Source organism: Arthrobacter sp. JSM 101049 (assembly GCF_041679245.1).
Classification (GTDB): Bacteria; Actinomycetota; Actinomycetes; order Actinomycetales; family Micrococcaceae; genus Arthrobacter_H.
Genome location: NZ_JBGFFC010000004.1, coordinates 113,479 through 226,643, shown reverse-complemented (window position 1 = coordinate 226,643; position 113,165 = coordinate 113,479). Strand labels below are relative to the sequence as shown.

The window sequence follows — 113,165 nt, the reverse complement described above, 5'->3', positions numbered from 1 at the left end:
GCGCCGCGCCTACTTCCTGCAGACCGCCGAGAAGGGGCTGCACTGGCTGACGCTGCACGCCGGCGGACGGGCCGGGCACGGATCGCAGATCAACGACGAGAACGCCATCACCCGGCTGGCCGGGGCGGTCTCGCGCATCGGCGACTACGAATGGCCGATCGAATACACCAAGACCACGCGTGCCCTGCTGGAAGGCGTCGCCGAACTGACCGGCATCGAATTCGACGAGGAGGATCCCAGCGCCCTGCTCGACGCCCTGGGCAACGTCTCCCGATTCGTCGGCGCGACGTTGCAGAACACCTCGAACCCGACGTCGCTGAAGTCCGGCTACAAGCACAACGTCATCCCCGGGGCAGCCGAGGCCTTCCTGGACTGCCGCACCCTGCCCGGCCGCGACGAACTGCTCAAGGAGACCCTGCGCGAACTCGCCGGCGCCGGCGTCGACTTCTCCACCGTCCACGAGGACACCTCCCTGGAAGTCCCGTTCTCCGGCGGCCTGGTCGACAACATGGTCGCCTCCATCGAGGCGGAGGACCCCGGATCGGTCGTGCTGCCCTACATGCTCTCGGGTGGCACCGACAACAAGTCGCTCTCCCGGCTGGGCATCACCGGCTACGGGTTCGCACCCCTGCGACTGCCCGACGAGCTGGACTTCACCGGCATGTTCCACGGCGTCGACGAACGCGTCCCGGTCGATGCCCTGCAGTTCGGCACGCGAGTGCTCTCCCGGCTGCTGACCACGTACTGACCATCCGGAAGGCGGGACACCCCATGGACGCCATCCGCGCGATCCTCACTGACGAACTGCTCGGACGCATCCGCTCCCGGGCCCCCGGCTACGACGCCGAAAACACCTTCTGCACGGAGGACCTCGCCGAACTGCGCCAGGCCGGCTACCTCACCGCCATGGTCCCCATCGACCGCGGCGGCCTGGGGTGGGGCCTGGAACGCACGACGGCGGCACAGCGCCTGCTCGCTGCCCATGCCCCGGCGACGGCGCTTGCGGTGAACATGCACCTGGTCTGGTCCGCCGTCGCCCAGCTGCTGGCGGCGCGCGGGGACCACCGGCTGGACTTCGTCACCGACTGGATCGCCGCCGGGGAGACCCTTGCGTTCGGGATCTCCGAGGCCGGCAACGACTCGGTGCTCTTCGACTCGGCCACCCGTGCCGATCGCTCGCCCGAGGGCGGCTACGACTTTACCGGGATGAAGATCTTCACCTCGCTGGCCCCAGCCTGGACCAAGCTCGGGGTCTTCGGCAAGGAGGGCGAGGGCGAGTCGGCCCGGCTCGTTCACGGGTTCATCGACCGCGGCGATCCCGGGGTCGAGACGATCGAGAATTGGGACACCCTGGGCATGCGGGCCTCCCAGTCCCACTCGACACGGCTCGAAGGCGCTCACGCGGACGCCGCTACAATCCACAGCCGCCTGCCGGTGGGCCCGAATGCCGATCCGCTGGTGTTCGGCATCTTCGCCGCGTTCCTGTCGCTGACCGCCTCCGTCTACGTCGGCCTGGCCGAGCGGGGCATGGAGCTGGCCGCGGAGAAACCTGCGAAGCGCACCTCCCTGAAGGACGGCGGCCGGGCTTTGGCCCAGGACCCCGACATCCGCTGGCAGGTCGCCGATGCAGGACTCGAGATGTTGCGCCTAGACGCCCAGCTGCGGATGACCACCCGCGACCTGGACGACGTCGTGGACCACGGTGCCTCCTGGTTCCCGCGGCTGGTGGCCCTGCGCACCCACGCCGGGGAGACGGCCCGACGGACCGTCCAGCTGGCCCTGCAGGTCTCCGGCGGCGGCCAGTACTTCCGCGGCAGCGAACTCGAGCGGCTCTACCGCGACGCGCTGGCCAGCCTCTACCACCCCTCGGACGCGGAGTCGGCGCATTCGACGGTCGCCAGCTGGCTGCTGGGCCCGCCCACGGACTGAGACCGCACGGCGCGAAGATGGCCCGGCCCGGCGACGCGCGGAACGCCGAGCCGCCGGACCGGGTTTCCGGCGCAAGAGCAGTCGGCGGCGGGACCGGTGCACCGTCGTCGTGCCCCGGGGGCAGGGGGAGCAGCCGCTCAGGAGGAGTAGACGTCCAGGGTGCTGGCCACGCGCATCACGCGCCGGCGCATCCAATACCGGCGGACACCACCGAAATACAGGCGCGTGGTGCGCAGTTCCCATTTGCCGTACTCGGCATGCTCGGTGAGCTCGCGCCGGGCATCGGCGATCGACTGGCCCGGACGGACCGTCAGGACCAGGTACTCGAAGCCGCCGGCGGGGTCGGTGTACTTCTGGGCGGGGGCTGGTGAATTCTTCATCATGTGGTATCCATTCTGCTCGCTCTGCGGGTAACGTCTAGACCATGAGCACAGATCCGCGTGTTGCCCTGCAGGCCCTGGTGGCCTCGCTCGAAGAACATCTCTCCGCGGTGTCCTCGCGCCGGGGCGAGGACGACCCGGCCGTCGAAAGCGCGGTCTTCCGGCTGATCGACGCGTTCGAGGAGTACGAGGACGCCCTCTACGACACCTTCGGCGAAGTGACCCCGTTGGATGTCTACGACGACGACGAGGACGACGAGGGCGACGGGGACGGCGACTACGCGGAGGACGCCGACCTCCGCGGCTGAGGCCACGCCGCGACGTGCGGCACACACCACAATGTGGGCCCGGGGCACCGTAGGTGAAGTAGTGTCTCACTCGTGAATTGGTTTGAAGCGGCCTTTTTGGGCCTGATCCAGGGTTTGACCGAGTTCCTCCCCATTTCCTCCAGCGCACACCTGCGCATCGTGGGGGAATTCCTGCCCAACGCAGCCGATCCCGGCGCGGCCTTCACCGCCATCACGCAATTGGGGACCGAGACCGCCGTCGTCCTCTTCTTCTGGCGCGATATCGTGCGCATCATCGGCGCCTGGTTCCGTGCGATCACGGGCAAGATCCCGCACAGCGACCCCGACGCTCGCATGGGCTGGCTGATCATCATCGGCTCGCTGCCCATCGGCATCCTGGGGCTGCTCTTCCAGGACCAGATCGAAACGACCTTCCGCTCGTTGTGGCTCGTGGCCACGATGCTGGTGGTCTTCGGCATCTTCCTGGCCATCGCCGACCACTACGGCAAGCAGCGGCGGGAACTGGGCGAGCTGACCGTCAAGCACGGCATCTACTTCGGCCTGGCCCAGGCGCTGGCCCTGATCCCCGGGGTCTCGCGCTCCGGCGGCACCATCACCGGAGGCCTGCTGATGGGCTACACCCGCGAAGCCGCGGCCCGGTACTCCTTCCTGCTGGCCATCCCCGCCGTCTTCGCCTCGGGGCTGTACCAGGCGGTCAAGAGCGTCGGGGAGCCCAGCGTCTACACCGGCGGGCAGACCCTCGTGGCGACCGTGGTGGCGTTCGCGGTCGGCTTCGTCATCGTCGGCTGGTTCCTGAAATTCGTCTCCAGCCACAGCTACAGTGTGTTCGTGTGGTACCGGATCGCCCTGGGTCTGGTCCTGTTCGTCCTGCTGGGCTTCAACGTCATCAACGCCTAGCACCACCCGCTCCACCGCCCCCGAAAGGCCGATACTCCTTGCACGCATGGTCCGCGCCCAGCATCCCCTCGATCCCGGGCACCCCGCCGCCCCTGCGGATCCACGACTCCTCGACCCGGGAACTGGCCACCCCGGTGACCCGGGGGCAGGCCAGCCTCTACGTCTGCGGGATCACCCCCTACGACGCCACGCACATGGGCCACGCCGCCACCTACGTCGCGTTCGACCTGCTCAACCGCTTCTGGCGTGATGCCGGGTTGGAGGTCGACTACGTGCAGAACGTCACCGACGTCGACGACCCGCTGCTCGAGCGGGCGAACGCCACCGGGGTGGACTGGAGGGACCTGGCCGAAGGCCAAACCGACCTGTTCCGCGGGGACATGGAGGCGCTGAACGTCATCCCGCCGGAACACTATGTGGGCGCCGTCGAATCGGTGTCCTGGATCGTCCCGGTCGTCGAGGCGCTGCTCGACTCCGGGGTGGCCTACCGGGTTCCCGGGACCGAGGGGGAGCCCGACGGCGACGTCTACTTCGACTCCGAGGCCGCCGCCTCCGATGTCTGGCAGCTGGGGAGCGTCAGCGGCTACGACCGCGAGACGATGGCCGGGTACTTCGCCGAACGCGGCGGCGACCCGGATCGGCCCGGGAAGAAGAACGCCCTGGACCCGCTGCTGTGGCGGGTCCGCCGCGCGGGCGAGCCCTTCTGGGACGGCGCCTGCCTCGGGGAGGGGCGTCCCGGCTGGCACATCGAGTGCTCGGTCATTGCCCGGCGCTTCCTGCCCGCGCCCTTCACCGTCCAGGGCGGGGGATCGGATCTGGTCTTCCCGCACCACGAGTTCTCCGCCGGGCACGCCACCGCCTCCGACGGCAAGCCGCTGGCCGAGCACTACGTCCACACCGGCATGGTCGGCCTGGACGGGGAGAAGATGAGCAAGTCGCTGGGCAACCTGGTGCTGGTGTCCAAGCTGCGCGCCGCAGGGGAGGACCCGATGGCCGTGCGTGCGGTCCTGGTCGGCCAGCACTACCGCTCGGATTGGCAGTGGACGCCCGCACTGCTCGAACAGGCCACCGCCCGCCTGGCCGCCTGGCGCCGGCAGGCAGCGGCCACGACGCGGGACCGCGCGATCGACCTGGTCACGCAGCTGCGCCGGCACCTGGCCGACGACCTCGATTCCCCCGGCGCACTGGCGGTGCTCGACGATTGGGCGGGGGAGGCACCGGCCCCCGACCGTACCGGCGAGGGGGAACAACTCGTCCTCGACGCCTTGGATGCCCTGCTGGGCCTGAAACTGCGCTAGCCGGCCGGGACCGGGCGGGCCGCGCCGTCCGGACAGCCCGGTTAGCCGTCGGTGCCGCCGTCGCGGCGCTTGAGGTAGCGCTCGAATTCGCGGGCGATCGATTCGCCGCTCGCCTCCGGCAGCTCCGTGGCGTCCTGGGCCTGCTCCAGCTGCTGGACGTAGGCGGCGACCTCGGGATCCTCGGCCGCCAGTTCGTTGACCCCGCGCTGCCAGGCCTCGGCCTCCTCGGTCAGGGCCGTGAGGTCGAACGGCGTGCGCAGGATCTCCTCCACTTGCCGCAGCAGCGACAGCGTCGCCTTGGGGGAGGGGGAATGCCCCACATAGTGCGGGACGGCGGCCCAGATCGAGACGGTGGGCAACCCCGCGGAGTCGGCGGTTTCGGCCAGGACCCCCAGGATCCCGGTGGGCCCCTCGTAGGTGGCCCGGTCCGCCCCCAGCAGGGTCCGCAACGTCTCGTCCTCGCTGGAGGTGCTCGCCGGCAGCGGCCGGGTATGCGGGACGTCGGCCAGCAGGGCCCCGACCAGGACCACCGCCTTCACGTTCTGCAGTTCGGCCTGGGTGAGCAGCTCGGCGGTGAACGCCTGCCACCGGTAGGTCGGTTCGGTCCCGCGCACCAGCAGCAGGTCGACCCCGGTATCGGGCAGCGGGGCCCGGAACATGCGGGTGCTGGGCCACCGGATCGTGCGCTTGCCCGCCGCATTGCGGCGCACCGAGGGGCGGGAGAACTGGTAGTCGTAGTAGTCGTCCTCGGACAGCTGGCCGACGTTCTTGGCCTCGAAGGTCCGGGCCAGGAAGCGCAGCGCGTCACTGGCGGCCTCACCGGCGTCGTTCCAGCCCTCGAAGGCGACCACCATGATGGTGGGCCGCCTGCCGGTCCCGGGGTGCGCCTGGGCCGCGATCAGCTCGGGGAGCGAGCCGCGCGTGTCGTTGTCCTCTGCCACGCTCTCACCCTAACGCGAACGCTGGCGGTGGCAACGCCTGCGTCCACGTAGAATTGAGGAATGAGCGCCTTCCCCACCCACGCCCTGCCCAGGACGAATGCCTACGACGCCCATGCCGGCCTGCAAGCCGTCCTCTGGGACATGGATGGGACGATCGTGGACACCGAGCCGTACTGGATCGCCGCCGAAAAGGAGCTGGTGGCCAGCCACGGCGGACACTGGAGCGACGAGGACGCGCACCGCCTGGTCGGCCAGGCCCTGCCGACCAGCGCCGCCGTGTTGCGCGAGGCAGGGGTCGACCTCGAGATCCGCGAGATCATCGACGAGTTGACCGCCCGGGTCGTGGCCGGCCTGCGAACCCGCACCACCTTCCGGCCCGGGGCCCGGGAACTGCTGGCGGACCTGCGCGAACACGGGGTGCCGTGCGCTCTGGTCACCATGTCCGAGGGGCCGCTGGCCCACCTGGTGGCCGAGGCCCTGCCGGAGGGCACCTTCGAGTTCCTGGTCACCGGGGACATGGTGTCCGCCGGCAAGCCGGACCCGGCCCCCTACCACCTGGCCTTCGAGACGATGGCCGGCCTCGTCGGCGGACTCGAACGCCACCGGGTCGTCGCGATCGAGGACTCGGTGCCCGGCGTCCGGTCCGCCGTCGCCAGCGGCACCCCCACCATCGCCGTCCCGCACTACTCCCAGTTGCCTGCGGACGGGCAGTGGACCGTCTGGCCCACGCTCGAGGGAACCACCGCCGACCAGCTGGATGGATTCGTGCTCGCCGGCGGAGCCGCCCGGTGAGCGGACCCGCACAGCCGACCGGCACCGGCGCCCACCCCGCATCGGCCGAGGGGCAGGACCACGAGCGCCGGCCGGGCATCCCGCTGGGGCGCATCGGCGGCGTCCCCGTCTACCTGGCCTGGTCCTGGTTCCTCATCGCGGCCCTGATCCTGCTCGTCTTCACGCCCAACGTGATGCGGGCGCTGCCCGGCATCGGCCTGGCCGCCTACGCCGTGTCCTTCGCCTACGCGATCTTGCTGGCCCTGTCGATCCTGGTCCACGAACTCGCCCACGCCCTCTGCGCCAAGTCCTTCGGCTGGCCCAACGCCCACATCGTGCTGACGCTGTGGGGCGGACACACGCAGTTCGGCAGTTTCCACGCCACGCCCGGCAAGTCGCTGCTGGTGGCCCTGTCCGGGCCCGCCGCGAACTTCGCCCTGGCCGGGCTGGGCTACGTCGCCGTACTGGCGCTGGAACCGACCGGGGTCACCGGCCTGCTGATGAACATCCTGGTGTGGGCCAACTTCCTGGTCGCACTGTTCAACGTGCTGCCGGGCCTGCCCCTGGACGGAGGCCGGCTCGTCGAATCGGCGGTCTGGTCCGCCACGGGCTCGCAGGAAAAGGGCACCGTCGCCGCCGGCTGGGCCGGGCGGCTGATCGTCATCGCCATCGCGGTCTACATCGTGCTCATCCCGCTGCTCAACCGCGAGCCGATTGACCTGCAGCTGACCGTGGTCGCGCTGCTGCTCTGCGGCTTTTTGTGGATGGGCGCCAGCCAGGCGATCTCGGACGCACGGATGCGCCTGCGCCTGCCGCGCATCGCCGCCGGTGAGCTCATGGAACCGGCCAGTGCCCTGCCGGCGTCCGCCGTCGTCGTCGACATCGACCGGCGGATGGCCCAACTGCCCGGCCACGTCCTGCTGTGCGCCCCGACCGGGCTACCCGAGGCCGTCGTGGACCGCGCCTCCCTCGCCGCCGTCCCGCCCGCCTTGCGCCGCACCACCGCCGCCGGGACCGTGGCCCGGGCACTGGCCCCCGGCGCCATCGTGCGGGCCAGCCGTTCGGGACGCGACTTGGTGACCTACCTGGCCGGCCTGGACGGCAGCGAATACGCCGTCGTCGACGACACCGGCCGGCTCGTGGGCCTGCTGATGCAGGACACCGTCGTGACGGCCATCACCGGCAAGAAGGCCTGACCATGACCCACGCAGCCAACGGAACGAGCCCCAGCATGCCCGAAACCCCCTCCCAGCCCGCCGCTCCGCACGGCGCCTCCCACCGCCGCGGCCCCTTCGCCCCCGGCGACCGGGTCCAGCTCACCGACGAGAAGCGCCGGATGAACACCGTCACCCTGACCCCCGGCGGGCAGTTCCACACCCACCGCGGCGTGCTGGACCACGACGCGCTGATCGGCCAGCCCGAAGGCATCGTCATCGAGAACTCCGAGGGCCGGCGCTACCAGGCCCTGCGCCCGCTGCTGAAGGACTTCGTGCTCTCCATGCCGCGCGGCGCCGCGGTCGTCTATCCCAAGGACGCCGCCCAGATCGTCACCATGGGCGACATCTACCCGGGTGCGCGCGTGCTGGAAGCCGGCGTCGGATCCGGCGCCCTGTCGATCTCCCTGCTGCGCGCCGTCGGCGACGCCGGCTACCTGCACAGCATCGAACGCCGCGCGGAGTTCGCCGACATCGCCCGCGGCAACGTCGAGACGATCTTCGGCGGACCGCACCCCGCCTGGAACATCAGCATCGGCGACTTCCAGGACCAGGCCACCGCCACCGAGGAACCCGGCTCCATCGACCGGGTGGTCCTCGACATGCTCGCCCCCTGGGAATGCGTCGACGCCGTCGCCACCGTCCTGGCCCCCGGCGGCGTCTGGGTCAACTACGTCGCCACCGTCACCCAGCTCTCCCGCACTGCCGAGGCCATCCGCGCGGACGGCCGGTTCACCGAACCCGAATCGTGGGAGTCCATGGTCCGCGGCTGGCACCTCGATGGCCTGGCCGTGCGCCCGGACCACCGCATGGTCGCCCACACCGGGTTCCTGCTCACCACCCGCCGCCTGGCCGACGGCGCCGCCGGGATCCCCGGGCAGAAACGCGTCAAGAACACCGAATTCGCCGCCGAGGACCTCAACGCCTGGACCAGGGAGCACGACGATGAGGCCTGGAACGCGGAGAACCTGGGCGAACGCGGGGTCTCGGACCGCAAACTGCGCCGCGCCGCGAAGGACGCGAAATCCATCAAGCAGCGCGGGGCCTTCCGCGACGAGAACGGCAACGGCCTGGACCCCGACGACTTCCCGGAGCCCGACACCACGCAGTAGCCCCCGGGGCCGTTAACGATTCGACGCCATGGCACCACAGGTGGCTACGATGAAGACAACGGCCCCCACGGGGGCACACGGCGAGAGAAGGGTGCCCCCATGCCGGAGAACTCCACCCCGGTCCCCGGGCCCGGGGACCCGCAGCGCGAGCAGCGGCTGCAGAACCAGCTCGACATCGCCGAGCGGCAACTCAACGTCCTGCGCGACAAGGCACGGAACCTCGACCGCCAACTCGGCACGGCCACGGCCAACAACGGGCGGCTGAGCGCCATGCTCGAACGCACCCGCGAGCAGATCGTGACGCTCAAGGCCGCGCTCGACCAGGACGGGGACACCCCGTTCACCTTCGGGACGATCGTCGGGCTCAACGCCCGCACGCACCCGTCCGCGGGAACCGCGATCGCCTCCACCGCAGTGCAAAGTGCCGACATCATCCAGGGCGGGCGCAAGCTGCGGGTGGCCATCAGCCCGCTGCTGAACTTCGAGGCACTCCAGTTGGGCCAGGAGGTCCTGCTCAACGAATCCCTGGCCATCGTCGCCGGACTCGGGTTCGAGGCCTCCGGCGAACTGGTCTCCGTCAAGGAGGTCATGGACGACGGCCGCGTCCTGGCCGTCGGGCGCGCCGACGACCAGAAGGTCATCCGCCTGGCCGGGCCGCTGCTGCGCGAGAAGGTCAGGGTGGGCGACTCGCTGGCCATCGACCCGCGCACCGGGCTGGCCACCGAACGGGTCCACCTCTCCGAGATGCAGTCCCTGATCCTGGAGGAGGTCCCGAACATCTCCTACGCCGACATCGGCGGCCTCGGCCCGCAGATCGAGCAGATCCGCGACGCCGTCGAACTGCCGTTCCTGCACCAGGACCTCTACCGCGAACACGGCCTGAAGGCCCCCAAGGGCATCCTGCTCTACGGGCCGCCGGGCTGCGGCAAGACGCTCATCGCCAAGGCGGTCGCCCACTCGCTGTCCGAACGCACCGCCGAACTGCGCGGCGGGGAGAGCGCACGGAGCTATTTCCTGAACATCAAGGGCCCGGAGCTGCTGGACAAGTACGTGGGGGAGACCGAACGCCACATCCGGCTGATCTTCGCACGGGCCCGGGAAAAGGCGGCCGGCGGGAACCCCGTCGTCGTGTTCTTCGACGAGATGGACTCGCTGTTCCGCACCCGCGGCACCGGCGTCTCCTCCGACGTCGAGACCACGATCGTGCCCCAGCTGCTCTCGGAGATCGACGGGGTGGAGAAGCTGGACAACGTCATCATCATCGGCGCCTCCAACCGCGAGGACATGATCGACCCGGCGATCCTGCGCCCGGGTCGGCTGGACGTGAAGATCAAGGTGCTGCGCCCCGATGCCGAGGGGGCGGCCGAGATCTTCGCCAAGTACCTGACCACCGACCTGCCGATCCACGCGGCCGACCTGGCCGAGCACGGCGGCAACGCGGAGGCGGCGGTGCAGGCGATGATCCGGCAGACGGTGGAGGCCATGTACGCCACCGACAAGGAGAACGAGTTCCTCGAGGTCACCTACGCCAACGGGGAAACCGAGACCCTCTACTTCAAGGACTTCAACTCCGGGGCGGTGATCCGCAATGTCGTGGACCGCGCCAAGAAATCGGCCATCAAGGAGCTGCTGACCTCCGGGGAACGGGGCCTGCGGATCGAGCACCTGCTGCGCGGGGTCGTCGAGGAGTTCCACGAGCACGAGGACATGCCCAACACCACCAACCCCGACGACTGGGCGCGGATCTCGGGCAAGAAGGGCGAACGGATCACCTACATCCGCACCATCGTGCAGGACAAGGCCAGCGCCGCCAGCGGCCGCAGCCTGGAGCACGAGCCGGGCCCGGGATACTCCAACACGGGCCAGTACCTGTGAGCGTGCGCCGCGTCGTCGGCCTCGAGACCGAGTTCGGGGTCCTGGCCCCCAGCCAACCTGGGGCCAACTCCACGATCCTCTCCGCCCAGGTCATCAACGCCTACGCGGCCACCGTGCGCACCGGCTATGGGCACCTGGCCGGTACCCGCTGGGACTACGCCGACGAGGCCCCGCTGGCCGACGCCCGCGGCTGGAACATGCCCCGCGCCGTGGCCGACGCCTCGCAGCTGACCGACGCCCCGCGTGAACTCACCGCCGAGGAGATCGCCCTGGCCGGCGGCGACACGCGGGCGGGTGAGACCCTCTACGCGGAGGAGGACGCCGGGGGCCACGTGCTGATGAACATGGTGCTGGGCAACGGCGCCCGGCTCTACGTCGACCACGCCCACCCGGAGTACTCCTCCCCGGAGACCACCGGCCCCCACGCCGCCGTGCTCTACGACCAGGCCGGGGACCAGGTGGCGCTGGCCGCCCAACGCCGGATTGCCGAATCCCCGGGATTCGCCGAGGTGCTGCTCTACAAGAACAACACCGACAACAAGGGCGTTAGCTACGGCGCCCACGAGAACTACTTGATGCCGCGCACGACCGCCTTCGACGACATCGCCGCCGGATTGCTCCCGTTCTTCGCCTCCCGGCAGGTCCTGTGCGGGTCCGGCCGGGTCGGCCTGGGCATGACGGGCACGACGGCGGGCTTCCAGATCAGCCAACGCGCCGACTTCTTCGAAGCCGAGGTCGGACTGGAGACCACCATCCGCCGGCCCCTCGTGAACACCCGCGACGAACCCCACGCCACCTGGGAGACGTACCGGCGCCTGCACGTCATTGCCGGCGACGCGAACCTCGGCCAGGTCTCCACCCTGCTGCGGGTCGGGACCACCGCCCTGGTGCTCACGCTCATCGAGGCCGGCGCGGCGCCGCCGCTGGAATTGCGCGACGCGGTCGCCGCCGTGCAGCAGATCAGCCACGATCCCACCCTGCGCACCACGGTCGAGCTGGCCGACGGCCGGTGGATGACCGCGCTGGAGATCCAGCAGGCCTACCTCGACGCCGCCCGCGCCCACTGCGAACGTATCGGGGCCGAGGATCCGCAGACCACCGACGTGCTCACGCGCTGGCAGGACACCCTGGACACACTGGCCAGGGACGTCTCCTCGGCCAAGGCGACGGTGGACTGGGTGGCGAAGCTGGAGCTGATGAACCGCTACCGCGACCGCGACGGGCTCGCATGGGATGACCACCGGCTGGCGATGATGGACCTGCAATGGGCGGACATCCGCCCCGAGAAGGGCCTGTACCACCGGTTGGCCTCACGCGGGTTGATGGAAACGCTGTTCACCGCCGAGCAGATCCAGGCCGCGGTGTCCGAACCGCCCGAGGACACCCGAGCCTACTTCCGCGGGCGCTGCCTGACCGCCTACCCCGACGACGTGCTGGGGGCGAGCTGGGACGTGGTCACCTTCAGCGTGCCCGGCCGGCCCGGTACGCAGCGCATCGCCACCCCCGAGCCGCTGCGCGGCACCCGCGAACTGGTCGGCCCGCTGTTCGACGCCGGGCTGGAGGTCGGCGCCTTCGTCGACGAGCTGCGCCGCGGTGGGCCCCCGCGAACCGGCCGGTGACCAGCGCCGAAGACGTGACAAGATAGAGGAACCGGCGATCATTCGCCCCGAGGCAAGGAGCTCCCCATGGCACAGGAACAACAGCGGCCGCAGCAGTCCACCCAGGACCAGGAGATCGAGGACGACGCCGGGACACCGGCACCCGCGCCCGCCTCGCCAGCCGCCCAGGCCCAGACACAGGACGTGGACGACCTGCTCAACGACATCGACGGCGTCCTGGAACAGAATGCGGAGGAGTTCGTGCGCGGTTTCGTGCAAAAGGGCGGCCAGTAGGCATGCGAACCCCCGAGGGGCCCTCCTTCGTCGACTACCTGGCGCGTGAACGGCCCGACCTGCTCCCGGCCCGCGATCCCGCCCCGGCGCCCGAGGGCGTGCGCCATGCCACGACCATCGCCGCCCTGGCCTACGACGGCGGGGTGGTCATGGCCGGGGACCGGCGCGCCACCATCGGCAACGTCATCGCCAGCCGCCACATGGAAAAGGTCTTCTCCGCCGACCGGTTCTCGGTGGTCGGGATCGCCGGCTCGGCCGGCATCGGCCTGGACCTGGTCCGCCTGTTCCAGGTCGAGCTGGAGCACTACGAGAAGATCGAAGGCGAACTGCTCAGCCTGGACGGCAAGGCGAACCGGCTGGCCGCCATGATCCGGGCGAACCTGGGGCGGGCCATGCAGGGCATGTCGGTCGTCCCGCTGTTCGCCGGCTTCGATCCGCGCCAGCAGACAGGGCGCATCTTCTCCTTCGACATCACCGGCGGCCGGTTCGAGGAGATCGAACACCACACCATCGGCTCCGGGTCGGTCTACGCCCGGGGGGCCCTGAAGAAGCTCTGGCGGCCCGGCCTCGACCCGGCGGCCGCAGTCCGGGTGGCCATGGAGGCGCTCTACGATGCCGCCGACGACGATTCTGCCACCGGGGGACCGGACCTGGTCCGGCACCTGTGGCCGGTCCTCTACCGGGTCGACGCCGACGGCGCCCTGAGGATCCCCGACGCCGAGCTGGCCGTGGTCGCCCGCGACATCGTCGCCGAACGCTCCACCGAGGCGCGGGAGGCCTGATGAGCGCGCAGTTCTACGTCTCGCCCGAACAGCTGATGAAGGACCGGGCGGACTTCGCCCGCAAGGGCATCGCCCGCGGCCGCTCCGTCATCGTGGCCAGTTGCCTCGACGGCATCGCCCTGATCGCCGAGAACCCCTCCCGGACGCTGCGCAAGATCGGGGAGATCTACGACCGGATCGCCTTCGCCGCCGTCGGGAAGTACAACGAGTTTGAATCCCTCCGGCAGGCCGGCGTGCGCTACGCCGACACCCGCGGCTACTCCTACGACCGCGAGGACGTCACCGGCCGCGGACTGGCCAGCGTCTACGCCCAGAGCCTCGGAGCCGTCTTCACCGCCGACACCAAGCCGTTCGAGGTCGAACTGGCCGTCGCGGAAGTGGGGGAGGACCCGGCGGCGGACCAGCTCTACCGGGTGAACTTCGACGGTTCGATCTCCGACGAACCCGGCGTCGTGGTGATGGGCGGGGACGCCCAGGCGCTCGCCACCGCCCTGGAGGGGGCCTGGGGCGGCCGCGATCTGGCCGGCACGTCCTTCGACGAGGTCATCCGCACCGCGGCGGCGGCACTGCCCCAGGCCGCCGGGACGCTGGAGGCCGGAACCCTGGACGCTGACCTGTTCGAGGTGGCGGTGCTGGACCGGGTCCCGGCGGACCCGCGGGCCACCCGACGCACCTTCAGACGCTATAACAAGGACGAGGTCCTGCGGACCCTGGCAGGAAAGGACGGTGCCTGACCATGGACCGGCGCATTTTTGGGATCGAAACCGAGTACGGCATCGCCTATTCGTCGCCCACCGGACGGCCGCTGACCCCCGAGGAGGTCGCCCGCTACCTGTTCAAGCCGGTCGTCGCCTGGGGGCGCAGCTCGAACGTCTTCCTCACCAACGGTTCCCGCCTCTACCTCGACGTCGGGTCCCACCCCGAGTACGCCACTGCCGAATGCGACGACGTCACCCAGCTGATCGCCCACGACCGGGCGGGCGAGTCGATCCTCAACGGGCTCGTCTCCAGCGCCGAGGAGCTGATGCGCGCCGACGGGCTGGAGGGGTCGATCTACCTGTTCAAGAACAACACCGATTCCGCGGGGAACTCCTACGGCTGCCACGAGAACTACCTGATCCCCCGCAAGCTCGAATTCGCCCGGCTGGCCGAGATCCTCATCCCCTTCCTGGTCACGCGCCAGCTGATTGCCGGGGCCGGAAAGGTGCTGCCGGTCGATGGCGAGCACCGGTATGCCTTCTCGCAGCGCGCCGACCATGTCTGGGAAGGCGTCTCCTCGGCCACCACCCGCTCGCGTCCGATCATCAACACGCGGGACGAGCCGCATGCCGACGCCGAATATCACCGGCGGCTGCACGTGATCGTGGGGGACTCGAACATGTCCGAGACCACGCAGCTGGTCAAGGTCGGCTCGACGGACCTGATCCTGCGCATGATCGAGGCCGGCACCATCATGGAGGACCTGCGCCTGGAGAACCCGATCCGCAGCATCCGCGAGATCTCCCACGACCTCACCGGCCGCCGTAAGGTGCGCCTAGCCAGCGGACGCGAGCTCAGCGCGCTGGAGCTGCAGGAGCTCTTCTTCGCCAAGGCCACCGCCTTCGTCGAACGCCACGGCGCCCACACCCCGCACCTGCCGCAGGTGATGGACCTCTGGCGCCGGGCGCTGGACGCCGTTGCCAGCGGCGACGCCTCCGGCATCGACACCGAAATCGACTGGGCGATCAAGCAGCGGCTGATCCGGCAGTACCAGGACCGCCACGGCCTGGAGTTGTCCTCGCCGCGCATAGCCCAGCTGGACCTGACCTACCACGACATCGATCCGCGCCGTGGCCTGTTCTCCGTGCTGCGCTCGCGCGGACGCGTGGCCACCGTCGTCTCCGAGGCGGACATCACCGACGCCGCCGAAAATCCCCCGCAGAGCACCCGCGCGAAACTGAGGGGGGACTTCGTGCGCGCGGCCAAGGAGGCCGGACGCGACTTCACGGTCGACTGGGTCCACCTCAAGCTCAACGACCATGCCGGGCAAACCGTGTTGTGCAAGGACCCCTTCGCCAACACCGATGCGCGGGTCGAGGAGCTGATGGGCCTGATCCCCGGCCGGTAGCCCGGCGTGCCGCCTCAGGTCTTTCACAGGGATCGCCCCTAAGCTTGATGTGGCTTGGAACCGGCGACCCCGCCGGACGGCCGCCCATGACGACCGAATACAAGGAAAGTGGATTCTGTGCGCAAGCTGTTGGCACTGGTTCTCGGGTTCGCGCTGCTCGCGTTGACAGCCTGCGGAGCCGGAACCCCCAAGACCGTGGGGGCGGCCGAGCCGCTCTCCTCCATCAAGTTGACGCCCGGCAAGGACGACAACTCGGCCCCCAAGGTCGAATTCGACACCCCGCTGAAGGCCACCGAGCCCGGGGCGAAGGTCCTCGAGCAGGGTGATGGGGCGGAGGTCAAGGAGGGCCAGACCGTTTCCTACAAACTCGCCGGCTACAACGTCGAGGACGGCACCGAGGTGGGCAACACCTTCTCCCAGCCGGCCCTGGCCATCCAGGTGAACGATCAGCTGAAGTCCATGGACGCCGAGATCCACGACATCCTCGTGGGCACCAAGGTCGGTGCCTGGGTTGCCTACATCCACCCGGAAGCCGCCCCCGAGACCGGGGAATCGGACAAGGACAAGTCAGCGCCCGCCGAGGAAACCCCGGTGCAGCAGCTGCTGATCCTGAAGGTCGTGGACGCCAAGTCGCCGGCGATCAGCTTCGAGAAGCAATCGGGGGATGCGAAGAAGGGCGAGGAGGCCACCGCCGAGCTCGGCAAGGATGGCCAGGCCACCGTGAAGATCCCGGCCGGCAACGAACCGCCGTCCGATCTGAAGGTCACCACCCTGAAGGAAGGCGATGGCGCAGCGGTCAAGAAGACTGACACGATCACCGTGGACTACGCCGGGGCCCGCTGGGAGGACGGCCAGCAATTCGACTCCAGCTACGACAGGGGCGAGGCGGCCACCTTCGGCCTCGACCAGGTCATCAAGGGGTGGACCCAGGGACTCGAGGGCGTCAAGGAGGGGTCCACGGTCCTGCTGACCATCCCCGGCAAGCTCGCCTACGACGGATCCCCCGGCAAGCCGCAAGGTACCCTCGTATTCATTGTTCACGTGAAGTCCATCGAGCAGGCTTCGAAGTAGAGACACGAAAGGACATCCATGTCTTTTGGAAAGCGCGAGTACGACCGCACCAAGCCGGAAGTTGATTTCCCCGGCGAGAACCCGCCCACCGAGCTGGGCATCGAGGACCTCATCGTCGGCGACGGCGTCGAGGCCGCCCCGGGCAACACGGTCTCGGCCCACTACGTCGGTGTGGCCTGGTCCACCGGCGAGGAATTCGACGCGTCCTGGAACCGTGGCGAACCGCTGGACTTCCGGGTCGGCGTCGGCCAGGTCATCCAGGGTTGGGACCAGGGCATCATCGGGATGAAGGTCGGCGGACGCCGCCGCCTGGAGATCCCCTCTCACCTGGCCTACGGCGACCGCGGAGCCGGATCGGCCATCGCCGGTGGCGAGTCCCTGATCTTCGTGGTCGACCTGGTGGACGTGCGCTGACCCGTCCGCACCGCACGACGGCGCCGCCCCGGTTCCTGGCAACAGGCCCGGGACGGCGCCGTCGTGCTTTCTAGTAACGTAAGGCGTGTGTCTGCCAAACGAAACGCGGGTGCGCCCTCGCGCACGGAAAAGCTCGTCAGCCTCACCTACGCCCTGATGTCCCGGCGCCGTGGGTACACGCGGGCGGAGCTGCGCGGCATCGTCGACGACTACCAGGGCCTGTCCGACGACGCGTTCGAGCGGAAGTTCGAGCGCGACAAGGAGGACCTGCGCGCGCTCGGCATCCCGCTGGAGACCCTGGTCGGGGACGCCTACTACGGCAACGACCGGCAGGACACGCACTACCGGGTCCGCCCCGAGGAATACCGCCTGCCTCCGGTGTCATTCGCACCCGAGGAAGCCATGGCCCTGGGACTGGCCGCGCGCGTCTGGAAGGACCCGACGATTGCCAGCGCGGCGGACCGGGCCTTCCATCGGATCTCCCCGGCCGCCGCAGCAGACCCCGATGCCGCCGGCGCCGCCTTCGAGACTTTCGAACCCCGTCTGCACGCCGCCGACGCCGTTTTCCGCGACCTGCTCGGAGCCGTCTGGGACCGCTCGCCGATCCGCTTCACCTACCGCTCGCCCTCCGGGGAGGCTGCGGTGCGCACGCTGGAGCCGTGGGGGATCGGCAACCGCTTCGGCCACTGGTACCTGGTCGGCTGGGACCGCGACCGCGACGGGCAGAGGATTTTCCGGCTCTCGCGCATCGTCTCCGAGATCGCCCGCCGGCCCGGCACCGTCCAGCGGCCCGAGGGCTTCCGCGTCGGCGACGTGCTGGACGGCCTGGATCCCGATGCGGCACGCCAGCGCGCGACGGTTCGCCTGGCCCCGGGCCGCGGACTGGCCCTGCGGGCCCGGGCCGACGCCGACGCCTCCGATGCGGAAGCCGGCACCTTCTCCTTCGACTACCAGGATGACGAGGCCACCAGCGCCGAATTGGCCGAGCTCGGTCCGGCGGTCGCGGTCGCCGGCCCGGGGCCACTGCGGGCCGCCGTCGTCCGCCGGCTCACCGGGGCCCTGGAGACGCACCAGGGTCCCACCCCCGAATACGCCTTCGGCCAGTCCCGCCCTGGTGGCCGCCCCTCGACCTCGGACGTCGTGGCCCGGGCGCTGGACATCATCGCCTACGTCGTGCGCGAAGGCGCCCCGCTGATCAACGAGACCGCCGCCCACTTCGGGCTCAGCCGGCGGCGCCTGATCGAGGACCTGACGATGATCCAGCTCTGCGGGGTGCCCAACGGCCTGCCTGATGAACTGATCGACGTCGACTTCGAGGGCGACCGGGTCTCCATCGCCAACGCCGAGGGCCTGGCCGCGCCGATCAGGTTGAACCTGGTCGAGGCCTTCTCCCTGCTGGTCGGCCTGCAAACGATCCTCGACCTGCCCGGGACCGAAGACCGGGCAGCGGCCCGTGGCGCCCTGGAGAAGCTCCGCTCCGTGGCCGGGGAGTTCGCGGACCTGGACCGTGTCGCTTCCGCGCGGTTGGCCGCCACCGAGGCATCCGGGACGCGGGACACCGTGACGGCAGCCATCGCCGGCACGCAGGTCCTGCACCTGCGCTACTACCATCCGGGACGGGACGAGATCAGCGAACGCGACGTCGAACCGATCCGCTTGCTCGAAGACGGCGGGCGCACCTACCTGCAAGCCTGGTGCCGCACTGCCACCGGGCAGCGGAACTTCCGGCTCGATCGGATCCTCGCCGCCACCACGTCCGGCGAGGGGTTCACCCGCGTGCCCGCACGCCATACGCCCGCGGAAGGCGCCCTGTACACGCCCGCGACGGAGGACACCGTCGTCGTGCTTGGATTCGCCCCCCGGATCCAGCGGCTGGCCACCGAATTCGCGCCCTGGCAGAGCACCAAGACCAAGGACGGCACACTCATCGCGCAGGTCGGCATCGCCGAGGCCGCGCAGCTGCCCGGGCTCGTGGCCCGCCACGGCGGGGAACTGCGGGTCATCGATCCGCCGGAGGCCGCCGATGCCGTGCGCAGGTGGCTGCACGGGGCGCTGGCGGCGGACCGCGAGCAGCAACCCCACTCGTCGACGAAGGAGAACGCATGATGCCCTGGTGGTTCTGGATACTGCTGTGGGTCGTGCTGGCCCTGGCCACGCTGGTGTTCCTGGGCCTGTGCGCCCTGCATCTGTACCGCCGGTTCATGGCCCTGGCCCAGGAGGTCGGCACGGCCGGCGATGCCCTGGTGCTGCCACCGGGCGAGCCGCTGGAGGAGGACCGCCGGACAGATCCCCTGCCCGCCGTCGGGGTGGCCGCGCTCTTCCGTTCCCCCGAGGTCGCCAGGGCCGAGTACGACGCCGGGAAGCTCGCCCGGCGCCGGGCACGGCGGGACCGGCGCGTCGCCGGGAAACGTGCCAGGGGGCGGGCCCAGCGGGTGCGAGACCTGTACCCGCGTGACGTAGACTTGTAGGCAGACGAAAGGAAGTTCCCCCATGGGTGGTCTACAGGGATGGCACATTGTCATCATCGTTGTCCTGGCGCTGATCCTCTTCGGTGCCCCCAAGCTCCCCGGTCTGGCCCGTTCCCTGGGCCAGTCGATGCGCATCTTCAAGTCCGAGGTCCGCCAGATGAAGGACGACGATCCGAAGGATCCGAAGTCAACGGATGAGACTGTCGAGGGCAAGGTCGTCGATCCCGACCACCGCGGGCCCAAGCTCTAGTCCTCTGTGGCGCACAAAACAGGGCGCAACTCCAACCCCGAGGGGAGGATGGCGCTCAAGGAACACCTGCTCGAGCTGCGCAACCGGCTTTTCATCTCCCTCGGGGCGCTTTTCGTCGCGGCGGTCGGCGGCTTCTTCCTCTACCGGCCCGTCCTGGCACTGCTGATCCAGCCGTTGAAGGACGCCGGCGGGATGGCGAACTTCAGCACGGCGGTCTCGCCGTTCGACATCATGATCAAGGTTTCGCTCTTCCTGGCCCTGGTCATCGCCTCCCCGGTCTGGCTCTACGAGCTGTGGGCCTTCATCGTGCCGGGGCTGAAGAAGAAGGAAAAACGCACCGCGCTGGGCTTCATCGGCGTGGCGGTCCCGTTGTTCCTGCTGGGCATCTTCCTGGGCTATTGGGTCCTGCCCCACGCCTTGGTCTTCTTCCTGGGGCTCACCCCGGACATCGCCGTCAACCTGATCACCGTTCCGGAGTACCTCAGCTTCGTGCTGCGGCTGCTGCTGGCCTTCGGGCTGTCGATGATCATCCCGGTGCTGCTGGTGGGCCTGAACATGATCGGCATCCTGCCCGGCCGGATCATCGTGAAGAACTGGCGCATCACCGTCTTCCTGATCTGCCTGGTCGCAGCCATGGCGGCGCCCGGTGGCGACGCCCTGACGATGTTCGTGCTGGCAGGGCCCTTGCTGGTGCTCTTCGCCGCGGCGACCGTCTTCTGTCTGGTCAACGACAAGCGGCGGGCCAAGCGCCGTGCCGAACAGGAAGAGGAAAACGAACGGCTGATCGCCCACGGCGACTCGATCGACTGACTCCAGCCGATGCCCGGATAGGGTGAAACTGTCCCCGACAACGTCGAACCCATGAAGGGGTGGTCAGGCATGGGCTCTCCAGCAGAGCAGTATGCCGCGTGGCGCGAACGCGCGGCTGAGGCAAAAACAGAACTCGGCATCTTCCGGCGCGGACTGGACTTCGACCTCGACGCCTTCCAGATCGAGGCCTGTGCCGCCGTCGAGCAGGGCCGCGGCGTCCTGGTTGCCGCCCCGACCGGTGCCGGGAAGACCGTGGTGGGCGAATTCGCCATCCATTGCGCCCTGAAGCGCGGCCTCAAGGCGTTCTACACCACGCCCATCAAGGCGCTGAGCAACCAGAAGTTCAACGAATTGGCTGCCTACTACGGGCCCGAGCGGGTGGGGCTGCTCACCGGGGACACGACCATCAACGGCGAGGCCGATGTGGTCGTGATGACCACCGAGGTCCTGCGCAACATGCTCTACGCCGACTCGGACACCCTCACCGGCCTGGCCTATGTGGTGATGGACGAGGTCCATTACCTGGCGGACAAGTTCCGCGGTGCCGTGTGGGAGGAGGTCATCATCCACCTGCCCCAAAACGTCCAGGTGATCTCGCTGAGTGCCACGGTATCGAATGCCGAGGAGTTCGGAGGATGGCTGGACACGGTGCGAGGGGACACCGCGATCGTGGTCTCCGAACACCGCCCCATCCCGCTCTGGCAGCACGTGATGGCCGGCGGCCGGCTGCTCGACCTCTTCGCCGGCGACGTCGCCTTCGACGAGGCGGCGGCCATCGAGGGCGGATCGCCGGAACGGGAGATCGCGGTCAACCCCGAGCTCATCCGGTTGGCCCAGCGCGACGAACGGCGCAATTTCCGCGGCGGCGGCGGTCGGGCCCACCGGCGCGGCAGGGGACACGCCGGCCCACCGCGTCCTGCCACCCCACCGGAGAAGCACCGGGTCTCGCGTCCGGAAATGGTGCTCTCGCTGGACCAGGCGGGGCTGCTGCCGGCCATCGTCTTCATCTTCTCCCGCAAGGGTTGCGACGCCGCCGTCGCCCAGTGCGTGCGGACCGGGTTCTTCCTGACCACCGAGGCCGAGTCGGCGCGCATCGAGCAGGAAATCGACGCCGTCGCCCAGGAGATCCCGCCCGACGACCTGGAGGTCATCGGGTTCTGGGCCTGGCGGGAAGGCCTGCTGCGGGGGTTCGCGGCCCATCATGCCGGCCTGCTGCCGATCTTCAAGGAAGTCGTCGAGAAGCTCTTCGCGCAGGGGCTGGTCAAGGCGGTGTTCGCCACCGAGACCCTCGCCCTCGGTGTCAACATGCCCGCGCGTTCGGTCGTGCTCGAGAAACTCGAGAAGTTCAACGGGGAATCACACGTGTCCATCTCGGCCGGTGAATACACCCAGTTGACCGGACGCGCCGGGCGACGCGGGATCGACGTGGAGGGCCACGCCGTCGTGCTCTGGCAGCCCGGGACCGACCCGGCCGCCGTAGCGGGCCTGGCCTCCAAGCGGACCTACCCGTTGAACTCCAGCTTCCGGCCGACCTACAACATGTCGCTGAACCTCTCGTCGCAGTTCGGGATGGGACGGGCGCGCAGCATCCTGGAGTCCTCGTTCGCCCAGTTCCAGGCGGACCGCTCGGTGGTCGGGATGGCCCGCCAGGTGCGCAGCCGCCAGGAGTCCATGGCCGGCTATGCCGCGTCGATGGCGTGCCACCTGGGTGACTTCGAGGAGTACTCGCGCATCCGCCACGAGCTGGGGCAGGCGGAGAAGGACGCCTCGCGCACCGCGCACCGCATGCGGCGCTCTGCGGCCGAGGAGTCGCTGGAACAGCTCATCCCGGGCGATGTGATCGACGTTCCCGGGCCGCGCCGGCTGGGCCGCTGCGTGGTCATCGCCGTCGCCGATTCGCTGCGTGACCGCCGGCCCACGGTGCTCACGGAGGACCGGCAGGTCCGCAGGGTCGGCGTCCAGGACCTGGAGGGGCCCGTGGAGGTCATCTCCCGGATCCGGATCCCGAAGTCCTTCACCGGCAAGACGCCCAAGGAACGCAAGGACCTGGCGGCCTCGCTGCGCAATGCACTGCACGAACGCCGCCCGCCGCGCCGCGGTGCCAGCGGCTTCGACTTCCCCGGGACGCAGAAGCAGGAGGCCCGCATCACCGAGCTGCGGCGCCAGCTCAAGCGCCATCCCTGCCACGGCTGCAGCGAACGCGAGGACCACGCCCGCTGGGCCGAACGCTGGTGGAAGCTTAAGGCCGAGACGGACCGCCTCTCCGGGCAGATCGCCGGCCGGACCAACACGATCGCCAAGACCTTCGACCGTGTCTGCGCGGTCCTGGAGCACTACGGCTACCTGGCCCTGCCCGAGGGCGGGACCGACGGCGGGACCGACGGCGGCGTCCTGGTGACCACTGCCGCCGGGAACAGGCTGCGCCGGATCTACGGCGAACGGGACCTGTTGACGTCCCTGGTCCTCGAATCCGGGTGCATGGACCGGCTGGGCGCGGCAGAGCTCGCCGGCTTCGTGACGACCCTGGTCTACCAGGCCAAGCGGGAGACCTCGGGCGTGCACCCGAAGATGCCCAGTCCGTCCGTGGAGGCCGCCTGGGAGGTGGCCGTGCGGAACTGGTCCGAACTGACCGACCTGGAGGTGGTCCACCGGCTGCCCGAGACGGCCGAGCCGGATTCTGGGCTGGTCTGGCCGATGTACCACTGGGCCCGGGGCAAGGACCTGAAGGACTGCCTGCGTGGCACCGACCTGGCGGCCGGGGACTTCGTCCGGTGGGCCAAGCAGGTCATCGACACGCTCGACCAATTGGCCAAGGTCCCCGAGCTCTCCCCGGTCCTGGCCGGGCGTTGCCGGGCAGCCGTCGATGCCGTCCGACGCGGCGTCGTCGCCTACTCCAGCGTGGCCGACTAGGAGCCGTTCCGCGGCCCATCCGCCGCGCCAAGTTTTCCGGCGGCCCACCGGCCGCCCCTGCAGGAAGGAATGAGACATGCCCGAGCTGGTCATGTACCGCAACGGAGCCATCTACAGCGCGGCCGACCCGTTTGCCACCGCCATGCTGGTCGACGGCGCCTCCGTGGCCTGGGTCGGCCAGGAGGCCGCCGCCGATGCGCTGGTCGATGCGACCATGGAGGTCGTGGACCTCGAGGGTGCCCTGGTGGCCCCGGCCTTCGTCGACTCCCATGCCCACCTGACCGAAACCGGTGTTGCCCTGGCCTGCCTCGACCTGTCCGGATGCACTTCGTTGGCCGACCTGCTGGCCGCCGTGCGGCGCCGCGCGCAGGAGGAGCCGGGGCCGGTCGTCGGGGCCGGCTGGGATGAGAGCCTCTGGCCCGAGGGCCGGGTGCCGACGGCCGAGGAGCTCGAGGCAGCGGCACCGGGGCGTGAGGTGTATCTGACCCGGGTGGACGTCCATTCCGGCCTGGTGAACCGCACCCTGGCCCTGAACGTGGGCCTTGAGGGCGTCGATGGCTGGGAGGGCGGTCCCATCGCCGTCCGAGAAGCCCACACCCGCGTCCGCGACCACGTCCTGGCGTTCGACGCGGTGGCCCGTACCGGATACCAGCGGCGCGCCCTGCGTCATCTGGCCGCGAACGGGTACGCCGCCGTCGCCGAAATGGCGGCGCCGCACATCGGCACCCGCGAGGACGTCGTGGCGCTTGAGTCCCTGCTCGAGGCCGAAGGCGACGACCTGCCCGCCGTGCGCATCTACTGGGCCGAACCGGTCACCAGCGCCGACGCGGCACGCGAACTGCTGGCAGGCTTCAAGAGCAACCGCATGGCCGGGCTCGGCGGCGACCTGAACATCGACGGCTCGCTGGGCTCGCGCACGGCCTACCTGCGGGAGCCGTACACCGACGACCCCGCGGCCCGCGGCACACTGTACCTGGATGCCGACACCATCGCCGCCCACGTGCAGGCCTGCACCGAGGCCGGCATCCAGGCCGCCTTCCACGTCATCGGCGATGCCGGCATGGATGAGGCAGTTGCAGGGTTCCGCGCGGCAGCCGACCGGCTGGGCACGGCGGCGGTCCAGCGCGGCCGCCACCGCATCGAGCATGCGGAACTGCTCGACGACGCGGCCATCGCCACGCTGCTCGACCTCGGCGTGACCGTCTCCATGCAGCCCCTGTTCGACGCCATGTGGGGCGGCCCCGGCGGGCAGTACGAGCAGCGGCTGGGCGCCGAACGGTCGGCGGCCATGAACGAGGTCGGCCGGCTGCTGGCCGCGGGCGTGCCCGTCTGCCTGGGCTCCGACAGCCCGGTCACCCCGACGAGCCCCTGGGCCACCGTGAAGGCCTGTCTGGAACACCACACGCAGAGCTCGCGTGTTTCGGCCCGGGCGGCCTTCGTGGCCCATACCCGCGCGGGCTACCGGGCCGCCGGTGACCCGGACCCGCTGGCCGGACAACTCGTGCCCGGGGCCGAGGCGACATTCGCGGTCTGGGCCGCGTCCGAACTCTCCGTGCAGACCCCTGACGCCCGGGTGTCCTCCTGGAGCACCGACGCACGCGCGGGAACGCCCATGCTGCCGGTCCTCGAGGACGAACTGCCCACCTGCCTGCAGACCGTGCGCCGTGGACGGTCGATCTTCACCTCGTCCCCGGTGGAAGCCGGAACAAGCGGATCGGGGGCCGCGGTAGGGTCCTGACTGACTAGGCGCTTTCCCTGAAACCCCTAGTCAAAAAACAGTTGACAGGGCGTTGGAAGCAGATAGGCTGGGTTCTCAACGGCGATGGTAGTTAGGCCTACGACGTCGCGCCGGCATCTCGGCAAATAACAACACAGGCAAGGCCCCGGGAGCAGTAGAAAACAAATCGATAGCGCACTCGTGTGCTCTTTTTGGTCCGAAGTTCCCGGGGTCTTTCCATGTCCGGACTACGGCTGCCCGTATACTGGGACATCGGCTTTCACCGCGGTTGCATCCGCAGGGAAGCGGACCAGCGGTCCGTCGCCGTGTACAGGGGCCCCGCCGGGGCCAGTTCGAGGTCCACCGGGCCGCCGAGACAGCTCAGAAGGGTAAAACCGCGTGCGGGTAATCACCATCATTCCGACCTACAACGAGATCGAGTCGCTCCCCATCACCATCAAACGGCTGCGGGAGTCCGTCCCGGAGTCGGATGTGCTGGTGGTCGATGACAACAGCCCGGACGGAACCGGTGAATTCGCCCGGAAGCTGGGCGAGGATGACCCGCAGATCCACGTGCTGCACCGCGAGGGAAAGGCCGGCCTCGGCGCCGCCTACCTGGCGGGCTTCAGCTGGGGCCTGGAGCAGGGCTATGACGTCCTGGTCGAACTGGACGCCGACGGATCCCACCAGCCCGAGCAGCTGCCGCGCCTGCTGCAGGCCCTGACGGCCCAGGACGCGGACCTGGTCATCGGCTCCCGCTGGGTCCGGGGCGGCAGCGTCGTGAACTGGCCGTCCTACCGCAAGCTCATTTCGTTGGCCGGCAGCACGTATTCCCGGCTCATGCTGGGTCTGGGGATCCGCGACATCACCGCCGGATTCCGTGCCTTCCGGCGCGAAACCCTGGAGGCCCTGGACTTCAACGACGTCGAGTCCGTGGGATACGGCTTCCAGGTCGACATGACCTTCCGGGTCGCACTCATGGGAAAGAAGATCGTGGAGGTGCCGATCACCTTTGTGGAGCGCGAACTGGGTGTTTCGAAAATGAGCGGGAACATCGTGGTCGAGGCCATGCTCAACGTGACGCGGTGGGGGCTGACCGCCCGCTGGAAGAAGCTCACCGGTAAGCTCTGAGCCGGCCGTAGCCGCCGACGGCGAAGGGGCCGGGTACTGCACCAATTGGTGCAATACCCGGCCCCTTGCTCGTCAGGCCGGACCCGAGGTTCTAGGCGTCGACCTTTTCGCCGCGGGCGGTGCGCAACTTGTCGAGACGGTCCTTGAGGATCTGCTCCAGCTCGTCCACCGAACGGCGCTCCAGGAGCATATCCCAGTGCGTACGCACGGGCTTCGCGTTCGAGTCGTCGGGCTGCTCGCCGTTGACGAGCTTGGCTTCCTTGCCGGTCTTGGAGACCCAGGTGGGAGGGATTTCCGCTTCGGTGGAGAACATGACGAAGACCTGCTCCCCGTCCTCGCAACGGTATTCAACGCGCTGGCGCGGAGCCGGCTCGACGCCGGCCTCGGTCTCCATGCTCTGTGCGCCCAGGCGCATTCCCCGCAGACTGCGATCGCTCATGTTTTCTCCCTACTGCGTTCTGCTGCTGTTCGGCATCAACTACGTACACAACGCCGTTGGCGGGGCAATCATTCCCCGGCCCGACGGCGGAAGCCACAAAAACATCAGTATACGCGTTTCCGGGGACCGTCCGGCGCCGGGGGAGCCCCGGTGCCCAACGTGCCGGAGAGGCGTCCGGTGAGGTTACCTCCGCAGGCTACGGGTTCTTCGGGGCCGGTGCCGTATCGTCCCCGTCGGTGAAGTTGCCCAGTGCGCCGCCGATCCCCTTCAGGGCCTCGCCGACCTCGCTGGGGATGATCCACAGCTTGTTCGAGCTGCCCTCGGCCAGCTTCGGCAGGGTCTGCAGGTACTGGTAGGCGAGCAGCTTCTGATCGGGGTTGCCGGCGTGGATGGCGTCGAAGACCTTCTCGATGGCCTGGGCCTCGCCGTCGGCCCGCAGGATCGCGGCCTTGGCATCGCCCTCGGCAGCCAGGATGGCGGCCTGCCGCTGCCCTTCGGCCGTGAGGATCTGGGACTGCTTGGTGCCCTCCGCCGTCAGGATCGCGGCGCGGCGGTCACGTTCGGCGCGCATCTGCTTCTCCATGGAATCCTGGATGGACAGGGGCGGATCGATGGCCTTGAGCTCGACGCGCGAGACGCGGATGCCCCACTTCCCGGTGGCCTCATCGAGGACCCCGCGCAGCTGGCCGTTGATCTGGTCGCGGCTGGTCAGCGCCTCCTCGAGGTTCAACCCGCCGACGACGTTGCGCAGCGTGGTGGTCGTCAACTGCTCGACCGCCTGGATGTAGTTGGCGATCTCATAGGTGGCGGCGCGGGGCTCGGTGATCTGGAAGTAGACGACCGTGTCGATCGAGACCACCAGGTTGTCTTCGGTGATCACCGGCTGCGGGGGGAAGCTGACGACGTTCTCACGCAGGTCCAGCAGCGGAAGCAGCCTGTCGACGAAGGGGATCAGCAGCGTCAGCCCCGGTCCGAGTGTGCGCTGGTATTTCCCCAGCCGTTCCACGATGCCGGCCCGCGCCTGTGGGACGATGCGTACCGACCGCAGCAGCACGATGATCACGAAGACCGCGAGTACTGCCAGGACGATGCCTAGGCCTGTCATATGTGGTTCCCCTATTCTGTGTGGCCCCGAGGGGCTGGTGGCGGAGCCGGCGCCGGATTGGCCTGCGCTGGTTCCGTCGAAGAACTAGTGCCCGTGCGCCCCGGCGGCACGGGTGGTGATGAAGGCGGTGGCGCCGTCGATCCGAACGACGGTGCCGTACATGCCGGGTGCCAGGGGCGTTTCGTCTTCGCTGCGCACGCTCCAGGTCTCGCCGCCGATTTTGGCCCTGCCGCCCATCTTCGTGGTGGGCTCGAGCACGAGGGCATCCTGGCCGACGAGGCGGTCGACATTGGTGAGCCGGTCCGCCGGTCCCTTGTGGAGCTGCCGCAGGGCAATGGGCCGCACGAAGAAGACCATCGCCAGGGAGAGCAGGCAGAAGACCAGCACCTGGAGCCAGAAGCCCCCGCCGGCCAGCGCCACGAACACCCCGCCGAGTGCGCCGGCACTGAGCATGATGAAGTAGAGGTCAAGGGACATCATCTCGACGATCGCCAGGACCAGGAAAAGGGCCAGCCAGAAAACCCAGGCATTCGCGATGACCCATTCGAACATTCCGCCACCTGCATCAACGTTGGGAGGGCACGTTCCGCCCTCGGTCCTTCCATCTTGCCCGACGGGCCCGTCCTCCATCATCACCCTTGGGAGGTATGTTCCCTCCGGAAGGCCCTATCGGCGGCGGAAAACCTGCAGGCGGAAGGCGGCCGTCACCACGTCCGGCAGCGGGCTTCCCGCCAGCCGGCGGCGGATGTCGGCCTCGTCGTGGTGGTGTCCGGCAGGCCCCATCAGGGCGAGGCGGACGGCGTCGTCATCCGAAAGACGCAGCGGCGTCCTGATCTCCCGGGAGCGCAGTGGCTCGAACGCGGGGCCGAGTGCCGCGGCGACGGATTCCTCCTTGCCGGCTCCGATGGAGAGCATGCCCAACGGTCCGATGGCCTCCGCGAGATGGTCGGGCAGGGGCGTGGCCACCAACGCGACGCCACCCGGGACGAGGACTCGGGAGAACTCCCCGCCGTTGCGCGGGGCGAAGACATCCATGAGCACTTCGAATTGGGCGTCGGCGACCGGCAACGGCCGCCACAGGTCCCAGACCAGGGCCCGGGTGCGCGGCAGCTTGGCCGCCCGCCGCATGGCGAACCGCGAGATGTCCAGTGCGACGGCCTCCGGCCGGGCCCCCCGCGTCGCCTCCAGGGCGCCGGCGACGGTGTCGAGGTAGTAGCCGGTGCCCGCTCCGGCATCCAGGATCCGGGGAATGCCCCCGGGAACGACGGCGGTGGACTCCTCGGCCAACGCGTCGGCCAGCGGGGCATAGTGTCCGGCGGCCAGGAACCGGGCCCGGGCCTCGACCATCGCCGGGGTGTCTTCGCGGAAGGTCGTGCCCCGGCCGGTGAGCAGGTTGAAGTAGCCCTGCTTGGCGGCGTCGAAACGGTGGCCGGCCGGGCAGGACAGCACCCGTGCCGGGGACCCGGCGGCCTCCAGGGACTCCGCGCACACCGGGCAGCTGAGGGCGATGGATTCGCGGATCACGGCTATTTCCTTCAATAAGTCTTTCAGATACGCTCACTGGGTGAAACCAGACCAGCTTGAGCTCCTGACCACTGTATCCGCACCGTCCTTGAGCCCCGATGGCCGCGTGGCCGTCTTCGCGGCCAGCCACCCCAGCTTCGACGCCGATACCGGGGTCGGCCAGCTGTGGCTGCTCGAGCTGGACGACACCGGTTCCAGCGCGCCGGCCCCGCGCCGCCTGACCCGGGGGACGGCCGACCGGGCCCCCCGGTTCTCGCCCGACGGACGGATGATCGCCTTCCTGCGGCCCGACGCGAAAGGCCGCCCGCAACTGGCGATCGTCGATGCCCGCGGCGGCGAGCCGCGCCTGGTCACCGACCGGCACCTCGGCGTGGGCGGGTTCGTGTTTTCCCCGGATTCGCGCCGCATCGCCTTCACCAGCCGGACCCCGGAGGAGGGCCGCTACGGGACGCTGGACGGCGTCGAAGCCGGCGCCGAGGACCCGCGGCGCATCAGCGGGTTCAAGTACCGCTTCAACGGACTGGGTTTCGGCAACGACAAACGCGCCGGCATCCACCTGATGGAGGTCCCGGAGCTGGGGGACGAGCCGTACATCAAGCCCGTGGGCCGCGCCGCGAAGGCCGTCCAGGACGCCGCCGCTGCCGCCGGGGGCGAAGTGGCGCCGACCGCCGAATTCCCGCCGGCCCGCCTGATCACCCCGAGGGACCGCGACTGCTCCAGCCCTGAGTTCGCCCCCGACGGTTCCCATGTCTATTTCACCGCCTCCCTGCACGAGGGCTCCGACCGGGACCTGCGCTCGATGGTCCACCGGGTGGCGGTCGAGGGGCTGGATACCTCCGGCACCGGCGAACTCGACGTCCAGCTGGTCGCCGGCTCCGCCGAGGGGGACACCGCGTACGAGTGCGTCAGGTTCAGCCGCGACGGGGCCTCGTTGTTCCTGCTGGGCAGTGCCGTGGGGGAGTCGGGCATCGACTTCGTCGCCCGCAGCGGCGCCGTCTACGTGCTCCCGACCGCCGACATCGGCACGGGGCAGCCACGCCTGCTGACGGATCCGGACACCGTCGACTACACGGAGAACGATGAGCTCATCCCGTACGGGCAGGCCGGGGTCGCCGCGCGTGCCCGCGTGCGCGGCAGCGGCGAACTGCACGCGATCACCCCGAACGGCCGGACCGAGGTACTGGTCTCCGGGCACCTGGTGGTGGAGGGGGCAGCCGAGGAGGGCGGCGTCGTCGTGCTCTCCTATTCCGATCCCACCACCCCCGGGGAGATCGGGGTGGCGCACGAGGGCGGGGTCCACGCCCTGACCGATTTCGCCGCCGGCCTGCGCGCGGGGACCCGCATCGCCGAGCCGCGCGAGCTGGTCGTCGACTCGACCGACGGGTACCCGGTCCACGGGTGGCTGTACCTGCCCGCGGGGGAGGGCCCGCACCCGGTGCTGCTGAACATCCACGGCGGCCCCTATGCCCAATACGGCTGGGGCTACTTCGACGAGGCGCAGGTCTACGCGCAGGCCGGCTACGCGGTGCTGCAGTGCAACCCGCGCGGCAGCGCGAGCTACGGGCGCGCCCACGGGTTGGCCATCAAGGAGGCGATGGGCACGGTCGACCTGCAGGACGTGTTGGCGTTCCTCGACGGGGCGGTGGCGTCCGAGCCGTCGCTGGACGGGAACCGGGTCGGGGTGATGGGCGGCTCCTACGGCGGCTACCTGACCGCCTGGATGATCGCCCACGACCACCGCTTCGCCGCGGCGATCGTGGAGCGCGGCTACCTCGATCCGCTCTCGTTCACCGGCAGCAGCGACATCGGCTGGTTCTTCAGCGAGGAGTACACCGGCCGCGACGTCGCCGCCACGCTCGAGCAGAGCCCGATGGCGAAGGTCTCCCAGGTGCGCACGCCGACCCTGGTCATGCATTCCGAGGAGGACTACCGCTGCCCGCTCGAGCAGGCCCAGCGCTATTACGTCGAGCTGCTGCGCCACGGAGTGGAGGCCGAGTTCCTGCTCTTCCCGGGGGAAAACCACGAGCTGTCCCGCGGCGGGACGCCCTGGCATCGGCGCCAGCGCTTCGAGGCGATCCTCGACTGGTGGTCCCGCCACCTCCCCATCGAGGGTGCTTCGGGGAACGACGGCGGTGCCCCCGCGGCTGCCTCCGTCGAGAAGGCTGTCTAGAAACCCAGCCCGGTGCGGGCGGCATCGATGCCCGGTGCCGCCCAGCGTTGGGCGTACTCCGCGCCTGTGCAGAGGCTGCGGGTGATGGCCTTGTCGATGTAGACCGTGCCGTCGAGGTGGTCGGTTTCGTGAGCGAAGATGCGTGCCGGCCAGCCGGTGAAGCCGCGCTGCACCGTTTCGCCGAGCTCCGTGGTGTAGGTGGCGAGAAGGTCCGCCGGCCTTTCGACGACGGCCTGGTAGCCGTTGAAGGACAGGCATCCCTCGTAGAACGAGGCCGTGCGGTGTCCCTGCGCGGCGTAGGAGGGGTTGATCGCCGCGAAGTACTCCAGCGGGACGCGTTCGCGCACCTCGGCAACGGCATCGTCGAGGGGGAACTGGTCCTCCAGCACCGCAAGACGCAACGGCAATCCGATCTGCGGGGCCGCCAACCCGACCCCCGGGGCCGCATGCATGGTCGCGCGCATGACCTCCAGCAGATCCTCGAGCAGTGCTGTCGGCAGTTCGCCGGCATACTCCGGGGTCCGGGCACGGAGCACCGGATGGCCGAGCTGGACGATGGGCGGCAGGGAGTCGGCACGCAGCGTGCCGTCGTCGTCGCGTTCGATGCGGGTGACCATCGCGGCGACGATGTCGAGCAGCTCGTCGGGGGAGTAGGCGGGGGCTGCGGGGGTGTTCGATGGCATGGCGGGGCTACCTGTCGGGGTGGATTGTTGCGGTGGGTTCATCGTGCGGGGCCGGGGCGTTGTCCGGCGTCTGCAGGGCCGCCAACCGGCTGGCGAGTCGTGCGGCGTCGACGGCGTGTCCGCCAGCTGCCGTGGGATCCGGCGCCGCCATGCAGATGAGATCGGTCCGGATGTCGCGGTCATAGAGGACGTCGATGAGGTTGGCCAGGCGTTTCCAGGCGCTGGGGCCGGCGCGGTCGGGAGCCGGGATGCCGTCGATGACCACGTGGTCGAAGTGCTCGGCCAGGTAGAGGTAGTCCGATGCGGCCGACGGGGCGTCGCACAGCGCGCGGAAGTCGAACCAGGCCTGGCCCTGGGCAGCGCGCAGTGCGGGGAACGTGTGCGTGGTCGGCGTGACGTCCGTCAGTTCGTGCGACGCGGGAACCGTGAGCCCGGCGGCGCGCAATTGCCCTGCCGATCCGGGGACAAGCACATGCCCCGCGGCGTAGCCGTGCTCGTGCGGGGGAGTGGTGGCGAGGGTGCGGTAGTCGGTTCCGGCGTCGAGCCGCGTCACGGACATCCCCCGTGTGATCATCTCGATCGTCGGTTCGAAGAGGTGGTGGAAGTACTCGTTCGACAGCAGGTCCTCGGGGGCATAGTTCGAGGTGGCGATCAGCAGGATGCGTCGGGCGAAAATGGCCTTGAGGGTCCGGGCGAAGAACATCGCGTCACCGGGGTCGTGGACGTGGAGTTCGTCGAAGCAGAGGACGCGGGTGGGCCCGAGCATGTCATCCAGCGCCTGGTCGATGGGCGATGTCCCACCGGTATCGACCTGTTCGACGCCGTGGGTCCGGGCATGGAGTTCCCGGAAGAAGTCGTGGAAGTGCATGCGACGCGTGCCCTCGGATTGCACTGCATCGTGGAGCAGCCCGAGGACCCATGATTTGCCGCGCCCGGGTGGGCCGTAGATGTAGTGGTTGTCCGGGCGAGCCGCCGCGCGCCGCGAGAGGGCGTCGGAGGCCGCAGTTGCCATGGCTTGAACGAGGCGGCGTTGCCCGTGGTCGAGCTCGAGGCCGGCGCTGGCCGCGGCGTCGTGGATGCGGCCGGCGATCTTGTGGGAGGAGTTGCGGTTGCCCCAGGAGAGCTGAAGGGGATTCATCGGCCGATGGTGCCGGCTGCGGTGGTGGGCATGCCCGCAGTCTACAAATAATGGCTCGCCGGTGGGTTAGGCATCATGGGCCGTGCGGTTCTCGTCGGCGGTCCGTTGCACGCTGCCGGCCGCAGGGTCGGCCCGGGCGTCCCGGATCCCCGCACGGACGGCAGCCCTGACGGTCGTGTACAGCAGGTAGAAGAACACGATGAGGCCAACCAGGCCCAGGACCAGTGCGTTGAGTGCTGATGCATCCATCCCGGAAGTCTATTCTGTTGAGAATGCGAGTGGAGAGAGAGGGGGTGACTCGTGGAACCAGTTCTCGCCGTTCGACTAGCACTCGATGTTGCGCAGCAGGGGCTGTGCGCGGGGGAGATGCCCATCGGAGCCGTGGTCATGTCCGGCGACGAGGTGTCGGCAACTGCCCATGCGCAGGAGCAGGCCCTCGGCCGGCGGATCGTCCATGCCGACCTTCTCGCCCTGCAGGAAGCAAATCGAATCCTGGGGTTTCGGAGGGTGCCGGCCCCTTTGACGCTGGCGGTGAACCTCGAGCCTTGCCTGATGTGCCTTGGGGCGGCGATCACGCTGGGGGTAGAGCACGTCTGGTTTGGGCTCGAGTCACCCAACGACGGCGCGGCAGCGCCGGTGGCTGCATGGAACCCGCCGGTGGAGCAGGTGTTCTTCAGGAAACCCACCCGCATCCTTGGTGGGTTCCTCCGGCAAGAAGTGGTTCGCCAGTTTGACGCCTACGCCGCCGGTGACGGCCCTGATGGCATGAAGGAATGGGCCAGGGGCCCGACGGCCGCTGCTGTTCCCCTTGACGCCGTCGGAATCTCCGGCGCGGACCGGACATGGTGAAAACAAGGCCCGCTCCGCCCGACGTCGTCATCCGGGACGCCGTGGTCGAGGACGTGCCGGCCATCATCGGACTGAATGTCGGCGCCGGGCGGCCGTCCGGAACCTCCGACTCGTATGCAGCCGCCGCTGATGACGACGGACGATTGGTGGTCGTGGCGGAGTGCGGACAGCAGCTGGTGGGTTGGGGCAAAACCCACCGTTGGAACTACCCAGATGGGCCAGCACCAGCAGGTCACTACCTGGGTGGGGTGACGGTGCTTCCGTCCTATCGCCGACGAGGCATCGGAGGCTTGTTGACCCACCGGCGCCTGGATTGGATCTGGGAGCGATCGGCTACTGCCTGGTACGTCGTGAATGCCGGCAACACGGCATCAATCGAGATGCACCGAGAATTTGGGTTTGAATTGGTTGCCGCCGCGCCGTCCTTTCATACCGTCCGGTTTGATGGTGGACGAGGCTACCTGATGGGCGCGAACCGTCCAGTTGGCCATTCCAATCAGTAAGTTTGGCGGGGGAGAAGCGGGTCTGGAGATCGAACAGTATTGGAGAAGTTGGCCGAAGCACCCTTGCATGCAGGTCATGTGCACAGTCTCGCTTCGGCCTAAAGGAAGGCCACCCCCGTGTCCTTGCTGGCAGAGAGTGCATCCGGATCCCATACGCTCAGGGGGGCGGCATCGAGCACGACGCACCCGAAGGAGGCCGTGGCGGAGCACTGGGCCCAGCATGGATCGTCATCGCTCGAGATGCCCGACTTCGGGGTGTACGCGACGCCGTCCGGGCGCACGGTGTTCCCCGATGGGTCGATAAGGGATTGCCCGGAAATCCACTCCGCCACGCTGGTTGTGAGAAGGCGCCAGCTGCCCGTCGCATCCGAGTAGTCGAGCCGTCTGCCTTCGAGGAGGTTTCTGAACCGGGCAGCCAGCGTGGACAAGGTGCTGTTGTTGCGAAGGGCGACCCACAGCCTGCCCGACAGCTGTAGGCGGTAGAGCCGTCGGGCGTCGCGCCAATCGGAGTCGACCCCCTCCACCGGCATGCCGGCAGCGACCATTTCCTGTAACAGGACATCGATGCCAACGCCGACTGCCACGGCGTCAGCTCGCAGGGCGGCGTACCCGTCCGCGGACGGCGCGCTATAGGCAAGGACCTCGCGATAGGCGGTCGCTCGCTTCGTCGCGGCGTAGACCGTGTGGCCGGGCAGGTCGAAGCGGCTCCCGCAACGGCGCACCGGGCGCGCGTGCTGGGAGCAGGGGCACCCGTGGTCTTTTGTGAACGTGGGGCGGCGTGGATTCAATCAGAAACTGTCGTAGCGCCGCTCGCTGGTTCCCCGGATGCCTTGTCGTTCCGAATATCCCATGAGGTGCCACGAATGAAAGACTGCATGCCAGAGTATCGCCTTCGACGTTGCGAGAACCCGGCGCATCAAATCAGCTCCGATTGTGAACGCCGATAATCTACATTATGTCAAGTAGTACTCTGTGTATCTCGTCGGATGAATCATCCAAGCCCTCTCCCGCGGCCGTTCGGCTCCGGACGCTCGTCGCCCTCTGGGCCGCGGTGTTTCAGGGGTCCACCGAATTGGAGCGGCAGCGGCAGCCTTTCCGCGGACCTGCGCAGAGCAGGACCTGAGGCCCCGAGAAACCACCCCTGACTTGCTCGTTTGCTTAGATGATGCAAGTGATGAATCATTGATTCAATCTTTGCAGCGGACTTGGAGGCGGAATGGCGGTCGATGGATCAGGGCGGGTGTATCTGCTGGGCTCCGTTCCGCTCTTGCATCCCGAACAGCAGACCTTGGACGAGATGCTGGACGGCTGGCGCAACCAGCAGCTCTCGCGGAACCTCAAGTTCGACACGATCGACCAGCGCGCCCGGTATGTCCGCAGGTTCGTGGACCACGTGAACGAGTTTCCCTGGAATTGGACGCCGGCCCACGTCGAGGAGTACTTCGGGGACCTGCGCTCGATCCGGCGCGTGAGCCATGCGACACTGCGCGCCCACCAGTCCGCGCTGCGCCACTTCACCTCATACGTCTCCAACCCCGACTACGGCTGGGATAGGGCCTGCGAGCAGCTCTTCGGCACCCATCCCGCCCAGGTCTTCTACGAGTGGAACACGGCCACGCACGTGCAGGAGTTCGAAGGCCGCCCCGCCAAACGGCCCTTCACCAAGGAGGAACTCCAGAGGGTCTTCGACCACGCCGACGACGAGGTCGGACTCATCGAGGCCTCGGGCAAGAAGGGCTGGCAGGCGGCCTACCGCGACGCCGTCATGCTCAAGGTGGCCTACTCCTACGGGCTGCGGTTCAACGAGCTCCGGCACCTGCAGACCGTCGACTTCGCAACCAACCCCCGCGCCCGCGGATTCGGGAGATTCGGGGTCTGCAAGGTCCGCTTCGGCAAGTCCCGCAGGGCCTCGCCGCCCAAGCCCCGCAGCGTGCTGACCGTCTTCGACTGGACCGCAGGCATCCTGGAGGATTGGCTCGCCAATGGCCGCGGAACACTCCACACGCCCGACCTCTTCCCCAGCGAACGCGGTGGCCTGATCGTCGAGTCCACCCTCCTGCGCCGGCTCCGGCGGTACCTCGACGAACTGGGAATGCCGTCGGACGGGCTGGACCTGCATTCACTACGGCGCTCCTACGCGACGCACCTGCTCGAAGCCGGGTGGGATCCTAGATTCGTGCAATACCAAATGGGCCACGAACACGCCTCCACCACCGGAATCTACCAATTCGTCAGCGACGACTTCCGCAACACAACCCTGCGGGCCTCCCTGGACCGCACGCTGGGCGAGGCCCTGGGACCGCAATCCGGAGGAGAGCAATGAAGCGCCAAGTCGAATACACGTGGCGGCTGGCCGAGCTGATGGCGGCCCGGGGACTGCACAACACCACCGACCTCATCCCCCTGCTGGCCGAACGCGGAATCAGCCTCTCCAGGCCCCAGGTCTACCGCATCGTCAACCAGAAGCCCGAACGCGTAGCCCTGCAGGTCATAGCCGCCATCTGCGACATCTTCTCCTGCGGCCCCGAAGACCTCATCACCGTCACCGCCGCCGACGTCCGGGCACGCAAGACCGGAACCAACAACTCCCCCAACGTCGTGGACCTCAACCGGACCGTCCGCCCACGCCGCGCCCGCATCATCGACGATGACGACTGAACCACCCGCAGGATTCACGCCGCGCAACACCGCCCGCGGCCGCCCCCGCACGAACGGCTCCGTCCAGTGCTCCCGCTGCGGCCGCGCCGCCGGCAGGGCACGGGCGACTTGGCCAGAAGGCAAGATCTGCGGTCCCTGCTTCACCTTGGCGACCCGAGCCCGCGGCACCTGCCCCGACTGCGGACAGCACAGACTCCTCCCCGGCCCACCCTCACGCGAGGGAGGACCGCGGTGCGCACCGTGCGCCGGCATCCACCACGACTTTCACTGCACCCGCTGCGGCCACGAAGGCGAGTTCTACCGCCGCGGCATCTGCGCCCGCTGCGCCCTCAGGGACGACCTCACCGCCCTGCTGCTCACCAACCCAGCCGATCCGAAAAGCACAGCAAGTCTAATCAACGTCCTTTGCGAGGCGGAGCGCCCCGAAAGCGTCATCACGTGGAAGCGCTCCCCCAAGGTCCAAGCACTTTTGGCATCCCTCTCGAGCGGCCAGACACCTCTGACCCACGAAGGGCTCGACAGCCACAGCGACAGCGCAGGACGAGCAGCCGACCACCTCCGGGCACTGCTCATGCACCACGACCTTCTCCCCCAGCGCGACCCGTACCTCAGCCGCTTCGAGACCTGGATAGACGACAAGCTCCGCGCCCTGCCGGCCGAAGTCGCCAAACCCGTCGAACACTTCGCCAAATGGCACCACCTCAGGCGCATCCGGGCCATGGCAACCCCGGACTCGACTGCCCGCGGCCCCGTGCATGCAGCCAAACAAGAGATCACAGAAACCATCAAATTCCTCTACTGGCTCTGGCAGACCCACCAGCGCACCGCCTCCACCAGCACCCAGCAGGACGTTGACACCTGGCTCTCAACGGGACCAACCACAAGAAAGGCCATCCGGACGTTCTTCGTGTTCGCGAAGAAGTCCGGCACGAACACGCGTGTCGAGATCGGCCACTACAAGGCCAAGAGCCGCCCGGCCATCACGCAGGACGAACGCCTCGCGTGGCTCCGGGAAATGCTCACCGGCACCAGCGAGTCCCTGCCCTACAGGGTCGCCGGCATACTGCTTCTCCTCTACGCCCAGCCCCTGGTCCGGGTGGCCGCGCTCCGCAGCGACACAATCAGCGTCAACGACACCACCGGGACGCTGAGCATCACCCTCGGCACGCATCCCGTGCCCGTCCCGCAGCCATTCGCGGAACTCCTCACGCAACACCTCCAAAACCGCCCCAATCTCAGAACGGGATCGGGGACGGACAGCCCCTGGCTCTTCCCGGGAACCCGGACAGGCCAGCATCTCCACCCCAACACCATCATGGACAGACTCCGCAGCCTCGGCCTCGAACTGCGCGGCGCGCGAAACACCGGCCTGGACGAACACCTCGCCCTGGCGCCGCCACCACTGGTCGCCGACGCACTCGGCTACAGCCACCAGGTCGCATTCCTCCACTCCGAAGCCGCAGGTGAACCATGGACCCGCTACGCCGACCTCAAATCGAACCGCAGTGTCCGCCAGCCCTAGGTGCCGCCCGCCTCAGCCGTGCTGCCGCTGCCGGGAGCCCATGGACGATAGCCTTTGCAAGTGCACACTGACATGCCAGCCACCCCTGGTTCCAATCGACGATTCGGGCTGATGCGCCTGACCCCTCGCCAAGCACTGCTGGCGCTGGTTCCTGCGGCCCTTGCGTGCGCGGCCGTCGCTGTCGGCGCCGGCTTTCTGCCCCCGGGCGTCCTTCTGGTGCTGGCAGCCGCAGGTTCAATTCCCGCGATGCTGGTCGTGGCCTGGGGGACCCTGAAGTTCCGCAGCTACTACGAGGTCAAGCGCTCCAAGGCGGACCTGCTGACCATGCTCTACGCCACCCTCATCCAGTTGTTGGCCCTGGCCCCAACCGCCTACCTGTTTGTCACGATGCTGAGCAGCTACGACGCGCTGGCGGGCCAGACACCGTAGCCATCCACCAACTCCAGCCCGCGAAACGATGGATGGACCGAAACGGTCGCGCATGAGCCACAGAGCGACCGACTCCTTGTTCTTTGCACCATTACCTGCTGCCTCGATTCACGAACACGCCCGGCCTAGATACGCAGAGGTGCCAGTAGAACAATGATTATTGCATCCGATGCATGTTGTGGCACCGTTGCCGTGCTCGTCGATGCGGCGCCGCAGTGTCTGCCACCCGTCGGGGAAGAGTCTGCGGGCATAAGCTCGGTTGGAACGGCTCGGCTCAACCCGATCCCGGCGAGCGAACCAAGGGGGAAATCTGGATGGAAGACGCAGTGACGACGGGAGTCATCATGATGGTGATCGGATCGGCTTTGGCCGCGGTGGGTGGCCTGGGAATCGCGCGGAGACTGCCTTCCGGCTGGATGATCGGGATCCGGCTACCCGTGACTACTTCCTCAGATGAGGCCTGGCTGGAAACCCACGTTGCTGCGGGACCTTGGCTCGTTCTAGGAGGAATCGTGCCCTTCGCGACCGGAATCGCCCTCCTCGTCGTCGGTGGAAGCATGCCAGACTGGAGCGTTCTGGCGGCCTACGCCGCCCTTGTCGTGCTCGTGGCCCTCGGCGCAGTAAAGGGCGTCAGGGCCGCGTACTCTGTTACCGGTACAACGCGGTAGCCAGAACCGCGACGCCGGTGCAGGCGCAGGCCCAGAGCACGCTGGCGAACGTTCCCAGGATGAACCGTTCTGCCGCCCCGTCCTTGCCCAATTCGGCATAGCGGCCCAGCCCCTTCACGGCCAGGACAATGGCAAGGCCCTCAGGCCATCCACACCAGAGTGTTGCGGAAATGGCGAGCCGCTCCAACACGCCGATCCAAGCGCCTCCTTGCAAAATCTGGCTTGAGCGATCTGCAAGGGAAGCAACGGCAGCGTCTACGTGGACTACCACGGTGCTATCGAGATCGCGTCGTTGTGCCACTTCGGCGTCGTCGTCCGGTGCGGCAGCCATCGGTTGTCTGGCGAGTTCGACTGCCGCCGAACGCTCTGACAGGCGCAGGATCGACATGGTCACCGGTCCTCCTCCAAGGGCGGCCGCAGCTACGGAGAATGCTGCAGCGGTACCCCAGCCCGGGACTCCCCCGGCCGTGCCAGCGGCGAGAAATGCCGCCGCAGCCAGCAGCACTACCTGTCCCGCGGCGGTGATGAAAAGCCAGCGGTTCGTCGTGCCACGGAACCGGCGGAAATACTGTGGCAAGCCGACAGCGCCAGACAGGGCCAGCAGGACGAGGGTGGTCATGGGTTCTTCCTCCCGTCGAATTCGGCTGCATAGCGGTCCAGTGCCTGGCCGGCCTGATCGGCGAGCTTCCGGCACTGGCTCCAAAGCCCCGAAGCCAGCCGGCTCGACACAGCCTGCTGGGTGATCCCGAGGCTTACGGCAGCCTGGCGCTGCGACAGGCCCCGGTCGACGAGTGTCCCCGCTTCCTGTGACGATGCGGTGCGCCGCCTATTCACCTCGGCTACCAGCTGCAACTCCGCCTCCAGCCGCTGCGCCTCCGGACCTGCGCCGGTCACCGCCACAGATGCCGGGGCGTGCTTGGCCCGCTCAACCGCGTCCCGTGCAGCTTCGAAGGCCTCCCCCGCTCCCGCACGCGTCTGCTCCGGCAACGGCTCCTTCACCGAGCCGACCCCGAGGCCAACACTCCATTCTTCGTCCAACGCGACATCCAGGAGGAGTTCCACCGCCGCCCGTCCGTCGTCGAGGACCCCCTGGAGCTCGTCGCCTGCAGTGCGCTCGAAGGCGCGGACAGTGGGATAGTCCGCGTTCAAGCGGGCGACGAGCCCGTCCACCCGATCGGGACTGTGCCTTGAATCCCGCTGGTCGATGGTCAAGACGATCATGCGACAAGGCTACCTTCTTGTGCTGTCCAAAACAAGGAAGCAAGTTTGTCGCCCCGATGCCCAGGCCGGAGAGCGCGGATAGACTTTGACCATGCAAAATCGCCTGACGTGGATTGCCCTGTTCATCATCGATCTGCTGCTCGTGGTCATTTTTGCCGCGCTGGGACGCCGGTCGCATGCGGAGGGCCTCGACGCGGCAGGCATCCTGGGAACCGCCGCGCCCTTCCTCATCGCCTTGGCCATCTTCTCCTGCATCACGGTTGTCTGGCGCGAGTCGATCCGGATCTGGCCACATGGGATTGTCGTGTGGATCGGGACCGTGGCGCTGGGGCTCATCATCCGCGTGTTGACCGGGGACACCGCCGCCACGCCGTTCATTGTCGTAGCCGCCCTCGTCCTGGGCATCTTCCTCGTGGGGCGACGAGCGATAGGTTCCCTGCTCGCACGTCGTAAAGTGCGAGCGGATGGTGCCGTGAACTAGGCTGAAAGCACGATTCAACAGCCGGACATTCCCGGTGCCGGAAGGTGGAGGAAGACGTAATGATCACCGCGTTTGTAATGATCCAGACAGCCGCTGACAGCATTCCCGAATGCGCGCAGAGGATCTCCGAGCTTGACGGTATCAGCGAGGTCTACTCGGTCGCCGGTGACTGGGACCTGATCGCCATCGCCCGTGTCCGAAACCATGAAGACCTGGCTGAAGTCATCGCGAACCGGCTGTCCAAGGTCGACGGCGTTGTGGAGACCACGACCCATATTGCCTTCCGCGCCTATTCGCAGCACGACCTCGACGCCGCGTTTTCACTGGGACTCGAATAGCAGGGCCCGCCTGATCCAGGCAGGTTAACCCGGGGCCGTTGGCTCCCGCACCGGCATACGGAGCGGGAGCCAACGGCCCCGTTGTGGTGTGGGACGCTACTCGCCGATGCTCGTGGCGTGGATCCAGTGCTCCAGTGCCTGCCGTGCGGCACCGCTGTCGATGGACTTCCGGGCTCGATCGGCTGCCGCTGCGAGACGTTCCCCCAAGCTGCCCGTGGCGCTTTCATCGAAGGCGACCAGCCCCGCTGCGGCGTTCAGGACGACCGAATCACGTACCGGGCCCGCTGCCCCTGCGAGGATGTCATGGACTACCGCGGCATTGTGCTGGGCGTCGCCACCGCGCAGATCCTGCAGTGACGCCCGTTCCATTCCCACGTCGCGTGCGTCGAAGACCGTCGCGGTAACCTCCCCGGAACGTACCTCCCACACGTGGTTGGTCGTTGTCGTCGTCAGTTCGTCCAAACCGTCGTCCCCCCGGAATACCAAGGCACGGGACCCACGGGCCGCGAGGACGCCGGCCATGATGGGCGCCATCCGCGCGTCCGCACAGCCGATCGCCGAGGCGGTGGGCAGTGACGGATTGGTCAGCGGACCCATGAAGTTGAATGCCGTGGCTACGCCCAGAAGCGAACGGGCGGCGGCGGCAAAGCGCATGGAGGGATGGAACATCTGGGCAAAGCAGAAGGTGATGCCAGCCTCGTCGAGAATGGGGCCCAGGCGTTCTGCTGGGGTGTTGAGGCGGACACCAAGGGCTTCAAGCACGTCAGCCGAACCCGACGACGAGGAGGCGGCGCGGTTTCCGTGCTTGACCAGGCGCGCGCCGGCTCCGGCGCACACCAGGGACGACATGGTCGAGATGTTCACGGTGTTGTGCCTGTCTCCACCGGTTCCAACGATGTCCAGCTTCTCCCCGGGAAGATCGAGCGGACGCGCGCTGGCGATCATGGCCTCGACCAAACCGGACAGCTCCGCCACGGATTCGCCCTTGGCGCGCAACGCAACGAGGAAGCCGGCAATGTGCACATCAGAAGCGTTGCCGCCCATGATCTCGCTCATCGCCCACGCGGCGTCCTCTGTGGACAGGTCCTCGCCGCGTATCAGCGACGTGAGGATCGTTGGCCAGTTCGGGAACTTGGACTGAGAAGAAATCGTTGACACGCAACAAGGTTATCTACGTTTTGTAGAAAGTGCGGAATTGTTTCTCCCTTGATATTCCGCGGAACTTGGGGCTGACCGGTGCGAAAACCGGCGACTCGGGGTCCGATGCATTGGTGTCTGCGGCACTTTTATAGACATAATGGCTCTGTGACAACTGCGACTCATGCCCTCAATGCCCAGGCGCACCCTGCGCCTAACCGTCCCAACATGGTGTCGGTCGGAACCGTCGTCTGGCTTTCCAGCGAGCTGATGTTCTTCGCCGCCCTTTTCGCCATGTATTTCACACTCCGCGCGGCGTCGCCGGAGTTGTGGGCGAACGAGACAGCCAAGCTCAACGTCCCGTTCGCACTCGTCAACACGATCATCCTGGTTTCCAGTTCTTTCTCTTGCCAGCTCGGAGTCTTCCGGGCCGAGGACCTCCAGCCGCGCCGCCTCGGCGGACTGCTGAACGTCCGCAAGTGGGGAATGGTCGAGTGGTTCATCCTCACCTTCATCCTCGGGGCGATCTTCGTCTCCGTCCAGGCGTATGAATACACCGAACTCGTCCACCACGGCGTCGCCTTGAACTCCAACGCCTATGGCTCGGCCTTCTACATCACGACCGGCTTCCACGGTTTGCACGTCGCCGGCGGCCTCGTCGCCTTCGTCCTGATCATCGGACGCGCCTTCGTGGCGAAGAAGTTCGGTCACTTTGAGGCAACGTCGGCCATCGTCGTGTCCTACTACTGGCACTTCGTCGACGTCGTGTGGATCGCACTGTTCGCGATCATCTACTTCCTGAAGTAGACACCGGCTTACGGGCCACATCAAGCATCATCAATCAAACCAAGTGAGGAACCAGCAAGTGAAGGCTCTTTCGCAAAGGCGCCGCCATCCGCTCGCCGCCGTAGCGCTGTTGTTGATGGGTCTGCTCATCACCGGCGGCCTGTATGCCGCGGCCAGCAGCGTCAACGAGGCCAAGGCCGCGACGACGTACAGCGCCAGCGACGTCAACGAAGGCAACAAGCTCTTTGTCGCCAACTGTGCCACCTGCCACGGCATGAATGCCGAAGGCTCCCCTAGTGGCCCTTCGCTTGTCGGTGTCGGCGCGGCAGCCGTCGACTTCCAGGTTGGCACCGGTCGCATGCCGATGCAGATGAATGGCCCGCAGGCCCGGGAGAAGCCGCGCCAGTTCACGGACGAGGAAACCATGCAGCTGGCGGCGTACGTTGCGTCGCTCGGCGCCGGTCCCGCAGTACCGGGCGAGGAAGTCCTCGATACGTCCAAGGGCAACTCCGCAACCGGTGGCGAGATCTTCCGCGTCAACTGCGCCATGTGCCACAACGCCGCTGCAGCTGGTGGCGCCCTGACCCGCGGCAAGTTCGCCCCGGCATTGGCCGGAGTCAGCAAAAAGCACATCTACGAGGCCATGGTCACGGGCCCGCAGAACATGCCTGTCTTCAACGATTCGAACATCACGCCCGACGAGAAGCGCGATGTCATCACCTTCCTGAAGGAAATCGAATCCCAGGGCTCCCCCGGTGGCGCACAGCTCGGCTCGCTTGGCCCGGTTTCCGAAGGCCTGCTGATCTGGACTGCAGGACTCGGCATCGTCATCGCCTTCACGATCTGGCTGACCTCGCGCCCGTCCTGATCCCGGGCAACGGGCATCGTCCCGTATACCACACTTCGTACCAAGGAATTTGAGAAAAAGGATGAGAGAGAACATGGGCGACCATAGTCACGGCAGTCCGAACGACCCGGGCACCGTTGCTAAGGCCGGTCAGGGCTCCGTGGATACTTTCCAGGACCCGGGCCTGCCTCCGCACCGGCCGCGTCTCGCTGACGTCGACCCACGGGCCGCAAAGCGGGCGGAACGCCAGGTAACGCTGCTGTTCGTGCTGTCCGTTCTGGGCACGCTGCTGTTCTTCGTGGCGTATTTCGTCGTGGGGCATGCAGAATCGATCAGCGAGATCCGCCTGCAGAACACCCTGCTGGGCATCGGGACCGCGTTCGCGATGCTGGGAATCGGCGTGGGCATCGTCCACTGGGCCAAGACCCTGATGCCGGACCACGAAATCACCGAGCTGCGCCACGAGATCCGCCCGGAAGGCGACCGCGAAGTCGCCGAGAAGATGCTCGGCGACATCATCGAGGAAACCGGCATCAAGCGGCGTCCGCTGATCCGCAATTCGCTGATCGCCGCCGTCGCACTGGCGCCGATCCCGGCGATCTTCATGTTCCGCGACCTGGACCGCACTGGCGCCAGCGCCAGCCAGATTGTCGATCGTCTTCGCCACACCATGTGGGACAAGGACGTCAAGCTGGTCCGCGATCCGTCCGGAACCCCGATCAAGGCCTCCGATGTCCAGTTGGGCTCGGCCTTCCATGTCATCCCCGAGGGGCTGAACGAGATGGAAGATCCGCTGAACGAAAAGGCCAAGGCCGTCGTCCTGCTCATGCGCCTGGATCCCGAGCAGATGCATATCTCCCCCGAGCGCGAGACGTGGCACTACGACGGCATCGTTGCCTACTCGAAGATCTGCACCCATGTGGGCTGCCCCGTTGCCCTGTACGAGCAGCAGACGCACCACCTGCTGTGCCCGTGCCACCAGTCGACGTTTGACCTGACGCAGGAATGCAAGGTCATTTTCGGCCCGGCCGGTCACGCACTTCCGCAACTTCCGATCACGGTCGATTCGGAGGGCTACCTGGTTGCCCAGAGCGACTTCCATGAGCCCGTCGGCCCGAGCTACTGGGAGCGTGGCTAATCATGTCCTCAACCAATGAGTACCGTCCCAAAACCTCGACGGGTCGGATCGCCAACTTCGTGGACACGCGCGTTGGCGGATCCGCCATGGTCAAGGAATTCGGTCGGAAGATCTTCCCGGACCACTGGTCCTTCATGTTCGGCGAAGTCGCGCTGTACACCTTTGTCATCCTGCTGATCTCCGGAACGTTCCTGACGTTCTTCTTCGATCCCTCCATGGCGCACACCGTCTATGAAGGCAGCTACAACCCGCTCAAGGGCGTTCACATGTCGGTGGCCATGGCCTCGACGATGGACATCTCCTTCGACGTGCGTGGTGGCCTGTTCATGCGCCAGGTGCACCACTGGTCCGCGCTGCTGTTCGTTGCCGCGGTCTCCGTGCACATGCTGCGCGTGTTCTTCACCGGCGCCTTCCGCCGGCCGCGTGAGCTCAACTGGGTCGTCGGCGGCACGCTGCTCGTCCTGGCCATGGCAGCCGGATTCACCGGCTACTCGCTGCCCGATGACCTGCTGTCCGGTAACGGCCTGCGCATCATCGACGGTGTCATCAAGGCCCTCCCGGTCGTCGGCACCTACATCTCCGCCTTCCTGTTCGGCGGCGAATTCCCAGGTACGGCGATTGTCGGCCGGCTCTACATGCTGCACATCATGTTGGTGCCGGCAATGATCCTGCTGATGATCGCGATCCACCTGTTCATGGTTGTCGTGCACAAGCACACCCAGTACCGCGGCCCGGGCCGGACCAACGACAACGTCGTCGGCTTCCCCGTCGGTCCCGTCTACGCGGCCAAGGCCGGCGGCTTCTTCTTCATCGTGTTCGGCATTGTCGCAGCCATCTCCGGCTTCTTCACCATCAACCCGATCTGGAACTACGGCCCCTACGACCCCTCCCCCGTCTCCGCTGGTACGCAGCCCGACTGGTACATCGGCTGGGTCGATGGCGCCCTGCGCCTCATGCCCGGTGTGCTGGGCAACTTCAGCTTCGAGTGGATCATCCCGTTCCCGTGGGGCGACAACAACCTCATCCTCAACGTCCTGCTGCCCATGGTTCCCGCAGCGATCCTGATCGGCGCCATGTTCGGCTGGCCATGGATCGAGCGCTGGGTGACCAAGGACGACCGCGAACACCACCTGCTCGATCGCCCACGGAACGCCCCGTTCCGTACCGGCGTCGGCGTGGCCGGTGTCATCTGGTACTGCGTCATGTGGTGCGCTGCCTCGTCCGACCTCATCGCCACGCACTTCCATGTGTCGCTGAACGACGTGACGTACTGGCTCCGTGTGCTGTTCTTCCTCGGCCCCATTGTCGGGTTCATTGTGGCCCGCCGCATTGCCCTGGCACTGCAGCGCAAGGACCGTGAGATCGTCCTCCATGGCCGCGAAGCGGGCATCATCCAGATGTCCCCCGAAGGCGCCTTCACGGAGCAGCATGTCGAACTCGACTTGTACAAGCGCTACAAGCTCGTCGCCTTCGAATCGCACGAGGTCATCCCGGCCGAGGCGGACCGTGCCGGCCATGTGACCAAGTCCGAGAAGGCCCGCGGCGCCATCTCGAAGTTCTTCTTCGAGGACCGGGTCGCACCGGTGACACCGGCCGAGCTGGAGGCCGCCCACGGCCACCACGCGCCGGAGCTTGAGGGCTCCTCACAGAACGCCTCCATCGACCACTAGACATTCACCTGTATGCACGCTGGGCCCCGACCGCTTCGGTCGGGGCCCAGCGTGCGTTAGGCGCAGGTGTCCCTGCGGCGCGCAGAGCCCGACCCGGGGGCACGGGGGTTCCGCAAGCTCCACGTGCCGTCCTCGCAGGCCCAACTGCAACGGTTCTTCGCCCGGTACCTGTTCTGGGCACCATGTCGGACTGGGTGTCCACGACGCGTTGAGGTTTGCCGAATCGGTGACGGGTGGGGTCACCCGGCGCTGCTACACCTCTCGTCGACCTTGCCGCCGCTTGCACGCTGGTACCCCCCGGGGAACGACCGAACATGACCGCTTCCTTCATGGAAGCCGCGTGGGGCCCCAAGGGGTACCGGACAGAGCGAATCCACGACGAGGGAAGCATCCTCTGCAGACCCCACGAATCGGAGGGACTCCCCCGGTCGGCGGTGCCATCCCCCGACATTTCCGAGGGACAGTGGGCCGCGAGCTGGTGGAGGGCCGAGGTTCGCGGCACCACTGTACTGGCGGAGGCACTCCGTGGCGGTTGGGGCAGCCACGGCCTTCAGGGAGGATCGCCTGCCTGATGCTGCGTGCGCCGGCGTTGGACCGCACTGCATTCCGCATGGCCGCTCAGGCAGAGCCAGCTGTGCCCGGCGGCCTCCTGCGAGGATCCAGGCTTCCTGGTGACGGCTGCAGGCGGCCGGCCGGACGGACGCGCGGTGGAGATACGTCTGGGAGCACCATGGCGCGCCCTGGCGCCATCGCTGCAGGGCCTAGCCCTCTTCGGACTCGTAGGAGTGCCGGGGACGCGTTCCGGGGCGCTGGAGGGGCACGAAGAGCTTGTAGCGGTCGGCCCGATAGAGCGAGACGGAGTAGTCGACCAGTTCGCGTTTGACGTAGGCGTGGCGCTGGATTTTCAGCAAGGGGGTCCCGGTATCGACCCCGAGGTGCTTTGCGTCATGTTGGGTGGCTGCGGCCGCCTCCACCTGGTCCTCGCCCCACTGCATGACGAGGCCGTAGCGTTCATTCAACGACGCGTACAGCTGCCGTGGCGCCGGGTCGTCGAGGAAGCCCGGGACCCGATGGGACGGGAGGTAGTTTTCGTCGAGGTTCATCGGCAGCCCGTCCGCGAGCAGGAGACGGCGCAGGCGTACCACCGGTGTCCCGTCCTCCAGCTCCATTTCCCGCGCCAGTTGTCCCGTGGCAGGCACCTCGTCGAATCGAAGGACACGGCCGGTGGGGACCATGCCGCGGCGCTCCATCTCCTCGCTGTAGGAGGTGAGTTTCACTTGCAGGTCGACTTTGGGAAAAGCAGCGAAGGTCCCGACCCCGACGATGCGTTCCAGAACGCCGTCATCGACCAGGGAATTGATGGCGTTCCGTACGGTCATGCGGGCGACGCCGAACTGGTCGGTGAGTTCGCGTTCCGAGGGGATCGGACGTCCCGGCTCGCACACCGTGGTGGCATGGTGCCGAAGGATCTCTTTGATCTGCTGGTGCTTTTTCAGGGGTGAGGAGGGGTCCAGCACGCCCGACACGTGAACTGGTGGCCTGTGGGGCATCGGGTTTTCCGCCATTCTCTAGCTGGGCCTCACCGTCCATGGTAACGCGACACCGGCAGCGTGAACCCGCCATCACTCGAGGGCCAGTTGTGCGATGCATGCGAAAGGGGCGGCTTCTCCCCGGAGGGAGAAGCCGCCCCTTTGGCGCGGTGCGCGGGACCTAGTGTGCGTGGTCTCCGCGGCTGTACTCGTACACCCAGCCCACGAGGGCGATGATGCACAGTCCAACACCGATGTAGGTGATCCAGAAGCCGACGGCGATGCCGAGGAAGCCGATGGCGGCGGCGGTCCCCAGGACGAGCGGCCACCAGCTCCACGGGGAGAACAGGCCGATAACGCCCGCATTCTCGTGAATCTCGCCGTCGACCCGGTCCTCAGGACGCTGGCCGACGCGCTTGGACGTCGTGTACAGGTAGAAGCCCACCATGAGGCCCAAGCCCATGGCCAGCGCCAGGGCGATGATGCCGACCCATTCTTCCCAATCGGTCATGACGCCATAGACGATGAACACCGGCAGGAAGAAGACGGCCAGAACCAGGAACAGTCCGGTTTCAACTTTCATGGCTACAGGTCCTTCTGGTCGGCCGGGCCGAAGACCTTGGCAACACCGGCGGTCGGGGTTGCCCGGGCCGACAGCTCAGGGTGATGGAGATCAAGCGCCGGACGCTCGGAGCGGATGCGCGGAATCGAGTGGAAGTTGTGGCGCGGTGGCGGGCACGACGTCGCCCATTCCAGGGAACCGCCGAAGCCCCACGGGTCATCGACCTCGACACGCTTGGCAGAGCGGGCCGTCACCCAGACGTTCCAGAAGAACGGGATCATCGACAGGCCCAGGATGAAGGCAAACACCGTGGAGAACTGGTTCATGGTGGTGAACCCGTCTTCCGGCATGTAGTCGGCGTAGCGGCGGGGCATGCCCATGACGCCCAGCCAGTGCTGGATCAGGAACGTGCCATGGAAGCCGATGAACAGCATCCAGAAGTGGATCTTGCCCAGGCGCTCGTTGAGCATGCGCCCGGTCCACTTCGGCCACCAGAAGTAGAAGCCGGCGAACATGGCGAACACCACGGTGCCGAAGACCACGTAGTGGAAGTGAGCCACCACGAAGTAGGTGTCGGAAACATGGCTATCGAGCTGCGGTGCGGACAGGATGATGCCGGTGAGGCCGCCGAAGAGGAACGTGACCAGGAAGCCGATGCTCCAGAGCATCGGTGTCTCGAAGGTAATCGAGCCTCGCCACATCGTGCCGATCCAGTTGAAGAACTTCACGCCCGTGGGCACCGCGATCAACATCGTCATGAAGCCGAAGAACGGCAGGGCCACCGAGCCGGTGACGTACATGTGGTGGGCCCACACGGCCACGGAGAGCGCGGCGATCGAAATCGTCGCGAAGATCAGGCCCTTGTAGCCGAAGATCGGCTTGCGGCTGAAGACCGGGAAGATCTCGGACACGATGCCGAAGAACGGCAGGGCGATGATGTAGACCTCGGGGTGGCCGAAGAACCAGAACAGGTGCTGCCACAGGATCGGGCCACCGGCATCCGGGTCGTAGATGTGGGCGCCGAAGCGGCGATCGGCGCCGAGGCCGAACAGGGCTGCTGCCAGCGGCGGGAAGGCCATCAGGACCAGCAGCGAGGTAATCAGCGCGTTCCAGCTGAAGATCGACATGCGCCACATGGTCATGCCCGGGGCACGGAGGCAGATGACCGTGGTGATGAAGTTGACGGCGCCCAGGATCGTTCCGAAGCCGGACAGGGCCAGGCCGAAGACCCAGAGGTCACCGCCGACGCCGGGGCTGAACGTGGTGCTCGACAGCGGCGCGTACGCGAACCAGCCGAAGGCCGCAGCACCCTGCGGGGTGATGTAGCCGGCCATGGCAATGGTCGAACCGAACAGGAAGAACCAGAAGGCCAACGCGTTCAGCCGCGGGAAGGCAACATCGGGTGCGCCGATCTGCAACGGCATGATGACGTTGGTGAAGCCGGCGAACAGCGGCGTGGCGAACATGAGCAACATGATCGTGCCGTGCATAGTGAACAGCTGGTTGTACTGTTCCTTCGTCTGCAGGATCTGCATGCCCGGCTCGAAGAGCTCGGCACGGATCAGCAGCGCCATGATGCCGCCGATGCAGAAGAAGACGAAGGAGGCGATCAGGTACATGTAGCCGATCGTCTTGTGGTCCGTCGAGGTGATCCAGTTGACGATGATGCGTCCCTTGGATACCGGGACGACCCGGGGGGCGAGGGGCTTTGCCTCGTCCGTGGCGTATTCGTAGGTAGTCATCCCGCCTACTCCCCTTCCTCATGCGGAATCATGATGGAGGTGACCTCGTCGGGCTTGCGGTTGTATTCCGCCCCGATGTGTCCGTCCTTCATGTCCGACAGCTTGGCCTCGAACTCCTGCTCGGAGACGACCTTGACGTTGAACAGCATTTCCGAGTGGTACTCGCCGCACAGTTCGGCGCACTTGCCGGCATAGGTGCCCTCCTCCTGCGGAGTGAGGTAGATGCGGTTCGTCTTGCCCGGGATCATGTCGAGCTTCTGCAGGAATGCGGGAACCCAGAACGAGTGGATGACGTCGCGGCTGTTCAGCTCCAGCGTCACGGGAACGTCCACCGGGAGGTAGAGAACCGGGAGTTCATCTTCCTTGCCGGCCGAGCCGTCCAGGTGTGCCTGCACGCCGGCGTCGTACTTTTCTTCTCCCTTGTAGGAGTAGTTGTAGTCCCAGGCCCACTGCTTGGCTTGGATGTCGACCACCAGCGGGGAATCCACCGGGGTATTGACGGTGCGCTGCGTGTTGTCGGAGAACGTGAAGAAGGTCAGCACCAGCATCAGCGGCACGGCCGTGTAGAGGATCTCCATCGGCAGGTTGTAGCTGAGCTGGCGCGGGTACCCGGTGTCGCCCTTGCGGCGGCGGTAGGCGACGATCACCCAGAGCATCAGGCCCCATGTCACGATGCCGACCAGCATCACGGTGATCCAGCTGTTGACCCACAGATCCTGGATCATTCCAGTGTGGTTGGTGATGTCCCGGGATTCGTTCGGGAGCCAGCCTCGCTCGGCTTGTTCTGAACAACCCGTCAACAGCAACGCCCCCGCGCCGGCAATGGCCAATACCTTGGCCCTGCCCCTGCGACTGCTGCTGGTTCGGTCTTGCGAACTCACAGACGGCCCTTCCTCTTTGTTGGTGCGATACGTCGTTTCGTCACGGTCGGTTCCGGGCGCAGCAAGGCATCCGGCACCGGCACGGCGAAACAAATAGTTTTACTACTCATCGTAGAGCTTACCCTCTTGCCCGACGGAATGCCGACCGAAACCCCGTGTCAACCAATGGTTACGTCGAGGTGGGTTTTCGGCCGGCAGTGCTTCCTAGTGGAAGGAATCGCCGCAGGCGCAGGAGCCGCCGGCGTTCGGGTTGTCGATGGTGAAGCCCTGCTTGGAGATCGTGTCTTCGAAGTCGATGGAGGCGCCGCTGAGATACGGCACGCTCATCTTGTCCACGACGACCTCGACGCCGTCGAACCCGCGCACGGCGTCCCCGTCCAGGAGCCGCTCGTCGAAGTACAGCTGGTAGATGAGGCCGGAGCAGCCACCGGGCTGGACGGCAACGCGCAGTCGCAGGTCGGTTCGGCCCTCCTGTTCCAACAGGCTGCGGACCTTGTCTGCGGCGACATCGGACAGGAGCACCTCGTGGGATTCGAGTTCCTCGGGGGATCCGACGGGGGAATCGTTGGTGGTGGCGGTCATCTGGTCCTCCAATATTGCTTGTCTCGGAGGGCGGCACCGTAGCGTGCCGTCCCCTCACTCTCCATGGTACGACGACGGGGCACTATTGCAGACCTTGTGAGTCCAGCCGCGCCAACAGCAGCGCCTCGGCCACGATGGCCTTGCGGAAGTCCTCAAGTTCCAGTGACTCGTTGGCGCTGTGCGCGCGCGAGTCGGGATCCTCGACTCCGGTGACCAGGATCTGGGCCTGGGGATAGAGGTCGAGCAGGTCGGCGATGAACGGGATCGATCCGCCGATGCCGGTCTCCACTGGCTGCACGCCCCAGGCCTGCTCCAGCGACCACAGGCTCGCCCGGGCCGCCGGGGCGGTCGTGTCGGTGGCGAAGGCATTGCCCTGCTCGACGGCGGTGAAGTCCACCCGGGCACCGAACAGGTCCTGGGCCTCGACGTGGCGGCGCAGGGCCTCGGCTGCTTCGGCGGGGTCCTGCCCCGGGGCCAGGCGGACGCTGATCTTCAGCCGGGCCGAGGGCTGCAGCGTATTGGACGAGACGGCGACCGAGGGCACGTCCATGCCGATCACCGACAGGGCCGGCTTGTTCCACAGGCGGTCGGCCAACGCTCCGGAGCCGGCCAGGCGGACCTCGGGCAGGACCGAGGAATCGGTACGGAAATCGGCTTCGGCGTAGTCGACCGGTTCGGTGTCGCGGGCCACCAGGCCCTCGACTGCGACGTTGCCCTGGGCGTCGTGGAAGGAGGCGATCAGGCGCGCGGCCAGCGTCGGCGCGTCGAGCACCGGACCCCCGAACATCCCCGAATGCACCGCGTGGTCCAGGACGCGCACGTCGATTACGGCGCCCACCATGCCGCGCAGGCTGGTGGTCAGCGCGGGAACCCCGACCTTCCAGTTGCTCGAGTCGGCGACGACGATGACATCGGCTGCCAACAAGTCGCGGTGCCGTTCCAGGAACGGGCGGAAGGACGGGGATCCGGCCTCCTCCTCGCCCTCGAAGAAGTAGGTGACCCCAACCCCGAAGTCCTCCACGGCATCCAGCACCGCACGCAGCGAGGCGATGTGGACCATGATGCCGGCCTTGTCGTCCGCGGCACCGCGGCCGAACAACCGGCCCTCGATCTCGGTGGCCTCGAACGGCTTGGTCTGCCACAGGTCCTCGTCCCCCGGGGGCTGGACGTCGTGGTGGGCGTAGAGCAGGATCGTCGGCTTGCCGGGCTGGGCCGGGCGACGTCCCACCACGGCGGGTGCCCCGGGGACGCCGTCGGGCGTGTCCACGGAGAGGATCCGGACGTCCTCCATGCCGGTGGAACGGACGAGTGCGGCGACGGCTTCGGCGCTGCGGTCCAGTTCGGCGGCATCGAAGGCCTCCCAGGCGATGCCGGGAATGGCGACGAGTGATTTCAGGTCGGAGACGGTCTGGTCGAAGGCGCGGTTCACGCGCTCGGTGATCGCGGCCAGGTCGACGCCGTGGTCGACGGCGTGGTCGACGGCGCCGGTGGTGGAATCGGATGTAGTCATGCCTTCACCCTACAACTGGGCGGCGTTTCGGCAGGGGGCCGGCCCCGGCTAGACTTGGAGCGTGTTTGGAAGCAAAAAAGCCGATGCCGCACCGCCGCAGGCCACCCCCTCAGAGCCCGAACGTCCGACCGTGGGCAAGGGTGCCCCGACCCCGCGCCGCAATGCCCAGCAGGCGCAGAACAAGCGCCCCCTGGTGCCCAGCGACCGGAAGCTGGCCAAGGCGCAGGCCCGCGAGCAGCGCATGGCCGCCCAGGACCGGATGCGGCTGGCCAACGAGACCGGCGACGAGCGCTACCTGGCCGCCCGCGACAAGGGCCCGCAGAAGCGCTTCGCCCGTGATTTCGTGGATTCGCGCTGGATGGTCGGCGAATTCCTGATGATCTTCATCCTCATCTTCCTCGTCGTCGCGTTCACCATGACCCAGAACCTGCAGGTCCAGGCCTACATCACCATGGCCTTGTGGGTCATCCTGGGCATCACGATCATCGACTCGTTCATCATGACCCGCCAGCTCAAGAAGCGCCTGGTGGCCAAGTTCGGCCACAACGACCGCGGGGTGCTCTGGTACGCGTCCATGCGCGGCTTGCAGTTCCGCCGCCTGCGCCTGCCCAAGCCGCAGGTCGCCCGCGGGGCCAAGCTCGACTGATACCGGTCTCCCCCAGCACGACGGCGGGTCCCCACCTTTAGGGTGGGGACCCGCCGTCGTCGTATCCCGTCCGGAACCGGGCCTGTCAGCGTCGGACCCGTCAGCGTCGGGCCAGCGCCTGGCGCAGGCCCCGGTTGATGCGCCAGGCCCAGAACGGCCCCTCGTAGAGGAACGCGGTGTAGCCCTGCACCAGGTCGGCGCCGGCCTCGAGCCGCTCGAGCACATCGGAGGCGTCCTCCACTCCCCCGACGGAGACCACCGCGGTCTCGCGCGGCAACACGGCACGCAGCCGGCGCAGCACCTCCAGCGACCGGGCCTTCAAGGGCGCACCGCTGAGCCCGCCGGCACCGATCTCGCGCACCCGGTCCGGGACGGTGACCAGCCGGGTGCGGGCGATCGTGGTGTTGGTGGCAATGACCCCGTCCAGCCCGAGCTCGAGGACCAGGGCGGCGACGTCGTCGACGTCGGCATCGGCCAGGTCCGGGGCGATCTTCACCAGCAGCGGGACGTGGCGTCCGGCGCTGCGGTCGGCTTCCTCCCGCACGGCGGCCAGCAGCGGCCGCAGCGATTCGATGCCTTGCAGCAGCCGCAGGCCCGGGGTGTTCGGGGAGCTGACGTTGACCACCAGGTAATCCGCGTGTCCGGCCAGCTGGCGCGTGCTGGCCAGGTAGTCCTCGATGGCGGCGTCGAGCTCGACGGCCTTCGTCTTGCCGATGTTGATGCCCACCACCGGCCGGGTGGCGCCGAAGCGCCGGGCGAGGACCGGCAGGGCTGCCCGCACCCGCGGCGCCACCGCGGCCGCTCCGTCGTTGTTGAAGCCCATCCGGTTGATGACCGCGCGGTCCTCCACCAGGCGGAACAGCCGGGGCCGGGGGTTCCCCGGCTGCGCCTGGCCGGTGATGGTGCCGACCTCGATGTGCCCGAAGCCCAGGTCGGCCAGGGCGGCGATGCCGTGGCCTTCCTTGTCGAATCCGGCAGCCAGGCCGAACGGCGAGGGGAAGTCGATGCCCATCACCGTGCGGCGCAGGCCCGCGTGCGGGCGGGTCATCCGCCGCAGCACGGTCGAGGCCCCGGTGGACTCCGCCAGCCGGATGAGCCGGAAGCCGATGTGATGGGCCTTCTCGGGGTCCATGCCGGAGAAGACGACACGGAAAAAGGCGGGGTAGATGCGCATGGTTCCAGTCTTCCCTGCACGCCGTCCCGCTGCCAACTCGGTCCTCGTTATGCTCGACATATGCTCAGCCAGGAACCGCAGTACGCGATCGACACCGAACCCGGGCAGTGGGCCGATGACGACCTCGGCCCGGGGTTCAGCTACACCAGCATCTCCCCCGGCCACGACGACGAGGGCCCGCTCTGCGCCACCCTGGTGCGCTACCTGCCACCGTCACAGGAGAAACCGCATTGGCGCGACGCCATGCTCAACCTGCGCCAGGGCCTGGACCGCGCCCGCGGAACCCACCCGGACGGTGCCGCGGTCGACGTGGTGCTGGGCCTGCACGGCTGGACCGACTACTTCTACAACCCCGAACTGGCCCGGTACTGGACGGAGCGCGGCTACCGCTTCTACGCGCTGGACCTGCGCCGCTACGGCCGCAGCCTGCGCTCCTGGCAGACCCCCGGATATGCCTCCGATCTCACCGAGTACGACGCCGACATCGAGGCTGCGCTGGAAACCATCAGGGAGGATGTGGGCAAGGTGGGCCGGATCGTGGTCGTCGCCCACTCCACGGGCGGGCTGACAGCCAGCCTCTGGGCGAACCGGCACCCCGGGGTCCTCTCGGCCCTGGTGTTGAACTCCCCCTGGCTCGAAATGCAGGGCAGCTGGCTGGTCCGCAACGCGGCAGCCGGGTTGCTCGAGCCGCTGGCGCGGGTGCGGCCGAAGGCGCGGATCAAGCTCCCCGAGGTCGACCACTACTGGCAGTCGCTGTCCAACCGGGCCCACGGGGAATGGGAGGTCCACCCGTTGTGGCGTCCCCGCCATGCCTTCCCGGTGACGGCCGGTTGGATCTCCGCGGTGTTGTCCGGGCACGCCGAGGTCGCCCGCGGGCTGGACATCCGCTGTCCGGTGCTGGTGATGACCTCGGACAAGACGCATCTGGGCACGGCGTTCGAGCCCGAGATGCTGGTCACCGACACGATCATCGAAGTCGAGACCGTGCGGCTGCGGGCCTTGAAGCTGGGCAACGAGGTCTCGATCGCCCGGATCGAGGGCGGGATGCACGACCTGTTCACCTCGGCGGCACCGACGCGCCGCAAGGCCTACGACGCCGTCGGAAGGTTCTGCGACGGGTACCTGCCCCGCCGGTAATCCCCCGGGGTGCCAGGCACCCAGGCGGTGGGCTTTCAGGCGGTGGGCGTGTCCAGCGCCGCGCCGAAACGCCGGTCCCGGCGCGCGTAGATCTCCACGGCCTCCCAGAGGGTCCGCCGGTCCACGTCCGGCCAGAGCACGTCCATGAAGACCAGCTCGGCGTACGCGGACTGCCACAACATGAAGTTCGAGGTCCGCTGTTCGCCCGATGAGCGCAGGAAGAGGTCGACGTCGGGCAGGTCGGGTTCGTCCAGGTACCGGCCGACGGTCTTCTCGGAGATCCCCCGGGGGGACAGCCGGCCGGCGGCCACGTCCTCGGCGATCGCGGCCACGGCGTCGGCGATTTCGGCCCGTCCCCCGTAGTTCACGCACATGGTCAGGTGGCAGACGTCGTTGTCCCGGGTCTGCTCCTCGGCCTGCTGCAGTTCGCTGACGACCGAGCGCCACAGCTTCGGGCGCCGGCCGGCCCACCTCACGCGCACCCCCCAGGCGTCGAGCTGGTCCCGCTGGCGGTGCAGCACGTCCCGGTTGAAGCCCATGAGGAAGCGCACCTCCTCGGGGCTGCGCTTCCAGTTCTCGGTCGAGAACGCGTAGACCGAGACGTACTTGATGCCCATCTCGATGGCCCCGGCCATCACGTCCAGCAGGGCTGCCTCGCCGGCCTGGTGACCGGCGGTGCGGGGCAGTCCGCGCTGGTTGGCCCAGCGGCCATTGCCGTCCATGACGATGGCCACGTGCCGGGGAACCAGCTCGGCCGGGATGCGCGGGGGGACGGCGCCGCTGGGATGGGGCCAGGGCGGCACGGCCTCGGTGCGGTGCGCGCGGGCGCGGGGTCGCTTCATCGATCAGGCTCTTTCCACGTGTTTGAGGGACTTGACGACCCGTTCCAGATGCCACTGCAGGTACCCGGCCACCATACCGGCAGCCTCCTTGCGGGAGGAGGCATCGGCGTCGTGCGCTGCGCCCCAGTCGCCGGTGAGCAGCGCGGCGAGCAGGGCCACGGTGTCGGGGGCCGGCGAGTTGGAGCCGGCGGGCCGGCAGTCGGCGCAGACGACCCCGCCGAGGGGGATGTTCACCGCGGTGTGCGGGCCGGGGGCGCCGCAGCGCACGCAGTCGGTGAAGCTCGGCGCCCAGCCGGCGGTGGCCAGGGCGCGCAGCAGGTAGGAGTCCAGCAGCAGGCCGGGGTCCTGGGTGCCGCGCGACATCGCGGCCATGGCCCCGTGGAGGAGCCGGAATTGCGGGGCTGCGGATTCGGTGTCGGCCTCGGTGAGGCGTTCGGCGGTTTCGGCCATGGCGCTGGCGCTGGTATAGCGGGCGTAGTCCAGCGAGAGTGCCTGGCCGTAGGGGTGGCGCAGCTGGGCCTGGGTGATGATGTCCAGGCTGCGCCCGCGGACCAGTTGGGCGTCGACGAGCATGAACGGCTCGAGGGTCGCGCCCATCTTCGAGCTGGTCCTCCGTACCCCCTTGGCCACGGCGCGGACCTGGCCGTGCTCCGGGGTCAGCAGCACGATGATGCGGTCGGCCTCGCCCAGCTTGTGGGTCCGCAGCACCAGCCCGTGGGTCCGGTAGGACTTGGCGGCGAAACTGGAGCGGGGCACGACTCCAGTATCCCAGAGAACCCGTGCCCCGTCGGCCGCAGTTGCCTCGCGGCAGCGTTCTATTTTGCGGCGTTGGCGTCCAGGATGGCCCGGTTGACCGCCGAGATGACGGCCTTCAGCGAGGCCGTGGTGGTGTTCGCATCGATGCCCACGCCCCACAGCACGCGTTCGCCCACGGCACACTCGACGTAGGCGGCAGCCTGGGCCGAGCCGCCCTCGCTCAGCGCGTGTTCGGTGTAGTCCAGCACGCGCAGGTCCACGCCGTCGGCGGCCAGGATGTTCACCAGGGCGTTGATCGGGCCGTTGCCGGTGCCCGAGCGCTCCTGCACCGAGCCATCGGCCTCCAGCATCGCCTCCAGGGTGAACGAGCCGTCCTCGTCGGTGCGCGTGCGGGTGTTGCCCAGCCGGTAGTGGCCCCAGGAACGGCCCTCGAAGGTGTCCGCGGGCAGGTACTCGTTCTGGAATTCCTGCCAGATGCTCGCCGGGCTGATCTCCCCGCCGTCGCCCTCGGCCTTGCGCTGGATGACCCCGGAGAACTCGATCTGGGCACGGCGCGGCAGGTCCAGGCTGTGGTCGTGCTTGAGCACGTACGCGACCCCGCCCTTGCCGGACTGGGAGTTCACCCGGATGACGGCCTCATAGGAGCGGCCGATGTCCTGCGGGTCAATCGGCAGGTAGGGCACGGCCCAAGGGATGTCGTTGATGCCCTTGCCGGCGGCGGCCGCATCGCGCTCCATGTGCTCGAAGCCCTTCTTGATGGCGTCCTGGTGGGAGCCGGAGAAGGCGGTGAAGACCAGGTCGCCGCCGTAGGGCGAGCGCTCGGGCACGGGCAGCTGGTTGCAGTATTCGACGGTGCGGCGGATCTCGTCCATGTCGGAGAAGTCGATCATCGGGTCGATTCCCTGGCCGAAGAGGTTCATGCCCAGGGTGACCAGGTCGACGTTGCCGGTGCGCTCCCCGTTGCCGAACAGGCAGCCCTCGATGCGGTCGGCACCGGCCATGTAGCCGAGCTCCGCGGCGGCGACGCCGGTGCCGCGGTCGTTGTGCGGGTGCAGGGACAGGATGATCGAGTCGCGGTGTTCGAGGTTGCGGTGCATCCACTCGATCGAGTCCGCGTAGACGTTCGGGGTGGCCATTTCGACGGTGGCCGGCAGGTTCAGGATCATCTTGTTTTCCGGCGAGGCCTCCAGCACCTCGGCCACGGCATCGGAGATGCGCTTGGCGAACGCGAGTTCGGTGCCGGTGTAGGACTCCGGCGAGTACTCGTAGGTGATCTTGGTGCCGGTGAGCTGTTCCTCGTACTTCTTGCACAGCCGGGCCCCGGTCAGGGCGATGTCGACGATGCCGTCCTCGTCCTGGTTGAACACGACGCGGCGCTGGAGGACCGACGTGGAGTTGTAGAGGTGCACGATCGCCTGCTTGGCGCCCTCGAGGGCCTCGTAGGTGCGCTCGATGAGGTGCTCGCGGGACTGGGTGAGGACCTGGATGGTCACGTCCTCGGGGACGCGGTCGCGCTCGATGAGCTGGCGGACGAAGTCGAAGTCCGTCTGCGAGGCGGACGGGAACCCGACCTCGATCTCCTTGAAGCCCATGCGCACCAGCAGGTCGAACATCTGGTGCTTGCGCTCGGGGCTCATCGGGTCGATGAGGGCCTGGTTGCCGTCGCGCAGGTCCACGGCGCACCAGCGCGGGGCCTGGGTGATGACCTGGTCCGGCCAGGTGCGGTCGGGCAGCTCGACGCTGATCTGGTCCTGGAACGGGACGTACTTGTGGACGGGCATTCCGGAGGGCTTTTGCAGGTTCTGCATGGTTCTAGGGGGCCTTTTCAGTGGTGGTTGAAAATTCAGGCCGGCAGCACGAAACTCCGCAGCGGGGGGTCGGCCCTAGTGACTGGTGTCCAGATTCGTCCCGCCGCGGCTGCCTAGTAGAAGGATTCCCGCATGCATGGTCCTCACCCTAGCAGTTGGCGCAGCCGGTGGCGGCAGCCGGGCTTAATGTGTCGCCAGCGGGCCCCGCGGCCCCTGTCGGACCGCCGGGTCCGCCCGCCGCACGCCTCAGAAACCCAGCCGCCCGAGCTGCTTGGGGTCGCGCTGCCATTCCTTGGCGATCTTCACGTGCAGGTCCAGGTAGACCCGGGTGCCCATGAGCGCCTCGATGCCCTGGCGGGCCCTGGTGCCCACTTCGCGCAGCCGGGACCCGGCGCGCCCGATGACGATGGCCTTCTGCGAAGGGCGCTCGACGAAGAGGTTCACGTGGATGTCCAGCAGCGGGTTGTCCTCGGGCCGGCCCTCGCGCGGGATGATCTCCTCGACCACGACGGCCAGCGAGTGCGGCAACTCGTCGCGCACGCCTTCGAGGGCGGCCTCGCGGATGAGCTCGGCGATCATGACCGCCTCGGGCTCGTCGGTCAGTTCCCCGTCGGGATACAGCGGCGGCGACAGCGGCATCTGCTGCACCAGCACGTCGGCGACGGCTGTGACCTGGAAGTCCGCGGTGGCCGAGACCGGCACGACGGCGGTCCACCCCTGGTCGCCCAACGCATCGGTTCCCAGCTCGGCGACCGCGACCAGCTGCCGCGCCAGTGTGGAGCGGTCCACCAGGTCCGCCTTGGTCACGATGGCCACGACGGGCTTGCGCTGCAGCTGGCCCAGTTGGCTGGCGATGAACCGGTCCCCCGGGCCGATCTTCTCGTTGGCAGGCAGGCAGAACCCGATGGCGTCGACCTCGGAGAGGGTCTCGGCGACCAGGTCGTTCAGGCGCTGCCCGAGCAGGGTCCGCGGGCGGTGCAGTCCCGGGGTGTCGACCAGGACCAGCTGCGCGTCGTCGCGGTGGACGATGCCGCGGATGGTGTGGCGGGTGGTTTGCGGTTTCGCCGAGGTGATCGCTATCTTCTGCCCCACCAGGGCGTTGGTCAGCGTCGACTTGCCCGCATTGGGCCGTCCGACGAAGGAGGTGAACCCGGCACGGAAGTCCTCCGGCCACTCCCGCGGAAGGGCCGCCCCGCTGCTCGCGGGCCCGACCTGCGGTTCGCGCACCCCACTGCCGGAGGCATGGGCCTTCTGGCCTGCCGTGGAGGAGGCGGAGCGGCGGTGTGGCTGCCGGGCGCCCGGGCTCCCCTGCTTTCGCTGGCCGGCAGCGGGGGTGGACGGGGTGTCGCCGGACCGGCCACGGCGCGGCGCGGCGCCCTTGCGGGGTTTTGGTTCTGCCATGGGTCAGTCCTTGCTCTCGCGGGGAACGTCTTCGGCGGACAGCCTGCCCAACGACCCCTCCTCATTGTCTGCGGCTTCGGGGTATTCGTCGACCCAGGCCAGGACGTAGCCGATCCGGTTGCGCCGGCCCGCCAGGCGCTCGGCGTGGATGCGGATCCCGTCCACCGTCACCTCGGACCCGACGATCGGCACGCGGCCAAGCGTCTTGGCCAGCAGTCCGCCGACGGTATCGACCTCGTCGTCGTCCAGGCGGCGGTCGAAGAGGTCGGCGAAGTCGTCGATGCCCATCCGGGCGCTGACGCGGAAGACCCCGTCCTCGACCTCCTCGGACTCGACCGACGAATCGTCGTATTCGTCGTCGATCTCCCCGACGATTTCCTCGATGAGGTCCTCGAGGGTCACCAGTCCCGCCGTTCCGCCGTACTCGTCGATGACGATGGCCACGTGTGTCGATTCGCGTTGCAGTTCCTGCAGGAGCTCGGCCACGGACTTGGACTCCGGGACGTAGCGCACGTCGCGGCAGACCTGCTCGACGGTGTGCTCGTCATCGGCCCGGGCATGCAGGCGGGCGGCGACGTCCTTGAGGTAGATGATCCCCACGATCTGGTCGGGGTTGTCGCGGATCACCGGGATCCGGGAGCAGCCCGAGCGCAGGAACAGGCTCATGGCGTCCTGGAGCTTGGTGCCGTGGTCGACGGTGACCATGTCGGTGCGCGGGACCATCACGGCGCGGACCCGGGTGTCGCCGAGTTCGAAGACCGAGTGGATCAGGTCGGCTTCGACGTCCTCGATGATGTCGGCCTCGTGGGCGCGGTCGACCATGTCGCGGAAGAGCTCCTCGGTGAAGAAGGCATCCTCCTGCACCGGCGCCCCCTTGGCGACGCTGCTGCCCAGCCGGACGAGCCAGCCGGGGATGGGGCCGAGCGCCAGGCGCAGGACGCGGACCAGGGGTGCGGTCAGGACCACGACGCTGCTGCTGCGCACGCGTCCGTACCGGCGGGGCGAGACCCCCACGAGGACGAAGCCGACCGCCGCCATGGTCGCGGTGGCCAGCAGGCCGGCGAGCCAGATGTTCTCCAGCACGTCGTGGTAGAGCAGGGCGATCGCCACCGCGCTGGCGGTCTCGAACCAGATCCTCCAGAAGCGGACGACGTGGGTGTGGGCGGTGGCGTCGGCCAGGATCGCGCGCAGCTGCTTGCGCGGCCGCTCGGCGAGCATGTCCTCGGCCTCCTGGCGCGGCAAGGCCAGGAAAGCGGACTCGGCGGCGGTCAGGATGGCGGCGCAGCAGACGAAGGCCAGCGCCAGGATGAGCAGGAGGGCGGGGATCATTCGGTGGTCTCGCGCGGGGCGTCCCGGCCGAGGAACGCCTCGAGCAGGCTGCGTTGCAGCGAGAACATCTCCTCCTTCTCCTGGGGTTCCTCGTGGTCGAACCCGAGCAGGTGGAGCATGCCGTGCGTGGCCAGGAGCAGGATCTCGTCGGCCGTGGTGTGTCCCCCGCGGGAGGCCTGCACGGCGGCAACCTGCGGGCAGATGACGATGTCGCCGAGCATCCCGGCCGGGGTGGTCGACCCCGGCGCGCCGGGCCGCAATTCGTCCATGGGGAAGGACATCACGTCGGTGGGCCCCTCCAGGTCCATCCAGTCGATGTGCAGGCGTTCGATGGCCGCCTCGTCCACGAGGATGATCGAGACCTCGGCCTGGGGGTGCACGTAGAGGGCCTCGAGGATGTGGCGGGCCAGCCGCGAGAGCTCCTCGAGGTCCGCGTCGAGCCCGGATTCGTTGTTGACTTCGATGCCCATGGCCTACGACTCCGGATCGGTGGTGCGCTGGTCGGCGGCGGCCGATTCCCGTTCGCGCCGGGCGGCCATCCGGGCCCGGGCGGCCTCGTTGCTGTGCTTGGCGGCACGGCGGCGGGCCGCCTCCGGGCTGGTCCCGGCGGTGGCGGACCACTTCTCGTAGGCGGAGACGATGTCCCCCACCAGGCGGTGGCGGACCACGTCGGTGGCGTCGAGCTGGCAGAAGGCGATGTCCTCGACCGAACCCAGGATCTCGGAGACGATCTTCAGGCCCGAGCGCGTGCCACCGGGCAGGTCGACCTGGGTCACGTCACCGGTGACGACGATCCGCGAGCCGAACCCGAGGCGGGTGAGGAACATCTTCATTTGTTCCGGCGTCGTGTTCTGTGCCTCGTCCAGGATGATGAACGCGTCGTTGAGGGTCCGCCCGCGCATGTAGGCCAGCGGGGCGACCTCGATCGTGCCGGCGGCGATCAGGCGCGGGATGGACTCGGGGTCGATCATGTCGTGCAGCGCGTCGTAGAGCGGGCGCAGGTACGGGTCGATCTTGTCCGTCAGCGTGCCCGGCAGGAAGCCCAGCTTCTCCCCCGCTTCGACGGCCGGGCGGGTGAGGATGATGCGGTTGACTTCCTTGGCCTGCAGCGCCTGGACGGCCTTGGCCATGGCCAGGTAGGTCTTGCCGGTGCCGGCGGGGCCGATGCCGAAGATGACGGTGTTGGCGTCGATCGCGTCGACGTACGCCTTCTGGTTCACGGTCTTCGGGCGGATCCGCTTGCCGCGGCCGGAGAGGATGTTCAGCCCGAAGGTTTCCGGACCCGAGGGGCGGGCGGCACCCTCGGAGTCGACCATGCGCACGAGCTGTTCGACCAGCTGGGCCGAGACGCGCGTGCCCTTCGTGGCCAGGCCCCGGGCTTCCTGGACGACCTGCTCGGCGCGCGCCGATTGGCCGGGCTCGCCGGTGATGCGCAGCTCGTTGCCCCGCACGTGGAGCTCGGCGCCCGGGTAGATGCCCTGCAGGATCCGCAGCACCTCGTCGTTGGCGCCCAGTGCCCCGACCATCTGCTCGGTGCTGGAAAACGTGATCACCGTGGCGCCGTTGGCCTCCGGTGAGTTGCTGTTCTCGTCGGTCATCCTGCTGGGTCGTCCTCCCGTTGACGTGTCGATGGCGCCGTGTGCCGGTCCGGAGGGGACCCGAAGGCGCCCCTCCATCCTACGGGAAGCGCGTTCGGCTGCGCCGTTACTCCTCCCGCTGTAAATATCAGTCCTGCAACAGTCGCTGCTTTTGGCCCCTGTCGGGTGCCCGGCTCCCCCGGCGTGTGCCAAGGTTAATGGTCGGCCGAGGCACCCCCTGCCCGCAGGCCTGCCCCACCACCGCTGTCCAGTTGAAGGATCCCCGTGAGCATCGTCCGCACCGGCCGCCGCACCCAGGTGCGCGTGGCCATGTTGGCCTCGGTGGTCTCGCTGGGGATGCTCGCTGCCTGCAGCGGTGCCCCCGACGGGTCGATGACGAGCATGCCGGCCTCGAGCAGCGCCCCGCCCGTGGTGTCCAGCCAGGGCAGCACGGCACCGTTGGAGTCGCTGAGCGCCCCGCGCCTGTCCCCCATCTACTGGCTGGGCGAGCGCGATTCGACCGTCTACCTCTACCGCGAGTATGTCGAGGCGGAGGACCAGGGTGATCCGGTCACGACGGCGATCAAATACCTCACCGAGCAGCAGCCGGAGGATCCGGACTACTTCAACGTCTGGTCCAAGCCCTCGCGCATCGGCACCTCCATCAGCGCGGACAACGTCATCACCCTGGACATCTCCGCCGACGCCTTCTCCCGGGACCTCGACGAGGGCCTGGCCCAGCGGGCGATCCAGCAACTGGTCTACACGGCCACCGCCGCCGCGTCCGCCGCGGGGCTGCTCAGCCAGAATCCTCCGGCCAGCGTCGACCTCCTGGTCGACGGCCACTCGGGATACAACGCGTTCGGCCACGTGAAGCTCACCGGCCCGATCCAGCGCGACGCCTCGTTGCGGGCGCCGATCTGGATCATCGACCCGCAGCAGGGCACGGTCCATAGTGCCGGCAAGGTCCGGCTGCACGGCATTTCCGGTGCGTTCCCCGGCGGCACCCATTGGGTCCTCAAGCGCCAGGAGGACGGGAAGGGGACCCGCGTCGCCGGGGGCAGCCTGGCGCTGGGAGGCGGGTCGCTGGCCGACAACGAATTCGAGGTCACCCCGGTCCTGGAGGCGGGGACCTACACCCTGGCGGTCTGGGGGCAGGCCGCCGACGACGGCAAGCGCCTGAGCCAGGACACCAAGAAGTTCACGGTCCGCTAGCACCGCCGAGCCGCCTGCGCCCGCCGCCTCCCCGTGCTCCGGTGCCGGCTACCGGGGTCCTGTTCCCCGGAGCCCCGCTGTGCCTCCGGTCCGGCGCGTCCTGACCTATGCGTCCTGACCTATGCGTCCAGCAAGCCGGCCAGATGCCGGGCCAGCACCAGTGCTGCGGGGCCGGCCGTCGAGGCCCTGAGCACATGGTGTCCAAGCAGCGCCGTCCGCGCCCCGGCTGCGGCCAGGCGCTCGACCTCCGGGTCGGCGATGCCGCCCTCCGGTCCGACGATGAGCAGGATCGCCGGCACCCCGGCGTCCTGGCCGGCGGTACCGGCACCCGATCCGCCGTCGTGCAGGAAGTCGCGGACGACGGCGGAGAGCGGCTCGGTGGCCTGTTCGTGCAGGATGAGGGGCAGCTGCCGGGCGCCCTCGCCGGCGGCGCGGTCGAGCCGGGCGGCCAACTGACCCGTCGTGAGCACCCCGTGGACCTCGGGCAGCCGGGTGCGGCGGGACTGCTTCACGGCCGCCCTGACGGTGGCCGCCCATTTCGCGCGGCCCTTCTCCGCTTTCGCCTCCGGCCAGCGGACCACGGAGCGGTCCGCCTGCCAAGGGATGACCTCGTCAACGCCGAGTTCGACGGCGGCCTCCACCGCCTGCAGGTCGCGGTCCCCCTTGGCCAGGGCCTGGACCAGGACCAGGCGGAGGGCAGGGGCTGGATCGTGCGTGATCCGGTCCACGCGGGCTGTCAGGCAGGCCTTCCCGGTGGACTGGACCGTGCACCCGGCCCGGGTCCCGCGGCCGTCCAACAGGTCGATTGCCTCCCCGGTCCGGACCCGCTTGACGGTGACGGCGTGGTGTCCCTCCGCGCCGTCCAGGACGACGACGTCGCCAGGAGCCGTGCCGGCGGGCAGCCCGTCGTCGAGCAGGAAGGCCTGGTTGCTCACTGGTTGCTCATCAGCCGCGGTTGCCCAGCTTGTCCCGCAGCCGGGAGAAGACCCCGCCGCGTTCGGCCAGGCGTCCCTCGGCGAATTCCTCGTCGCGCAGCCCGGCCAGGCGCTCCAGCAGCTCGCGCTGCTCGTCGTCGAGCTTCGTCGGGGTCTCGACCTGCAGGTGGACCACCAGCTCACCCCGGACGCCACCGCGAAGACGCGGCACGCCGAGTTGGGCCAGCTTGACGGTGTCCATCGACTGGGTTCCCGGCTCGATGCGGATCTCCTGCTCGCCATCGAAGGTGTCGAGCTTCATCTCCGTGCCCAAGGCGGCGGCGGTCATCGGGATGCGCAGCGTCGCGTGCAGGTCGTTGCCCTCCCGTTCGAACACCGGATGGCGCTTGACGTTGATCTCCACGTAGAGGTCCCCGGACGGGCCACCGCCGGGGCCGGCCTCGCCCTGGCTGGCCAGGTGGATGCGCGTGCCGGTGGCAACACCTGCAGGGATCTTCAGCTGCTTGCTCACGCGTTCGCGGACGCGTCCCTGGCCCATGCACTCGTTGCACGGGCTGGGCAGGATGGTGCCGAAGCCGCGGCAGGCGCTGCAGGTCTCGACCGTCATCATCTGGCCCAGGAAGGAACGGACCGGGCGCTGCACCTGGCCCTGGCCGTGGCAGATCGTGCAGGTCTCCGGGGAGGTGCCGGGCTGGCAGCAGCTGCCGTTGCAGACCGTGCAGGTCACGGCGGTTTCGATGTCGAGCGTGTAGACCGTGCCCTGGACGGCGTCCTTGAGTTCGATCGTCGCCGTTACCAGGGCGTCGCGCCCGCGCTGCGTGCGCGAGGCCGGGCCCTGGGCCTGGCCGCCGCCGAAGAACTGCTCGAAGATGTCGCCGAAGCCGCCGAAACCGCCGGCGCCTCCACCGCCGCCGGCGGTGCCGTTCTCGTTGCCGGTCGCGTCATAGACCTGGCGCTTCTGCGGGTCGGAGAGCACCTCGTAGGCGTGGGTGACCGCCTTGAACTGGTCCGCAACGTCCTGGCCCGGGTTCACGTCCGGGTGGAGTTTGCGGGCCAGCTTCCGGTAGGCCTTCTTGATTTCCTCGGCGGAGGCGTCGCGCGCGACGCCGAGGGTTTCGTAATGGCTGCTCACAGTGTGTGCTGTGTCCTTTCCGACATTCTGTACATGCTGGTTCCCCGCGTTCCCGGACCGTCAACCGGCCAGGATGCGCGAGAGGTATCGGGCGACCGCGCGGACGGCCGCCATGCTGGTGGGATAGTCCATGCGGGTGGGGCCCAGGACGCCGACCTTGGCCGAGGAGCCCGGCCCGTAGCCGGTGGCGACCACCGAGGTCTCCGCGAGGCCGCCGTAGAGGTTCTCCCGGCCGATCTGCACGGCGATGCCCCGGGCGTCCTGTTCCATCTCGGAGAACAGCCGCAGCAGGACCACTTGTTCCTCGAGGGCCTCGAGCACCGGGGTGATCGTCAGGGGGAAGTCCCCGGTGGACCGGGCGAGGTTGGCGGTTCCGGCCATGATGATGCGGTCGATCATCGAGTTGTCGCCCAGCGACCCCAGCGCCCTGGCCAGGATCCTCCCGGGCGCCCGCAGGGACTGCGGCAGGTGTTCGCACGCCGCGCCGGCCACCTCGCCGAGGGCCTGCAGGCGTTGCCCGGAGGCCGCGGCCAGGAAGGCCGACTTCAGGCTCGCCAGCGATTCGTCGCTGGTCTCCGGGGGGACCACGACCACCCGCTGGTCGACCTTGCCGGTGTTGGTGATCAGGACCGTCAGCACCTGACCGGCGCCGAGCCCGACCAGTTCGATGTGGCGCACGGTGGCGTCGCTGAACTGCGGGACCTGGAGGACAGCGACCTGGTTGGTCAACTGCGCCAGCAGGCGCACAGTGCGGTCAAGGACCTCGTCGAGGTCGTCGGTCCCCTCGAGCATCTGCTGGATGGCACGGCGTTCGGCGTGCGAGAGCGGGCGAACCGCGTCGATCTGGTCCACGAAGTACCGGTAACCGTGTTCGGTGGGGATCCGCCCGGCCGAGGTATGGGGCGCGGTGATCAGCCCCTCCTCTTCCAGGGCCGCCATGTCGTTGCGGATGGTGGCCGCCGACACGCCGAGTTGGTGTCGCTCGACCAGGGCCTTGGATCCGACGGGCTCGCGGGAGTGGACGTAGTCCTCCACGATGGCCCGCAGGACCTCGAGGCGTCGTGGCACGGACATTCGATCCTCCTGGGTCTCGTGGCGGACGGACGTGGCAGGCGGCATCGCTTAGCACTCGACACGCCTAAGTGCTAAGTCTAATACGATTCCGCTGTTGTTAGCATGGTGGCCGCGCGCCCATGGCGCCGCGGACCGACGCCTCGGCCGCCACCACCACCGAAAGGCCTTGTCAGGAATGGATATCCACCAGTGGGGCGCCCAGGACCTGTCGGCGCCGAAGCGCCGCGAGCTGCGCCGCGTACCGGCCGCATTGGGCCTGCTCCTGGAAGACGTCCAGTCCGGATGGGTCGGTGAAGTGGTCAGGATCGAACGCTCGGGCGGGATGCGCCTGGTGGTCCTGGAGGACCGCCGGGGCAAGACCCGTTCCTTCCCCACCGGCTTCGGGTTCCTGCTCGAAGGCGAGCCCGTGGAGGTCACCGAACCCCAGGCAGCGGCCTCGGCCTCCGCAACCCGCACGGCCTCCGGATCGGTCCGGGTCGAGAAGCTGAAGGCACGCACTGCCCTGGCCAGCCGCATCTGGGTCGAGGGCAAGCACGACGCCGAACTCGTCGAAAAGGTGTGGGGCCACGACCTGCGCGTGGAGGGCATCGTCGTCGAACCCCTGCACGGGGTCGACGACCTCGCCGGCGCCGTGGCGGATTTCTCCCCCGGCCCTGGCCGCAAACTCGGGATCCTGGTCGACCACCTGGTGTCCGGGAGCAAGGAGGAACGCATTGCCGCCGAGGCCATGCGGGTTCCCGGTGCCCGCGGGAACGTACTGATCGTCGGGCACCCCTACGTCGACGTCTGGCAATCCATCCGCCCCCAGGTCCTCGGCATTGCCGCCTGGCCGGTGGTCCCCCGCGGCACCGACTGGAAGACCGGGATCCTTCGGGGACTGGGATGGCCGCACGCAACACACGCCGATGTCGCCCGGGGCTGGCGGCAATTGCTGGGAAAGGTCACCAGCTACGCCGACCTGGAGCCGAGCCTGCTGGGACGAGTCGAAGAGGTCATCGATTTCCTCACCACCGGACGCCACTGACGGTGCCGGCACACCGGGCCCGCCGCGCCGCAGCCTGCCATCCGTCGCGCCAAGTCGCATCGGGGCGATAAACTGGTGGCCACTACACATGGGACGGGAGGAACGTCGGAGTCATGAACGGAATTGATGGACACCCCAAGGACGGCCCGGCGGACGCCGGCCGCTTCGAGGGCTCATCGTCGGCTCCCCTGCCGTTGACACCGTCGGAGGACCGGCAGTGGGCGACCATTGCCCACTTTGGTGGGATTCTGGGGTGCATTCCCTCCGGCATCATCTACCTCGTCTACCGCGACCGGGGCCCCTTCACCGCACAGGAGTCCAAGGAAGCGCTGAACTTCACGTTGCCGTTGACCGTCCTGGCCCTGCTGTCCAATCTGCTGATGCTGATTCCAGTCGTCGGCGGCGTGTTCGCCATCGTCGCCGTGGCCATCTGGGTGTATGTGACGGTCAGCGGGGTGGTGGCGGGCATCGAGGTCAACAAGGGCCGCCCGTACCGCTATCCGGTGAACCTGCGCCTGATCGGCTAGCTCCGTTCCGCGCGGCACGTCGTGTGCAGTGCGGCCCCGGGGACACGGATCCCCGGGGCCGCACTGTCTTGTCGGTCGGTATCAGAAGCCGAGGAGCCGGCGCACGATGGTGTCGGCGAGCAGGCGCCCCCGCAAGGTCGGGACGATCGTTCCACGGACCGCAGCGGCGCCGTCGACCAACCCGTCGGCAATGAGCCCGGCCACCGCTTGGCGCCCCGTTGCGGGCAACTCGCCGGTCGGCAGCCCGTCGACGATGCGGGTGAGCAACATGGTGCGTTCAAGCAGCCGTGCCTGCTCGTCGGGTGTCTCGCGGCCGGCCGCCGGCGAGATGCCGCCGTCGATCCGCTGCTGGTAAGCCGCCGGGTGCTTGACGTTCCACCAACGCAGCCCGCCGACATGCGAATGCGCCCCGGGACCGGCGCCCCACCAGTCGGCGCCTTTCCAATAGGCCACGTTGTGCCGGCACCGGGTGGCTTCGCTGCGGCTCCAGTTGCTGACCTCGTACCAGGAGAACCCGGCGGCCGTGAGCATCTCCTCCGCCAGGAGGTACTTGTCCGCATGGTCGTCGTCGTCGATGTCCGGCACCTCGCCACGGCGGATGCGTGCCGCCAGACGGGTCCCCTCCTCGATGATCAGCGCGTAGGCCGAGATGTGGTCGGGCTCGTAGGAGAGCGCCGTTTCCAACGAGGTGCGCCAGTCGTCCACTGATTCGCCGGGCGTTCCATAGATCAGGTCGACGCTGACATCCAGTCCGGCATCGCGTGCCCACTGGACGGCCTGGCCGACGCGCGAGGGCCGGTGGGTGCGGTCCAGGGTCTTCAGCACGTGCGGCACCGCGGACTGCATGCCGAAGGACACGCGTGTGAATCCTGCCTCGGCGAGTGTGGCCAGGGACGCCTGGGTCACCGATTCGGGGTTGGCCTCGGTGGTGACCTCGGCTCCATCGAGCAGGCCCCAGGTCGTCCGGATCGTGTGCAGGACCGCTGCCAGGTCGCCGGCGGGGAGCAGCGTGGGCGTTCCCCCGCCGAAGAAGACCGTCGAGACCTCCCGGTCGGGCAGGCCGCTCGACCGCAGGACGCCCGCGCCGAACTCCAGTTCGGCCGAGGCCGCGGCCGCATAGGTGTCCTGGCTCGAGCCAGATCCCAGCTCATGGGCTGTATACGTGTTGAAGTCGCAGTAGCCGCAGCGCACGGCGCAGAACGGGATGTGGACGTAGACGCAGAAGTCGCGGTCCGACGCGCCGTCGGCCGTTGCCGGGGGCAGCAGGCCGTCGGCGGGTGCCGGATCGCCCAGGGGAAGTGCTGACGGCATGGATGCTACTTCTTGGCCTTGTCCTTGGAGCCGTCTGATGATAGGGCGGCGATGAACGCCTCCTGTGGGACCTCGACCCGGCCGACCATCTTCATGCGCTTCTTGCCCTCCTTCTGCTTTTCGAGCAGCTTGCGCTTGCGCGAGATGTCGCCGCCGTAGCATTTGGCCAGCACATCCTTGCGGATGGCCCGGATGGACTCGCGGGCGATGATGCGCGACCCGATGGCCGCCTGGATGGGCACCTCGAATTGCTGGCGCGGGATGAGCTCGCGCAGCTTGGAGGTCATCATGACCCCGTAGGAGTAGGCCTTGTCCTTGTGGGTGATGGCGCTGAAGGCGTCAACCTGTTCGCCCTGGAGCAGGATGTCGACCTTGACGAGGTCGGCGACCTGTTCGCCGTCGGCCTTCCAGTCGAGGGACGCGTATCCCCGGGTCTTGGACTTGAGGATGTCGAAGAAGTCGAAGACGATCTCGGCCAGCGGCAGCCAGTACCGCAGTTCGACGCGGTCCTCGGAGAGGTAGTCCATGCCGCGCATCTGCCCCCGCCGGGACTGGCACAGCTCCATGACCGCACCGACGAACTCGTTCGGTGTCAGGATCGTCCCGGCGACCATTGGCTCATGCACTTCGAGGATCTTGCCGGAGGGGAATTCGCTGGGGTTGGTCACCGTGATCATGGACTTGTCCTCGGTCATCACCTCGTAGACCACGTTGGGGGCGGTCGAGATGAGATCGAGGTTGAACTCGCTTTCCAGGCGCTCCCGGGTGATCTCCAGGTGCAGCAGCCCCAGGAACCCGACGCGGAAGCCAAAGCCCAGGGCCACTGAGGTCTCGGGCTCGAACGTCAACGCAGCGTCGTTGAGCAGGAGCTTGTCGAGGGCGTCCCGCAGGACCGGGTAGTCCGATCCGTCGATGGGGTACAGACCGGAGAACACCATCGGCTTGGGGTCCTCGTAGCCACCGAGGGATTCCGCAGCAGGCTTGGTGAAGCTCGTGACCGTGTCGCCGACCTTGGACTGGCGGACGTCCTTGACCCCGGTGATCAGGTAGCCCACCTCCCCGACGCCCAGGCCGCGGGTCGGGGTGGGTTCCGGTGAGGAGACCCCGATCTCCAGCAGTTCATGGGTGGTCCGCGTGGACATCATCTGCAGCTTCTCCCGCGGGGTGAGCTGCCCGTCGACGACCCGGACGTAGGTGACGACGCCGCGGTAGGTGTCATAGACGGAGTCGAAGATCATCGCGCGGGCCGGTGCATTCGCATCGCCGACCGGTGCCGGCAGGTCACGGACGATCTTGTCCAGCAGGGCCTCGACCCCCTCGCCGGTCTTGCCGGAGACCTTCAGCACGTCCTCGGGTTCCCCGCCGATCAGGCCGGCCAGTTCGGCCGCGTACTTCTCCGGCTGCGCGGCCGGCAGGTCGATCTTGTTCAGGACCGGGATGATCGTCAGGTCGTTTTCCATGGCCAGATAGAGGTTGGCCAGGGTCTGCGCCTCGATGCCCTGCGCGGCGTCGACCAGCAGAATCGCCCCCTCGCAGGCCGCCAGCGAACGGGAGACCTCGTAGGTGAAGTCCACGTGGCCGGGGGTGTCGATCATGTTCAGCGCATACGCGGTGCCGTCGAGTTCCCAGGGCATGCGCACTGCCTGGGACTTGATGGTGATCCCGCGTTCGCGCTCGATGTCCATGCGGTCCAGGTACTGTGCCTTCATCTCACGCTGGGAGACGATCCCCGTGGATTGCAGCATCCGGTCGGCCAGGGTGGATTTCCCGTGGTCGATGTGGGCGATGATGCAGAAGTTCCTGATGATCGCCGGATCGGTTGCGGCAGGCACCGGTGCGGTGCGGGCCATGGGTGACACGTGGGTGACCTCGCTCTGGGACGGATGGAATGACGAACGTGGATGCGGATGGACCGCAAAACATCATTCTCCCACGATTCGGACCCGCCGCAGTCCGCCGTTACGGGTGTGGCGCCCCACTGCTAGTGTGGCGCCATGCAGATCAACCCCCGAACCATCAACAGATGGGTGCGCCTGGGTATCAAGGCCTTCCGGGCCTTCCGCTCCGGCCAGGAGACGCAAGTTCGCGGCGGAAACGGCCGGGCCCGGCCCGGCGCTGCCCCGGCCGGTGGCACCGGGGACGGCTGGCGCATCCGCCCCTATCCGGGTGACTTCACGGCGCGGGTCGAGGCGGTGTACGCCCCGGAACCGGACGGCTCCCCGGACCCGGGCGAGATCGTCTGGACATGGGTGCCATACGAAGAGGACCACACGCAGGGCAAGGACCGCCCGGTGCTGCTGGTGGGGCACGACGGCGACCTGCTGCTGGCCCTGATGCTCACCTCGCGCAATCATTCCGACGCCCGCCACTTCGATGCCGATTATGTCGACATCGGCTCCGGCCCCTGGGATCGGCAGGGCCGGCCCAGTGAGGTCAAGGTCGACCGGGTCATCAGGGTCGACCCAGGGGGCATTCGCCGCGAAGGCACCGTCCTCGGCCGTGCCGCGTTCGACCGCGTGGTCGGCGCCCTCCGACGCGTCTGATCCGTCACCCGCCCGTAGGTGATCTGCGGATGTGCCCGGGTGGTGCCGGCGACCCGCCGTGTCCCCCGTCGAATCGCGAGGAGGTGGCATCCCTGCTAAGATTGCTTGCTGTGTGTCCGCGCAGGTCGACGGGCACTTCTCCCGGGTCGCCATAGGTATCCCCACGCCGCTCAGTCGATGGCTCGGGAGGGATCCCTCACCGACCATATTCCGCGATAGCAAGAGAGTTTATACAAGTGGCTAACATCAAGTCCCAGAAGAAGCGCATCCTCACCAACGAGAAGGCCCGCGCCCGCAACGCCTCCGTCCGTTCGGAGCTGAAGACCGCGATCCGCTCGGTCGACAAGGCCGTCGCCGCCGCCGACAAGGATGCCGCTTCGGCTGCCCTTGCCACCGCCGGCCGCAAGCTGGACAAGGCCGTCAGCAAGGGTGTCGTGCACAAGAACAACGCCGCCAACCGCAAGTCGGCCATCTCCAAGAAGGTCAACGCGCTCTAAGGCTCGTTCCACAGCTTGAGTGGCTGGGGCCGCTACCGGGAAGCCGGTAGCGGCCCCAGCCGCTTAACGACCCGGCCGTCCGCCCCCGGCAGGGTCCAGCGTTGTTTCAGCGTCGGGCAGCCAGCGCGATGCCGGTGACGGCGCGCTCGACGGCGTACCGGGGATCACGCGAGGCCCCCTTGACCTGTGCGTCGGCTTCGGCGACCAGGCGCAGGCACCGGACGAGATCGTCGTGTGAGAAGTAGCGGGCCTGCTCCTGGGCTTGTTGGACTTGCCATGGCGGCATTCCGAGTTCCTTCGCCAGCATGCCCGAGGATTTCCGCTGTCCCGCGACCTTGGCCACCTGCCGGAGCTTCATGGCCAGGGCAGCGACGATCGGGACGGGGTCCGTACCCGTGGCCAGGGCATGGCGCAGCGTGCCCAGTGCAGCGGGCCCACGGCCCGAGAGTGCGGCGTCGGCCACCTTGAACCCGGTCGCCTCGACGCGGCCGCCGAAATAGCGGTCCACGGTTGCCTGGTCGATCTCACCGGTGGTGTCCTGGACGAGCTGGGTACAGGCTGCCGCGAGTTCGGCCAGATCGCTCCCCACGGCTGCCACCAGGGCGCGGGTCGCTTCGGGCAGGATCCGGCGTCGGGCTGCCTTGAATTCCTGCGTGACGAAATCGTTCTTGTCGGCTTCCTTCTTCAGCGGCTGGCAATCAACTACCTGCGCACCGGAGGACTTCAGTGCCTCGAGCACTTTCTTGCCCCGGTTGCCGCCGGCGTGGTGCAGGACCATGACGACGTCGTCGGCCGGCGACGCGGCGTACTGCATGATGTCCTCGAGGAAGTCCTCGTTCATCGTCGCCAACGAGAGGACCTCGATGACCTTGGCTTCGCCGAACAGCGAGGGGCTGGCGGCCAGCAGCAACTCACCGCGTTGGTAGGAGGCGGCGTCGAAGTTCGTCACTTCCGTGGCCCCGTCCCGCTCCCTGACTTGTTGGCGGATCGAGTCGAGCACCCGGCCGGCGATGTAGGCCTCGGGCCCTTGCAACAGGATGAGCGGCGACGGGGTGGCCTCGCGCCAGCTGGAGGAGCTGCCCGAGCCCTTCGCCGAGGACCGGGAGGTTCCCGCTGATTTTGCCACCATGTTCCGCCTTCCGTTGGATGCCGACATTGCATCCTATCGCCCCTCATCTCCCCTTCCGTCCGCTGACGACCAGCACACCGTCGGCGGTGGCGTGGAGGCGGATCGTGCCATGGAGGTCGGTGCGGAAGGTCTGCATTCCCGCTGCCCGTAGCGCGTGCAGGATCACCGGCGTGGGGTGGCCATAGCTGTTCCCGGCCCCGACGCTGATCAGGGCCACGCGTGCACCGCAGGCTTCGATGACCGCGGTTCCGCCGTTCTTTGCGCCGTGGTGGCTGACCTTGAGCACATCCACGTTCAGTCCCGGATGCTCCTGCAGCACCTTGTTCATGGCCTCGGACTCCAAGTCGCCGGCGGCCAGCATGCTGAAGTCCGTGCCCGAACCGGTGAGGTGGAAGATGACGGCCAGCGACGCATCGTTTTCCGCTTCACCGATCGGGTTGCCGATGGGGCCGATCACCTCCCAGCTGACTGTCCCGGACCTGCCTGTTGTCCCGGGGGTGGCTTCGCTGGCCTTGAGACCGGCGGGCAATCCCGGCAGGGATGTGCGTCCGGTCGCGGTGGAGAAGTAGGCCGTGCCGAGCGCGCGTCCGGCGATCGCTCCGGTGATGCCAGCGGCATGGTCGGCATGCAGGTGGGTGATGAACAAGGTGTCGATCCTCTGGACGCCCAGGTGGGCCAGGCACGTGTCGACGGCTTCGGGATCGGGGCCGGTGTCGATCAGCATGGCACTGTGCGCTCCCGTGCGCAGTGCCACGGCATCGCCTTGGCCCACGTCGCACGCGGCCACCTGCCACGCTCCCGGCCGCACGGGGACCAGCGCCGTGGCCGGGGAAACCAGTCCTGCCAGCAGGCCAAGCCCGGCGAGGGCGGCCGCCGCGGCGACCCCCCGCCGCCCCCCGTCAGCGAGCCATGCCGAAGCGTTCCGCAGCACTGGCAAGCCCAGCAGCGAGTCGGGTCCGCCTCGTTCGACCCAGTCCTGGATGACGGGGTTCCGGCCCCCAGGCGGCGTCGCCGCCAGCCAGACCGAGACCACACCGAGGATGGCGAGGAGGACCGCAGCGGCCCGGCTGCCGAATGCGTCGGGCCAGGGCAACATCGCGCCGGGCAACGTGGCGACGAAGTGGCCCAGCGCGCCGATCCACGAGGCCGGGAGGCCAGCTGCCCAGACCAGCGGTTGCGCCCAGGGCCCCGGGAGCCCGCAGAGGACCAGTGCCAGTGTCCCCAGCACGGTGATGGGCGGCACGAGGGGCGCGGAGATGATGTTCGCCGGGATGGAGTACAGGCTGAAGGCCGGCGTCATGCCCAGCAGCACCGGGAGGCAGAACAATTGCGCGCTGGCACTGACGGCCACGCCGTCGGCGAGCCATCCGGGCATGATGCGGCGTCCCAGCCGTGCCAATCGAAGGCCCACCAGCACGATGCCCGCCGTGGCTAGTGCCGAGAGCTGGAAGGCGGGTTCGCGGGCATACCAGGGGTCCCAGGCCAGCACAGCGACCACGCACACGCAGAGGGCCGTCAGGGCTTGCCGACCCCGCCCCGCATAGACCGCCAAGGCGCCGATGGCCCCCATGACGGCGGCGCGGATGACGCTGGGTTCGGGATGGACCAGCGCCACGAACCCCACCAGCATCAGCAGTGAACAGGCCAGGGACGGCCAGCGCCCAATCCCGCAGAAGCGGCCAATCCAGAGCACGGTGCCCAACAGCATGGCCACGTTCGCTCCGCTGACGGCCGTCAGGTGCGCCAGGCCAGCGGTCTTCATGTGGGCGGACAGCGCCGCCGATTGTCCGGAACGGTCACCCATCACCATGCCGGGCAGCAGGGCGGGCCCCTCCCCCGGCAGCACCATGGCAGCCGCTGCCAAGCGCTGGCGCCATTGCTCGGTGGGCAGGGACTGGGTCGCGCCGCTGGCGGTGGCCAGGGGTGCCGCGGCAGTGAGCCAGTAGCCCTGTCGTTCGCCGGGGTCTGCCCGGCTGATGCGGACGAGTCCCGAAACCCTTGCCCCGACGGCCGGGGGCGGGCCCGCCGGGAACTGACGGGGATCGGCCACCAGCAGCGCCTCGGCCTTGCCAGCATGCCAGTCCCCCGCTGCCGAATAGCGCTTCAGCTGAACCTCGATCAGCAGCGTGACTTCCTCCGCATCAACCGGCCCCTGGCCCACGAGCCTTTCCCCGGTCCCGCCAGTCGGGCCCGGGATGGAGCGCGGGTCCCCGGTCACGACGGCCTCGGCTCGGATTGTTGCCCCGGTGTCGGCCAAGGCGCCGAGCACCGGATCGCGGTGGGCGAGAGCATGGACCGATATCGCCGCCGAAACCAGGAAGAGGCCCACGACGGCCGCGGCCAGTGGAGACCACCAGTGGTGGGACCACGCGATCAGTCCCCTGTTGCGGAGCAGCACCCAGAACAAGACGGCGATCAGCGCGGCGACGGCAACGGCTGCCAGCATGGACAGGCGGGGATCCTGTTGGACCAGGAACCACGCCGACGTCCACGCGCCGAGCGCCGTGGAGAGGCTGCGCAAGTCGAGGTGGCCGTCATCCACCGGACCGGCAGGGGTGTCGGGATCCGGGGCGGCCCACCGCACGGCCCATCGCACCGGAGCGGGCAGCATTCCGCGGATGGTCCCTCTGCGGCCCCCCGTTGGCGGACGGGGCCCTGCGTGCGGATGCGGCATCACCGCATCCGGACCAACGGCTTAAGCTGTGACATGAGCGACGGGCCGATGCCGCTGACGGCGTCCAGTTCGTCCAGCGAGCCAAACGGGCCGTTGGCGTTCCGGAACTCCACGATCCGGGCCGAGAGGGCTGGACCGATTCCCGGCAGCTCCTGGAGTTCGGCCTCGCTGGCGGTATTAATGTTCAGGGGTTGGCCGGACGCCGGCTGCGGTGCTCCGGCACCATCCGCGCCGGGCGCCGGAACGGTGCCTGCCGCGAGTTCGTCCCGGGTCGGCAGGTAGAGCTGCTGGCCGTCCTGCAAGGGTGCTGCCAGGTTCACCGCGGAGGCGACGGCGTCCGGGGTGAGGCCGCCGGCCGAGCGGACCGCATCCCCTGCCCGGGCACCCGGGCCGAAATGGTAGACGCCGGGTTCCCGTACTGCGCCGGCGACGTGGACGACGAGCGTGGGGGCCGTGCTGGCCGTGTCCTGGGTCGAAGCCGCGGAGGCGGCGTTACCGGCGGTCTCCGGGGAGGATGGTGTGGCCGTGACCCCGTCGGTGGTGCCTGGCGAGGGCTGGATGCTTCCGGTGGCGGAGCTGGGGTCCATGTCCACGGCGCCGATCCGTTCGCCGGAGCCCTGCGGCGGGTTGAAGAGCAGGCTTGCTGCTATCCAGATGACCGCGGTGAACAACAGGCACATGATGGCCCCACGCCCCAGGCGGAACCGGAAACGGACGCCGCCGTCCCGCTCCCCGCCGCGCGGTTCCTCGGAACGTGATTCCCACCGGTGTCGGACCATGCTGCCAGCGTAGGAAGTCGAGCATGCCGCGGCCCGGGCGGGCACGCCGCTGTGGACAAGGACCCCGCAGCCGCGACCTGTGGAGGCCTCGCGCGGGAACCGAGGGCGGTGAAGGGCTAGGTGCCGCTCTCTGCGTCGCCGGGTTCTGGCCCGGGCCGGCCCGGCGAGGCCTCCGCGGGCGACCCGTCGCCAGCGGTGTCGTCGTCGATCGGCAGCGGTGCAACCACCACGGCCAGGACGCCGGCGCCGGCATGGGCGGCCAGGACCGAGGGCAGCGGTTCGCAGAGGACCTCGCCCTCACTCGAGCTTTCGAGTTCGGCCCGCAGCTCCTCGGCCTGGTCGGGATTGCCGAAGTAGTGCACAGCCATCCGGGCTCCGGCCGGTGCCTGGTCGGCGGCTTCGCGGGAGATCTCCACGAGCCGGGCCAGGGCACGTGGCATGGTCCGGACCTTTTCCCGGACGCCGATGCGCCCCTCTTGGATCGCCAGCAGCGGTTTGACGGAGAGCAGGGTTCCGAACATGCTGGCGGCGGTGCCGATCCGGCCCCCCTTGCGCAGTTGCTCCAGGCTGGGGACGACGAAACAGATGCCGTAGCCGCCGGCTCGTCCTGCGGCGGATTCCACATCGGCGGCGGGCCGGCCGGCTTCGGCGGCCAGGACGGCGTCCATGACGGCCAGTCCCTGGGCCAGGCCCACCGTGCGGGTGTCGACGACGGTGACCGGGATCTGGACCTGTTCCGCCGCCCAGCGGGCCGCCTCGACGGTGCCGGAGAGGTCCTTGGACAGGTGCAGCGAGTAGACCTGCTCGAACCCGGCGGCGGCCAGCGATTCGTAGGCCCGCTGGAATGCTCCGGGGGCCGGCCGGGATGTCTTCACCGGGGCTCCGGTGGCCAGGGCCATGGCCAGTGCCGTCCCGACGTCGTCGAGTCCCTCGGTGTAGATCTGTCCGTCGATCATGACCGGCATGGGCAGGACCCGCAGGTACTCCGCGTGGGCGGCGGCCCAGTCCGCCGGGATCGCCGCTGCCGTATCCGTGACGACGGCGATCCTGGGGCCGGGTGCCCGGTGCCGCCGCTCGCGGGGCAGCAACCGGTCCAGGAAGCCCACGGCCCGGTCGGGGCGGGCCTCCGCCGGGGTGCCGCGACGCTGGGCTGGAACCATGTCCCTACCCTAGGTGGCGGGGACGAGGTTCACGAGCTTCGGGGCGCGGACGACCACGGTGCGCAGCTCACGGCCATCCAGGGCCCGTTGGACGGGCTCGGAGGCCAGCGCGAGTTCGCGCAGTTCGTCCTCGCCGATGTCGGCGGGAACGGTGAGACGGTCCCTGACCTTGCCCTTTACCTGGACGATCGCGACGACGGTGTCCTGGACCAGCAGATCGGGATCGACGGCCGGCCACCCGGCGTTGGCGACGGAGGGCTCGTGGCCGAGCCGTTCCCACATGTCCTCGGCCGTGTACGGGGCAAAAAGGCTCAGGACGACGGCGACGGCTTCGGTGGCCTCGCGGACCGCGGGGTCGGCGGCACCGGGGCCGGAGTCGATTGCCTTGCGAGTGGCGTTGACCAGCTCCATGAGCTTGGCCACGACGACGTTGAACTTGCCGGCATCCAGCAGTTCGGCGGCTTCGGCGACGGTCCGGTGGACCACGGTGCGCAGCCCCCGGTCCCCCGAGGTGGTTGACGTTCCCACGGGGCTGGCCACGTCCTGGGACAGGCGCCAGGCCCGGGCGAGGAACTTGCCGGCCGCCGCCGGCGAGACATCGGCCCAGTCGACGTCGTCCTCGGGCGGTGAGGCGAAGACCATGGTCAGGCGGACGGCATCGACGCCGAAGCGGTCCAGCTGCTCGCCGAGGTCCACTCCGTTGCCCAGCGATTTGCTCATGGCCTTGCCGCCGTTGAGGACCTGCCCCTGGTTCAGCAGGGCGGAGAACGGCTCGGTGGCACTGATCAGGCCCAGGTCGTGGATGACCTTGGTGAAGAACCGCGCGTAGAGCAGGTGCAGGATCGCGTGCTCGACGCCGCCGACGTACTGTCCGACGGGCATCCAGTTCCGCGCGGCCTCGGGGTCGAAGGGGCCCTCGGTGTAGTGCGGGGAGACGAAGCGCAGGAAGTACCAGGAGGAGTCGACGAAGGTGTCCATGGTGTCCGTGTCGCGCTGGGCGGGCCCTCCGCACGTCGGGCACGTGGTGTTCACCCAGTCGGTGGCGGAGGCCAGCGGGGAGGTGCCCTTCGGGGCCAGGGCCTCGCCACGGAGGTTGTCGGGGAGGCGTACCGGCAACTGGTCGTCGGGGACCGGGACCTCGCCGCAGTCCGGGCAGTGGATGATCGGGATCGGCGTGCCCCAGAAGCGCTGGCGTGAGAGCAGCCAGTCGCGCAGCCGGTAGTTCACGGTGTGGCGTCCGGTTCCGGCGGCCTCGACGATCTCGGTGGCGCGGGCGATGGCGCGGGCCTTGTCGAGTCCGTCCAATTCCCCGGAGTTGACCAGGGTGCCTTCGCCGTTGGTGGCGACGCCGCTGGTCGCGGGGTCCTCTTCGCCCGTGTCGACCACGACGCGGACGGGCAGGTCGAAGGTGCGGGCGAAATCGAGGTCGCGCTGGTCGTGGGCGGGCACGGCCATGATGGCGCCGGTGCCGTACTCGGCCAGCACGTAGTCCGCGGCCCAGACGGGCAGGCGGGCGCCGGTCAACGGGTTGAGCGCATACCGGCCCAGGAAGACGCCGGTCTTGGTTCGTTCGGTGGACTGCCGCTCGATCTCCGAGAGCGCCTTGACCTGCTCCTGGTAGGCGTCCAGGGCCTGGCGCTGTTCCGGGGCGACGAGCTCGTCGGCGAGGGCCGCATCGGCGGCGATGACGAAGAACGTGGCCCCGTGCAGGGTGTCCGGGCGGGTGGTGAAGACGGTGACCTTGCGCTCGTCCGCGGAGCCGGCCAGCGGCTCGATGGCGAAGTCGACGTGGGCTCCCTCGGACCGGCCGATCCAGTTGCGCTGCATCGCCAGGACGCGTTCGGGCCAGTGGCCCTTCAGCGACTCCATGTCGTCCAGGAGACGGTCCGCGTAGTCGGTGATCTTGAAGTACCACTGGTTCAGCGATTTCTTGGTCACCGGGGTGCCGCACCGCTCGCAGGTGCCGTTGACAACCTGCTCGTTGGCCAGCACGGTCTGGTCCTTCGGGCACCAGTTCACCGGGTGGTCCTTGCGGTAGGCCAGGCCCTTCTCGTGGAAGCGCTTGAACAGCCACTGCGTCCAGCGGTAGTACTCGGGATCGGAGGTGTGCAGGCGGCGGGACCAGTCGGCGCTGATGGCGTAGCGCTTGAACGAGGCGGCCTGGGTGTCGATGTTGGCGTAGGTCCACTCGGCGGGGTGGGCGTTGCGCTTGATCGCGGCGTTCTCGGCGGGCAGGCCAAAGGAATCCCAGCCGATGGGATGGAGCACGTCGTATCCGAGCTGCCGCCAGTAGCGTGCCACGACGTCGCCCATGGCGAAGGCCTCGGCATGGCCCATGTGCAGGTCACCGGACGGATAGGGGAACATGTCCAGGACGTAGCGGCGTTCGGCCGATCCGTCGTCCTTCGGGGTGAAGACCCCCAGTTCCTCCCACACGGGCTCCCACCGGGCTTCAAGGTCGCTGAAGCTGTAGCTGGTGCCGGTATCCGGGGTTCCGGGTGCCTCTGTGCTCACGATGTGTTCGCCTTCTGGTTGTGCCGAAGTTGTGGGTCATGCAGTTCCGGCGTCCACCGCCGGCCCACCCAGGGCCGGTCGCGGAAGCCGAACACGAAAAAGCCCCTTGGCATGCAAGGGGCAGCCGGGGAGGTGTTCCCGGCTAGGCAAGACGTAGGACTGCTGACATGCGGCCAGTCTACAGCACGCCCGGGCCCCGCCACCGCAGGGTGACGGGGCCCGGAAGGGTGCTGCCGGGAACCTACTGCACGTCCTCGTCGACCCAGTCGAAGGTCTTGGTGACGGCCTTCTTCCACAGCCGCAGCTGGCGCTCGCGCTCCTCGCGGGCCATGATCGGTTCCCACCGGGTGTCCTCGGCCCATTTGCTGCGCAGTTCGTCGAGGTCCTTCCAGAACCCCACGGCCAGTCCGGCGGCGTAGGCGGCACCCAGCGCCGTCGTCTCGGTGATTTCCGGGCGGACGACCGGGACGCCGATGACATCGGCCTGGAACTGCATGAGCCCGGCGTTGGCGACCATTCCGCCGTCGACCCGCAGTTCCGTCAGCGGCACCCCGGCGTCGGCGTTCACGGCGTCGAGGACCTCGCGGGTCTGGAAGGCGGTGGCCTCCAGGGCCGCCCGGGCGATATGGGAGCGGTTGGCGAAGCGGGTCAGGCCCACGATCGCCCCGCGGGCGTCGGGCCTCCAATACGGGGCGAACAACCCGGAGAAGGCCGGCACGATGTAGACGCCTCCGTTGTCCTCCGCCTTCGCCGCCAGCTCCTCGACCTCGGCGGCGGAGGAGATCATCCCGATGTTGTCGCGCAGCCACTGCACCAGCGAGCCGGCGACGGCGATCGAGCCCTCCAGGGCATAGACGGGTTTCCCGTCGCCGAGCTGGTAGGCCACCGTGGTCAGCAGGCCGTTGCTGGACTTCACGACCTCCTCGCCGGTGTTGAAGATCAGGAAGCAGCCGGTCCCGTAGGTGTTCTTGGCCTCGCCCGCGGAGAACGCCGCCTGGCCGAAGGTGGCTGCCTGCTGGTCCCCGAGGATGCCGGCGACGGGCACTTCCCGCAGCAGCTGCCGGGTGTGCACGGTGCCGTAGACCTCGGAGGAGGACTTGATCTCGGGCATCATCGAGAAGGGGACGCCGAAGTCCGCGAGGATGTCCTCGTCCCAGGCGAGCTTCTCGAGGTCCATGAACAGCGTGCGGGAGGCGTTGGTGACGTCGGTGATGTGGATGCCTCCGTCGGTGCCGCCGGTGAGGTTCCAGATCACCCAGGTATCGGTGTTGCCGAAGAGCAGGTCCCCCGCCTCGGCGCGTTCGCGCACCCCCTCGACGTTGTCCAGGATCCACTTGACCTTGGTGCCCGAGAAGTACGGGGCCAGCGGCAGGCCCACCCGGTCCTTGTACCGGTCGCCGCCGCCCTCGGCGGAGAGTTCCTCGACGATGTTCTGGGTCCGGGTGTCCTGCCAGACGATGGCGTTGTAGACCGGCTTGCCGGTGTTCTTGTCCCAGACGACGGTGGTCTCGCGTTGGTTGGTGATGCCGACCGCGGCGATGTCGTGCCGGGTCAGGTTGGCCTTGGACAGGGCGCTGCCGACGACTTCGCGGACGTTGGTCCAGATCTCCTCGGCGTCGTGTTCGACCCACCCGGCCTTGGGGAAGATCTGTTCGTGTTCCTTCTGGCCGACGGAGACGATGCCGCCGTCGTGGTCGAAGATGATGGCACGCGAGCTGGTCGTGCCCTGGTCGATGGCGATGATGTGCTGGGGCATGGGGTGTTCCCTTCGAAGTACCGGTGGCTGGTGGTGGTCCTGCTATGTCGCGCATCACACGTTCCGGCTCCTGCGAGTCTAGGACATGGTGCGGGGACGGGGAGGCGCGGGGTCAGAAGAGGGCTGCGGCCGACAGGCCGCCGATGGCGCCGCCGAGCAGCGGCCCGACGACAGGGACCCAGGCATATCCCCAGTCGCTGCTGCCCTTGCCCTGGATGGGCAGGACCGCGTGGGCGATCCGGGGGCCGAGGTCGCGGGTGGGGTTGATCGCGTAGCCGGTGGGCCCGCCCAGCGATGCGCCGATGCCGACCACCAGCAGTGCCACCGCCAGCGGGCCGAGGCCGTGGGGGGTCTTGCCGAAGCCGGCGATGACGAAGACCAGGACGAAGGTTGCGATCGCCTCGGTGAGCAGGTTCCAGAACTTTCCCGGGATGGCGGGACCGGTGGAGAAGACACCGAGTTTGGTGGCCGGGTCGGGTTCGGCGTTGAAGTGCTGCCGGTAGGACAGCCAGCACAGGACGGCCCCGAGGAAGGCGCCGACGAGCTGTGCGGCGAAGTAGCCCAGGGTGGTGATGAGGGTCTTGTCGACGCCGGGGGCGTACTCGGGGATATCGGGGTTCACCAGCAGGCCGATGGTCACCGCGGGGTTCAGGTGGGCCCCGGAAGCGGCGGCCACCCAGACGCCGGCGAAGACGCCCAGGCCCCAGCCGAAGTTCACCATGAGGGTGCCGCCGCCCAGGCCCTTCGAGCCGGCGAGGGAGACGTTGGCGACGACTCCCCCGCCCAGGAGCAGCAACATCATGGTGCCGAGCATCTCGGCGCTGAAGACTTCCAGTGGCATCAAGGACTTCCTTGTCGATTGAAGTGGTCGGGGCGGTGGTTGGCCCGCCCCGCGTGCACCGGGCCGGCGGCGGCCGCCGACCCGGGAATCGTGGGGGCCGGAACGTGCCGTGGGCGCGTTCCGGCCGGCCGGGTCCTAGACCCGGGTGTGGCCGAACACCACGCCGTGCTCCTCGGTGAGGACGCGCCGGGTGTGCCCGCGTTCGGCTGCCGTGCGTTCGGCGTCCCATCCCAGGACCGGGGCCAGCAGCCGGGCGCATTCGGCGATGAGCTCTTCGGTGACCAGACCGCGGAAGGCCAGCGAGGTCCTGCGGATGAACACGTCGACCAGGCGTCCGACCTGTTCGGTGCGGCCCATGTGCGCCAGTTCGCCGGTGCCGAGTTCGGCGCAGTGCTCCAGCGGGGCGTCGGCGCCGGTCGCTGCGAGCACCTCGTCCGCGCGGGTGCCGTAGCGCTCCAGCAGCACGGCGAGGCGCTCCCGGCCGGCCCGGTCGGTCCGCGCGGAGATCCAGCGCTCCCGGTCGACCGCGGTGCGCGGGTAGCCCACACCCCCGCCGATCGCCAGCGTCCGCGTGTCCGGCCCGGCCGGCCGGCCCAGAGCCTGCAGGACCTCGACCCCGAGGTGCTCGGCCAGGGCGCGGAAGGTTGTCCACTTCCCGCCGACCAGGCTGAGCACGGTGGTGCCGCCGGCGCCGTGGCGCTGTTCGATCCGGTAGTCGCGCGAGACGAAGCCCGGCTGGGTGTCGTCGTGGCGCGGCAGCGGCCGGACTCCGGAGAACCGGTAGACGATCTCGTCACGGGAGACGGCGACCCCGGGGAAGACGTGGCCGATGAGCTCGAAGAAGTAGTCGACCTCCGCGTCGGTGCACCGGGCCGGTTCATCCATGTCCGCCTCGAGGTCGGTGGTGCCGACCAGGACCCGGTCCCCCATGGGGTAGACCAGCACGATCCGGCCGTCGCTGTGCTCGAAGAAGATCTCGCGGCCGCCGCAGGCGGCGAGCAGTTCCGGGCTGTCCAGGACGATGTGCGAACCCTTCGTCCCGCCCATGAACCGGCTGTCCTGCCCCAGCGCCTCGTTGGTCGCATCGACCCAGGCACCGGTGGCGTTGACGATGACCGGTGCGGCGACGTCGAATTCCTCCCCGGTGAGCTCATCGCGCAGCCGGGCCACGCCGTCGTGCTCGGAGACGAGGGAGAGGTAGTTGCAGGCCCGCGCTTCCGGGTTGGCGGCCAGGCCGTCGTGCAGCACGTCCAGGGTCAGCCGCTCCGGGTTGTGGACGGAGGCGTCGAAGTAGGTGGCGGCGTACTTCACGTCCGGGCGCAGGGCCGGCAGCTCGGCCAGGGCGCGGCGGCGGCCGTGGAAGCGGTGCCGTTCGGTGAGGCGTCCGGAGCCGGCGAACGCGTCGTACATCATCAGGCCCGCCTTGATCAGCAGGGCGCCGCGTTCCTGGGGTTTGCCGTTGCGGTGGGTGAGGAAGCGGGCCGGGGCGCTGAGGATGCCGGAGAAGGTGGAGAAGATGGGGATGGTGGTGCGCAGCGGTTTGACGTAGTGCGGGGCGATGGCCAGCAGCGTGTTGCGTTCCTGGACGGATTCGCGCACCAGGCGGAATTCGCCGTTCTCCAGGTAGCGAATGCCGCCGTGGATCATGTGCGAGGACGCACCCGAGGCGCCCTGGCAGTAGTCGCCGCGTTCGATCAGGGCGACGTCGATGCCCTGCAGGGCGAGGTAGCGGAAGGTCGCGACGCCGTTGATGCCGCCACCGACGATGAGGACCTGGGCGTGGGGGCGGTCGCGGAGGCCGGCGACGGCGGGACGGGTGGCTTGCGTGGATGGCACTCGGATCGGTCCTTTGCTGCGAGGTGGTGCTGGTGCGCCCGGTATCGGGCTACCGCCAAGTAGTCTGGTGAGTGCGGAACATTACAGTCAATTGGACTGCACATATGTGCAGAAAGGCAGGAGGACCATGGGCCGTGGCGGCGATCACGACGACTGGACCGGGACGAACGGTGAACCAAATGTGCAGGGCGCCCGCCATCACGGCGCCGACCGGCGCGAACGCGACGCCCTGCGCGCGGCCCAGCTCTACTACGTCCAGGACCTGACCATGGAGGCCATCGCCCGGGACCTGGGCGTTTCGCGCTCGACGGTCTCGCGGCTGCTCTCCCTGGCCAAGCGGACCGGGCTGGTGAAGATCGAGCTGGACCCTCCGCGCGGCCGGGCGACGTCCCTGGTCCGGGACCTGGAGGACCGGTACGGGGTACGGGCCCAGGTGGTCCCCACCGACGGGTCGCTCAGCGAGGCCGAGGTCCTGGAACGGGTCGCCGCGCACGCCGCCCACGTGGTGCAGCCGCTGATCTCCTCCGGCATGACCGTCGGTCTGGCATGGGGTTCGACGCTGAGCGCGCTGAGCAAGCACCTGGTGCACAAGCCGACCCACGACACCGTGTTCGTCCAGCTCAACGGGGCCGCCAACCCGCTGACGACCGGGATCTCCTACGCCAGCGACATCCTGTTCAGGTTCGGCACGGCCTTCACCGCCCGCGTGGAGCAGTTCCCGGTCCCCGCCTTCTTCGACCGGGCCGAAACCCGGGCCGCCATGTGGCAGGAGCGCTCGGTGATCCGCGTCCTGGACACCCACCGCAAGATCCGCCTGGCGGTCTTCGGCCTGGGCTCGATCGACTCGGCGGTGCCCAGCCAGATCTACCGCGGCGGCTATGTCAGTACCCAGGAGGCCCGGGCCCTGCGCGAGCAGGGGGTCGTCGGGGACGTGGCCACGGTGTTCTACCGCAGCGACGGCAGCGACGACGACATCGCGATGAACGACCGCTCCACGGGCCCGCGGCTGGCCGACCTGCGGCGGATCCCGCAACGCCTGGCCGTGGTGGCCGGACGCGGGAAGCTCGCCGCACTGCGCGGCGCGCTGGAGGGCCGGCTGATGACCGACCTGGTCGTCGACGAGGGCACGGCCTGGCGTCTGCTGCGCTGAAGCGTGGACGGCCGGACCGATAAGCTCGACCCATGAGCGACTACCCCGCCTACCGCACGCCCTGGACCACCAGCCACCGGCACCTCGGCTCCGACCTGCGCGTCAGGACCTACCCGGCGCAGGGGCCGTCGCGCGGCACGATCCTGGCCATCCACGGCTTCCGCGGAGACCACCACGGCCTGGACCTGCTGGTCCGCCACCTGCCCGGCTACACGATCGTGGTCCCGGACCTGCCCGGTTTCGGGGACTCCACCGCGTTCACCACCGCCCGGCACGACGCGGCCACCTACGCCACCGTGATCGAGGCGCTGCGCACCGACCTGGGCCTGCCGGACACGGCGACCCTGCTGGGGCACTCGTTCGGATCCATCGTCGCGGCACAATATGCAGCAGCGCATCCGGGCGCCTTCGCACACCTGGTGCTGGTCAACCCGATCTGCGAACCGGCCCTGGAAGGACGCCAGGCGGTGTTCTCCCGCCTCGCCGCCGGCTACTACGCCGCCGGCCGGATGCTCCCCGGGCCGCTCGGGTTGGCGGTGCTGCGCAGCCGGCTCGTCGTGGACATCATGTCCACTGCCATGGGGACCTCCGGGGACCCGGCGACGCAGGCCTACGTGGTGGACCAGCACCGGCGCTACTTCAGCGGGTTCGCCAACCGGGCCATCCTGCAGGAGGCCTTTGCCTCCTCGATCCGCGACACGGTGCGCGACGTCGCCCCGGCCATCCGCACCCCGACGCTGCTCGTCGTCGGCGAACTCGACGACCTGGGCTCCGTTCCCGGACAGTACTCCCTCGCGGCCCTGTTCGCGCAGGCGAACATCGAGGTGCTCGCCGGCGTCGGCCACCTCATCCACTACGAACGCCCGGGGACCACGGCCCGGCTCGTCGACGCGTTCCTGGCCGCTGAACCGGCCGGCTGAACTGGGTGCTAGAGCAGGCCCTGCTGGTCCACCCGCACCCCGACCACCGGGTCCCGGTTCGCCGAGGACCGGGCCTTGACCCGTCGCAACTCGGCGGTCACCTGGGCGCCGTCGACATAGGGGAAGAACAGCAGCCAGCGGTGCACCCCGTCCTCCTCGATCACCGGACCGGTCAGCCGGGCTGCCTCGGGCAGTTCCAGCGCCTGGGCGAAGGCATCGGCGGCCGCGGCCGGTCCGGTCAACGCCGCGGTCCGTACCGCCGGCGGCAGCCCCAGCTCCCGGCGCAACCCCAGCTCGTGTTCGGCGAATCCCGCCGGATCCCAGCGCACCAGCGCCCGGACCGGGTCCGACTCCCCCGCCGCGACGACCACGACTCCCCCGTCACGGGACGGCCGGGCCAACGCGGCGGCACCGAGCCAGCGGTGCAGCACCTCCTCGCCGGTGCGCAGCTCGTCGCGGGCCAGCATGCGGTCCCCGTCCAGCAGCAGGACCGCCGCGTAGCCGCCCTCGGCAACGGGTTCGGCTCCGGGGGTCGCCACCACCAGCGCCGGGGAGGCGGGCACGCTGCGGCGCGGGTGCTCCCCCGTGGCGCTGATGACCGGGACCTTCGGGAAGGCCCGGCCCAATTCCTCCGCGGTGCGGTCCGCCCCGATCGCCGCAGCCCGCAGCCGGTGGCCCCCGCAGATCTGGCAGGTCCAGTTCGGCGCCTGCCGGCCGCACCAGCGGCAGCTGGGCACGGCGCCGGCGTGATCGAGCGCGAGCGGGCCGGAGCATTCGGTGCAGCGGGCCGGTTCGCGGCAGCGTTCGCACCGCACGGCCGGCAGGAAGCCGGTCCGGGCCACCTGGACCAGCACCGGTCCGCGTTCCAGGGCCCGGGCCGCGGTGGCCCAGGCGATGCGCGGCAGCCGCGCCGCATGCAGCACGGGATCGCGTTCCTGCTCGAACGAATCGGAACTGGCCACCACCCGCGCCGCGTTGGACCGCAGCAGGGCACGCGGGGCGGCAAGCTCGGGGGCCCATCCGGTCAGGACGAGCCGCTGGGCCTCGGCGCTGCGGGACTGCCCGGCCAGCAGCAGGGCGCAGCCGACCAGCTGGGCGCGCAGCAGCAGCACCTCGCGCACGTGCTGGTAAGGGGCCCGCGGTTCGGCGTGGCTGGAATCCTGGTCCTCCCACAGCACCACCAGGCCCAGGTCGTGCACGGGGGCGTACGCGGCCGAGCGGGTCCCGACCACCACCCGCGCCTGCCCGCGGGCCACGCGCAGGAACTGCCGGTAGCGCGGGGTCGCCCCGTCCTCGGCGCTGAGCCGGGCCACGTCCGCCTCCCCCAGCGCGGCGACCAGCCCCGCGGTGGCGCGGTCGAGGTCGCGGGCATCGGGCACCACGACCACGGCCCCGCGCCCGGACCGGCGGCAGGCTGCCACGGCTTCGACCAGCAGGGCCGGCCAGCCCCCGGCCTGGTTCGGGACCACGGTGGCCACCGCCCGCGGGGAGCCCCCGGAGGCGAGGGACTGCAGGTAGCCGGTGCCGCCGTCGTACTGTCCCAGGCACGACGGCGGTGCACTGGCTCCGCCGTCGGCGCTGCTGGGCTCGGGCGCACTGCTCCCGCCGGCGGCGCCGGGCTCCTGCGGGGCGGGGTCCCCCGCGGTGGGCTCGGCCTCGACGCGGGCCATGCGCGGGGGGATGGCCGAGCGGATGACATCGGGCACGGTGCCGGCGTAGCGGGCGGCGACGGCCTGGCAGAGGGCCAGCACGTCCTCGCGCAGCACGACCTCGGTGGAGATGACCTTGCCCAGCGGCTGCAGCTTCACCCCGGCCTCGGTGTCGGCGAGCCGCTCGACGAGGTAGCCGGAGAGCTCCTGGCCGCCGAACCGGGCCCTGATCCTGACGCCGGGGATGGCGTCGGCGTCCAGCTCGGCGGGCACCAGGTAGTCGTAGAACCGGTCCAGGTGGGGCACCTGCGTCTCGAGCAGTACCCGGGCCACCGGCAGCGTCGCGGCGGCGGTGATGCCGCCGGGTGCCGGGCCGCGCAGGTCGAATCCCTGCAGCAGCGTGGGCTGCCCGGGTTCGTCCGCGGACCGGTCCACCGGGGCCCTCCTGGGGGTTGTGGGGCTAGAGGTTGAAGTAGCTGCGCAGCGCCGCGACGCGGGTGGTCTGCTCCCAGGTGAATCCGGGCTCCTCGCGGCCGAAGTGGCCGTGGGCTGCGGTGCGCTGGTAGATGGGCCGCTTGAGGTCCAGGTCCTCGATGATGCCCAGCGGGCGCAGGTCGAAGACCTCGTGGATGGCGTCGGCGATCCGGGCCGGGTCCACGGTTTCGGTGCCGAACGTCTCGACGTAGAGCCCGACCGGTCGGGCGACGCCGATCGCGTAGGCCACCTGGATCTCGGCCCGGCGGGCCAGTCCCGCGGCGACGACGTTCTTGGCGATCCAGCGCATGGCGTAGGCGGCCGAGCGGTCGACCTTGGAGGGGTCCTTGCCGGAGAACGCGCCGCCGCCGTGGCGGGCGAAGCCGCCGTAGGTGTCCACGATGATCTTGCGTCCGGTCAGCCCGGCGTCGCCGACGGGTCCGCCGATGATGAACGGGCCGGAGGGGTTCAGGATGATGCGGGTGTTGGAGGTGTCCAGTTCGGTGCCGGCCAGCACGGGCTTGACGACCAGGTCCAGCAGGTCGCCGCGCAGCTGGTCCAGGTCCAGTTCGCGGGCGTGCTGGGCGGAGACGACGATGGTCTCCACCGACACTGGCGTGTTCCCGTCGTAGCCGATGGTGACCTGGGTCTTGCCGTCCGGGCGCAGCAGCGGCTGCGATCCGTCCTTGCGGACCTGGGTGAGCTTTTCGGACAGCCGCTGGGCCAGCCAGATGGGGGTGGGCATCAGCACGGGGGTCTCGTCGGAGGCGTAGCCGAACATGATGCCCTGGTCGCCGGCGCCCTGCGCGTCACGCGGGTCCAGTCCGGTGCCTTCGCGCATCTCCCAGGAGTTGAACACGCCGTCGGCGATCTCCTGGGACTGCTGGCCGATGGAGACGGAGACGCCGCAGCGGGCGCCGTCGAAGCCGTTGGCGGAGGAGTCGTAGCCGATGTCCAGGATGGTCTGGCGGACCAGCTGCGGGATCTCGACGTATCCGGCGGTGGTGACCTCCCCGGCGACGTGCACCAGCCCGGTGGTGGTCAGGGTTTCCACGGCCACCCGCGAATTCGGGTCCTGCGCGAGCATGGCGTCGAGGATGGCGTCGCTGATCTGGTCGCAGATCTTGTCGGGATGGCCCTCGGTCACCGATTCGGAGCTGAACAGACGCAGGGCGGGGTTCGGGGAAGTCACCCGTCCACTCTACCGGTTCAGGGCGTTGGCCAGCGCCGTGACGACGGCCCCGGCAACCTCGTCCTTGGTGCCTGCGACCTGGATTTCGTCGGCGCCGTCGGCGGAGAGGACGGTCACCGTGTTGTCCTCGGTGCCGAAGCCGAGGGTGGCACCGACCTCGTTGACGACCAGCAGGTCGCAGCCCTTGCGGGCGAGCTTGGCGCGGGCGTGGTCCATGACCGAGCCTTCCTCGTCGCCGGTCTCGGCGGCGAATCCGACGATGACCGCCGGACCGGCAGCGGGGTCCGCGCGGCGCCGGTCCACCAGGCCCGCGAGGATGTCGGGGTTGCGGACGAGCGTGAGGGTGGGGGCGCCGTCGTCGCCCTTCTTCTTGATCTTGGAGCGGGCATAGTCGGCCGGGCGGAAGTCGGCGACGGCTGCCGCCATGACGACGGCGTCGGCCCCCTCACAGGCGTCGGTGACCGCTTCGCGCAACTCCAGGGCGGTGGAGGCGGTGAGCAGTTCCACGCCTTCGGGCACGCCGGTCTCCAGGTGGGCGGCGACGAGCTTGACGGTGGCCCCGGCGGCGAGGGCGGCGCGGGCGATGGCGGTTCCCTGCTTGCCGGAGGAGCGGTTGCCCAGGAAGCGGACCGGGTCCAGCGGCTCGCGGGTCCCCCCGGCGGAGACGACGACGGTGCGCCCGGCCAGGGCTCCCGCGGCACCGGGCCGGTCGCTGGTTGCGGGCGTGGTGGCCAGCAGCCGCTGGGCCTCGGCGAAGAGGTCCTGCGGGTCGGGCATCCGGCCGGGGCCGGAATCCTGGCCGGTGAGCCGTCCCACGGCCGGGTCGACGACGGTGACCCCGCGGGAGCGCAGTGTGGCGACGTTGGCCGTGGTGGCCGGGTTGTCCCACATTTCGGTGTGCATGGCCGGGGCGAGCATGACCGGGGCGCGGCTGGCCAGCACGGTGTTGGACAGCAGGTCGTTGGCCATGCCGGCGGCGAGCCGGGCCATCAGGTCGGCGGTGGCCGGGGCGATGACGACCAGGTCGGCGTCCTGGCCCAGCCGGACGTGGTTCACGTCCTCCACGGCCTCGAAGACGCTGGTGTGCACCGGCTGTCCGGAGAGGGCCTCCCAGGTGGCGCGGCCGACGAAGTGCAGCGACGCCTCGGTGGGCACCACGTCGACGTGGTGGCCCGACTCCTTAAACAGACGCAGCAGCGCCGCGACCTTGTACGCGGCGATTCCGCCGCCGATGCCAAGGACGATGCGCTGCTGGGCCGTCACGGTCTGCTGTTACTCGGCTGCTTCGGCCGTGGTGGGGTTGACCTGCAGCAGGCCCTCGTTGATCTCGCGCAGGGCGATGGAGAGCGGCTTCTCGTTGAGCTGGGTGTCGACCAGGGGGCCGACGTACTCGAACAGGCCCTCGTGCAGCTGCGAGTAGTAGGCGTTGATCTGGCGGGCGCGCTTGGCGGAGTTGATGACCAGGGCGTACTTGGAATCGGTGGTGGTCAGCAGCTCGTCGATCGGCGGATTGATGATGCCTTCAAGGTTCGTGGACACGAAGCCTCCAAATTCTGTGTGGTGTTCGTCGGTGCCGGCGGGTACCGCTACCGCTGGTGCGGTGTGAGCCCCATCTGGGAAACCAGCTCGTCGGCTGCGCGCTGGATGTCGTCGTTCACGATCGTGACGTCGAATTCCTTCTCGGCAGCAAGTTCCAGTTTAGCGGTATCGAGGCGCCTTTGCTGTTCCTCGGCCGTTTCGGTGCCGCGTCCGATGAGCCGGCGGACCAATTCGTCCCAACTTGGCGGGGCGAGGAAGACGAATTTCGCCTCCGGCAGCGACTGCTTGACCTGGCGGGCCCCTTGCAGGTCGATCTCCAGCAGGACGCTGCGGCCGGCGGCCACGGCCTCCTCGACCTTGGTGCGGATGGTCCCGTAGCGGTTGCGGCCGTGGACGACCGCCCACTCGAGCATGTCCCCGGCCGCGACCAGCTCCTCGAAGGCGTCGGGCCCGACGAAGAAGTAGTGCACGCCGTCCTGCTCGCCGGGCCGGGGGTCGCGCGTGGTCGCCGAGACCGAGAGCCAGACCTCCGGGTAGTGGTCGCGGATGTAGGTCGAGATGGTGCCCTTGCCCACGGCGGTGGGGCCGGCGAGAACGGTGACGGTCGGGTGGCTGGGAGCCGGCATGGTGTCCTTTGTTACTTTTTCTGGTGCGGCGGCGTGTCGGCGAAGTGGGCCAGCAGCGCCTCCTGCTGTTTGCGGCCCAGGCCGCGCAGCCGGCGGTTGGCCGAGATGCCGATCCGCTCCATCAGCGCTGCCGCCCTGACGGACCCTACCCCGGGGACCGATTCCAGCAGGTCAGCCACGCGCAAGCGCCCGACCGCCTCGTCGGTCCGGGCCAGGTCGAGCAGTTCGGCGATGCCGAGCCGGCCGCCGCCGAAGCTGTTCTTCACTTCGGCCCGGCGGGTGCGCGCAACCAGGGCCTTGGCCCGCGCCTTGGCGCGGTCCTCCTCCGATAATGACTTCAAAACCATAGCGTAATCCCCTGCCGGCTAGGAATCGGTCGTGACTAGGAACTGCACGCCACGTGCAACCGCTGCAACGACGTGATCCGAACCTAGCGAACCCGGGCACCGGGCGCAATGGCCCGGCGCCGGCAGGTCTCAGGAGCGCAGGTCCTCCTGGAGGCGCACTGCGGCCCCGCGCAGCGCGTCAACGGTGGGTCCGTGCCGGAGGATGTCGCGGCTGGAGGTGGGCACCAACTGGTCCCAGACCCCGCCGAAGACCCGGCGCAGGTCTGCCGGTGTCGCCCCCTGGGCCCCGAGCCCGGGGGCCAGGATCGGGGCGCGGCCGGCCGCGAGGTCGATGCCCAGGTCCTGCAGGGCCGGACCGACGGTGGCGCCGATGACCAGCCCCGTGGAGCCCAGCGGCGTCGCGTCGGCGTTCTCCGCCGCGGTGGCCTCGACGATGCCGCGGGCCACCGAGGCCGTCCCGCCCACGTGCTGGACGCTGGCGCCCTCCGGGTTGGAGGTCAGCCCGAGCACGAACACCCCGCGACCGGTCCGGGCGGCCAGATCCAGGGCCGGGCGCAGTGATTCGAAGCCCAGGTAGGGGCTCAGGGTCACTGCGTCGGCGGCCAGCGGCGAGCCGTCGGCCAGCCACGCGTCGGCGTAGGCGGCCATCGTGGAGCCGATGTCCCCGCGTTTGGCGTCGGCCAGGGACAGCAGCGAGGCCTCGGCGCAGGCCGCCAAGGTCCGCTCCAGGGCGGCGATCCCGGCCGAGCCGTGGCGTTCGAACAGCGCGACCTGGGGCTTGACGATCGCCACCGTCCCGGCCATCGCCTCCACGACGGCCAGGGCGAAGCGCTCGACCCCGGCCGCCGTGTCGGGCAGCGACCAGTCGGCCAGCAGCCCCGGGTGGGGGTCGATGCCCACGCAGAGCGGGCCCCGCTCCCCCATCGCCCGCGCCAGGCGGGCACCGAACGGGTCCCGGGTTCCGCCGTCGTGCCGGTCACCCATGGCTCAGGCCCCCGCGCGGGAGGCGTTGAGGCGCTCGGCGTGCTCCTGCAGGCTGGTGACCGACCATTCGTATTCGCGCATGGCCTGGATCGCCTGGATGGCGGCCCCGAATTCGGCGACCGTGGTGATCACCGGGGTGCCCACGGAGGTGGCGGCGGCACGGATCTCGTAGCCGTCCCCGCGCGCGTCGCCGCCGGAGGGGGTGTTCAGGATCATGTCGATCTTGCCGTCGGTGATCAGGTCGGTGATCGTCGGGTCGTTCTCCCCGGCACCCTCGCGGACCTTGCGGACCACGGTGGCGGAGATGCCGTTGCGGCGCAGGACCTCGGCGGTGCCGCCGGTGGAGACGATCTCGAAGCCCAGATCGGCCAGGTGCTTGACCGGCAGCACGATCGAGCGCTTGTCCCGGTTGGCGACGGAGACGAACACCCGGCCACTGGTGGGCAGCGGCGAGTTCGAGGCGGCCTGGCTCTTGGCGAAGGCGGTGTCGAAATGCTTGTCGATGCCCATCACCTCGCCGGTGGAGCGCATTTCCGGGCCGAGCAGCGAGTCCACGACCCGCCCCTCGGGGGTGCGGAACCGGGCGAAGGGCAGCACGGCCTCCTTGACCGAGACCGGGGAGTCGGCCGGCAGGACCGAGCCGTCGCCGCTGGCTGGCAGCAGGTGGTGGACGCTGCGCAGCTCGGCGATGGAGACCCCCGTACCGATCAGCGCCGCGGCCTTGGCCAGCTGGACGCCGGTGGCCTTGGAGACGAACGGGACCGTGCGCGAGGCGCGCGGGTTGGCCTCGATGACGTAGAGCACGTCGGAGGCCAGGGCGAACTGGATGTTGATCAGCCCGCGCACGCCCACCCCCTTGGCGATCGCCAGGGTGGCCTCGGCGACCCGGGCCTGCACGTCGGTGCCCAGGGTGATGGGCGGCAGCACGCAGGCCGAGTCGCCGGAGTGGATGCCGGCCTCCTCGATGTGCTCCATGATGCCGCCGACGTAGATGTCGGTGCCGTCGTAGAGGGCGTCGACGTCGATCTCGATGGCGTCCTCGAGGAACCGGTCCACCAGCACCGGGTGGTCCTCGGTGATCTCGGTCGCGTGGGCGATGTAGCGCTCCAGGTTGGGCTCGTCGTAGACGATCTCCATGCCCCGGCCGCCCAGCACGTACGAGGGGCGGACGAGGACGGGGTAGCCGATCTCGTCGGCGATCTTCTTGGCGTCCTCGAAGGAGACTGCGGTGCCGTTCTTCGGGGAGATCAGCCCGCCTTCCTCCAGCACGCGGGCGAAAGCACCGCGGTGTTCGGCCAGGTCGATGGCCTCCGGGGAGGTGCCCAGGATCGGCACGCCGGCGTCGGCGAGTTCCTGCGCGAGCTTCAGCGGGGTCTGGCCGCCGAGCTGGACGTAGACGCCCAGCACGCCACCGGTTTCCTGTTCGGCGTGGATGACCTCGAGCACGTCCTCGAGCGTGAGCGGCTCGAAGTACAGGCGGGTGGAGACGTCGTAGTCGGTGGAGACGGTCTCCGGGTTGCAGTTGACCATGACCGTCTCGTAGCCGGCCTCGCGCAGCGCCATGGTGGCGTGGACGCAGGAGTAGTCGAACTCGATGCCCTGCCCGATGCGGTTGGGGCCGGAGCCCAGGATGATGACCGACGGCTTCTCGTGGGCCTCGACCTCGGTCTCCTCGTCGTAGGAGGAGTAGTGGTAGGGCGTGTAGGCGGCGAACTCGGCGGCGCACGTGTCGACCGTCTTGTAGACCGGGCGGACGCCCAGGGCGTGGCGGACCCCGCGCACGACGGCCTCGGGGGTGTGCGTCAGCGCGCCGATCTGCTCGTCGGAGAAGCCGTGCCGCTTGGCCAGGCGCAGGATGTCCTCGCTCAGCGCCCCGGCGGTGCGGATCTGTTCGGCGACCTCGTTGATGAGCGACAGCTGGTCCAGGTACCAGGGGTCGATGCCGGTGGCCTCGAAGGTGTCCTCGATGCTGGCACCGCCCAGCAGGGCCTGCTGCACCATGGCCAGGCGGTCGGTCGAGCCGACCCGGCTGCGGGCGAGCAGCGAGGGCACGTCGACCGGATCGGGGGCAGTGAAGGTCAGCTGGGCGCCGCGCTGCTCGAGCGAGCGCAGTGCCTTCTGCAGGGCCTCGGTGAAGTTGCGCCCGATGGCCATGGCCTCGCCGACGGACTTCATGGTGGTGGTCAGTGTCGGGTCCGCCGCCGGGAACTTCTCGAACGCGAAGCGCGGGACCTTCACCACGACGTAGTCCAGGGTGGGCTCGAAGCTCGCCGGGGTCTTGCGCGTGATGTCGTTGGGGATCTCGTCGAGCGTGTAGCCCAGCGAGAGCTTGGTGGCGATCTTGGCGATGGCGAAGCCGGTGGCCTTCGAGGCCAGCGCCGAGGAGCGCGAGACACGCGGGTTCATCTCGATGACCACGACGCGGCCGGTGTCCGGTTCGATGGCGAACTGGATGTTGCAGCCGCCGGTGTCCACGCCGACCTCGCGGATGACCGCGATGGAGATGTCGCGCAGCTTCTGGTACTCGCGGTCGGTCAGCGTCATCGCCGGGGCGACGGTGATCGAGTCGCCGGTGTGCACGCCGACCGGGTCGAAGTTCTCGATGGAGCACACGACGACGACGTTGTCGTTCTTGTCGCGCATCATCTCCAGCTCGTATTCCTTCCAGCCCAGGATGGACTCCTCCAGGAGCACCTCGGAGGTCGGCGAATACTGGATGCCGGCGCCAGCGATGCGGCGCAGGTCCTCGGGGTTGTAGGCCATGCCGGAGCCGAGCCCGCCCATGGTGAAGGAGGGGCGCACGACGACGGGGTAGTTCAGCTGCTCGACGGCGGCGAAGGCCTCGTCCATGGAGTGCACGATGATCGACTTCGCCGATTCGGCGCCGCAGCGTTCGACGACGCCCTTGAACTTCTCGCGGTCCTCGCCGAGTTCGATGGCCTCGATGTTGGCGCCGATGAGCTCGACGTTGTAGCGCTGCAGGGCCCCTGACTTGTCCAGCGCGATGGCGGTGTTCAAGGCGGTCTGCCCGCCCAGGGTCGGCAGGATCGCGTCGGGGCGCTCCTTGGCGATGATCTTCTCGACGACCTCGGGGGTGATCGGTTCGATGTAGGTTGCGTCTGCGAACTCCGGGTCGGTCATGATGGTGGCCGGGTTGGAGTTGACCAGGATGACCCGCAGGCCCTCCTCGCGCAGCACGCGCAGGGCCTGGGTTCCGGAGTAGTCGAATTCGGCGGCCTGTCCGATGACGATCGGGCCCGACCCGATGACCAGGACTGACTTGAGGTCTTCGCGCTTGGGCATTACTTCTCTTCCTTGGAGGTCGTGGCGACGGAGCCGTGGGCGGCCATCACGTCGATGAAGCGGTCGAAGAGGTAGGCGGAGTCGTGGGGACCTGCCGCCGCCTCGGGGTGGTATTGGACGGAGGAGGCCGGGATGTCCAGGCAGCGCAGGCCCTCGACGACGTCGTCGTTCAGCGAGACGTGGGAGACCTCCACGCGGCCGTACCGCTCCTCGGGAGCCGCGAAGGCCCCGTCGCGGGGGGCGTCGACGGCGAAGCCGTGGTTCTGGCTGGTGATCTCCACCTTGCCGGTGCCCAGGTCCATGACGGGCTGGTTGATCCCGCGGTGGCCGTAGGGCAGCTTGTAGGTGCCGAAGCCCAATGCCCGGCCGAGTATCTGGTTGCCGAAGCAGATCCCGAAGAACGGGATGCGCGCGTCCAGGACGCGGCGCAGCGTGGCGACCTGCTCGTCGGCGGTGGCGGGGTCGCCGGGCCCGTTGGAGAGGAACACGCCGTCGGGCTGCACTGCGGTGATCTGCTCGAAGGTGGAAACGGCGGGCAGCACGTGCACGCGGACCCCGCGTTCGGCGAACCGCACCGGGGTCATCCCCTTCAGGCCCAGGTCGATGGCGGCGATGCTGAAGCGCGGCTCGCCGGTCCAGCCGTGATCGGACGGCTCGACGGTGTAGGGCTCGTCGACGCTGACCTCCTCGGCCAGGCGGGCCCCGGCCATGGGTGCCTGGGCGGTGACCTGTTCCAGCAGGGCGGCGTCGCTGGCGCGCGCGGCGTCGCCGGAGAAGATCCCGGCCTTCATGGCCCCGCGCTCGCGCAGGTGGCGAGTGATCGCGCGGGTGTCGACGCCCTGGATGCCCACGACGCCCTGGCGGGCCAGCTCGTCGTCCAGGGTGCCCTCGGAGCGCCAATTGGACGGGCGGCGGGCGGCGTCGCGGACGATGTAGCCGGCGACCCAGATGCGCCGGGACTCGTTGTCGGCCTGGTTCACGCCGGTGTTGCCGATGTGCGGGGCCGTTTGCACGACCAGCTGCCGGGCGTAGGAGGGGTCGGTGATGGTTTCCTGGTAGCCGGTCATGCCGGTGGCGAAGACTGCTTCGCCCAGCGCGGTGCCGCCGGCTCCGTAGGCGCGGCCGCGGAAGACCCGGCCGTCCTCCAGGACCAGTACTGCCGGCTCGGGGGTGGTGGTTGCGCTCATTGCTTGTCCTTCTTCGGTGCGGTGCGGTCGTCGGTCGACGCGGCGGGGCCGGCGTCAGGGATCAGGGATTCGGCGGCGGCCACCAGGGCTGCCATGTCCGCCGCCCGTTGGGGACGGAAGCCGGTGTCCAGGTGGTGGCCGCCCAGGCGCCAGCCCAGGACCAGCAGCCCGCCGGCTTCGACGAACTTGCCGGCCATGCCCGACTCGCGGCGGACCGATTCGAGGTCGGCCGCCGGGATGTACACGTCCGGGGCGCCGCCGCGGCTGAACAGGACGCCCTGGGGGTGGATGGTCAGGTCGGCGGTGGACTTCATGCCCAGGCCGTGGACGCTGATGCGGTCCAGCCAGTCCCCCGCCGTCGTGGTGGAGACGTACTGGCCGGCGGCTGCGGCCAGCGGCGCGTCCAGGTCCCCGGGGACCGCCGGCGGGGCGGCGACGTCGGCCTGGCGTGCCTGCCGGTGCCGCCAGCCCAGGCGCATGAGCGCCACCGCGGCGACCGCGACCACGACGATGCCGATGAGGTACGGGATGTACTCGTTCACGAGGCGGCCCCGGTGTAGGCGCGCGGGGTGTTCAGTGCGCCGTCGAGCACGGTGGGGTGGCCGTGGAAGAAGGTGGCGCGGACGCTGCCGGGCAGTTCCATGCCGGCGAAGGGCGAGTTGCGCCCCTTGGTGGCCATCTCCTCGGGTTTGACCGTCCACCGCGCGGCCGGGTCCACCAGGATCAGGTTGGCGGGCTCGCCGGCGGCCAGCGGACGGCCCTGGTCGGCCAGCCGGCCGATCGCCGCCGGGGTCGTGGAGGTGATCCGCGCGACGTCGTCCCAGCCGATCAGCCCGGTCTCGACCATGGTGTGCTGCACGACCGACAGTGCGGTCTCCAGCCCGGTCATGCCCATCGCGGCCTGGGCCCACTCGCAGTCCTTGGCCTCGGAGGGGTGCGGGGCATGGTCGGTGCCGATGACGTCGATGGTCCCGTCGGCCAGGCCGGCGCGCAGGGCCATGACGTCGGCCTCGCGGCGCAGCGGCGGGTTGACCTTGTAGACCGGGTCGTAGCTGCGCACCAGTTCGTCGGTGAGCAGCAGGTGGTGCGGGGTGACCTCGGCGGTGACGTCGATGCCCAGGGACTTGGCCCAGCGGATGATCTCCACGGAGCCGGCGGTGGAGACGTGGCAGACGTGCAGGCGCGAGCCCACATGCTGGGCCAGCAGCACGTCGCGGGCGATGATCGATTCCTCGGCGACGGCGGGCCACCCGGCCAGGCCCAGCACCGCCGAGACCTCGCCCTCGTTCATCTGCGCCCCCTCGGTCAGGCGCGGTTCCTGAGCGTGCTGGGCGATGACCCCGTCGAAGGCCTTGACGTATTCCAGGGCGCGGCGCATCAGCACCGGGTCCCAGACGCACATCCCGTCGTCGGAGAAGACCCGGACGCCGGCCCGCGAGTCGGCCATGGCCCCGAGTTCGGAGAGCCGTTCGCCGGCGAGTCCGACGGTGACCGCCCCGACCGGGCGCACGTCGACCCAGCCGCTGCGCTGGCCCAGGTTGTGGACCTGCTCCACGACGCCGGCGGTGTCGGCGACCGGGGTGGAGTTGGCCATCGCGTGCACTGCGGTGAAGCCGCCGCGGGCCGCGGCCCGGGTGCCGGTCTCGACGGTTTCGGCGTCCTCGCGTCCGGGTTCGCGCAGGTGGGTGTGCAGATCGACCATGCCGGGCAGGGCGATCAACCCGGTGGCGTCGATGACCTCGGCGCCGGCGGCGGCGGGGTGGGTGGCCGCCTGCTCGCCGGTGGCGGTGATGGCTCCGCCATCGATCAGCAGGTCGGTGGCGGGGCCGCCGGCGAGGGCGGCGCCGCGGATCAGGTAGGTGGTGCTCATGTGGTTCTCGATTCTCAGAGGGCGCCGGGACGCTGCGGGTCGGCGGACAGCAGCAGGTACAGGACGGCCATGCGCACGGCGACGCCATTGGACACCTGTTCCAGGACGGTCGAACGGGGCGAGTCGGCGGCCGCGGAGGAGATCTCCAGGCCGCGGTTCATCGGGCCGGGGTGCAGGATCACGGTCCCGCGTCCGGGCTGGGTGTCCAGGGCGGCCAGCCGGGCGTCGTCGAATCCCCAGCGGCGGGAGTACTCGCGGGCGCTGGGGAAGAACGAGGCGTGCTGGCGTTCGCCCTGCACGCGGAGCATCATCACCGCGTCGATCCCGCCGGCCAGGGTCGCATCCAGGTCGTAGCTGATCGTGCACGGCCAGGCCGAGGCCCCGACGGGCAGCAGCGTCGGCGGGGCGACCATGGTCACCTCGGCACCGAGCGTGCGCAGCAGCCACAGGTTCGACCGGGCAACCCGGGAGTGCAGGATGTCGCCGACGATCGCCACACGCATGCCCGCCAGGTCGGAGCCGGTGGAGGCGATGCCGCGGACGGCGGACCAGTGGTTGCGCAGCGTGAAGGCATCCAGCAGGGCCTGCGTGGGGTGTTCGTGCATCCCGTCGCCGGCGTTGACGACCGGCGCGTCGATCCAGCCGGCCGCGGCCAGCCGGGCCGGTGCCCCGGAGGAGCCGTGCCGGATGACCACGCCGTCGGCGCCGATGGCCTTCAGGGTCTGGGCGGTGTCTTTCAGCGATTCGCCCTTGGAGACCGAGGAGCCCTTGGCGGAGAAGTTGATGACGTCCGCGGAGAGGCGCTTGGCGGCGGCCTCGAAGGAGATGCGCGTGCGGGTGGAGTCCTCGAAGAAGAGGTTCACCACGGTGCGTCCGCGCAGGGCCGGGAGTTTCTTGACCTCGCGGGAGCCGACGGCCACCATGTCCTCGGCGATGTCCAGGATGCGGATGGCGTCCTCGCGGGCGAGGTCGGCGGTGGAGAGCAGGTGCCTCATGCCTGCCCCACGATCACGACGTCGTTGACCGGCGCCCCGTTCTCGGTGTCGAGTTCGCCCAGCCGGACCCTGACCTTCTCGGAGGCCGCGGTGGGCAGGTTCTTGCCGACATGGTCGGCGCGGATCGGCAGTTCGCGGTGGCCGCGATCGACCAGCACTGCCAGCCGTACGATCCGCGGGCGGCCCAGGTCGGACAGCGCGTCCAGGGCGGCGCGGATGGTGCGTCCGGAGTAGAGCACGTCGTCGACCAGGACCACGACCTTGCCGTCGATGCCGCCGGCCGGCAGCCGCGTCGGCACCGGTGTGCGGGTGGTGGAGTGGCGCAGGTCGTCCCGGTACATGGTGATGTCGAGCTGGCCGGTGATGGCCGCCGGGTCGGTGCCGGGCTCGGCGCGGGCGATGCGCTCGGCGAGCCGCTGGGCCAGGGGGAAGCCGCGGGTGGGGATGCCCAGCAGGACCAGGTCCTGGGTGCCCTTGTTGGCTTCGATGATTTCGTGCGCGATGCGGGTGAGCACGCGCGAGATGTCGGCTTCGGAGAGAACGGTCCGAACGCTGGTGGGTCCGGTGGGCCCGGTCCCGTGGGTGGCGCCTGGTGTTTCCATGATGCCGCCTCCTTCCCCGCCTCACTGGACGGAATTTAAAGGGTGACTGCCCGGTCAAAATTACCACAGGACGATGGCGGTGCCCGGGTCGGCAGTGACGCCGACGGTAATGCGTCGGCATTGTTTCGGATCCCCTGTGACCGGCCCCACTGCCCGGCCGCTGGATATGCTGATCCCATGAGCGCACACCCGCCCGGGCATCCCCAGTGGCACGGTCCGGATCCTTCCGCGCCCTTGACCCCTGCCTGGCCCCGCGACGAGCCGGCGGCGAACCTGTTCAGTGCCGCACGGCTGGCTGCGGTGAAGCCGCCGCGGCGGCACAGCGCCGGCCTGGTGGTGGTCCTGGTGTTCAGCTCGTTGCTGCTGATCGGCGTGGGAGTCTGGCTGGGACTGGTGCTGGGCACCGAGACCCTGTTCGTGGTGGGGCTGTTGGCCCTGTTCCCGTTGGGCGTGTGTCTGGCGGCGCTGCGCTGGATCGACCGGTGGGACCCCGAGCCCCGGCTGGCCCTGCTGTTCGCGTTCGCCTGGGGAGCCGGTGCCTCGATCGCCGGGAGCCTGATCTTCGGGGAGGCGTTCGGCAAGGCGTTTGCCGCGGTGGCCGCGGCGACCGGGCCGGACCTGTTCGGTGCCGTGGTGCAGGCCCCGGTCGTCGAGGAGACAATGAAGGGCCTGGGGGTGCTGCTGGTGTTCCTGGTTGCACGCTCCCACTTCGACGGGCCGGTGGACGGGATCGTCTACGGCGGCATGATCGCCGCGGGGTTCGCCTTCACGGAGAACATCCTGTACTTCTCCGACGCCTACGCGCAGGCCGGGACCGCGATGGTGCAGGTCTTCGTGCTGCGCGGGCTGTTTTCCCCGTTCGCCCACGTGATGTTCACCGCGTGGACCGGGTTCGCCCTGGGACTGGCCGCCCAGCGCGGGGCCCGGCGGCTGTGGCCGGTGTACTTCCTGCTGGGTCTGGTGCCGGCGATGATCGGCCACTTCCTGTGGAACGGGGGCATGGGGCTGATCTTCCAGGACTTCTGGACGTTCTACCTGCTGCTGCAGATGCCGTTGTTCGCCTGCGCGGTCGTCGTGGTGGTGCTGCTGCGCGCGGCCGAGCGGCGGCTGATCCGCCGGCGGTTGGGCGATTACGCGGAGGCCGGCTGGTTCACCGCCGAGGAGGTGGACATGTTCGCCACGCGCAACGGCAGGCGGCAGGCCGCGGGCTGGGCGGCGGTGATGGGGCACCGGACGGCGATGCGCGGTTTCACCCGCACGGCGATGCGCCTGGCCGCGACGCGCAACCGGATCGTCTCCGGCAGCAACCGGGAACGGGCTCTGCGGGACGAGGCCCGGCTGCTGGCCCTGATCCTGCAATACCGCACGATCCTCACCGGGCGTCCGGAGACGCCGGGGGTCATCTGACCGGCAGCACCTACGGCAACGGGTGCCGCCCCAGCGTGGGGCGGCACCCGTCGTCGTACTCTGTGGTTCCCGGCTCTGTGGTTCCCGGCGCTGCCGGGGACGGCTCAGGCCAGCAGCGTGGGCTTGAGCTGCTGGATGCGTCCGAGCAGGCCGTTGATGAACTCCGGGGAGTCGTCGGTGGAGAAGACCTTCGCGGTGGCGACGGCCTCGGAGACGGCGACCGCGTCGGGCACGTCGTCGTTGTACAGCAGTTCCCACGTGCCCAGGCGCAGGATGGTCCGGTCCACCGAGGGCATCCGGTCCAGGGTCCAGCCCTTGGCGTAGGTGCCCAGGATCTCGTCGATCCGTTCACCGTGGGCCATGACCCCCTCGATCAGCGTCAGCGTGTAGTCGTTGACGGTGATGTCGGTGGTCTCCCGGCGCAGCCGCATCGCCTCCAGGGGCGAGACGCCGCGCTGTTCGGCCTCGAACAGGACGTCCAGCGCCCGTCGCCGGGCCTTGGTGCGGGCACTCACTAGTTGACACGCCCCAGGTAGTCGCCCGTGCGGGTGTCGACCTTGACCTTGGTGCCCTGCTCCAGGAACAGCGGGACCTGGATCTCGTAGCCGGTCTCGACGGTGGCCGGCTTGGTGCCGGCGGAGGAGCGGTCGCCCTGCAGGCCCGGCTCGGTGTAGGTGATCTCCAGGACCACGGACGGCGGCAGCTCGACGTAGAGCACGGCGCCCTCGTGCATGGCGATGGTGACCATCTGGGATTCGAGCATGAAGTTCGCGGCGTCCCCGACGACCTTGCCCTCGACGGTGAGCTGGTCGAAGTCGGAGGTGTTCATGAACACGTAGTCGGCGCCGTCCTGGTACAGGTACTGGTAGTCGCGGCGGTCCACGGTGGCGGTCTCGATCTTGAGGCCCGCGTTGAAGGTCTTGTCCACGGTCTTGCCGGAGAGCACGTTGCGCATCTTGGTGCGGACGAAAGCGCCGCCCTTGCCGGGCTTGACGTGCTGGAACTCGACGATGGTCCACAGCTGGCCCTCCAGCTTGAGGACCGTGCCGTTCTTGATGTCGTTGGTCGTAGCCACGGGTACTCTCTCTGTTCAGTCCCGGTCCGGGCCCGTCACCGTGCTAGCGGACGGTGCGGCGGTCCAGGGCGCAATTGTCAAAAAACCATAGCCATTCTAGCGCACGGCGGTGGCCTTGGCCTGCGCTGCGGCCAGTGACCGGCGCGAGATCTCGATGCGGAAGGCCTCGTCCGCCGCGGCCGTGCGCAGCTCCAGGGCCGTGCGGAACCGGGTCACGGCCGCGTGGTAGTCCCCGACCGTGAAGTACAGGACGCCGAGCTGCTGCTGCAGGACGGCCTCGTGTTCGGTGTCCTTGAACTCGTCGATCAGGCTGCGCAACCGCTTAATGGCCCGTTCCGGATCGCCGCTGGCCCGCACGACGTCGGCGTCGACCACGCGCATCGGGAAGTTCTGCGGATCGAGCAGCCGGGTCTCGGTGACCAGTTCGGCCGCGGTGGCCACGTCGCCGCGGGCCACGTGGATCATGACCTGCTCGACGGGGTTCGCCCCGGCCAGGGCGGCGTGGGCCGCGTCGTCATCGACGACCTGGGCCAGGAGCGTGTCGGGGTGGATGGACAGTCCGGGGATGCCGGTCGGGATCCAGTCGATCGGCGTGGTCATTCGGCGATTTCCTGGTAGGCGGCGAAGAGCAGCGAGGTGTCGGGGACCTCCAGCATGCCGGGCTTGGCCAGCCCGTCGAGCACGACGAAGCGCAGCAGGTCCCCGCGCGCCTTCTTGTCCCGGCGCATGCCGTCCAGCAGCGAGGCCCAGCGGTCGCGGCGGTAGGCCACCGGCAGGCCGAGCGAGGACAGGACGTTGCGGTGCCGGTCGGCCAGTTCGTCGCTGATCCGCCCCACGGAGCGGGCTAGTTCGGCGGCGAAGACCAGGCCGATGGACACCGCGGCGCCGTGGCGCATCTGGTAGCGCTCGGCCAGCTCGATCGAGTGGCCCAGGGTGTGCCCGTAGTTCAGGAATTCCCGCTGGCCGGCCTCGTGCAGGTCCGCTGAGACGACCTGGGCCTTCACCGCGATGGAGCGCTCGATGATCTCGCGCAGCTCGGGGGTCCCGGCGGTGGAGGCAGCCTGCGGGTCGGCCTCGATGATGTCCAGGATGCGCGGGTCGGCGATGAATCCGCACTTCACGGCCTCGGCCAGGCCGGTGACCAGTTCGTTTGGCGGCAGCGTGGCCAGGGCGTCGAGGTCCACCAGCACCCCGGCGGGCGGGTGGAAGGCGCCCACGAGGTTCTTGCCCTCTGCGGTGTTGATGCCGGTCTTGCCGCCGACGGCGGCGTCGACCATGCCCAGCAGGCTGGTGGGCACGTGGACGACCTTGACCCCGCGCAGCCAGGTCGCGGCGACGAAGCCGGCAAGGTCCGAGACGGCGCCGCCGCCGACGGAGACCACCGCGTCGGAACGGGTGAAGTCGTTCTGGCCCAGCACCTGCCAGCAGAACGAGGCCACCTGGATGTGCTTGCCTTCCTCGGCGTCGGGGATCTCGGCGGTCATCGCGGTGAAACCGGCCGATTCCAGGTCGGACTTCACGGTGTCCCCGGTGGTGCGCAGGGCGCGGGGGTGGATGATCAGGACCTTGCGGACCCGTTCGCCCAACAGGGCGGGGAGCTCCCCCAGCAGGCCGCTGCCGACGACGACGTCGTAGTTCTGCTCGGGTGCCGACCCCGTGACGCTGATACGGGTCGAAGCGCTGCTCATGTGGTGATGCCTCCAGTGGTTGATGCACGACGCCGGTAGGCGTCGACGATGGTCTCGGCCAGTTCGGCCACGGTGCCGGTGCGGGCGTCGACGGTGACGGTGGCGCACTCGCGGTAGTGCCCGACGCGGGCGGTGAAGATCTCGACCCAGCGGGCCAGGGGGTCCCCCTCCAGCAGCGGTCGTCCCGTGCCGGAGATGCGGCCCCTGACGCTGTCCAGATCGGTTTCCAGGTAGACAGTGAAGCCACTGCGCAACAGCTCCCGGTTGCCCGCGGCCAGCACGGCGCCTCCGCCGGTGGCGACGACGGCGGCGCCGGGCCGGTCGGCGGCTGCTTGCAGGGCAGCGCTCTCCAGGGCACGGAAGGCCGGTTCCCCGCCGGCGGCGAAGATGTCGGCGATGCTGCCGTGTCGGCGGGTGATCTCGCTGTCGGTGTCGATGAAGGCCAGCCCGAGCCGGGCCGCCAGCTTCCGGCCGACCACCGACTTGCCGGTGGCCATGGGGCCGATCAGGAAGATGTCGCCGGACATCAGGGGCGCACCGCCGACCCCGGGGCCGCCACGGAGTCCCGGAACGCCTCCAGGTTGCGCCGGGTCTCGGCCAGCGAGTCGCCGCCGAACTTCTCGACGACGGCGTCGGCCAGGACCAGGGCGACCATGGCCTCGGCGACGACGCCGGCGGCCGGCACGGCGCAGACGTCGGAGCGCTGGTGGTGGGCCGTGGCTTCCTCGCCCGTGGCCACGTCGACGGTCCGCAGGGCGCGCGGGACCGTGGCGATCGGCTTCATGGCGGCCCGGACCCGCAGCGGGTCGCCGATGCTCATGCCGCCCTCAATGCCGCCGGCCCGGTTCGAGGCGCGGCGGATCTCCCCGTCCGGGCCGCGGACGATCTCGTCGTGGGCGGCCGAGCCGCGGCGGGCTGCGGTGAGGAAGCCGTCCCCAACCTCGACGCCTTTGATGGCCTGGATGCCCATGAGCGCGGCAGCGAGGCGCCCGTCGAGGCGGCGGTCCCAGTGCACGTAGGAGCCCAGCCCGGGGGGCAGGTTGTAGGCGATGACCTCCACGATGCCGCCGAGCGTCTCGCCGTCCTTGTGGGCGGCGTCGACCTCGGACACCATGGCGTCGGAGGTGTCGCGGTCGTAGCAGCGCAGCGGGTCCGCATCCAGGGCCACGACGTCGGACGGCAGCGGCAGGGCGGTGGATTCGGGCACGGACACCGTGCCGACGGCGACGGTGTGGCTGACCAGTTCGATCTCCAGCGACGCAAGGAACCGGGCGGCGGCAGTGCCCAGGGCCACGCGGGCGGCGGTCTCGCGGGCGCTGGCCCGTTCCAGGACCGGGCGCGCGTCATCGAAGCCGTACTTCTGCATGCCAGTGTAATCGGCGTGGCCAGGACGCGGCCGGGTCAACGGGGCGTTGCGGGCCAGTGATTCCAGTTCCACCGGGTCCACGGGGTCGGCGTTCATCACCTTCTCCCACTTGGGCCACTCGGTGTTGGCGACCTCGATGGCCACCGGGCCGCCCTGGGTCAGCCCGTGGCGTACTCCCCCGACGAAGGTGACCTGGTCCTTCTCGAATTTCATCCGGGCACCGCGGCCGTAGCCCAGCCGGCGCCGGGCGAGCGCATCCTGGACATCGGTGGTGGTCAGGGGCACGCCGGCAGGCAGGCCCTCCAGGATTCCTACGAGCGCGGGGCCATGTGATTCGCCCGCCGTCAACCAACGCAACATGAAGACCATACTGCCATGCCACAGGGTCAACGGATCGGGTGCGGCAGCCCCACTGCGTCACACATCACATTTGTGACATGGGGCCAATCGGCCTCGCTGGTGCCGGTGAACAAGCGGACTTGGCCGACGGCCTGGTGCACCAGCATCGACAGCCCGCCGACCACCGAACCACCGGCCGCGGACCAGGCCGCGGCGATGGCACTGGGCCAGGGGTCGTAGGCCACGTCGAGCAACGGCGTGCCCGGCGCCAGGCCGTCCAATCCCAGCGCGTCGATGAACTCGTCGGCGGCATGCGGCGGAAGTGTGGAGACAACGGCGTCGTACTGGTGCATGCGCCCGCCGGCGGTGTGGGCGTCGACGGCCTCGGCCCGGCACCCGCCTGCGGCCGCCAGGGCCAGGACGTCCGCGGCCCGGCCTGCGTCGCGGACCACGAAGTCCAGCTGCCGTGCTCCCAGCAATTGCAACGCGGCGGTCGCAGCGGTCGCCGTCCCCCCGGCCCCGAGGATGGCCACGGAGCGCACCGCGGTAGCCCCGGCGTCGCCCAGGGCCTGCACGATGCCGTCGACGTCGGTGTTCTCCCCGTGCAGGCGGACCGACCCCGGGCTGCCGCTGGCCACAATGGTGTTGAGCACCCCCAGCCGACTGACCCGCTCCGAAACGCTGTCCATGAGCGGGACCATGGCCTGCTTCAGCGGCATGGTCACCGAGGCGCCCCGCCAACCGGGTTCGTCGCGGAGCATCCGGGCCAGCCGGGCCGCCTCGGACGCGCCCGCTTCGATGGCCCAGTAGTCGAGGTCGACCCCGAGCTCCGCGTAGGCGGCCCGGTGCAGTGCGGGTGACTTGGAATGGCCGATCGGCTGGCCGAAAACAGCGGCCCGGCCGGCGGCACTCACTTGCAGATGTCCTCGTGCGCCCCGCACCAGTCACGGAATTCCTGCTGGTAGACCTGGTGCTGCTCGTAGGTCTCGGCGAACTTCGTCTCACCCGTTTGCGTATTCACGGTCACCCAGTAGTAGTAGTCGTTGTCCTCCGGGTGGATGGCGGCCTCGATCGCGCTGTCCCCCGGCGAGCCTATGGGCGTTGGGGGCAGGCCCTTGTGCTCGTAGGTGTTGTAGGGGTTGCTCGCGTCGTGCTTTTCCTCCGCGGTGAACTGCAGGGAGTACTGGCCTAGGCCGTAAATGACGCTGGAGTCGACCTGGAGGTAGCCACCGGTTTCCGTGTTGCCCGGCTTCAACCGGTTGTCCAGGGCGCCCGAGACCGTCTTGTAGTCCTCGGGACGGGCCTCGGCCTGCAGGATGCTGGCGATCTTGAGCATCTTGTATTGCTCGGCGGGGTCGGTCACTCCCTGGCTGGTGAGTTCCTTCACGGTCGCATCGACCATCTGCTGCAGGATGTCCTTGGCGCTGGCATCCAGCGGGAACCGGTACTGGCCCGGGTGCAGGAAGCCCTCGAGGTTCTTTACCGGGTCCTTCAGCCCGAACTCCCCCGGCTTCTCGTTCAGGGCCTCGAGCTCGTCGATGGAGATGCCGGTGGCCCTGTTGATCTGTTCGAAGACGGCGTCGGTGCGGATGTTCTGCTTGATCGGGACGTAGTTGACCTTCTCGCCCGCTTCCCCGATCAGGATGGTGGCGGCGTCCACGGCCGGCATCTTGTACTTCATCTCGTACTCACCGGGGTGGATGACCTTGCTCTCGGCATCGACCTGCGGAATGGCCTCGATGAAGAGCTCCTCGCTGGCCACGATCCCCGACTCGGTCAGGTGCCGGCCGATCTGCGACGGTCCCCAGCCCGGTTCCACGGTGAAGGTGACTTCGCCTTCCCCGGGGCCGGCGTAGTCCTCGGGGTTCCACATGCCCAGCACGTTCTGCAGCACCAGGACCGTCCCGGCCAGGATGACCGCGAAAATGGCGACCATGACCGTCATGATGATGTTGCGGCGACGGCGACGGCGCTTGCGCACGCCCGGGGCGGTCCGCTCCCCGGAGAGCAGGAGGGCCGCGGTGGGATCGTCCTCGTCGTCCGACGGCTCCGGTGCCGCAGCGGCCTCGGCGTCGTCCGTGGGCGGGACCGTGCCGCCGTCGAGGATCTCCTCCTGGTCGTGTCGGGGGACGCCGGTAACCGGCGGATGGGCCTCGAGGACTTCGGCGTGGTGGTGGTCGCGGTCTGCGAGCTCCGAGGCCGGGTCGGCGATGGCCTTCTGCTTCGTGCCAGCGGGGTCGGGGTCGCCGTGTTCGGAGCCTGCGGCGGCCGGCTCTGGTTCCCCGGCCGCTGCCGCACGCCGGGAGACGCGTCCAGCGTCGGGGTCCGAGCTGCCCGCAGTGAAGTGGTCGTCCAGCGGCGCGGTGCCTTCGGCGCGGCGGCGACCGGACCGAAGGCGGCGGAACGGCGCGCCGCCGTGTGGCGCCGCGGCGCTGTCCTGAGGGTC

Annotated in this window: 108 protein-coding genes (2 of these 108 only partly in view); 47 read left to right on the top strand and 61 right to left on the bottom strand. The window is 69.0% G+C overall.

From position 1 onward, the window contains the following. Positions 1–748 carry the 3' portion of a M20/M25/M40 family metallo-hydrolase gene (locus AB8M85_RS13200; protein WP_372699290.1) on the top strand. It extends 578 nt beyond the left edge of the window, so only the last 748 of its 1,326 coding nucleotides appear in the window; its start codon lies beyond the left edge, outside the window; its stop codon occupies positions 746–748. A gap of 23 nt (positions 749–771) precedes the next feature. Further along, positions 772–1,929, top strand: a complete 1,158-nt coding sequence (locus AB8M85_RS13195) for an acyl-CoA dehydrogenase family protein (protein WP_372699289.1) — start codon at positions 772–774, stop codon at positions 1,927–1,929. Positions 1,930–2,066: 137 nt separating this feature from the next. Here AB8M85_RS13195 and AB8M85_RS13190 read toward each other — a convergent pair whose 3' ends face one another. Then, positions 2,067–2,312 carry a DUF5703 family protein gene (locus AB8M85_RS13190; RefSeq protein WP_372699288.1) on the bottom strand — a complete coding sequence of 82 codons (246 nt, stop codon included), beginning with the start codon at positions 2,310–2,312 and terminating at the stop codon, positions 2,067–2,069. Positions 2,313–2,353: 41 nt separating this feature from the next. Between AB8M85_RS13190 and AB8M85_RS13185 the strand changes: the two genes are divergently transcribed. The 3 genes from AB8M85_RS13185 (at position 2,354) to mshC (ending at position 4,812) form a co-directional block, all read left to right on the top strand. Continuing rightward, positions 2,354–2,617 (top strand): hypothetical protein, encoded by a 264-nt coding sequence (locus tag AB8M85_RS13185; protein ID WP_372699287.1) that lies wholly within the window; start codon positions 2,354–2,356, stop codon positions 2,615–2,617. 72 nt (positions 2,618–2,689) lie between these two features. Continuing rightward, positions 2,690–3,514, top strand: coding sequence for an undecaprenyl-diphosphate phosphatase (locus tag AB8M85_RS13180; protein WP_372699286.1), 825 nt, complete (start codon positions 2,690–2,692; stop codon positions 3,512–3,514). Positions 3,515–3,552: 38 nt separating this feature from the next. Beyond that, entirely contained in the window at positions 3,553–4,812 is a 1,260-nt protein-coding gene (mshC, locus tag AB8M85_RS13175; RefSeq protein WP_372699285.1) for a cysteine--1-D-myo-inosityl 2-amino-2-deoxy-alpha-D-glucopyranoside ligase, read from the top strand. A gap of 41 nt (positions 4,813–4,853) precedes the next feature. Here the strand turns inward: mshC and AB8M85_RS13170 are convergent, their stop codons facing one another. After that, positions 4,854–5,714 carry a PAC2 family protein gene (locus AB8M85_RS13170; RefSeq protein ID WP_372699326.1) on the bottom strand — a complete coding sequence of 287 codons (861 nt, stop codon included), beginning with the start codon at positions 5,712–5,714 and terminating at the stop codon, positions 4,854–4,856. Positions 5,715–5,813: 99 nt separating this feature from the next. On the opposite strand from AB8M85_RS13170, the gene AB8M85_RS13165 reads away from it, so the two are divergent. The 18 genes from AB8M85_RS13165 (at position 5,814) to AB8M85_RS13080 (ending at position 26,277) form a co-directional block, all read left to right on the top strand. Then, a complete protein-coding gene (locus AB8M85_RS13165) occupies positions 5,814–6,545 on the top strand; it encodes an HAD family hydrolase (protein ID WP_372699284.1) in 732 nt (243 codons plus the stop codon). Continuing rightward, on the top strand, positions 6,542–7,720 hold the full coding sequence (locus tag AB8M85_RS13160; protein WP_372699283.1) for a site-2 protease family protein: 1,179 nt from the start codon (positions 6,542–6,544) through the stop codon (positions 7,718–7,720). The genes AB8M85_RS13165 and AB8M85_RS13160 overlap by 4 nt, the downstream gene beginning before the upstream one ends. 35 nt (positions 7,721–7,755) lie before the next feature. Then, positions 7,756–8,850, top strand: coding sequence for a tRNA (adenine-N1)-methyltransferase (locus AB8M85_RS13155; protein WP_372699325.1), 1,095 nt, complete (start codon positions 7,756–7,758; stop codon positions 8,848–8,850). 99 nt (positions 8,851–8,949) lie between these two features. Beyond that, entirely contained in the window at positions 8,950–10,725 is a 1,776-nt protein-coding gene (gene arc / locus AB8M85_RS13150) for a proteasome ATPase (RefSeq protein ID WP_372699282.1), read from the top strand. Then, positions 10,722–12,344 (top strand): depupylase/deamidase Dop, encoded by a 1,623-nt coding sequence (dop, locus tag AB8M85_RS13145; RefSeq protein ID WP_372699281.1) that lies wholly within the window; start codon positions 10,722–10,724, stop codon positions 12,342–12,344. The genes arc and dop overlap by 4 nt, the downstream gene beginning before the upstream one ends. 66 nt (positions 12,345–12,410) lie before the next feature. Beyond that, complete coding sequence (locus AB8M85_RS13140; protein WP_372699280.1) at positions 12,411–12,617, top strand: ubiquitin-like protein Pup; 207 nt, start codon at positions 12,411–12,413, stop codon at positions 12,615–12,617. Between the two features lie 2 nt (positions 12,618–12,619). Continuing rightward, complete coding sequence (gene prcB, locus AB8M85_RS13135) at positions 12,620–13,399, top strand: proteasome subunit beta (protein WP_372699279.1); 780 nt, start codon at positions 12,620–12,622, stop codon at positions 13,397–13,399. Continuing rightward, positions 13,399–14,133: a proteasome subunit alpha gene (gene prcA, locus AB8M85_RS13130; RefSeq protein WP_372699278.1), complete on the top strand. Its 735-nt coding sequence runs from the start codon at positions 13,399–13,401 to the stop codon at positions 14,131–14,133. Before prcB ends, prcA begins: the two co-directional genes overlap by 1 nt. Positions 14,134–14,135: 2 nt before the next feature. Further along, positions 14,136–15,506: a Pup--protein ligase gene (pafA, locus tag AB8M85_RS13125; protein ID WP_372699277.1), complete on the top strand. Its 1,371-nt coding sequence runs from the start codon at positions 14,136–14,138 to the stop codon at positions 15,504–15,506. A gap of 117 nt (positions 15,507–15,623) precedes the next feature. Further along, positions 15,624–16,577 carry an FKBP-type peptidyl-prolyl cis-trans isomerase gene (locus tag AB8M85_RS13120; protein WP_372699276.1) on the top strand — a complete coding sequence of 318 codons (954 nt, stop codon included), beginning with the start codon at positions 15,624–15,626 and terminating at the stop codon, positions 16,575–16,577. Positions 16,578–16,595: 18 nt separating this feature from the next. Then, positions 16,596–16,991, top strand: a complete 396-nt coding sequence (locus AB8M85_RS13115; protein ID WP_372699275.1) for an FKBP-type peptidyl-prolyl cis-trans isomerase — start codon at positions 16,596–16,598, stop codon at positions 16,989–16,991. Between the two features lie 87 nt (positions 16,992–17,078). Next, complete coding sequence (locus tag AB8M85_RS13110; RefSeq protein ID WP_372699274.1) at positions 17,079–19,097, top strand: helix-turn-helix transcriptional regulator; 2,019 nt, start codon at positions 17,079–17,081, stop codon at positions 19,095–19,097. After that, a complete protein-coding gene (locus tag AB8M85_RS13105; RefSeq protein WP_372699273.1) occupies positions 19,094–19,459 on the top strand; it encodes a hypothetical protein in 366 nt (121 codons plus the stop codon). Before AB8M85_RS13110 ends, AB8M85_RS13105 begins: the two co-directional genes overlap by 4 nt. 22 nt (positions 19,460–19,481) lie before the next feature. Next, complete coding sequence (tatA, locus tag AB8M85_RS13100; RefSeq protein WP_372699272.1) at positions 19,482–19,709, top strand: Sec-independent protein translocase subunit TatA; 228 nt, start codon at positions 19,482–19,484, stop codon at positions 19,707–19,709. Positions 19,710–19,715: 6 nt separating this feature from the next. Next, positions 19,716–20,519: a twin-arginine translocase subunit TatC gene (gene tatC / locus AB8M85_RS13095; RefSeq protein WP_372699271.1), complete on the top strand. Its 804-nt coding sequence runs from the start codon at positions 19,716–19,718 to the stop codon at positions 20,517–20,519. 51 nt (positions 20,520–20,570) lie between these two features. Then, the gene (locus AB8M85_RS13090; protein ID WP_372699270.1) at positions 20,571–23,429 is read left to right on the top strand and encodes a DEAD/DEAH box helicase; all 2,859 of its coding nucleotides are present in this window, start codon (positions 20,571–20,573) and stop codon (positions 23,427–23,429) included. Between the two features lie 76 nt (positions 23,430–23,505). After that, positions 23,506–25,167 (top strand): amidohydrolase, encoded by a 1,662-nt coding sequence (locus AB8M85_RS13085; RefSeq protein WP_372699269.1) that lies wholly within the window; start codon positions 23,506–23,508, stop codon positions 25,165–25,167. Between the two features lie 378 nt (positions 25,168–25,545). After that, positions 25,546–26,277 (top strand): polyprenol monophosphomannose synthase, encoded by a 732-nt coding sequence (locus AB8M85_RS13080; RefSeq protein WP_372699268.1) that lies wholly within the window; start codon positions 25,546–25,548, stop codon positions 26,275–26,277. Between the two features lie 91 nt (positions 26,278–26,368). Here the strand turns inward: AB8M85_RS13080 and AB8M85_RS13075 are convergent, their stop codons facing one another. From AB8M85_RS13075 to AB8M85_RS13060, 4 genes are all read right to left on the bottom strand, one after another. Then, positions 26,369–26,716, bottom strand: a complete 348-nt coding sequence (locus tag AB8M85_RS13075; protein ID WP_372699267.1) for an RNA polymerase-binding protein RbpA — start codon at positions 26,714–26,716, stop codon at positions 26,369–26,371. A 196-nt stretch (positions 26,717–26,912) separates the two neighbouring features. Further along, entirely contained in the window at positions 26,913–27,821 is a 909-nt protein-coding gene (locus AB8M85_RS13070) for an SPFH domain-containing protein (protein ID WP_372699266.1), read from the bottom strand. A gap of 84 nt (positions 27,822–27,905) precedes the next feature. Continuing rightward, complete coding sequence (locus AB8M85_RS13065; RefSeq protein ID WP_372699265.1) at positions 27,906–28,373, bottom strand: NfeD family protein; 468 nt, start codon at positions 28,371–28,373, stop codon at positions 27,906–27,908. Positions 28,374–28,487: 114 nt separating this feature from the next. Next, positions 28,488–29,345 (bottom strand): putative RNA methyltransferase, encoded by an 858-nt coding sequence (locus tag AB8M85_RS13060; RefSeq protein ID WP_372699264.1) that lies wholly within the window; start codon positions 29,343–29,345, stop codon positions 28,488–28,490. 40 nt (positions 29,346–29,385) lie between these two features. Between AB8M85_RS13060 and AB8M85_RS13055 the strand changes: the two genes are divergently transcribed. Then, the gene (locus AB8M85_RS13055) at positions 29,386–31,515 is read left to right on the top strand and encodes a prolyl oligopeptidase family serine peptidase (protein ID WP_372699263.1); all 2,130 of its coding nucleotides are present in this window, start codon (positions 29,386–29,388) and stop codon (positions 31,513–31,515) included. On the opposite strand, the gene AB8M85_RS13050 is transcribed toward AB8M85_RS13055, so the two are convergent. From AB8M85_RS13050 to AB8M85_RS13040, 3 genes are all read right to left on the bottom strand, one after another. Then, positions 31,512–32,198, bottom strand: a complete 687-nt coding sequence (locus tag AB8M85_RS13050) for a peptide deformylase (RefSeq protein WP_372699262.1) — start codon at positions 32,196–32,198, stop codon at positions 31,512–31,514. The genes AB8M85_RS13055 and AB8M85_RS13050 overlap by 4 nt on opposite strands. 7 nt (positions 32,199–32,205) lie before the next feature. Continuing rightward, on the bottom strand, positions 32,206–33,336 hold the full coding sequence (gene zapE, locus AB8M85_RS13045; RefSeq protein ID WP_372699261.1) for a cell division protein ZapE: 1,131 nt from the start codon (positions 33,334–33,336) through the stop codon (positions 32,206–32,208). A gap of 66 nt (positions 33,337–33,402) precedes the next feature. Then, positions 33,403–33,585 (bottom strand): hypothetical protein, encoded by a 183-nt coding sequence (locus tag AB8M85_RS13040; RefSeq protein WP_372699260.1) that lies wholly within the window; start codon positions 33,583–33,585, stop codon positions 33,403–33,405. A 51-nt stretch (positions 33,586–33,636) separates the two neighbouring features. Here AB8M85_RS13040 and AB8M85_RS13035 point away from each other — a divergent pair, with 51 nt between their 5' ends. Then, on the top strand, positions 33,637–34,185 hold the full coding sequence (locus AB8M85_RS13035) for a nucleoside deaminase (RefSeq protein ID WP_372699259.1): 549 nt from the start codon (positions 33,637–33,639) through the stop codon (positions 34,183–34,185). Further along, positions 34,179–34,688, top strand: a complete 510-nt coding sequence (locus AB8M85_RS13030; protein ID WP_372699258.1) for an N-acetyltransferase family protein — start codon at positions 34,179–34,181, stop codon at positions 34,686–34,688. The genes AB8M85_RS13035 and AB8M85_RS13030 overlap by 7 nt, the downstream gene beginning before the upstream one ends. Positions 34,689–34,786: 98 nt before the next feature. Here AB8M85_RS13030 and AB8M85_RS13025 read toward each other — a convergent pair whose 3' ends face one another. Next, positions 34,787–35,476 carry a hypothetical protein gene (locus tag AB8M85_RS13025; RefSeq protein ID WP_372699257.1) on the bottom strand — a complete coding sequence of 230 codons (690 nt, stop codon included), beginning with the start codon at positions 35,474–35,476 and terminating at the stop codon, positions 34,787–34,789. A gap of 428 nt (positions 35,477–35,904) precedes the next feature. Between AB8M85_RS13025 and AB8M85_RS13020 the strand changes: the two genes are divergently transcribed. From AB8M85_RS13020 to AB8M85_RS13000, 5 genes are all read left to right on the top strand, one after another. Beyond that, positions 35,905–37,011, top strand: a complete 1,107-nt coding sequence (locus AB8M85_RS13020) for a tyrosine-type recombinase/integrase (RefSeq protein ID WP_372699256.1) — start codon at positions 35,905–35,907, stop codon at positions 37,009–37,011. Then, a complete protein-coding gene (locus AB8M85_RS13015; protein WP_372699255.1) occupies positions 37,008–37,346 on the top strand; it encodes a helix-turn-helix domain-containing protein in 339 nt (112 codons plus the stop codon). Before AB8M85_RS13020 ends, AB8M85_RS13015 begins: the two co-directional genes overlap by 4 nt. Before the next feature lie 469 nt (positions 37,347–37,815). Further along, entirely contained in the window at positions 37,816–38,868 is a 1,053-nt protein-coding gene (locus AB8M85_RS13010; RefSeq protein ID WP_372699254.1) for a recombinase XerD, read from the top strand. A gap of 111 nt (positions 38,869–38,979) precedes the next feature. Further along, positions 38,980–39,297 (top strand): hypothetical protein, encoded by a 318-nt coding sequence (locus tag AB8M85_RS13005; protein ID WP_372699253.1) that lies wholly within the window; start codon positions 38,980–38,982, stop codon positions 39,295–39,297. 314 nt (positions 39,298–39,611) lie between these two features. Next, positions 39,612–39,965 (top strand): SdpI family protein, encoded by a 354-nt coding sequence (locus tag AB8M85_RS13000; protein ID WP_372699252.1) that lies wholly within the window; start codon positions 39,612–39,614, stop codon positions 39,963–39,965. Here the strand turns inward: AB8M85_RS13000 and AB8M85_RS12995 are convergent. Continuing rightward, positions 39,946–40,584, bottom strand: coding sequence for a hypothetical protein (locus AB8M85_RS12995; protein ID WP_372699251.1), 639 nt, complete (start codon positions 40,582–40,584; stop codon positions 39,946–39,948). The two genes, AB8M85_RS13000 and AB8M85_RS12995, sit on opposite strands and share 20 nt — an antisense overlap. Then, positions 40,581–41,186 carry a hypothetical protein gene (locus AB8M85_RS12990; RefSeq protein WP_372699250.1) on the bottom strand — a complete coding sequence of 202 codons (606 nt, stop codon included), beginning with the start codon at positions 41,184–41,186 and terminating at the stop codon, positions 40,581–40,583. The genes AB8M85_RS12995 and AB8M85_RS12990 overlap by 4 nt, the downstream gene beginning before the upstream one ends. 91 nt (positions 41,187–41,277) lie before the next feature. On the opposite strand from AB8M85_RS12990, the gene AB8M85_RS12985 reads away from it, so the two are divergent. Both AB8M85_RS12985 and AB8M85_RS12980 read left to right on the top strand, forming a co-directional pair. Further along, a complete protein-coding gene (locus AB8M85_RS12985) occupies positions 41,278–41,667 on the top strand; it encodes a DUF3054 domain-containing protein (protein ID WP_372699249.1) in 390 nt (129 codons plus the stop codon). 59 nt (positions 41,668–41,726) lie between these two features. After that, the gene (locus tag AB8M85_RS12980) at positions 41,727–42,005 is read left to right on the top strand and encodes an Lrp/AsnC family transcriptional regulator (protein ID WP_372699248.1); all 279 of its coding nucleotides are present in this window, start codon (positions 41,727–41,729) and stop codon (positions 42,003–42,005) included. Positions 42,006–42,101: 96 nt separating this feature from the next. Here AB8M85_RS12980 and trpD read toward each other — a convergent pair whose 3' ends face one another. Continuing rightward, entirely contained in the window at positions 42,102–43,163 is a 1,062-nt protein-coding gene (gene trpD, locus AB8M85_RS12975) for an anthranilate phosphoribosyltransferase (RefSeq protein WP_372699247.1), read from the bottom strand. A gap of 105 nt (positions 43,164–43,268) precedes the next feature. On the opposite strand from trpD, the gene AB8M85_RS12970 reads away from it, so the two are divergent. The 4 genes from AB8M85_RS12970 (at position 43,269) to AB8M85_RS12955 (ending at position 47,583) form a co-directional block, all read left to right on the top strand. Beyond that, positions 43,269–43,949: a heme-copper oxidase subunit III gene (locus AB8M85_RS12970; RefSeq protein ID WP_372699246.1), complete on the top strand. Its 681-nt coding sequence runs from the start codon at positions 43,269–43,271 to the stop codon at positions 43,947–43,949. Positions 43,950–44,007: 58 nt separating this feature from the next. Then, positions 44,008–44,796 carry a c-type cytochrome gene (locus AB8M85_RS12965; protein WP_372699245.1) on the top strand — a complete coding sequence of 263 codons (789 nt, stop codon included), beginning with the start codon at positions 44,008–44,010 and terminating at the stop codon, positions 44,794–44,796. 73 nt (positions 44,797–44,869) lie between these two features. Beyond that, positions 44,870–45,913 (top strand): Rieske 2Fe-2S domain-containing protein, encoded by a 1,044-nt coding sequence (locus AB8M85_RS12960; protein ID WP_372699244.1) that lies wholly within the window; start codon positions 44,870–44,872, stop codon positions 45,911–45,913. Between the two features lie 2 nt (positions 45,914–45,915). After that, complete coding sequence (locus AB8M85_RS12955; protein ID WP_372699243.1) at positions 45,916–47,583, top strand: cytochrome bc complex cytochrome b subunit; 1,668 nt, start codon at positions 45,916–45,918, stop codon at positions 47,581–47,583. Between the two features lie 761 nt (positions 47,584–48,344). Here AB8M85_RS12955 and AB8M85_RS12950 read toward each other — a convergent pair. From AB8M85_RS12950 to AB8M85_RS12925, 6 genes are all read right to left on the bottom strand, one after another. Beyond that, positions 48,345–49,133, bottom strand: coding sequence for a GntR family transcriptional regulator (locus AB8M85_RS12950; RefSeq protein ID WP_372699242.1), 789 nt, complete (start codon positions 49,131–49,133; stop codon positions 48,345–48,347). Between the two features lie 160 nt (positions 49,134–49,293). Then, positions 49,294–49,695 (bottom strand): cytochrome c oxidase subunit 4, encoded by a 402-nt coding sequence (locus AB8M85_RS12945; RefSeq protein ID WP_372699241.1) that lies wholly within the window; start codon positions 49,693–49,695, stop codon positions 49,294–49,296. A 2-nt stretch (positions 49,696–49,697) separates the two neighbouring features. Beyond that, a complete protein-coding gene (ctaD, locus tag AB8M85_RS12940) occupies positions 49,698–51,416 on the bottom strand; it encodes a cytochrome c oxidase subunit I (RefSeq protein ID WP_372699240.1) in 1,719 nt (572 codons plus the stop codon). 5 nt (positions 51,417–51,421) lie between these two features. Further along, a complete protein-coding gene (gene coxB, locus AB8M85_RS12935; protein ID WP_372699239.1) occupies positions 51,422–52,297 on the bottom strand; it encodes a cytochrome c oxidase subunit II in 876 nt (291 codons plus the stop codon). Between the two features lie 204 nt (positions 52,298–52,501). After that, positions 52,502–52,879: a HesB/IscA family protein gene (locus AB8M85_RS12930; RefSeq protein WP_372699238.1), complete on the bottom strand. Its 378-nt coding sequence runs from the start codon at positions 52,877–52,879 to the stop codon at positions 52,502–52,504. An 82-nt stretch (positions 52,880–52,961) separates the two neighbouring features. After that, complete coding sequence (locus AB8M85_RS12925) at positions 52,962–54,389, bottom strand: dipeptidase (protein WP_372699237.1); 1,428 nt, start codon at positions 54,387–54,389, stop codon at positions 52,962–52,964. A gap of 61 nt (positions 54,390–54,450) precedes the next feature. Between AB8M85_RS12925 and AB8M85_RS12920 the strand changes: the two genes are divergently transcribed. Further along, positions 54,451–55,035, top strand: a complete 585-nt coding sequence (locus AB8M85_RS12920) for a DUF3043 domain-containing protein (protein WP_372699236.1) — start codon at positions 54,451–54,453, stop codon at positions 55,033–55,035. A gap of 100 nt (positions 55,036–55,135) precedes the next feature. Here the strand turns inward: AB8M85_RS12920 and AB8M85_RS12915 are convergent, their stop codons facing one another. Continuing rightward, entirely contained in the window at positions 55,136–56,209 is a 1,074-nt protein-coding gene (locus AB8M85_RS12915; protein ID WP_372699235.1) for a quinone-dependent dihydroorotate dehydrogenase, read from the bottom strand. Positions 56,210–56,269: 60 nt separating this feature from the next. Between AB8M85_RS12915 and AB8M85_RS12910 the strand changes: the two genes are divergently transcribed. Beyond that, on the top strand, positions 56,270–57,346 hold the full coding sequence (locus tag AB8M85_RS12910) for an alpha/beta hydrolase (protein WP_372699234.1): 1,077 nt from the start codon (positions 56,270–56,272) through the stop codon (positions 57,344–57,346). Between the two features lie 35 nt (positions 57,347–57,381). On the opposite strand, the gene AB8M85_RS12905 is transcribed toward AB8M85_RS12910, so the two are convergent. From AB8M85_RS12905 to AB8M85_RS12875, 7 genes are all read right to left on the bottom strand, one after another. After that, on the bottom strand, positions 57,382–58,188 hold the full coding sequence (locus AB8M85_RS12905; RefSeq protein ID WP_372699233.1) for an isoprenyl transferase: 807 nt from the start codon (positions 58,186–58,188) through the stop codon (positions 57,382–57,384). A 3-nt stretch (positions 58,189–58,191) separates the two neighbouring features. Beyond that, positions 58,192–58,944, bottom strand: a complete 753-nt coding sequence (gene recO, locus AB8M85_RS12900) for a DNA repair protein RecO (RefSeq protein WP_372699232.1) — start codon at positions 58,942–58,944, stop codon at positions 58,192–58,194. A 59-nt stretch (positions 58,945–59,003) separates the two neighbouring features. After that, on the bottom strand, positions 59,004–60,752 hold the full coding sequence (gene leuA / locus AB8M85_RS12895; RefSeq protein ID WP_372699231.1) for a 2-isopropylmalate synthase: 1,749 nt from the start codon (positions 60,750–60,752) through the stop codon (positions 59,004–59,006). Positions 60,753–60,998: 246 nt separating this feature from the next. After that, on the bottom strand, positions 60,999–62,153 hold the full coding sequence (gene era, locus AB8M85_RS12890) for a GTPase Era (RefSeq protein ID WP_372699230.1): 1,155 nt from the start codon (positions 62,151–62,153) through the stop codon (positions 60,999–61,001). A gap of 3 nt (positions 62,154–62,156) precedes the next feature. Then, positions 62,157–63,482, bottom strand: a complete 1,326-nt coding sequence (locus AB8M85_RS12885) for a hemolysin family protein (RefSeq protein WP_372699229.1) — start codon at positions 63,480–63,482, stop codon at positions 62,157–62,159. After that, entirely contained in the window at positions 63,479–63,952 is a 474-nt protein-coding gene (gene ybeY, locus AB8M85_RS12880) for an rRNA maturation RNase YbeY (protein WP_372699228.1), read from the bottom strand. The genes AB8M85_RS12885 and ybeY overlap by 4 nt, the downstream gene beginning before the upstream one ends. A 3-nt stretch (positions 63,953–63,955) precedes the next feature. Further along, positions 63,956–65,080 (bottom strand): PhoH family protein, encoded by a 1,125-nt coding sequence (locus AB8M85_RS12875; protein WP_372699227.1) that lies wholly within the window; start codon positions 65,078–65,080, stop codon positions 63,956–63,958. A gap of 264 nt (positions 65,081–65,344) precedes the next feature. Between AB8M85_RS12875 and AB8M85_RS12870 the strand changes: the two genes are divergently transcribed. Continuing rightward, entirely contained in the window at positions 65,345–66,274 is a 930-nt protein-coding gene (locus AB8M85_RS12870; protein ID WP_372699226.1) for a GerMN domain-containing protein, read from the top strand. A gap of 119 nt (positions 66,275–66,393) precedes the next feature. Here AB8M85_RS12870 and AB8M85_RS12865 read toward each other — a convergent pair whose 3' ends face one another. Genes AB8M85_RS12865 through hrcA form a run of 3 tightly spaced genes read right to left on the bottom strand, consistent with a single transcriptional unit; the run spans position 66,394 to position 69,415 of the window. After that, entirely contained in the window at positions 66,394–67,209 is an 816-nt protein-coding gene (locus tag AB8M85_RS12865; protein ID WP_372699225.1) for a 16S rRNA (uracil(1498)-N(3))-methyltransferase, read from the bottom strand. A gap of 10 nt (positions 67,210–67,219) precedes the next feature. Further along, entirely contained in the window at positions 67,220–68,341 is a 1,122-nt protein-coding gene (gene dnaJ, locus AB8M85_RS12860) for a molecular chaperone DnaJ (protein ID WP_372699224.1), read from the bottom strand. Between the two features lie 60 nt (positions 68,342–68,401). Continuing rightward, a complete protein-coding gene (hrcA, locus tag AB8M85_RS12855; RefSeq protein ID WP_372699223.1) occupies positions 68,402–69,415 on the bottom strand; it encodes a heat-inducible transcriptional repressor HrcA in 1,014 nt (337 codons plus the stop codon). A gap of 175 nt (positions 69,416–69,590) precedes the next feature. Between hrcA and AB8M85_RS12850 the strand changes: the two genes are divergently transcribed. Together AB8M85_RS12850 and AB8M85_RS12845 are read left to right on the top strand one after the other, a co-directional pair. Beyond that, on the top strand, positions 69,591–70,439 hold the full coding sequence (locus AB8M85_RS12850) for a DUF3097 family protein (RefSeq protein ID WP_372699222.1): 849 nt from the start codon (positions 69,591–69,593) through the stop codon (positions 70,437–70,439). Positions 70,440–70,552: 113 nt separating this feature from the next. After that, complete coding sequence (locus AB8M85_RS12845) at positions 70,553–70,966, top strand: DUF4870 domain-containing protein (protein ID WP_372699221.1); 414 nt, start codon at positions 70,553–70,555, stop codon at positions 70,964–70,966. An 81-nt stretch (positions 70,967–71,047) separates the two neighbouring features. On the opposite strand, the gene hemW is transcribed toward AB8M85_RS12845, so the two are convergent. Both hemW and lepA read right to left on the bottom strand, forming a co-directional pair. Beyond that, positions 71,048–72,277 carry a radical SAM family heme chaperone HemW gene (gene hemW / locus AB8M85_RS12840; protein WP_372699220.1) on the bottom strand — a complete coding sequence of 410 codons (1,230 nt, stop codon included), beginning with the start codon at positions 72,275–72,277 and terminating at the stop codon, positions 71,048–71,050. 5 nt (positions 72,278–72,282) lie between these two features. Beyond that, entirely contained in the window at positions 72,283–74,136 is a 1,854-nt protein-coding gene (gene lepA, locus AB8M85_RS12835) for a translation elongation factor 4 (protein ID WP_372699219.1), read from the bottom strand. A gap of 135 nt (positions 74,137–74,271) precedes the next feature. On the opposite strand from lepA, the gene AB8M85_RS12830 reads away from it, so the two are divergent. Together AB8M85_RS12830 and rpsT are read left to right on the top strand one after the other, a co-directional pair. Then, positions 74,272–74,820 (top strand): type II toxin-antitoxin system PemK/MazF family toxin, encoded by a 549-nt coding sequence (locus AB8M85_RS12830; protein ID WP_372699218.1) that lies wholly within the window; start codon positions 74,272–74,274, stop codon positions 74,818–74,820. Positions 74,821–75,056: 236 nt separating this feature from the next. Further along, positions 75,057–75,317: a 30S ribosomal protein S20 gene (rpsT, locus tag AB8M85_RS12825; protein WP_372699217.1), complete on the top strand. Its 261-nt coding sequence runs from the start codon at positions 75,057–75,059 to the stop codon at positions 75,315–75,317. Between the two features lie 106 nt (positions 75,318–75,423). Here rpsT and holA read toward each other — a convergent pair whose 3' ends face one another. The 8 genes from holA to AB8M85_RS12785 form a co-directional block, all read right to left on the bottom strand. Next, positions 75,424–76,446 carry a DNA polymerase III subunit delta gene (gene holA / locus AB8M85_RS12820; protein ID WP_372699216.1) on the bottom strand — a complete coding sequence of 341 codons (1,023 nt, stop codon included), beginning with the start codon at positions 76,444–76,446 and terminating at the stop codon, positions 75,424–75,426. A 43-nt stretch (positions 76,447–76,489) separates the two neighbouring features. Continuing rightward, positions 76,490–79,057 (bottom strand): ComEC/Rec2 family competence protein, encoded by a 2,568-nt coding sequence (locus AB8M85_RS12815; RefSeq protein WP_372699215.1) that lies wholly within the window; start codon positions 79,055–79,057, stop codon positions 76,490–76,492. Positions 79,058–79,119: 62 nt separating this feature from the next. Then, on the bottom strand, positions 79,120–79,899 hold the full coding sequence (locus AB8M85_RS12810) for a helix-hairpin-helix domain-containing protein (protein ID WP_372699214.1): 780 nt from the start codon (positions 79,897–79,899) through the stop codon (positions 79,120–79,122). A gap of 116 nt (positions 79,900–80,015) precedes the next feature. Continuing rightward, complete coding sequence (locus AB8M85_RS12805) at positions 80,016–81,059, bottom strand: DegV family protein (RefSeq protein WP_372699213.1); 1,044 nt, start codon at positions 81,057–81,059, stop codon at positions 80,016–80,018. Positions 81,060–81,068: 9 nt separating this feature from the next. Continuing rightward, positions 81,069–83,576 carry a leucine--tRNA ligase gene (leuS, locus tag AB8M85_RS12800; protein ID WP_372699324.1) on the bottom strand — a complete coding sequence of 836 codons (2,508 nt, stop codon included), beginning with the start codon at positions 83,574–83,576 and terminating at the stop codon, positions 81,069–81,071. 238 nt (positions 83,577–83,814) lie between these two features. Continuing rightward, positions 83,815–85,329, bottom strand: a complete 1,515-nt coding sequence (gene glpK / locus AB8M85_RS12795) for a glycerol kinase GlpK (RefSeq protein WP_372699212.1) — start codon at positions 85,327–85,329, stop codon at positions 83,815–83,817. A gap of 112 nt (positions 85,330–85,441) precedes the next feature. Next, complete coding sequence (locus AB8M85_RS12790) at positions 85,442–86,170, bottom strand: MIP/aquaporin family protein (protein WP_372699211.1); 729 nt, start codon at positions 86,168–86,170, stop codon at positions 85,442–85,444. Positions 86,171–86,305: 135 nt separating this feature from the next. Further along, a complete protein-coding gene (locus AB8M85_RS12785) occupies positions 86,306–88,006 on the bottom strand; it encodes an FAD-dependent oxidoreductase (RefSeq protein ID WP_372699210.1) in 1,701 nt (566 codons plus the stop codon). Between the two features lie 127 nt (positions 88,007–88,133). Between AB8M85_RS12785 and AB8M85_RS12780 the strand changes: the two genes are divergently transcribed. Both AB8M85_RS12780 and AB8M85_RS12775 read left to right on the top strand, forming a co-directional pair. Continuing rightward, positions 88,134–89,156 (top strand): sugar-binding transcriptional regulator, encoded by a 1,023-nt coding sequence (locus AB8M85_RS12780; RefSeq protein ID WP_372699209.1) that lies wholly within the window; start codon positions 88,134–88,136, stop codon positions 89,154–89,156. Positions 89,157–89,188: 32 nt separating this feature from the next. Continuing rightward, positions 89,189–90,076: an alpha/beta fold hydrolase gene (locus AB8M85_RS12775; protein ID WP_372699208.1), complete on the top strand. Its 888-nt coding sequence runs from the start codon at positions 89,189–89,191 to the stop codon at positions 90,074–90,076. 8 nt (positions 90,077–90,084) lie between these two features. On the opposite strand, the gene AB8M85_RS12770 is transcribed toward AB8M85_RS12775, so the two are convergent. The 13 genes from AB8M85_RS12770 to pyrR all read right to left on the bottom strand — a co-directional run bounded on the left by AB8M85_RS12770 (position 90,085) and on the right by pyrR (position 104,844). Beyond that, positions 90,085–92,160, bottom strand: a complete 2,076-nt coding sequence (locus AB8M85_RS12770) for a primosomal protein N' (protein ID WP_372699207.1) — start codon at positions 92,158–92,160, stop codon at positions 90,085–90,087. Between the two features lie 25 nt (positions 92,161–92,185). Beyond that, positions 92,186–93,391 (bottom strand): methionine adenosyltransferase, encoded by a 1,206-nt coding sequence (metK, locus tag AB8M85_RS12765; protein WP_372699206.1) that lies wholly within the window; start codon positions 93,389–93,391, stop codon positions 92,186–92,188. 9 nt (positions 93,392–93,400) lie between these two features. Further along, positions 93,401–94,654 carry a bifunctional phosphopantothenoylcysteine decarboxylase/phosphopantothenate--cysteine ligase CoaBC gene (gene coaBC / locus AB8M85_RS12760; protein WP_372699205.1) on the bottom strand — a complete coding sequence of 418 codons (1,254 nt, stop codon included), beginning with the start codon at positions 94,652–94,654 and terminating at the stop codon, positions 93,401–93,403. A gap of 9 nt (positions 94,655–94,663) precedes the next feature. Continuing rightward, positions 94,664–94,930 carry a DNA-directed RNA polymerase subunit omega gene (rpoZ, locus tag AB8M85_RS12755; protein ID WP_372699204.1) on the bottom strand — a complete coding sequence of 89 codons (267 nt, stop codon included), beginning with the start codon at positions 94,928–94,930 and terminating at the stop codon, positions 94,664–94,666. Between the two features lie 47 nt (positions 94,931–94,977). After that, a complete protein-coding gene (gmk, locus tag AB8M85_RS12750) occupies positions 94,978–95,556 on the bottom strand; it encodes a guanylate kinase (RefSeq protein WP_372699203.1) in 579 nt (192 codons plus the stop codon). A gap of 11 nt (positions 95,557–95,567) precedes the next feature. Then, entirely contained in the window at positions 95,568–95,903 is a 336-nt protein-coding gene (gene mihF / locus AB8M85_RS12745; protein WP_372699202.1) for an integration host factor, actinobacterial type, read from the bottom strand. Positions 95,904–96,032: 129 nt separating this feature from the next. Next, the gene (gene pyrF, locus AB8M85_RS12740) at positions 96,033–96,887 is read right to left on the bottom strand and encodes an orotidine-5'-phosphate decarboxylase (RefSeq protein ID WP_372699201.1); all 855 of its coding nucleotides are present in this window, start codon (positions 96,885–96,887) and stop codon (positions 96,033–96,035) included. A gap of 3 nt (positions 96,888–96,890) precedes the next feature. Next, positions 96,891–100,190, bottom strand: coding sequence for a carbamoyl-phosphate synthase large subunit (gene carB, locus AB8M85_RS12735; protein ID WP_372699200.1), 3,300 nt, complete (start codon positions 100,188–100,190; stop codon positions 96,891–96,893). Then, positions 100,190–101,377 (bottom strand): glutamine-hydrolyzing carbamoyl-phosphate synthase small subunit, encoded by a 1,188-nt coding sequence (carA, locus tag AB8M85_RS12730; protein ID WP_372699199.1) that lies wholly within the window; start codon positions 101,375–101,377, stop codon positions 100,190–100,192. The genes carB and carA overlap by 1 nt, the downstream gene beginning before the upstream one ends. Then, a complete protein-coding gene (locus AB8M85_RS12725; RefSeq protein ID WP_372699198.1) occupies positions 101,374–101,919 on the bottom strand; it encodes a hypothetical protein in 546 nt (181 codons plus the stop codon). The genes carA and AB8M85_RS12725 overlap by 4 nt, the downstream gene beginning before the upstream one ends. Then, positions 101,916–103,247, bottom strand: coding sequence for a dihydroorotase (locus tag AB8M85_RS12720; protein WP_372699197.1), 1,332 nt, complete (start codon positions 103,245–103,247; stop codon positions 101,916–101,918). Before AB8M85_RS12720 ends, AB8M85_RS12725 begins: the two co-directional genes overlap by 4 nt. A gap of 14 nt (positions 103,248–103,261) precedes the next feature. Next, positions 103,262–104,242: an aspartate carbamoyltransferase catalytic subunit gene (locus AB8M85_RS12715; protein WP_372699196.1), complete on the bottom strand. Its 981-nt coding sequence runs from the start codon at positions 104,240–104,242 to the stop codon at positions 103,262–103,264. After that, positions 104,239–104,844 (bottom strand): bifunctional pyr operon transcriptional regulator/uracil phosphoribosyltransferase PyrR, encoded by a 606-nt coding sequence (pyrR, locus tag AB8M85_RS12710; RefSeq protein WP_372699195.1) that lies wholly within the window; start codon positions 104,842–104,844, stop codon positions 104,239–104,241. Before pyrR ends, AB8M85_RS12715 begins: the two co-directional genes overlap by 4 nt. Positions 104,845–105,021: 177 nt before the next feature. Between pyrR and AB8M85_RS12705 the strand changes: the two genes are divergently transcribed. Then, entirely contained in the window at positions 105,022–106,251 is a 1,230-nt protein-coding gene (locus AB8M85_RS12705; protein WP_372699194.1) for a PrsW family intramembrane metalloprotease, read from the top strand. A 104-nt stretch (positions 106,252–106,355) separates the two neighbouring features. Here AB8M85_RS12705 and nusB read toward each other — a convergent pair whose 3' ends face one another. The 8 genes from nusB to mltG all read right to left on the bottom strand — a co-directional run. Next, entirely contained in the window at positions 106,356–106,766 is a 411-nt protein-coding gene (gene nusB / locus AB8M85_RS12700) for a transcription antitermination factor NusB (RefSeq protein WP_372699193.1), read from the bottom strand. After that, on the bottom strand, positions 106,766–107,326 hold the full coding sequence (efp, locus tag AB8M85_RS12695) for an elongation factor P (protein WP_372699192.1): 561 nt from the start codon (positions 107,324–107,326) through the stop codon (positions 106,766–106,768). Before efp ends, nusB begins: the two co-directional genes overlap by 1 nt. Before the next feature lie 96 nt (positions 107,327–107,422). Further along, a complete protein-coding gene (locus AB8M85_RS12690; protein ID WP_372699191.1) occupies positions 107,423–107,926 on the bottom strand; it encodes a tetratricopeptide repeat protein in 504 nt (167 codons plus the stop codon). After that, on the bottom strand, positions 107,923–109,014 hold the full coding sequence (aroB, locus tag AB8M85_RS12685; protein ID WP_372699190.1) for a 3-dehydroquinate synthase: 1,092 nt from the start codon (positions 109,012–109,014) through the stop codon (positions 107,923–107,925). The genes AB8M85_RS12690 and aroB overlap by 4 nt, the downstream gene beginning before the upstream one ends. After that, a complete protein-coding gene (locus AB8M85_RS12680) occupies positions 109,011–109,541 on the bottom strand; it encodes a shikimate kinase (RefSeq protein WP_372699189.1) in 531 nt (176 codons plus the stop codon). Before AB8M85_RS12680 ends, aroB begins: the two co-directional genes overlap by 4 nt. Then, entirely contained in the window at positions 109,541–110,740 is a 1,200-nt protein-coding gene (aroC, locus tag AB8M85_RS12675; RefSeq protein ID WP_372699188.1) for a chorismate synthase, read from the bottom strand. The genes AB8M85_RS12680 and aroC overlap by 1 nt, the downstream gene beginning before the upstream one ends. 26 nt (positions 110,741–110,766) lie before the next feature. Continuing rightward, positions 110,767–111,633, bottom strand: a complete 867-nt coding sequence (locus AB8M85_RS12670; protein ID WP_372699187.1) for a shikimate dehydrogenase — start codon at positions 111,631–111,633, stop codon at positions 110,767–110,769. Beyond that, a protein-coding gene (gene mltG / locus AB8M85_RS12665; RefSeq protein ID WP_372699186.1) for an endolytic transglycosylase MltG crosses the window boundary here: on the bottom strand, positions 111,630–113,165 show its 3' portion. The gene runs 42 nt beyond the window's last position; 1,536 of the gene's 1,578 nt are visible here — the last part of the coding sequence; its start codon lies off the right edge, out of view; its stop codon occupies positions 111,630–111,632. Before mltG ends, AB8M85_RS12670 begins: the two co-directional genes overlap by 4 nt.

Bases quoted from the DNA above. Each gene is read 5' to 3' on its own strand.
- AB8M85_RS13195 (WP_372699289.1), top strand. From the start codon at position 772: ATGGACGCCATCCGCGCGATCCTCACTGACGAACTGCTCGGACGCATC.
- AB8M85_RS13190 (WP_372699288.1), bottom strand. From the start codon at position 2,312: ATGATGAAGAATTCACCAGCCCCCGCCCAGAAGTACACCGACCCCGCC.
- AB8M85_RS13185 (WP_372699287.1), top strand. From the start codon at position 2,354: ATGAGCACAGATCCGCGTGTTGCCCTGCAGGCCCTGGTGGCCTCGCTC.
- AB8M85_RS13165 (WP_372699284.1), top strand. From the start codon at position 5,814: ATGAGCGCCTTCCCCACCCACGCCCTGCCCAGGACGAATGCCTACGAC.
- AB8M85_RS13155 (WP_372699325.1), top strand. From the start codon at position 7,756: ATGCCCGAAACCCCCTCCCAGCCCGCCGCTCCGCACGGCGCCTCCCAC.
- arc (WP_372699282.1), top strand. From the start codon at position 8,950: ATGCCGGAGAACTCCACCCCGGTCCCCGGGCCCGGGGACCCGCAGCGC.
- AB8M85_RS13140 (WP_372699280.1), top strand. From the start codon at position 12,411: ATGGCACAGGAACAACAGCGGCCGCAGCAGTCCACCCAGGACCAGGAG.
- prcB (WP_372699279.1), top strand. From the start codon at position 12,620: ATGCGAACCCCCGAGGGGCCCTCCTTCGTCGACTACCTGGCGCGTGAA.
- prcA (WP_372699278.1), top strand. From the start codon at position 13,399: ATGAGCGCGCAGTTCTACGTCTCGCCCGAACAGCTGATGAAGGACCGG.
- pafA (WP_372699277.1), top strand. From the start codon at position 14,136: ATGGACCGGCGCATTTTTGGGATCGAAACCGAGTACGGCATCGCCTAT.
- AB8M85_RS13115 (WP_372699275.1), top strand. From the start codon at position 16,596: ATGTCTTTTGGAAAGCGCGAGTACGACCGCACCAAGCCGGAAGTTGAT.
- AB8M85_RS13105 (WP_372699273.1), top strand. From the start codon at position 19,094: ATGATGCCCTGGTGGTTCTGGATACTGCTGTGGGTCGTGCTGGCCCTG.
- tatA (WP_372699272.1), top strand. From the start codon at position 19,482: ATGGGTGGTCTACAGGGATGGCACATTGTCATCATCGTTGTCCTGGCG.
- AB8M85_RS13090 (WP_372699270.1), top strand. From the start codon at position 20,571: ATGAAGGGGTGGTCAGGCATGGGCTCTCCAGCAGAGCAGTATGCCGCG.
- AB8M85_RS13085 (WP_372699269.1), top strand. From the start codon at position 23,506: ATGCCCGAGCTGGTCATGTACCGCAACGGAGCCATCTACAGCGCGGCC.
- AB8M85_RS13075 (WP_372699267.1), bottom strand. From the start codon at position 26,716: ATGAGCGATCGCAGTCTGCGGGGAATGCGCCTGGGCGCACAGAGCATG.
- AB8M85_RS13070 (WP_372699266.1), bottom strand. From the start codon at position 27,821: ATGACAGGCCTAGGCATCGTCCTGGCAGTACTCGCGGTCTTCGTGATC.
- AB8M85_RS13065 (WP_372699265.1), bottom strand. From the start codon at position 28,373: ATGTTCGAATGGGTCATCGCGAATGCCTGGGTTTTCTGGCTGGCCCTT.
- AB8M85_RS13050 (WP_372699262.1), bottom strand. From the start codon at position 32,198: ATGCCATCGAACACCCCCGCAGCCCCCGCCTACTCCCCCGACGAGCTG.
- zapE (WP_372699261.1), bottom strand. From the start codon at position 33,336: ATGAATCCCCTTCAGCTCTCCTGGGGCAACCGCAACTCCTCCCACAAG.
- AB8M85_RS13040 (WP_372699260.1), bottom strand. From the start codon at position 33,585: ATGGATGCATCAGCACTCAACGCACTGGTCCTGGGCCTGGTTGGCCTC.
- AB8M85_RS13030 (WP_372699258.1), top strand. From the start codon at position 34,179: ATGGTGAAAACAAGGCCCGCTCCGCCCGACGTCGTCATCCGGGACGCC.
- AB8M85_RS13020 (WP_372699256.1), top strand. From the start codon at position 35,905: ATGGCGGTCGATGGATCAGGGCGGGTGTATCTGCTGGGCTCCGTTCCG.
- AB8M85_RS13015 (WP_372699255.1), top strand. From the start codon at position 37,008: ATGAAGCGCCAAGTCGAATACACGTGGCGGCTGGCCGAGCTGATGGCG.
- AB8M85_RS13005 (WP_372699253.1), top strand. From the start codon at position 38,980: ATGCGCCTGACCCCTCGCCAAGCACTGCTGGCGCTGGTTCCTGCGGCC.
- AB8M85_RS13000 (WP_372699252.1), top strand. From the start codon at position 39,612: ATGGAAGACGCAGTGACGACGGGAGTCATCATGATGGTGATCGGATCG.
- AB8M85_RS12995 (WP_372699251.1), bottom strand. From the start codon at position 40,584: ATGACCACCCTCGTCCTGCTGGCCCTGTCTGGCGCTGTCGGCTTGCCA.
- AB8M85_RS12990 (WP_372699250.1), bottom strand. From the start codon at position 41,186: ATGATCGTCTTGACCATCGACCAGCGGGATTCAAGGCACAGTCCCGAT.
- AB8M85_RS12985 (WP_372699249.1), top strand. From the start codon at position 41,278: ATGCAAAATCGCCTGACGTGGATTGCCCTGTTCATCATCGATCTGCTG.
- AB8M85_RS12980 (WP_372699248.1), top strand. From the start codon at position 41,727: ATGATCACCGCGTTTGTAATGATCCAGACAGCCGCTGACAGCATTCCC.
- AB8M85_RS12970 (WP_372699246.1), top strand. From the start codon at position 43,269: ATGCATTGGTGTCTGCGGCACTTTTATAGACATAATGGCTCTGTGACA.
- AB8M85_RS12960 (WP_372699244.1), top strand. From the start codon at position 44,870: ATGGGCGACCATAGTCACGGCAGTCCGAACGACCCGGGCACCGTTGCT.
- AB8M85_RS12955 (WP_372699243.1), top strand. From the start codon at position 45,916: ATGTCCTCAACCAATGAGTACCGTCCCAAAACCTCGACGGGTCGGATC.
- AB8M85_RS12950 (WP_372699242.1), bottom strand. From the start codon at position 49,133: ATGCCCCACAGGCCACCAGTTCACGTGTCGGGCGTGCTGGACCCCTCC.
- AB8M85_RS12945 (WP_372699241.1), bottom strand. From the start codon at position 49,695: ATGAAAGTTGAAACCGGACTGTTCCTGGTTCTGGCCGTCTTCTTCCTG.
- ctaD (WP_372699240.1), bottom strand. From the start codon at position 51,416: ATGACTACCTACGAATACGCCACGGACGAGGCAAAGCCCCTCGCCCCC.
- AB8M85_RS12930 (WP_372699238.1), bottom strand. From the start codon at position 52,879: ATGACCGCCACCACCAACGATTCCCCCGTCGGATCCCCCGAGGAACTC.
- AB8M85_RS12925 (WP_372699237.1), bottom strand. From the start codon at position 54,389: ATGACTACATCCGATTCCACCACCGGCGCCGTCGACCACGCCGTCGAC.
- AB8M85_RS12915 (WP_372699235.1), bottom strand. From the start codon at position 56,209: ATGCGCATCTACCCCGCCTTTTTCCGTGTCGTCTTCTCCGGCATGGAC.
- AB8M85_RS12910 (WP_372699234.1), top strand. From the start codon at position 56,270: ATGCTCAGCCAGGAACCGCAGTACGCGATCGACACCGAACCCGGGCAG.
- AB8M85_RS12905 (WP_372699233.1), bottom strand. From the start codon at position 58,188: ATGAAGCGACCCCGCGCCCGCGCGCACCGCACCGAGGCCGTGCCGCCC.
- leuA (WP_372699231.1), bottom strand. From the start codon at position 60,752: ATGCAGAACCTGCAAAAGCCCTCCGGAATGCCCGTCCACAAGTACGTC.
- era (WP_372699230.1), bottom strand. From the start codon at position 62,153: ATGGCAGAACCAAAACCCCGCAAGGGCGCCGCGCCGCGCCGTGGCCGG.
- AB8M85_RS12885 (WP_372699229.1), bottom strand. From the start codon at position 63,482: ATGATCCCCGCCCTCCTGCTCATCCTGGCGCTGGCCTTCGTCTGCTGC.
- ybeY (WP_372699228.1), bottom strand. From the start codon at position 63,952: ATGGGCATCGAAGTCAACAACGAATCCGGGCTCGACGCGGACCTCGAG.
- AB8M85_RS12875 (WP_372699227.1), bottom strand. From the start codon at position 65,080: ATGACCGACGAGAACAGCAACTCACCGGAGGCCAACGGCGCCACGGTG.
- hrcA (WP_372699223.1), bottom strand. From the start codon at position 69,415: ATGTCCGTGCCACGACGCCTCGAGGTCCTGCGGGCCATCGTGGAGGAC.
- AB8M85_RS12850 (WP_372699222.1), top strand. From the start codon at position 69,591: ATGGATATCCACCAGTGGGGCGCCCAGGACCTGTCGGCGCCGAAGCGC.
- AB8M85_RS12845 (WP_372699221.1), top strand. From the start codon at position 70,553: ATGAACGGAATTGATGGACACCCCAAGGACGGCCCGGCGGACGCCGGC.
- hemW (WP_372699220.1), bottom strand. From the start codon at position 72,277: ATGCCGTCAGCACTTCCCCTGGGCGATCCGGCACCCGCCGACGGCCTG.
- AB8M85_RS12830 (WP_372699218.1), top strand. From the start codon at position 74,272: ATGCAGATCAACCCCCGAACCATCAACAGATGGGTGCGCCTGGGTATC.
- holA (WP_372699216.1), bottom strand. From the start codon at position 76,446: ATGGTGGCAAAATCAGCGGGAACCTCCCGGTCCTCGGCGAAGGGCTCG.
- AB8M85_RS12815 (WP_372699215.1), bottom strand. From the start codon at position 79,057: ATGCTGCCCGCTCCGGTGCGATGGGCCGTGCGGTGGGCCGCCCCGGAT.
- AB8M85_RS12810 (WP_372699214.1), bottom strand. From the start codon at position 79,899: ATGGTCCGACACCGGTGGGAATCACGTTCCGAGGAACCGCGCGGCGGG.
- AB8M85_RS12805 (WP_372699213.1), bottom strand. From the start codon at position 81,059: ATGGTTCCAGCCCAGCGTCGCGGCACCCCGGCGGAGGCCCGCCCCGAC.
- glpK (WP_372699212.1), bottom strand. From the start codon at position 85,329: ATGCCCCAGCACATCATCGCCATCGACCAGGGCACGACCAGCTCGCGT.
- AB8M85_RS12790 (WP_372699211.1), bottom strand. From the start codon at position 86,170: ATGCCACTGGAAGTCTTCAGCGCCGAGATGCTCGGCACCATGATGTTG.
- AB8M85_RS12780 (WP_372699209.1), top strand. From the start codon at position 88,134: ATGGGCCGTGGCGGCGATCACGACGACTGGACCGGGACGAACGGTGAA.
- AB8M85_RS12775 (WP_372699208.1), top strand. From the start codon at position 89,189: ATGAGCGACTACCCCGCCTACCGCACGCCCTGGACCACCAGCCACCGG.
- gmk (WP_372699203.1), bottom strand. From the start codon at position 95,556: ATGCCGGCTCCCAGCCACCCGACCGTCACCGTTCTCGCCGGCCCCACC.
- mihF (WP_372699202.1), bottom strand. From the start codon at position 95,903: ATGGTTTTGAAGTCATTATCGGAGGAGGACCGCGCCAAGGCGCGGGCC.
- pyrF (WP_372699201.1), bottom strand. From the start codon at position 96,887: ATGGGTGACCGGCACGACGGCGGAACCCGGGACCCGTTCGGTGCCCGC.
- carB (WP_372699200.1), bottom strand. From the start codon at position 100,190: ATGCCCAAGCGCGAAGACCTCAAGTCAGTCCTGGTCATCGGGTCGGGC.
- carA (WP_372699199.1), bottom strand. From the start codon at position 101,377: ATGAGCGCAACCACCACCCCCGAGCCGGCAGTACTGGTCCTGGAGGAC.
- AB8M85_RS12720 (WP_372699197.1), bottom strand. From the start codon at position 103,247: ATGAGCACCACCTACCTGATCCGCGGCGCCGCCCTCGCCGGCGGCCCC.
- AB8M85_RS12715 (WP_372699196.1), bottom strand. From the start codon at position 104,242: ATGAGGCACCTGCTCTCCACCGCCGACCTCGCCCGCGAGGACGCCATC.
- pyrR (WP_372699195.1), bottom strand. From the start codon at position 104,844: ATGGAAACACCAGGCGCCACCCACGGGACCGGGCCCACCGGACCCACC.
- AB8M85_RS12705 (WP_372699194.1), top strand. From the start codon at position 105,022: ATGAGCGCACACCCGCCCGGGCATCCCCAGTGGCACGGTCCGGATCCT.
- AB8M85_RS12690 (WP_372699191.1), bottom strand. From the start codon at position 107,926: ATGACCACGCCGATCGACTGGATCCCGACCGGCATCCCCGGACTGTCC.
- aroB (WP_372699190.1), bottom strand. From the start codon at position 109,014: ATGAGCAGCGCTTCGACCCGTATCAGCGTCACGGGGTCGGCACCCGAG.
- AB8M85_RS12680 (WP_372699189.1), bottom strand. From the start codon at position 109,541: ATGTCCGGCGACATCTTCCTGATCGGCCCCATGGCCACCGGCAAGTCG.
- aroC (WP_372699188.1), bottom strand. From the start codon at position 110,740: ATGTTGCGTTGGTTGACGGCGGGCGAATCACATGGCCCCGCGCTCGTA.